Origin of the sequence: Marinobacter sp. R17, assembly GCF_003789045.1 — a bacterium.
GTDB classification, from domain to species: Bacteria; Pseudomonadota; Gammaproteobacteria; order Pseudomonadales; family Oleiphilaceae; genus Marinobacter_A; species Marinobacter_A mangrovi.
Genome location: NZ_RHGZ01000006.1, coordinates 56,700 through 170,737 on the forward strand (window position 1 = coordinate 56,700; position 114,038 = coordinate 170,737).

Sequence of the window (114,038 nt, forward strand, 5' to 3'; positions counted from 1 at the left end):
CACGGCTGAGGATGTGGCGCGCAGCAAGCCGGCGCCGGACGGCTATCTGCTCGCGGCCGAGCAGCTTGAGGTCGACGCCAACGACTGCCTGGTTTTCGAGGACGCGCCGGCTGGCATCGAATCCGGCCTTTCCGCGGGTGCCCGCGTTGTGGTCGTCACGGCGACCCACAATCACGCATCAGGCGGAGCGCACCCGGCCATTGAAAGTTATCACGGACTGCAGGCCGTATCGGAAGCCAGCGGGATCGCCGTGCTCGGGATCACGGTATCCGGCTAGCCATCGCGCTCAATGCGCACCGGCACCGACTTCGATCCCGGCGTCTTCGATAATTGATCATGGTGACTCACCGGCACCAGCACGTTGCACTCCGGGTAATAGGAGGCGACCGTACCGACGGGTATCCGGTACGGGGTGACCACCAGACCGCCCAGCCGCCGGTCCACGCCATCGTCCAGATCCGTGACCAGTCGGACGACATCCCCTTTCTCGACGCTGGCCTGTTTCATGTCCTCCGGATTCATCAGCAGGACATCCCGCGTGCCCTCGATGCCATGGAACCGGTCCGAATAGCCGTAAACGGTGGTGTTGAACTGGTCATTCGAGCGCATCGTGAGCAGACTGAAGCGACCGGGCCGGGGCTCGAATCCCAATGAGGTGAGCTTGTCCGGTGTCGTAAACAGGGCCCGTTTTTCCGGCGTTTCCCAGATGCGTTCATGGGCGGCGATGCCGCGATAGAAACCGCCAGGCTCGAACAGGCGCTGGTTGTAATTCCTGAAGTCATCCGGATACGTCTGCTCGATCAAATCGCGCACCCTGGCGTAGTCGCCCACCCAGTCATCCCATTTCACATTGGGGTTTTCTGGAAGCAGCGCCTTCGCGATGCCCGCCACGATCGCCAGCTCACTTTTCAGGTGTTCCGACGCCGGCGTGCGATGACCGGTGGAGCCGCTGATCATCGAGAAACTGTCTTCAGTCGAGATCGCCTGCGGCCCGGTGGCCTGCTGATCCACTTCGGCGCGGCCCAGGCACGGCAGGATGTAGGCGGTCTTACCCGGATAGAGATGGCTGCGGTTCAGTTTGGTGGAAATCATCACCGTGAGGTTCTGGCGGGCCCAACTGTCTTCCATCCGCTGCTGATCCGGCACCGCCCGCAGCAGGTTACCGCCCAGGCAGACGCTCGCCTTGACCGAGCCATCGATCAGCCCTTCGACCATTTCCACGATGTTGACACCATCCTTGGTCGGCGGCTCGAACTGGAACAGCGACCGCAACTTGTCCATGGGCACGAGATCGGCCTTTTCGGCGATCCCCACCGTTCGTTGACCCTGGACGTTGGAATGCCCCCGCACCGGGCAGACGCCGGCACCGGGACGGCCGATGTGGCCGCGCAGCATGAGGAGATTCACCAGCATGCCGATGTTGACGGAACCGTGGGTATGCTGAGTCAGCCCCATGCCGTATACCCCGATAACACGCTCCGCCGCCATGTAGGCGTCGGCCGCCTCCTTCAGGGCCGCTTTCGACAAGCCGCTGCGGGACTCGATGTCCGACCACTCGGCCGCTTCGACGGATGCCAGGAAACGATCGAACCCCTGGGTGTGCTGCTCGATGAATTCCACATCGAGGATGCGTGCGCCGCCCTCGCGCTGCGCCACCTTGTCGGCGTCGATCACGTGTTTACACATGCCCATGATCGCCGCCACGTCGCCGCCGGCACTGAGCTGATGGTACTGGTCTGAAATTTTGGTCTCGCGTCCCGTCGTCATGTCGATGGCGCTCTGCGGATCGACGAACGCCACCAGCCCCTGCTCGATGATGGGATTGAAAGTGACGATTTTGGCCCCCCGCTTTTTCGCGTCCTTCAGCGGGTGAAGAAAACGGGGGCTGTTGGTTCCGGGATTCTGACCAAAGAAGAAAAACGCGTCCGTCTGCTCCAGGTCTTCCCAGACGATCGTTCCAACCGGCGACCCAATGACTTTTTTCAGACCCACCGAGGTGGTCTCGTGGCACATGTTCGAGCTCTGCGGCAGATTGTTGTTGCCATAGAGCCGCGCCATCAGGGCATACAGATAGGAAGCTTCCAGCCCGGCGTGGCCAGAGGCGTAGAAGACGGCGCTTTCCGGATCGAGCGCATTCAATTCCCTGGCAATCTCCCGGAACGCGGTGTCCCAGTCCACCGCCTCGTAGCGATCGGACTCCGGGTTGTAGCGCATTGGATGGGTGAGCCGGCCGGTCTTTTCCAGTTCGTGATCGGTCCAGCTGCGCAACGCGTGGACGGTTTGATCGTCCCAGAACTCCGGCGTGCAACGGTCGCGGGTCAGCTCCCACATCACCGCTTTCGCGCCGTTTTCGCAGAACTCAAAGGCGCTGTAGTTCTTCGGCTTTGGCCAGGCGCAGGAATTACACATGAATCCGCCCGGCTTGTTCATGCGCCGCAGCGTGTCCATCGCGGTCGGCGAAGCGGACGATTCAACGGAGACGCTGGCAATGCCTTTCAACGATCCCCAGCCACCGGCAGGGCCATGTCCCTCTGTGATCTCGTCGTCTTGGCTCATAAGTTCCCTCCTGATGAGTTCACTGATACGCAAGTCTCACTATACGACCCGGATCGGGATCAGAGGCCAACTGGTTTTGCTTTGATCAAGTTCGGTATGCCTCAAAACGTGGAGGCGCATCCGAGCTATAAGAATGGATTTTTAGGGTATACGGATTTAATGGTTGATGGGGCACCTTCACCCCATCAATCTGATACCACCCTCAGATGGTTGATAGATCGACTCCGTAGTTGAGTTGCTCTGCGAAGTCCGGCAGTCCGTAACCGATGGTTTTCTTGTAGAAAGGAGAGACCTTCGCAGTCGGTGCCTTCTTCTTGTGCTTCGTGGTGTAGAGCATTCGTGCCCGCATCACCTCGAAGGAGTAACCGCGCCCTTCACGGTTCTTGTCCTTGGCCAGTCGGTTGATGGACTCCGTGTAAGCGTTGGTGACGGGCATGTCCGTCTCGAAGTAGGTCATGGTCTCTTCGCGCCAGTTTCCCACTGCCCTGACCAGATCGCTCCAGACTTCCTTTTGGCCCTTCGGGATGGTGGCTATCCACTCGTCCAGGGCGGCTTCTGCCTGGAGCCGTGTGGTGGCGTCCCAGATGCCGTAGAAGCGCTCCTTGTGCTCGTAGGCGGCCAGCAGTTGCGGGAACGCGCCTGTCCAGGTCTCCATGATGAGGCGCTCCCGGTCTGAGACTTCGTGAGCGCGTTTCAGCAGGATTTTCCGGTCTCCCTTGAGAGTCCGGCTCTGGGACGGTTTCAGCTCCTTTCTGAGGCCCTTGCGCACTCTCTCTAGGGCATCGTTGGCCATGCGCACCACATGGAACTTATCGACCACGATACGGGCCTGGGGCAGCACAGCCTTGACCGCTGCCCGGTAGGGGTTCCACATGTCCATGCTGACGATCTCGACCTTCTGCCGGTCTTTCAGCTTCATCAGGTAGTTGGTCACCACGTCCTGGCGGCGGGTGGCCAGCAGGTCGAGCAGGGTTCGCTCCTCAATGTTGGTCAGAATGCAGCGGTAGCGCTTGTTCAGGTATAGCTCGTCAATGCCCAGGATGCGGGGCGTCTCGAAGCGGTGCCAGCGCCCCAGGAACTCGGCGCGGGCGTTGAAGATGTCGCGCACCGTCTTCTCGTCCAGGCCGGTCTGTGCCGCCACAAAGGTGTAGGGGTGGTTGAAGGATTCCTTCTCCACGTACTCATGCAGCCGCAGTGTCATACGGAATCCGTCCACCATCTCCGGTAGCTGGGGCCTGAATGTTGTCTTGCAGGCCCGGCAGGTGTATCGGCGGCGGACCACCCAGAGAGTGACCCGCTTGCCGTGGATGGGCAGATCACGATAGGGAACGTCACGCTTGCCGAACCGTACGAACTCACCCTGCACGCCGCATTCCTCGCAGGCGATGGGATCGGGCACGTCCACCTGGAAGTGCATTTCGTCGTCGGTTGATTTGCAGCCCAGTACTTGGTATTGCGGCAGGTGAAGGATGTTGTCGGGAAGTTCGGTCATGGTGTTGTATAGGCGTAGGTGTCAGTCAGATCCATCCGGCTCGGCATTGGTGTTTGCTTTTTTACCCAACAAGCTGCTGGAAACGAAAAGTAAGGCACCGAGGACAATTGCAATATCAGCCAGGTTGAAGGCCGGCCAATGCCAGTCTCGCCAATAGAAATCAAAGGAATCCACAACATAGCCGCGAAAGACCCGGTCAATCAGGTTGCCCATGGCGCCACCGAGGATAAGACTGTAAGCGATGGCTTCTCCTTTATGACGATTTTCAAGGATCAGCTTGATCAGAAAAATCGAGACCACTACCGCGATTCCGATAAAAAAGTAGCGCTGCCAGCCTCCACCATTCGCAAAAAGACTGAATGCGGCACCGGTGTTCCATAGGTGCACCCAGTTAAAGAACGGGGTCACCGAAACATACTCGCCATAGGCCATTGATTGCTGCACCAGCCACTTTACAGCCTGATCAGACGCTGCCAGCAGGCCCGATATGGACAATAGGGCATACGGCGAGAGCTTTTTGCCAATAATGAGCATTATTTAACCCTTCAACGCCAAAATGCGTCTGGCACCGTTAAGTACAATGCCCCCCGCGATGGTGCCGATAATCAGATCCGGATAATTGGAACCGGTCCACGCGACCAGGGCGCCGGCGGTGATGACCCCCAGGTTGATCACCACGTCGTTGGCCGAGAATATCCAGCTTGCCTTCATGTGCGCCCCGCCTTCCCGATGTTTGGATATGAGCAGCAGACAACTGGTATTGGCAATCAATGCGACGAATGCGATAGCCATCATCACCAGCGATTCAGGCTCACTACCGAATACAAAGCGTCTCACCACCTCTACGAGCACGCCCACAGCCAAGATCAGTTGCAGTACACCAGCAAGATGCGCGGCACGTACTTGCATTTTCACGCTATGTCCAACCGCATAAAGGGCAAGCCCGTACACCGCCGCATCGGCAAAATTGTCCAGGGATTCTCCAATCAGGCCGGTGGACTGGGCGATCAGACCGGCAGTCATTTCCACCACGAACAGAAGTGCATTGATGCCGAGCAACCAGCGCAGGGTCCCGGATTCTTGCTTAGCAGAAGCTGCCGAAAACTCGGCGGCCTTGATGGTCTCCGGATTTGCAGCGACGGTTTCCTGAAGCGAGGCGCCTAGCCCCAAGGTCTTCAGTTTCGAGGTGACGGGCTCGACCTCGCCGTCATGCACGACCTTCAGCCGGCGGTTCGACAAGTCGAAGGACAGCGCCCGAATCTCCTCAAAGCCGTTCAGGGCTAGGCGAATCATTCGTTCTTCTGATGGACAGTCCATCTTCGGCACGGCATAAACACTGACCCATCTCCCTGGCGCCTCGGAGGAGGCCTGTATATCGGTATCCGCTGCGGACGTTGCATCACCGCCACAGGCGCCACCACAGGATTTGCTCATGATACGACTCCACTTGAACAATGTTGTGGTACCATTTGAAACTATAAAGCTACTATAAGGTCAATAGAGTAAAGAATCCGTTGGGGAGGAGGCTGATGCGCATTGGTCAGTTGGCGCAGTTGGTAGGGGTCGAAACACAGACGATCCGCTTCTATGAACAGCAGGGCTTGTTGCCGCCGCCTGATCGGCAGGACAACGGTTACCGTGTCTATACCGAGAAGCATGGTGAGGGGCTGGCCTTCATCCGTCGTTGCAGAATCCTGGGCCTGTCACTGGCTGAGATTCACGAACTACAGAGCTATCAGGACGACCCTCATCAGCCTTGTACCGCCGTCAACGCCTTGCTCGATGATCACATCTCTCATGTGCGGTCGCAGATAACCGCTCTGCAAGCGCTTGAGAAACAACTCGTTTCACTGAGAGCGAGTTGCAACGATGACCGGGAAGTTGAGGCGTGTGGGGTTCTTGCTGGAATTAGCGAAGGAAACATGCACCAGCAGTAGGTGAAGCATCAACCAGATAATCCGATGAGATGCCGGTCTGTCTCACTCTCATGCAAAGGTAAGATCAACCATTTAATCCGCTTACCCGATTTTTATAAGGGCGTACGGTTTTACACCGCCAAGTTACTTCCCCTCCTGAACGCCCGTCATCGATACTGCCAAGAGCCACTGGATGGCAGGCAGACCTCCAAGGACGGGCGACAGGATCGACGTCCCGCCCACGGATACGGAGGTGACCATGGCCAAATACCTGAATGCCCTGCCTCAGCTGTCCGGAGATATCTTCCTGACCGATGGCGGCATCGAAACCACGCTGATGTTCCACGACGGGTGGGAGCTGCCCTTTTTTGCGGCGTTTACCCTGCTGAAGTCACCACGTGGAAAAGAAGCCCTGCGGCGATACTTCCAGACCTACGCCACCCTGGCGGCCGACTATGGCGTAGGCTGCGTTCTGGAGAGCGCCACCTGGCGGGCCAGTTCCGACTGGGGCGACAAGCTCGGCTATTCGGACGAGCAACTGGCCGAAGCCAACAGCGAGGCTATTGCGCTGCTCTACGAGATCCGCCAGACATCCGAGACCCGGCATACCCCGATCGTGATCAGTGGCTGCGTCGGCCCCCGGGGCGATGGCTATAACCCCGATACGTTCATGACCGACCGCACGGCCAAAGCCTACCACCTGCCACAGGTCACCAACTTCCGTGATGCCGGCGCCGATCTGGTGACGGCCATCACCATGACCTACACCAGCGAAGCCATCGGCATTGCCCGCGCGGCGAAAGCCGTTGGCATGCCCGTGGTCCTGTCATTCACGGTGGAAACGGATGGCAGGCTGCCCAGCGGCAAGCCACTGGGCGAAGCCATTGAGGAAGTCGACGCCGCCACGGATACGGCACCGGTGTACTACATGATCAACTGCGCCCACCCGACCCATTTCATGGCGGCCCTGGAGGTTGGCGGGGCCTGGCGTTCCCGGATTCGCGGCCTGCGTGCCAACGCCTCGGCCAAGAGCCACGCGGAGCTGGATGAGGCCACGGAGTTGGACGAGGGCGATCCGGAGAACCTGGCCAGACTTTACGGCGATGTGCGCCGGTTGTTGCCCAACCTCAATGTCTTTGGTGGCTGCTGCGGCACCGACGAGCGGCATGTGGAGGCCATCTGCAAGGTGGTACTGGCGACCTGACGGCCACCTGACGTCCGGGCAATGCGACCGCCTCCTCAAGGCTCAGAAACCTTCCAGCACGATCTTGCCCACCGCTTGCCCAGACTCAAGTTCCGCATGAGCGGCCTTGAGATTGTCGGCGTTGATGGTACCGAGGTGCTTGCCTGCGGTGGTGCGGATGTATCCCTGGTCCACCAGTTCGGCCACCCGTTCCAGCAGGGTATGCTGCGCTTCCATATCGCGGGCATGATGCATAGAGCGCGCAAACATGAACTCGATGTGCAGCGACAGGCTCTTGGTCTTGATTTTCATCACGTCCAGAGCCCCGGGGTCGTCGATAAACGCAATCCGGCCGAACGGCTCCAGGACCTCGATGTAGCTGTCGAAATACTGGTCGGTGGCGTTGAGACTGGCCACGTGGGTGACGGGGCCGACCTGGCCGGCCTCGATCAGCGCATCGATCTGCGGCTTGAGGGGCTGCCGGTGATTCACCACAACATCAGCCCCCAGGTCCTGCACCCAGTTCCGGGAGGCGTCGCGTGAAGCGGTTGCGATCACGGTCGCGCCGGTCAGCGTTTTGGCCAGTTGGACCAGAATGGAGCCCACGCCGCCGGCCGCGCCGACGACCAGAAGGACCTCGTCCGAGGTTGCCGACGAACCGGGCGCCTGCTGCGCCAGTTCCAGGTGTTCGAACAGCAGCTCCCAGGCGGTGATCGTGGTCAGCGGCAGGGCGGCGGCGTCCGCATCGGACAGGCTCTTCGGCTTGTGACCGACGATGCGCTCGTCCACCAACTGATATTCAGCGTTGCTGCCCGGACGGGTCAGGTCGCCGGCGTAGTAGACGTGGTCGCCCGCCTGGAAGCCGGTAACGTCGGGCCCGGTGGCCACCACCTCACCCACGGCGTCCCAACCGATCACCTTGTAGTTTCCGCCTTCAGCCGGGACGTTCTGACGGATCTTGTAGTCCACCGGATTGACGGCAATCGCGCTGATTCTGACCAGCAAATCGCGGCCTTCGGCCACCGGCTGGGGCAGTTCGATATCCACGAGCGCCTTGGCGTCGGTAATGGGCAGTGCCTGGGTGTAGCCAATCGCTTTCATCGGAAGACCTCCTGTTGGGTCATGCGTGTATGAGATTCGATGGCGGTCAGTGTGGCGCTGATTTACACTTCCAAAAACAGCCTAATCACTGAAACTTTCTCAAAAATTATTTGAAAATATGACACTCGAAGACCTGCAGGTTGTCCTCAAGGTGGCGGAGTTCCGCAGCATTACGGCCGCGGCCACCAGTCTCGACATGCGATCCGCCACGGCCAGCGCCGCCGTCAAACGGGTGGAACAGGCGCTGGGCGCCGAGCTGTTTGTCCGGACGACGCGTCAGCTTCGCCTGTCCGGCGCGGGGGAGAAGTACCTGCCGCAGTGCGAGCAGGCGCTCCAGCTGCTGGCGCAGGCACGCAATAACATCCTCGACGATCAGAATGCGGTGGAGGGGGAGCTGCGGATCGCTGTGTCGTCGGACCTGGGGCGAAACCGGTTGATGCCCTGGCTGGACGAGCTGATGGCGGAGCACCCCGGCCTCAGCCTGCGGGTGAACATCAGCGACAGCAACATCGACTTCTACCGGGACTCGGTGGACATGGCCCTGCGCTACGGCTCGCCCGAGGACGCGCACCTGCACGGCTTCAAGATCTGCGATGTCCAGGGTGTGCTCTGCGCCACACAGACCTACCTGGACCAGCACGGCACGCCTACGCACCCCCATGAGTTGACGGCGCACAACGGGCTGTTCTACCAGCTTCAGGGCATTCCCCATGACGTCTGGAGTTTCACCCGGGGCGACCAGACGTTCAGGGTGAGCATGCGGGGCAACCGGTCCTCCAACGACGGCGATCTCGTGCGTCGCTGGTGTGTCGCCGGCCAGGGTGTGGCGGTCAAATCCTGCCTGGACATCTCGGCGGACCTGCTCGCCGGCCGGGTGGTGCCGGTGCTGCCCGATTACCAGCCCCGCAAGACCGAGCTCTGGCTGATCTGTCCCAGCCGCCAGTCCATCACACCGGCCATGCGGCTGATCCGGGATCGACTGCGCGAGCACTGCGCCAGCCTCCTCTCGGAATTAACGTCACGGGGTCTCCTGCCCGGAGCCGCTGAAAAACCGCAGCAAGCGCTATCCGTTCGGCCATATAAAAAACCGCAGCCAGAGCCGCGGTTTTTGTAAAAACAACGCCCGGAATCAGACGTAGGCCAGCGTGAACCGACGGTTGGGATGCTGGGGCGATTCCAGCTCATCGATCATGGCTTTGGCGAAGTCTTCCACCGAGATCCGGCTGTTCCCGTCGGCATCGGTCAGCAGTTGATCCGTGCCCAGTTGATAATCGCCGGTGCGTTCGCCGGGAGCAATCATCGCGGCCGGGCTCAGCATGGTCCAGGCCACGTCCGACTGGTGACGCAGGGACTCCAGAGCATAGCGGGCGCCCTCGGCTGTCGCCTTGTACTCGGCCGGAAACGCCGGCGTGTCGATCAGCAACTGGCCCGGCGCCACTTCCAGAGAGCCGGCCCCGCCAACCACCAACAGGCGAGATACCTGCGCGCCTGTCGCTGCCGCCAGGATGCTGTCGAAGCCCCGGTTGTAGTAGCCCGCCACGTCGGACTGGGCATGGCCGGAAAACGCGCTCAGTACGGCATCGTATCCGCCAAGTGCCTCGGTCAGGGCGGCGGTGTCCTGAACATCGACCATGCGGATCGTCAGGCCGGGGCGAGCGGTCAGTCGGTCCGGGCGAGTCACCAGGGCCGTGACGCTGTGCCCCCGGCTCAGGGCTTCTTCCCGCAGGGCGGATCCGATAAAACCACTGGCACCAATCAATGCAACATTCATGTGTCTGTCCTCTCTGGGTGATGGGTATGGCGGCCAGTATGCGAGCGGTTATTGATTCGAAAAACAGACCATTCAATAATTCATTGTTATTGGATTCGAAACGATACCCCCATGATCGACGAACTGGACCTCAACAACCTGCCCCTGTTTATCGCCACGGTCGAAGCCGGCTCGTTTACCGGCGCCGCGGACCGGCTGGGCTGCACCAAGACCAAAGTGAGTCTCAAGATCCGCGCCCTGGAGAAACATCTGGGGCTGACGCTGTTCAGCCGGACCACCCGACAGGTCGCCCTGACCGAGGCCGGCCAACGCCTCTATCGGGACTGCCAGCCGCTGCTGGCCCAGCTGGGGGAAACGCTGAGTGAGGCCGGCACCAGCGCACGTTCGCTGTCGGGTTCCCTACGCATCACAGCGCCGATGGACCACATGACGCAGACCCTGGCCCCGGCGGCCGCGGCCTTCGGCCGGCGTCAACCGGACCTCAGCATCGAGCTGCGCAGCGGCGACAAGGTGGCGGACATGGTGCAGGAAGGCATTGATCTGGCGATCCGGATGGGCTGGTTGAAGGACTCCACGCTGCGGGCCCAGAAGCTGGGAGAGTTTGATCAGCAGGTGATGGCATCCCCGGATTACCTGCGCGAATTCGGCACACCCCGTCACCCCACCGAACTCAGCCACCACCGGTGGATCGAATTCACACCGCTGCCCACGCCGCTGACCTGGTCGTTTTCCCGGGGCGACGAGCAATGCCAGGTCCAGATGAGCAGTCGGATCAAAGTGGACAGCACAGGGGCGTTGCTGAGCCTGGTCCGGAGCGGTGCCGGGTTGTCGGCGATGGCGACTGTCGTACGCCGGGAGGACAGCAGTCTGGTCAGGCTGTTCGAGGATTGGCAACTGACCCGGGGCGGGATTTACGCCGTTTTTCCACCCGGTGCGTTTATCCCCGCCAAAGTGCGGGCCTTCGTGGACTTCTACCGCACCTGGCTGGCGCAGCACTGACGGCGGCGGTCCGGGGCAGCAACGGAAATCACTGCCCCGGGTGTTCCGCGTGGATCACAGGTTAGTGGGAACCCTGCATACTGCTCAGTTTTTTCTCGATCGAACTGAGGTTGAACGAGCCCGGTGACTGGCTCGGCGGGTACTCCTCCATCGTCTTCAGGAACTGGGTCGCGAGGGCCTGGATGGGCACGATAATGAATGCGTGATCCAGCAGCCAGTCGTAGTAGATGTTGGCGTTATGCTGGGCTTTCTCAAACGGATCGCGTCTCAGGTTGAAGATCTGCGGCACCCGCAGCTCGACAAACGGCTCCTGCCACACGCCAAAGGCCTGCCCGCGGTTTTCCAGGAACACGATCTTCCAGGCGTCGTAACGGGCCGCCACGACGTTACCGTCGTCATTCGCGTACCAGAACTCATTGCGTGGCGACTTGTCGGTGTTGCCACTGAAGTAGTCGACCATGTTGTAGCCATCGATGTAGTTCTTGTACTTACGGCCATCAAGGGTGACGCCGTCCCGCAGCTTTTCCTTGATATCCGGCGCGCCGGCAACCGCTGCGAACGTGGGCAGCCAGTCCTCGTGGGAGACGATGCCGTTCAGCGTGGTGTGATCCGGAAAGTGGCCCGGCCAGCGCACAAAGGCAGGCACACGGTAAGCGCCTTCCCAGTTCGAGTTCTTTTCGCCCCGGAACGGCGTGGTGCCGGCGTCCGGCCAGGTGTTGTAGTGCGGGCCGTTGTCGGTCGAATAGAACACAATGGTGTTGTCGGCGATGCCCAGGTCGTCCAACAGGGTCAGGAACTGGCCGACGGTGGCATCGTGTTCGATCATGCCATCGGTGTATTCGTCATTCCCTTTATGGCGATGGTCTTCCCGGACGTGGGTGCGGAAGTGCATGCGGGTGCCGTTCCACCAGACGAACCAGGGCTCACCGGCTTCGGTCTTCTCCTTGATAAATTCCATCGCCCGCTCGGAGGTCTCGTCGTCGATGGTCTCCATCCGCTTACGGGTCAGCGGACCGGTGTCTTCACAGGTCTGCTTGCCCCACTCGCCAAAGCGCGGCACCTCGGTGGTATCCACCTTGTCCGTGGCGTAGCAATGCAGCACGCCACGGGGACCGAACTGCTCCCGGAACGTCTTGCCGTTGGCCAGTTTCATATCGCCGGGATAGTCCTCGTTTTCCGGTTCCTCCTCGGCATTCAGGTGATAGAGGTTGCCGAAGAACTCATCGAACCCGTGGACCGTGGGCAAATGCTCGTTGCGGTCGCCCTGGTGGTTCTTGCCAAACTGGCCTGTAGCGTAGCCCTGACTCTTGAGCACCGTCGCCATGGTGACATCCGACTTCTGCCAGCCTTCCTTCGCGCCCGGCAGGCCTACTTTGGTCATCCCCGTCCGGACCGGTACGTTGCCGCCGATAAAGGCAGCGCGGCCGGCCGTGCAGCTCTGTTGTCCGTAGTAGTCGGTAAACGCAATGCCCTCGTCGGCAATGCGATCGATGTTGGGCGTCGGATAGCCCATCATGCCGTGGTTGTTGTGGCTGATGTTCCAAAAGCCGATGTCATCGCCCCACAACACCAGAATATTCGGCTTGTCCTGTTGCTCTGCGGCAAACGCTCCGCAGGCAAACAGGCCAAGCAACGCTGCGACCACCATCTGCAAACTTAACGGATACCTTCTCCGATGCCCTTCCATAACGCCTCCAACCTTTATTCAAAGGCGGCACGCACTGCACTCGCGGCCTCGCCACTCATGTTCCTGACTTTGGACCAGGCACCAACGCATGCCTGTCTTACAACGCCCTGACGTCCACCGTTGTGCATCGACTAACAATCGGCGCAAACACACGACGGTTGCATCCACATCAGGGGTTATTCGCCAACGACACGGCCATGGCATCTCGGATGATCGACAGGAAGGTGCGGACGACAGAACGCCGGCCTCCGAAAGGCAGCGCTTTGTGTGGAAGCGATTTTGAGCGCCAAAAGACAAGTGCCCACCGCAAACTCCTTTCCGTGAAGCTTCCCGACAGACAACGGCATTGGCAGGTAGGTAGACGACCACCGCCATATCGAAACTGGGATTCCGAAATCGTGACCGTGCAATTCAAGATTGCACTTTTAAGGTTAGAGCATCGCGGGGGATGTACAACGCGGATTGATCAAAAGGTGCAACGCCGACTTTCGCAGCGGCTCATGCCGTCTGCCGCTGCGCCAGCCAGACCTGCAAGCCCTGGCAGTTCAATCGGATATCCATGCCCAGCAGTGCCATCAATCGATCGTCTTCCAACAAGCAGCCATGCTCCCGGAGCTTACGGAAAAGAAAATCTTTCATGGCAGAGATCAGGGCGCTTTCGAGTTGCTCCGGCTCCGTCTGTGCTTCCACCCGCTCCGCCAGCGCCACGAAGTCATCCACCATCGTCAGTAAACGCTCACCTAGCGGCTGCGGATTCTCCACCAGGCCATAGTGCGTGAGGTACATCCGTTCGGGCTCCAGCGCCAGCAGCCGGTGGATCGATTGTTTCAACGGCTCGGGGTCAAACTGCACCGGCGTGGTGGTGGGCAAGATGAAAGGACCGTTTTCGGTCACCAGCGGGGGATAGCACAGCCCAAACGTATCGCCGGTGAAGATACCGTTGGATGCCGCATCGTAGATGCAGAAGTGATGGCGGGCGTGACCGGGCGTATCCAGGAACAACAACCTACGATCGCCGAGCAGAATCTCGGCGCCATCATCCAGGGTACGTACCCGCTCTTCAGGAACCGGGATGATGTCTTCGTAGACCTCTGCGAATGTCTTCTCGCCGTAGACCGCCAGGACCCCGGCCTTCAGCCTGGACGGATCGATCATGTGTCGGGCCCCGCGCGGGTGGATCAGCAACGTTGCCTCCGGCAGCGCCTGCATTAAACCGCCGACACCACCGGCATGGTCGAGGTGGACGTGGGTGGGTATGACGTAACGCATCTGCGACCGATCAATGCCCCTATCTTCCAGCAACTTCAGGATGATCGGTACCGTCCGGTTGGTGCCAGTATCGATGACGGCGTACTGGTCCGCGCCCCGGATCAAGTAGCAGGCCGCCAGTTCGTCCCGCATCATACCGGTATCGATGCGGGTGATCTGGTGGTGGAGATCTTCGATGGTCTGGAAAGGCATGGCACAGTCCCCCGGAAGGTCAGCAGAACAAACCGATTTTGGTTATGGTGACATCAAAACCACCCCGTGTCGGCCCTATCTGCGACACAATGTTTCTGAAAGAAACTCTACTGACCACTCCGGTGATAAAACGTGGCGATATCAGCGCTGAGCCCTGAGCAGTGCCCCTCCCGCCGTAATAAACAAGCTTCCAGTGATGCGATTAAACCAGCGAACGTGCGTCGACTTCTGAAACCAGCGTCCGGCTTTCGAACCAACGGAACTGTATGCCGACATCAGAGTGGTATCAATCACCAACCAGGTGACAGCAAGGATGGCAAACTGGATGCCTTGGGGTTGATCAAGGGCGATAAAACCGGGGAACAGCGCCGCGAAGAAAAGAAGATCTTTCGGGTTGCTGATGCCGACCGTAAATCCAACCCTGAAAAGCTGCCAGTGGGATCGCTTTTCCGTCCCTGTAGGCACAGCGTTGACATCCCATTGGGGCGCTTCCGCTGGCGCGCGCCAGCTCTGGATCCCCAAAAAGATCAGGTAGGCGCCACCCACGAACTTCAGCACCAGAAAGGCGGTTTCCGACGCGGCCAGAATCGCTCCCAGCCCCAAAGCAGAGGCCGTCATCATGATCATCGCAGCCACCGCACCACCCAAAACTGTGGACAATGCCCGACGATGACCATGTTTCAAACCATGGCTGGCGCACAGCAATGCAACCGGACCGGGAAACGCAATCAGCGCTGTGATGACACCGACATACGTCAACCATGTCATCCATTCCATGGCGCTATCCTCCATTTTCAACACGGCCTTACTCTAGCCCAAAACCATAATCGGCCAAAACCGCTCGGCCCATGATTCCACGGGAGGTCACTGGACGATACAAAACCACCATCATTCAGCGCCCTCTACGCAAGACGGCACCCCCTAAAAACTGGATAATGGCCGGTTCAGCCACACGGCTCGCCAAATTCTCCAAAGCCCGGTGCTTACGTCATGGAAATCAAAGTCAACTTCCTCGAAAACCTCCGACTGGAAGCCAAATTCGACGACTTCACTGTCGTCACCGACCAGCCGATTCGCTACAAGGGCGATGGATCGGCCCCCAGTCCGTTTGACTATTTCCTGGCGTCATCGGCCCTGTGCGCGGCCTACTTCGTGCGGGTGTACTGCAAGGCACGGGATATCCCGACCCACAATATCCGCCTGTCCCAGAACAACATCGTCGATCCGGAAAACCGCTACAACCAGATCTTCAAGATCCAGGTGGAGCTGCCGGAGGACCTGCCCGAGAAGCACAAGGAAGGCATCCTGCGCTCCATCGACCGGTGCACGGTAAAAAAGGTGGTGCAGACCGGACCGGATTTCCAGATCGAGACGGTCGACAACCTGGATGAGGACGCCCAGGCCCTGCTGATGGTGGAGCCGGACAACGATGCCCAGACGTTTATCGAGGGCAAGGATCTGCCGCTGGAACAGACCATCGCCAACATGTCCGGCATCCTCGCCGACCTGGGCATGAAGATCGAGATCGCCTCCTGGCGCAACATCGTGCCGCACGTGTGGTCGCTGCACATCCGCGATGCCGCGTCCCCCATGTGCTTCACCAACGGCAAAGGCGCCACGAAAGAGAGCGCCCTGTGTTCGGCCCTGGGTGAGTTCATTGAGCGGCTCAACTGCAACTTCTTCTATAACGACCAGTATTTCGGCGAGGAGATCGCCTACAGCGACTTCGTCCACTACCCGAACGAACGGTGGTTCCAGCCGGGTCCGGACGATGCGCTGCCGGAGGGTATTCTCGATGACCACTGCCGCGCCATCTACGATCCGGAAGGTGACCTGCGCGGCTCCAACCTGATCGACACCAACTCGGGCCGGACGGATCGTGGAATCTGCTCCCTGCCCTTCGTGCGTCAGTCCGACGGCGAAACGGTGTATTTCCCCTCCAACCTGATCGAGAACCTGTTCCTCAGCAACGGCATGAGTGCCGGCAACACGCTGAACGAGGCCGAGGTGCAGTGCCTGTCGGAAATCTTCGAGCGGGCCGTGAAGAAGCAGATCATCGAAGCAGAAATCGCGCTGCCGGACGTGCCGAAAGACGTCCTGGCGAAATACCCCAACATTGTCGAAGGCATCGAGGGGCTGGAACAGCAGGGCTTCCCGGTGCTGGTGAAGGACGCGTCGCTGGGCGGCCAGTTCCCGGTGATGTGCGTGACTCTGATGAACCCACGCAACGGCGGCGTGTTTGCGTCCTTCGGTGCGCATCCGAGCTTCGAGGTGGCGCTGGAGCGCAGCCTGACCGAACTGCTGCAGGGCCGCAGCTTCGAGGGCCTCAACGACGTGCCGGCACCCACCTTCAACAGCCTGGCGGTGTCCGAGCCCAACAACTTTGTGGAGCACTTCATCGACTCCACGGGCGTGGTGTCCTGGCGCTTCTTCAGCAACCAGCACGACTACGACTTCTGCGAATGGGACTTCTCCGGCACCAACGCCGAGGAGGCTGAGCGCCTGTTCGGCATCCTCGCCGAGCTGGGCAAGGAAGTGTACGTGGCCGTCTATGAGGAACTGGGCGCGCCGGCCTGCCGCATCCTCGTGCCGGGCTATTCCGAGGTGTATCCGGTCGAGGACCTGATCATGGACAACACCAACATGGCGCTGGACTACCGGGAGGACATCCTCAACCTGCACCGCCTGAGCGACGAGCAACTCGCCGATCTGGTGGAGCGCCTGGAAGCCAGCCAGCTCGACAACTACATGACGATCATCACCCTGATCGGCGTGGAGTTCGACGAGAATACCGTGTGGGGCCAGTTGACTATTCTGGAGCTGAAGATCCTGATCTGCCTGGCCCTGCAATGGCACGAGGAAGCGCTCGAGTTCGTCGACATGTTCCTGCAGTTCAACGACAACACGGTCGAGCGTGGCCTGTTCTACCGGGCGATGAATGCCGTCCTTGAAGTCACCCTCGACGAGGAGATGGCCCTGGACGACTACCTCACCAACTTTACCCGCATGTACGGCGAGGACACCATGAACGCCGTCGTCGGATCCGTGAACGGCACCGTGCGATTCCATGGCCTGGAGCCAACCAACATGCAACTGGAAGGCCTGGAAAAACACCAGCGGCTGGTGGAGAGCTACAAGAAACTGCATGCCGCCAGGGCCGCGAAGGCCACGCAAAAGCCATGACGCATTCTGGCTGACCACGATCGTGGAGAGCCGGTAAGGCGCCCGATGAAACCCGCCGTGAAGTGGCGGGTTTCCTGCATTTGTAGCCCCCACCGATTCAAGATCCGATAAACACCACCGGATTGCGCAGCCCGTCCCATTCCCCCGCCCTAAGGGAGCCTTAAGGTGCGGTCTGTAATCTCTTCAGTCTGGCCACTGGACTTTAAGATCCAGTCTCCGAACTGAACCCTTCGTTAGTGGACACGCGCTTTGATCAGTCGTCGCTTTTTTCTGGTGCAGACCCTCGGCACATTGCTGTTCCTGGTGACTGCCGTCCTGGTGTGTGAAGCCACCGGTCTGGATATGATCGTCCAGGACGCCTTCTATCAGTTCGGCAGCCAGCAGTGGCTGCTGAGCAAGCACAACGAGGTGTTGAGGCTGCTGTTCTACACCGGCCCCAAGGCGGTTTTTATCCTGTTTGCGGTGGCCCTGCTGGTCAGCCTGATCGGCCTGCGCAAAAAGCCCTGGGTCCAGCGATACAAACGCGGCCTGCTGACGGTGCTGATCGCCAGCCTGTTAACGGTTGGGGTGGTCAACCTGCTCAAAGCGGTAACCAACGTGCCGTGTCCCACTAACCTGTCCCATTACGACGGAACCTATCCCTACGTCACCTTGCTGCACCGAGTCCCCGCCGCAGAGCATCTGAAGCGGATCCGCTGCTTTCCCGCCGGGCATGCCAGCGGCGGGTTTGCCCTGCTCTCGCTGTTCTTCCTGTTTCGCACAAAACGGAACCGGATGATCGCCTTTAACGGCGCCATGGCCCTGGGCTGGACGCTGGGGCTCTACAAGATGCTCATTGGGGACCATTTCCTCAGTCATACCCTGGTCACCATGGGCCTGGCCTGGCTGATCAGCGTTCTGGTGGCCGGCTGCGTGTTCGGTCTGGCGCGTGTTGTAGACGCCCCCGAGGCGACCGAAGGAGAGTCAATGACGGGATCGGAGGCTCATTACCATTAGCCGCTCGTTCTGTTCTCCGGGGAGAGGCGCCCTTGAGGAGGAGCGCCACTCCGGATCAAGGACGACCTAAACACCGCCCGGCACGGGCTTCTGTTCCAGGGTATACGCTTTGACCACCAGGTCCCCGGCTGTCAGCCCGGTGTTCGAGTCAGCCAGCGTCTGCTCGATCGCCGTCTTGAGCGCCGGGCGCAGGTCACCGGTTCCCGGCTGCGTATATATGATCATCAGCGTGCGAGGACAGTCGTCATCGCCCCAATGGCCGAACGACGGCGCACCGTAACGTGGCGTGGCACCGGGGGCGAACCACTTCCAGCTGCCCTCGTGCTCCACGGCCCGGATCCAGCTCGCCTCGGCAGTGGCGGACAGGATCGCTCCGGCCCCTTTCACGTCTGACAACGGTCCGGTAAGCGACATGGTAGCGGCGACCACCGGCTGACTTTCACAACGCCGGATGTCCGGGTCCAGCGTGACCGTGTAGGCCTGGATAGCCGGCTGGGGCTTCGCCCCGGAATCGGCAGGCGATGTTTCCGAAGCCTTCGTCTCAGGTACCGGCGCCACCTCCCGCAATGTATAGCGACGCGCCCCGGCAATCGCAAACGGCTTGCCATCGAGGGGCATCGCGTCCACCTTCTTCGCCAGGGACAGGGTCTTGCCGTCGGCCGATGGTTCGTCGATGTCCGACGCATCGACCACGAAAGACGCGCGCGCGTAATCCGGGTCGATGTAGAGCCCCTGGTACCCGCCCTGCTCCAGCCGGCGGACCAGCGCCCGGCGTTCGGGATCGCCAAGCGCTTCGTAGCGCGCCGGGTCCGCCGATACGTTCAGCAGCCGGCGTCTGTAGTATCCCCCCATCGCACGGACTTCCAGGCTGCTGGACCAGACCGACTGAAGCCGCGAAGACCGAACACCCAACTGCTCTGCCAGCTCGTCCTGAAATCCGGCCACCTGCTCGTAGACTCCGGGGGAAAGCAGGTCCTTTTCGGTCGTCGTGTCGTCATCGCCGGAGCGCATGAGCAACGTCCAGGCCAGCCAGCTGGTTTCCGAGGACGGCGTCCGGGAACGGCGCCAATAGGGTTGCGGCTTGCCGATGTCCAGGAGGTGGCGCGTCATGGGCATGGCCATCAGCTGGCGTCGGCGAAAATCACCCACCGTCCCCGCATCCTGCCCCTGGAACCGGTACCCGTCCGCAGTCTGGCGCCCCAGCCCGGACTGCCCGGCCAGCAGCAGCGTGCCGTTTTCCAGGCGATCCATGGCGAGCACGACGCCCTTGTCCAGCTCCGGGTCCACCAGGAATGCCTCGGTTTGGGGCGCCTGGCGAACAATGACACCGTCGGACCCGGCCAGGACGACGGTGCCATCGGGCTCGATACGACCGCTATAGAAGTCCGCCTTGCTGGTGGCGTCGACACGATCCCAGCGGTCGTCGTCCGGTCCTCGACGAAAGACACCGCCATCGGCACCGAAGGACAGCAGTGTTCCATCCGCCTGTTCGACAACCCCGTACAGGGGCCGACCAGACCAGCTGGCGTTCTCCCGGTGCCACTCCGTCTCATCATTGGAGCGCCGCAGGAGCGCGCCACCGGATGTGGTGATGGCAACAGCGCCCGAGCGTAACCGCTGGATCGAATAGAGGTGATCCCGGGAAGCCCGGTACGGCACCTCATCCCGCGCCCAATGGCTGCCGCCATCGGATGAGGTCAGCAGGGTGCCGTCGGAGCCGACGATGAATCCGGTGTCCGGCGCGGTGAACAGCACGTCGAAAGCTGCGAAATGTTCCGGCAACTCCGCCGAAAGCGCGACGCGCTGCCAGGTCTGCCCGGCATCGTCGGAGCGCAGGACAGTGCCCTGGTGCCCGACCGCCCAGGCGGTCTTCGGCCCGGCAAAGGTGACGGCGGTCAGGGTCGACACGGTCGGCGTCGCTACGGTCGCCCAGGTCTTGCCCTGATCCTCAGAGCGCCGCACCTGCCCGGCGTCACCGACGGCGATCACGACGTCGCCGGCATGGGCCACGTCAAAGAACAGATGACCCTGCACATCCGGGCCGCCGGCACGCAGCTGTTCCGCCAGAGTCCGCTGGGGTTCCTGGGCGGCCATGTAGGCCCGGTAGCCCAGGCCGCCCAGCAGGGCGGCCACGAGCACGGCAATCAGTGCGGTAATCCAGATTCTCGATTTCATGTCTAGCGTAATGTCCCTTTACCCTGAGCCGAGCCCCCTGTCGGGGCACGGCATTTCCTGTTCCGTATCAGCGCGATACCGCGATCAGAGAAGGCCGGAAGCCCCGTCCGCGTTGTCCCGGGTCATTTCCAGGACCAGCTCACCGTCGCGATAGACCTTGCGGCTGACGATCGCGCCTTCGTAGTCGGTCTTCAGCCACTCACCGTCGGGGGTTCCCCGGGTGTACGACGCTTTACTCTCCATCCGCCCCCGGGGGCTGAACGTGTAGATGAGGCCATCCGGCTCCCCCTGGATGTAGTGCCCCTTCTCGAGCAACCGGCCGTCCTCGGTGTAAGCCCGGAAATCGCCGTGTCGCTTGCCCTGGCGAAAGCCGGCCACGATGCGACGGCCATAGGCGTTGACGATGTCGACACTGCCGTCGAGATCGCCGTCGACATAGCGGGCATGTTCCACCCGCTTGCCGCTGGCGTTGTACGCGGCAAAGTCACCGTGCTTGACGCCATTGCGATAGTGGGTCTCGGTGCGTTTGCCGTCCGCGGACACGTCCACCCAGAGGCCGGTTTTCTTGCCATGCTTGTAGAGGCCTTTGAGCAGCGCACCGTCGTCATCGGTTTCGCGGTATTCCCCGTGGTACTGGTTGTCGACATAGTGGGCACGGAGGGTCCGGCCATAGCCCTGGTTCAGGTACAGACCCTGGCGACCGTCGCGATCACGCTCGTCCCGCTCCACCAGCTCGCCAGACGGCGCATAGGTCTCCACCAGGCGGTAGTGATCCTGCTCCACCCGCCGGTACTTCAGGTGCCCCTCGTCGTCGTACTGTTCGTCCGTTTCCGAGACCTGGCGCCCGCGGTCATCGCGTTTGATGTCAATAAGGCGGGTTCGAATGCCTTTCTCGTTGTAATAGCTGTGCTCGCCCACCGAACGCGAATGCTCGCCGACGAACCAGATTTCCCGGAGCACGCCGTTCGGGTGGTAGCGTTTCTGCACCCCGCGTTTCGAGCCGTCGACGTACTGGTACTCGCTGCGCTTCTGTCCGTCGGTGTAGGCGATCTCCGGACCGTCGGCCTGGCCGTCCCGGTATCTCTTGCGATACACCGGCTGGCCGTCCTCGTAGCGGACCAACCAACCATTCCGCTGGCCGTCCTGGTAGTGAGTCTCCTGGGTGAGTTCACCCTCTTTGAACGTCTTGACCGCACCGTCGTAGTGGCCATCGACGTAGGTGTACGTCTTGGTGGGCCGGCCCTCGGCATCAAACTCGGTGTAGTCGCCGTCCTGCAGCACACCGTTCACGTAAGTGCGCTCGTACTGGAGCTGGCCGTTCTGGTAGTAAGACACGAAACGCCCATTCTCCAGGGCGTGCATGTGCCCGCAGCCGCAGTCTTGCTGCCGTTCCTGATAGCGGCCGGAAGCGCCTCGGGCGCCGTCCGGGTAATAGGTCTGGAAACGACCCACCAGTTCCCGCTGGGACCACTGCGGATCCGGGGAAAAACCTTCCATGGCCAGTTGGCCGTTCGCGTGGAAATAACGGAGCACGTAACGATCCCCATTCTCGGCCTTCTCCAGCGGTAGCGTCATGTAATACACCTGGCGGTCGTGCGGATCCGCCGGATCGTAGAACGCCTCGGACTGATTGAGCCACACCTGCTGGCCAGCCAGGACCGGCAGCGACAGGACCATGGCCAGGATGAAACATAGCGTCTTCATTGTTGCTTCCCTTCTGTCGTGTCCCTGATCAGGGCAGTGGCTCGAACGTGACATTGAATGTCCGGCTTTCGCGCTTGCTGATCCTGGGCAGGGTCAGTGTCTGGACCTCGCCCCAGAAGCGGTACTGGTTGGTCCCGCTTGCCTCAAGCTGCTTCAAGGCCGCGCCATCGGCCCGGCGTCCGACGGGGTCCATAGAGGACACCATCGCCATGTCGGCAACGCGATCCAGTTGCTGCCGGGCATTGTCGGACAGCTGGACGGTGTTGGCGTCGATACGCTTGACCAGGTCACTGTGATCCACATCCACGGTCGTCATCTCGATCTCGGTAACACACCGCAATGTGATGCCCAGGGACAGGTCGTAGAAGAACTGAAGGCCGTTGGTGGTCTGCAGTTGCAGGCCAGATCCATAGCGGGCGGGATACAGCTTCAATGAATACCCTTTGTAGGCCTGGGCGTCCGCCACGCCTGCCTCGCAGCGGGAGGTACTACCGGGCATTCGCAGCCTGAGTTGGTGATGCCCGACCCCCTCGATGGCGGCGTCGTCCATGTTCAGGGTCTGGAAATCCCAGCTCCGGATCAGGCCCTCCGACACCGTCCGTTCTCCCACAACAGGGCCACCACTCAGGGTGAATCCGGCATTGTGGGCCACCCAGGTCTGGGAAACGGTTTTCACCGGCATGACCTTCAGCTGGAGCGAGTCCACCGGCGCGTCCGGCTCGATGGTGATCCGCTTGTCACCACGACGCTGTGCCGGACTTTGCAGTCGCAGGGCGTCGACCACGTCACGCAGCAGCTCGTTGTCCACCTCCCGGTCGGCCAGGGCCGGCGTGGCCATCAGCCGCTCCAGCGCCGTGTTCGAGGCGGTGTAGTGATAGGACGGAAGCTCGTTGCCCTCAGCGTCCCGGGGAATCACACCCAGGAAGGTCCAGTCCTTCACCCGGAAACCGCCGGGACGCGAGACGCGCAGCACGATGCGATCGGGGGACCAGCTGTCCACCGACACGGTGATCGCGTCACCCAGCTTTACCGAAGCCGCGCCCTTCTTGAGTGTTCCTTCGTACACCGTATCCGGGACGCTCGTCTCGACCGTCATCTCGAGGGTGTCCAGGGCCTTGAGCTGCCCGTCGTTCAACGGCTCCTTTAAAAGGGGCGCGGTGGCGCGACGGGAGGGCGGCCAATCGGCACTGATCCGGGCCTGGAGGTCGAAGCGGGGATTAGGCGCTGAAGGGCCGCTCAGCGTCGCGCCGCTGGCATCCCGCAGTGTCACGGACGTCACCTTCAGGGGGTCGATGAAATTTTCGGTCAGCCAGCGGATCGGGATGTCCAATCCTTCCTCCTTACCGGCGTCGTTGGGCGGCATCCACATCAGTTCGCTGTTGAAGGCGTCCAGTACCTCATCGGCGGGTTTGATACCGAATGGCGGCAGGAAGTAGCGGCGCGTGTCCGGGTTCGACAGGTCCACCGGGAAACCTTCCAGGGCCATGCGCACCATATGCTCATAGCGCAAGTCCGGGACGGGCGACGGCTGGTCCGCCCGGCGCAGGTTGATCCGGGCGCGAGCCACCAGCGCATGGTCCATCATGTTGGTGTGGACGGTGTAGTCCAGCGTGGCCTGGAGCGGCCAGCCCGTTCCCCGCTCAAACAGGATGTAACCGACCTTGTCCGGTGTCCCGTCTTCACTCGGCTGGGTCACGTCGACAGACACCGTGTCCGCGTCGACCGCCGACACCGTGTAGGTCATGGCCGGCAGCGCGGCGCTGTGATTGCTGCCCGTCACCGCCGGGGACTGCCAGGTCAGGCCGGTCCTGAGCGGCGCCGTCGGCAGGCCGCCGTTGAACAGGTTCATCTGCACCATGCTCTGGCTGAGCTGTGCAAGCGCCCCGTCAGGCAGGTCCTCTTCAAGAGAGGCCAGGGTCTCGGCATCGACAAATTCAGCACCGTGGGCGACGCCCTGCGGGTCCACCGTCTGGCGGATGCCACCGCGCAGCAGCCGGGCCATCGCCCGCTTGCGGTCCGAGCCGTGATCCAGCTTGCGGGTGTTGACCACTTCGCGGCCATCGCTGTCGAAGGCGAGGAAATCCACGCCGGTCTCGACCTCGAATCCACCACCACTGCGTCCCGTGACGGTACTGCGTGACAGGGCGTCCATGTGCATTTCCCGCATCGGCAGGCGGGTACCGCGCTTGTCGGGCGTCAGGTCGAGCTGGTAGGTGAGATTGAAGGCATAGTCGTCACCCACCTCGGGTTTAAACGCCAGCCGTTCACGGGTTTGCCAATACACAAGTGCGCCAGCCCCGACTGCCAGAACGACAGACAGCAGGACGGCCACAGACTTCGTCCTTGTCATTTACCGATGTCCTTATCGCTTACCGATTCCATGGAAGCCGATCAGGGCTTCCGAGCGATCGCGCAGTTTACAGAAGCCGGAGGCCGGTTTGCAGGCGGGGGAACCCGAAATTCATCGATTCCGATGAAAAAAAGGGGGCTATGTCGGCCCCCTGGAATAGCGTGTCAGCGTTCCGGACTAGAAGTCATAATCCGGCATGTCATGGGAATGGGAGGCTTTTTTCTCCTCCGGCGCCTCGCTCACCATCGCCTCGGTCGTCAGCATCATGCCAGCCACGGAGGCGGCGTTCTGCAGGGCGGTTCGGGTGACTTTGGCCGGGTCGAGGATGCCCATGTCCAGCATGTCGCCGTAGGCCTCGGTCTGGGCGTTGTAGCCCCAACTGACGCTGTCGTTGCTGCGCACCTTGTCCAGCACCACGCTGGGCTCGACCCCGGCGTTGGAGACGATCTGACGGAAAGGCTCTTCCATGGCCCGCAGGGCGATGCGAATACCGGCCTTCTGGTCTTCGTTAGATGTCTTTTCCAGCGTCTTGCGCACGGCACCGGCAGCCCGTATAAGCGCCGTTCCACCGCCCGGTACGATGCCTTCTTCCACCGCCGCACGGGTCGCGTGCAGGGCGTCGTCCACCAGGTCCTTCTTCTCCTTCATTTCCATTTCTGTGGCGGCGCCGACCTTGATCACCGCAACGCCGCCGGACAGCTTGGCGACGCGCTCCTGAAGCTTCTCGCGGTCGTAGTCGGACTTGGAGGCGTCGATCTCTTTCTGGATCTGGGCAACCCGGGCCTCGATGTCCGCCTTCTTGCCGCCGCCATCCACGACGATCGTGTGCTCCTTGGTGATCACGATCCGTTTGGCGGAACCCAGCTCGTCGAGGGTGGCCTTGGCCAGGGACAGCCCGACTTCTTCAGAGATCACCTGCCCGCCGGTCAGCGTGGCGATGTCCTGCAGCATGGCCTTGCGCCGGTCACCAAAGCCCGGGGCTTTCACTGCGGCCGCTTTGATGATGCCGCGCAGGTTGTTCACCACCAGTGTGGCCAGGGCCTCGCCCTCGACGTCTTCGGCGATCAGCATCAACGGCCGGCCAGCTTTGGCGACGGCTTCGAGCACCGGAAGCAGGTCGCGGATGTTGCTGATCTTCTTGTCGAACAGCAGAACATAGGGGTTGTCCAGTTCCGCCTGCATCTTGTCGTGGCTGGTGATGAAATACGGCGACAGGTAGCCGCGGTCGAACTGCATGCCTTCCACGACGTCCAGTTCATTCTCCAGGGACTTGCCCTCTTCGACCGTGATGACACCGCCCCGGCCGACCTTCTCCATAGCCTCGGCCAGGATGTCGCCGATTGCCGTATCCCAGTTGGCAGACACGGTCGCGACCTGGCCGATAGCCTTGTTGTCGGTGCAGGGTTTGGCGAGGTTTTTCAGCTCTTCCACGGCGGCGCTGGCGGCGAGGTCGATGCCGCGTTTCAGGTCCATCGGGTTCATACCGGCCGACACGGCCTTATGGCCTTCCCGCACAATGGCCTGAGCCAGCAGCGTGGCCGTGGTGGTGCCGTCGCCGGCCAGTTCGGCGGTCTTGGACGCCACTTCTTTCACCATCTGGGCGCCCATGTTCTCGAACTTGTCCTTGAGCTGGATTTCCTTGGCCACGGACACGCCGTCCTTGGTGACCCGAGGCGCGCCGTAGCTCTTGTCCAGAATCACGTTACGGCCATTGGGCCCCATGGTGACCTTGACGGCATCGGCCAGGACGTTCACGCCTTTGAGCATGCGTTCGCGGGCGGTTTGGGAAAAGGTAATGACTTTCGCGCTCATGCGGCTTTCTCCTGCGCATCAACGTCTTCAAGAACAGCCAGGATGTCGGATTCACGAATCACGAGGCCGATGTCGTCGTTCAGTTTGATATCGGTGCCGGCGTGCTTTTCAAAGAGCACGCGATCCCCCACCTTCACGGTCAACGGACGCTGGACGCCGTTGTCCTGCAAGGCGCCGTCACCCACCGCCAACACGATTCCCTGGGTCGATTTGCCGGCCGCCTTGTCGGGAATGAGGATGCCGCCTTTGGTGGTGGTTTCGGCTTCCAGTCGACGAACAACCACCCGGTCATAGAGCGGTTTGATCTGCATTGAGGTGTCCTCCTGAATAAAGGTCATGCACGAGAAAACGGCACATGGATGGGCCGTTGCGGCCCTCTCTGATCGCGAACATAAGTGCAGTCCCGGCGCTTTCAAGTGGACGTTGAGCACTTTCAATCAACTCTTTTTCTATAACCGGCGGCGGCTTTATGCCTTGAATTGGCGATTGGCTGTTTTATAGTCAAAGAAGGTCAGCCAGAACGAGGTGTCGCCATGCAGGAACGCGCTGTTCAGACGTTTGAGCGCACGTTGGGTGATTATTTCCGGGAGCGTCTTGTCCACTGCGCCGAAGCACTGGCGCCACGACCCGAAGAGGATACATTGTGGTATGTCGGGTCGGTCCTGGCGCGCCTGGGAGACAGCCGCCAGCTGTTCAGCTATGACGAGGGGCAACTGAGCCTGCGGCCACTGGCCCTGCTCTACAAGGACGCACACGAAGCCAGCGCCGATCACGAACGCTGCCTGATTCTAAGGCAATTGGGCGACCAGGCCCTGTTCGTCGGCGCATTGTTTCCGGAGCGCTATGCCCGCAAGGGCTTCCGGCAAGACTATTTCGTCGGCATGGGCGGTGGCGCCTACGACTACCTGGCCGACAACGCCCACAGCCACCGCCACGTGTTTGCCGACCTGGCGGATCGCTTCGCCGCCTTCCTGGATCTGGTCGCCCGGGCCTGCACCCGCAAGGCAGGCTCCAGTGTTGATGATGTGCTGACGCTCTACCAGCAGTGGCGGGCCACCGGTGACGAACAGCTGGGCGAGCAATTGCAGGCCCTGGGGATCGCCCTGGACGATGACAGGAAACTGCACTGACCGGCGGGCTTAATGGGAGCCCGGTTTTGTGCCACTGATCAAAAGTCCCAGGCCGTTCAGGTAATCTTCCTCCTGGACATCGTCCAACTGCGCTTCAAGATAAGCCCGGCCTTGCGCCCATTTAGCCTTCAGCCGGTCGTGGTCGAGGTCCTCGGCCGTGTCGATACCCGTGACTTGAAGCAGCTTGCTGTAGATCGGATAGAGGTGGCGCAGCAGACCCCGTTCCGGCCGGCTGCCCTGAAAGTCCAGGATCACCAGCCGTCCACCCGGGCGTAACAGGCCCAGTGCCCGCTCGAGTGCAGCTGGCAGATCGTAGACAATGCCCAGGCACCAGCTGGCGATCACCGCGTCAAACGACGGCGCAACGTCGTCAAGGCGTGCGGCGTCCTGCTGTGCAACGGCGACCTGGTGCCACCCGTTCCGTTCGACCTTTTGGCGAGCCCTGGCAAGCATTCCCCGGGACAGGTCAACCCCGAGCAACCTCCCCTCCGGCCCCAGCTTCGGCACCAGGTAGGAAAAGTTGCGCCCCGTTCCGCATCCGATATCAAGAACACGGGCGCCGTGTATATCACCCAGGAGATCGACACTGCGCTGGCGATACCGGTCCTCGACCCGAAACAGTCGCTGGAAGATCCAGCCGGTCAGAAGATCGTAATAGCGCGCAGCCTTGTTGTAGTAATCGTTGATTTCTTCGCGTTGCATTGCAGGGCTCCCGAATGCCGGCCATGAAATGGAATATGGCCATTTCAAACCCTGTAGTGATTACAGGGTCAAGCCCATCCGACGATTCGAAGAGGCAATGACGCCAGACGCGGGAACGTAGCACCCGAAAGTCCGCCTTCCTGACAGGGCGTCACTCCCGTCCCAGCATCCGCATCAGCACTCGATCTTTCAGCACATGGTGGTGGTAGAGGGCAGCGAGGGCATGCAGCAAGGCGATGATCATCATGGTATTCATGGCGATCACGTGGACGTCCCCCATGAATTCCATTCCCAGGTACCACGCCATCGCACCGAAAACCGGCACCAGCAGCATCAGCAGATAAAGCAGGCCATGGGCCAGTTTCTGCGCCTTGTCGAGCAGAGGATGCCCCGCGCTGACGACTTCAGGGACCGGGCTAACCAGTCGGACGATCAGGCGGACCAGCACCAGGCCAATGACCGTCAGCCCCACATAAACGTGAAACGTCCCCACCCAGTTCGTCTGGAATCCGGCGTTTTCAAGATGCTCGTCCAACTGGTGACCCATCCCGTCACTGACGATGTAATTCGCAACGATCAATATCGCGATGGCCCAGTGCAGGACGATCTGGGGCATGCTGTAGGCTTTGGTGTGTGTGGTGGTGGACATGATCGGTCTCGGCTTCCTGTTGAGTGGATCCTTTCGTAACCACGGCGTGCCTTCGCCTGGCTCAGTGCCAGAGCAAGTGGCCCACCGCGGGTCCTTACTGACAGGGGAAGTCTATGCACGAAACATTAAGTGTTTCTTATAAACCCCTCATGTCCTTGCCCAACGCCCTTGCGGCCGTCACCCTCTTTCTGAAGACTCGCCCTGAATCGTGGACTTCACATCGGTCAACCGGCCGACCGGAAGGTTGTCGGGGACGGGTCTACAGTGACAGGAGGGGCTCTGCTCTCTGCCGGCGAGCCCCAGCAACCGCTTGATATTGAGGAACGAGTCGATGAGCACCTTCGAGCAGGATACCGACACGCTGAAAGCCTGGGACAAGGCCCACGTCTGGCACCACATGACGACAGGGCAGGCGGCGGACGCGGGGCTGACCATGTTCGTCCGTGGCGAGGGTCTCTGGCTCTGGGACATCGACGGCCAGGAGTACCTGGACGCCACCGCCGGCGGTGTCTGGGTGACCAATGTGGGCTACGGGCGACGGGAGATCGCCGATGCCGTCCACCAACAGTTGCTGGACCTGAATTATTTCGCCGGCTCCATGGCAAGCAAACCGGCGTCGGCGTTCGCCGAGAAGCTGCTGGGCAAGATGCCGGGCATGAGCCGGGTCTACTACTCCAGTTCCGGATCGGAGGCGAACGAGAAGGCCTTCAAGATGGTGCGCCAGATCGCCCACAAGCACCATGGCGGCCGCAAGCACAAGATCCTCTACCGCGAGCGCGACTACCACGGCACCACCCTGGCGGCGCTGAGCGCGACCGGGCAGATGGAGCGGCGTGAGCACTTTGGTCCTTTCCTGCCGGGGTTCGTGGAATTTCCCCACTGCTGCGAGTACCGCAGCCAGTTCGGCGAGGTCGAGGATTACGGCGCCCGGGCGGCCCAGGCCATGGAGGACGTGATCCTGCAGGAAGGTCCTGACACCGTGGGCGCGGTCATCATTGAACCCATCACCGCCGGTGGCGGCATCATTCCCCCACCCGCCGGCTACCTGAAGGCGGTACGCGAGATCTGCGATCGTCACGACGTGTTGCTGATTATGGACGAGGTGGTCTGCGGCATGGGCCGGACCGGCACCTGGTTCGGGTACCAGCACGATGGCATCACACCGGACATCGTGACCATGGCGAAGGGCGTGGCGTCCGGATACGCCGCCATTTCCTGCACCGTGACCACGGAGCGAGTCTACGAATTGCTGAAAGAAGCCGAAGGGGACACCCTCGGTTATTTCCGCGACATTTCCACCTTCGGTGGCTGCCTCGCGTCCCAGGCGGCAGCGCTGGCCAACGTGTCAATCATCGAGCGCGAGGGACTGGTGGAAAACAGTGCCCGCCAGGGAGAACGGCTGATGGCCGGCTTCCGCGACCTGGCCGAGCGCTATCCATTGATCGGGGACATTCGCGGCAAGGGGCTGTTCCAGGGTATCGAACTGGTGACCGATCGCGCCTCCCGCCAGCCGGTGGAGGAATCCATTCCCATGGCGATCGTCGCCCGCTGCAAAGCCCATGGCTTGCTGATTGGCCGCACCAATCGCTGCGTACCGGGCTTCAACAACGTGCTCAACTTTAGTCCGGCGCTGACAGCGACCGACCAGGAGATCGACACCATCGTCGAACGCCTGGACCGGGCCCTGCACGATGTAACGCCCACGCTCTGATCGTCCCGGTCACGGGTTCGTTCCGGCAAAGCGCATCATGTGCTGAACCAGCTGGTCCGGTTTCTCCTCGATCACAAGGTGGCCTGCGTCGTCGACCACGTGGAACTCCGATGATGGAATCAAGCCATGGAGGGTTTCACCGCGTTCCAGCGGAATCCAGCGATCCTCCCGCCCCCACAGGATGAGGGTTGGCATGGTGATCGTTGGATACCGTGTTTGGACCTCATCCGTGTAGCGCGAATCCGCCTGGGCGATCTGACGATAGAAAGCGGGCTGCCCCTGCTCGCCGGTCCAGGGCCGGACAATACCGTCCAGTGTGGCGTCATCCAACGGCCGGTGAGCCGCTGTTTGCACGTAGGTGCGAACGATCGCCTGATGGATAACATCGGGCACACCGGAAAACGCAGCCTCGTGTTCATTGACGTGCCGGAAGAACGGCGAGCCCCAGGGCGAGACCGCCACCGGGTCAATCAACATGATTTTCCGGAAGGATCGCCCATTCAGCAGGTGCGTTCTCAGGACGGTGGCCCCACCAAAGTCATGGCCGACCACCCACGGATTATCCAGGCCCCAGTGATCCAGCAGGCGCGCCAGCACCTCGTTTTGCACGCCCAGCGAGACGTCCCCCTCGGCCATGCTCGACTGGCCATAGCCCAGCAAATCGTAGAAGTAGACGGTGTACTTTGCGGACAGCGACCGGATCAGGTGACGCAGATTGAACGACGACCAGGGCGTGCCGTGAACCATCACCATCGGCGGGCCGTCTCCCAGCCGACCATAGCGGACTTCGCGCCCCTGATAGTCAAGGGTACCGGGGAGCTGCCAGTCGCAGTACGCATCAACGCCGTTCCTGTTCGCCATCGACTCATCCCTCCCGCGAGCCGGCATCGCGCATCAGCCTCGCCACCCGTTCCAGGGCGCGCTCGGGCGGTAACCTCAAAGCCGCTTCAAGAGCGTCTCGCGGTACGCCAACGACATCGTCCAGGGCCCGATCATCCAGCGTGGCCAGTAGGCGTTCCAGTTGTTTGAGCCGGGCCTGTTGCGGGTGGCGGACGACATGACATCCGCGGTGATCCCGGGCCCAATCGCGCAGAGAGCGCGGGAGCCGGGTGCGTTCTGTCCTATGATGTGCCGTGAAAGTAGCCATCGAAACCTCCTGTGTTTCGATCACCTTGCCGCGCGCCTATTGATTAGACAAACGAGAAGATTTGACCCATGCTTTGAGAAATTCTCAAAGATACACAGCCATGTCCCTCGCATCGCCCTTGCCCAACCTGGATCTCGATCTCGCCCGGACCTTTGTAGCCATCTGCGAGACCGGCAATTTCTCACGGGCCGCCACGCAGGTTCACCGCAGCGCGTCCGCCATCAGTCTGCAGGTCAAGAAGCTGGAGGCGATGGTGGGCCGCGAGCTCTTCCTGCGGGAAACCCGACGGGTCAGCCTGACCAGTGATGGCGAGATCCTGCTGGGCTATGCCCGCAAGCTGCTGCGCCTGAACGACGAGGCCTTTTCCCGCTTCCGGTCGTCCGAGTTCCAGGGTCGTGTCCGGCTGGGCGCGCCCAATGACAACGGCATTGTCGCCATGCCGGAAATCCTGCGGCGATTCGCTGCGTCCCATCCTCATGTCGAAGTGGATGTGCATCTGGGCCCGACCAATAACCTGCGCCGTCGTATTGACGCCGGCGAGATCGACATCGCGATCTTCAGTTTCGATCCGGAGCTGGACAACCAGGCGCCTATCCACTCCGAACCACTGGTGTGGCTCGGCGCGCGAAACGGCACCACCCTCGACACGCGACCGTTGCCAATCGCCCTGGCCGAGCCCGGCTGCTACTGGCGAGACATGGCGCTCAAGGCACTGGACGAAGCCGGGATCGACTACCGCATCGCCTACACCAGCGAGTTCTGCCAGGCCCAGATCGCCGCGGTGCGGGCCGACCTAGCGGTTGCGCCGCTGCCCATCAGCGTGATCGACGACGACATGATTCACCTGAGCGCCGACCATGGCCTGCCGGAGATGGGTGAGTACCGGATGACCCTGGCCAAGCGGGACGGATCGGGCCCGATTGAAGACGCGCTGGCCGAACATGTGGTCTCGGGCTTCAAGGCAATTTCCGAAAGGGGCATGCGCCTGTTTGCCTGATCTGTCGGCGCGGTTTCAGGACAGCAGACAAGCCGGACGCCATGCTATAGTGGGCGACGCATGACACAGAGAGCTTTCCCATGAATCAGGAACCGCTGGACACCATCCTCGAACTCGACGGCGAGGAACGCTTCGATTACTTCCTCGATACGGTGATCGAAGAGCGCGACATCTGGATCCTCATCAACGCTGACAACCGCTTCCTGAAGATTGTCTCCGACGATGATGACGTGGCCTATCTGCCGGTCTGGCCCAGCGAATCGTTTGCCGCACAGTACGCCGGCGACGCAGGCGGCCTGACCCCCAAGCGTCTGTCGCTGCCCGAATTCTTCAACAAATGGGTGCCCGGACTGACCAAAGACGGTCTGGAAATCGGCGTCTTCCCGGGGACGGACGGCACCCTTTGGATCACCTCGCCGACCGATCTGAAGAACGACCTGCAGGACGAAATGGCCAGTCTTTGAATCGCCGCGTGGGGCGTTAACCGGAACGCCTCACCCAGCGATCGCCCTCCTTACGGTATTGCTGTTTGACCGCCGCCCAGGCCACCTTGTGGGCTACCGCCTCGCGGCTCTCATCACCCCGGCGGCTGCCGGGATCGCTGTACTCGTCCCACGCTGAATTGAAGGCCTTCAGATAGATGTCCAGGGCATGGGACGGCAGGTGTTTGCGGACGCTTTCGGGCAGATCGTCTTTGCGATGATAAGGCATGGCGATGCACCTCCCGTTTCGGTGGCAGAATCAGCGGTTTCGCCTGCCATCATCGCACCGATCGACATCAATCAGCAGAGTCGCTGACCGTTACGCACCCCCGAGTCCGGCCCGACCAGGGACACAGCGCCCTCCTCATTATGAACACCCGTCACCAGGCATTCAGAGACGAACGGGCCGATCTGTTTCGGCGGGAAATTGGTGACTGCCAGCACCTGCTTACCCAGCAGGCTTTCCTTGTCGTAGAGATCCGTAATCTGTGCGCTGGATTTACGTACACCCACTTCCGGGCCGAAATCCACCTTCAGCTTGTAAGCCGGTTTGCGGGCCTCGGGAAAGTCCGACACCTCAATGATGGTGCCGACACGCAATTCCACTTTCTCAAAGTCGTCCCAACTGATCATTCGGGTTTCTCCAGGGTCTGGTTTGCCGGGCGCCGTCAAGCGCCGGATGGTAGAGGACGAAGTCTAATGCGCAAAGCCGCCATCGAGCCAGAATGCAGAGGGGGTCGGATGGATTTGAACCACCTCCTGGCTGACCGGTCCGGGCGATGCTGGAGGGCGCAGGCCGCGATTTCTGCTACCCTGCGCCCTGCCATGGATCAAGGAGTCGCCGATGTCTGAACAAGCCCTGAAAGCCCTGTCCGATATGGCCAGCGAGGCCCACGCCCGCATCCAGGCGGCGCACCAGCATATCAATCCGGTCGTGGGCGTGCGCCGGGGCATGCGGGATATTGGCATCCCTGCCGATGCCATGACCATCGACTGCCTGCAGACCCGTCGGCGCATCGTGATGGTGCTGCATGATGAAGACCCGGGGGCCCTGCTCTACCAGTTTTCCACCATCGATGAAGAGATCGGGATGGATTTCCAGCGCATGCCGCTAGCCGACATGAGCACGGGCAAACTGTTCGACTGGATAGAGGACTACTTTTCGGACGAGGCAACGCCCGGCGCGCCCCATTGAACCCGGGCTGACATTCTGCGCCAACAGCACCATACTGGGGTCACCTTTTCGCTCAAAGGCTTCTGCCATGCGCGTGTTTACCAATCCGGTCGGTTCCGGTTCGCTCTGGTTCGACAACCTGGCCACCGCCGACGGCACCCCCGTCGCCTATGATCCGCAGGCACGGGCTTTCCTGCCCATGCCGCCGTTCTGCATCAACCGTGATGTGATCGGCTGCAACTGGATTGCACCGGAACCGGGGGCGTTCTGCCGCTCCTGCGCCATGACCGCGCTGGCGCCGGACCCGGACATTCCCGACGCCATGCCCAACTGGGCCCTGACCGAAGCCGCCAAGCGCTGGACGCTGGATAACCTGGGCCGCTGGCACTGGTTTCGGCCCGAGGATCCGGGAACGCGGCCAGTTTTCCACATGCTGGCCGAAGGATTGACGCCGGTGATGATGGGCCACGCCCAGGGTGTGGTCACCATCAGCGTGGCCGAGGCCGACCCGGTGGTGCGCACCGCCCGGCGCCAGGAACTGGCGGAACCCTACCGTACGATGATCGGCCACATGCGCCATGAAATCTCGCACATGCTGTGGTGGCGCCTGAGTCTGCGCAACGACTTCCTCGATGCGTTTCGCGCCATGTTCGGCGACGAGCGCGAGGATTACACCACCGCATTGCAGCGACACTACGAGCAGGGCCCGCCCGGGGACTGGAAGCAGCGATTCCTGACCACCTACGCCTCGGCTCACCCCCATGAAGACTGGGCGGAAACCGCAGCGCATCTGCTGCACCTGACCGACATCACCGACAGCTTTATCGCCTCGGGCCTGTCCTCGCCGGAAATTCCCCACTCGGGTTGGGACCCCTACGCCGAGACGGATGCCGACCGGTTAATCCACATTGCCGCCTCTCTGACCGTGGGCGTTAACCACGTTAACCGCTCCATGGGGCTGTCCGACATTTACCCCTTCGTGCTCTCGGATGCGGCACGCCGCAAACTCGCATTCGTACACGACTGGCTCAGACGGGGTGCCCAGGGTTTGTAACCAGACAGCGCCCCGGGGTTGTTTCCAGCCGATCAGTCACACATATTTAAAGACAGTGTTGTCAAAACGAATCCAACATTCGGCTCGCCAAGGAGGTGGTCCCAATGGCGGAACAGAGTAAGCACCAACCCCGCAACGTCACGCAAAAACTGATCGCATCCCACCTGGCCGACGGTCGTATGAAAGCCGGTGAGGAAATCGGCCTGACCATCGACCAGACCCTCACCCAGGACGCCACCGGCACCCTGGTGATGCTGGAACTGGAAGCCATGGGCCTGGACCACGCCCGCACCGAAGTGTCTGCCCAGTACGTCGACCACAACCTGCTGCAGACCGACCACCGCAACCCGGACGACCACCTGTTCCTGCGCAGCGCCTGCGAGAAATTCGGCCTCTGGTTCAGCCCGCCGGGCTCCGGTGTTAGCCACCCGGTCCACATGGAGCGTTTCGGCAAACCCGGCAAGACCCTGCTGGGTTCGGACAGCCACACCTGTGCCGCGGGCTCACTGGGCATGCTGGCCATCGGTGCCGGCGGCCTGGCGGTGGCCATGGCCATCTGCGGGCAGCCGTTCTACCTGAACATGCCCAAGGTGATGGGCGTGAAACTCACCGGCAAACTGCCGGACTGGGTCAGCGCCAAGGACGTGGTGCTGGAAATGTTGCGCCGCCATGACGTGAAAGGCGGTGCCGGCCGGATCATCGAGTATTACGGGCCCGGTCTCAAACACCTGTCAGCGATGGATCGCCACGTGATCGCCAACATGGGCCAGGAAATGGGCCACACCACCACCGTATTCCCCGCCGATGACGCGGTGCGGGATTTTCTCAAACAGCAGCAGCGGGCCGACGATTTCGATCGACTGGAGGCGGATCAGGGCGCCACCTACGACGAACACGACGAAATCGATCTGGGCAAGCTGGAGCCTTTGATCGCCCTGCCCAGCAGCCCGGGGAAAGTCGTGCCCGTGCGGGAAGTGGCGGGCGAACCCATCTACCAGGCCTACATCGGCTCTTCCGCCAATCCGGGACTGCGGGATTTCGCGGTGCCGGCCATGGTGGTGAAGGGCCACCAGGTGCATGAGCGGGTGTCGTTCGACATCAACCCGACGTCCCGCCAGATCCTGGAAAACCTGGCCAAGCTCGGGCACCTGAGCGACCTGCTCAGCGCCGGCGCCCGTCTGCACCAGACCGGCTGCAACGGCTGTATCGGTATGGGCCAGGCACCGGCCACCGACCAGATCAGCCTGCGCACGGTGCCGCGCAACTTCGCCGGACGCTCCGGCACCGAGGAAGACAAGGTCTGCCTGTGCAGCCCAGAGACCGCCACGGCGTCGGCCCTGACGGGTGAGATCACCGACCCCCGGGACCTGGACATCGACTATCCGACCTTCGACGACAGCCGGTCGTTCTACGTGGAGGACCGTAATATCCGCCCACCGGCGCAGCATCCGGAGCTGACCGTCGTCGAGAAGGGACCGAACATCAGCACCCTGCCCCAGTTCGATGGCCTGCCGGACGAACTGACCGCGCCGGTGCTGCTCAAGGTGGGCGATGACATTTCCACCGACGAAATCCTGCCCGCCGGGTCGCGGATCCTGCCGTTCCGCAGCAACATCCCGGCGATCAGCGAGTTCACCTACACCCGGGTCGACGCGTCCTATCCGGAACGGGCGAAGAAGTATCAGGAACACGGCTCGATGATCGTCGGCGGTGAGAATTATGGGCAAGGCTCCAGCCGCGAACATGCAGCACTGGCGCCGCGCTACCTGGGCGTGCGGGTGGTCGTTGCCAAGAGCTATTCCCGCATCCACTGGCAGAACCTGTGCAACTTCGGCATTTTGCCGCTGCGCTTTACGCGCCCCGAGGATTACGACGACATCGAACAGGGCGACGAACTGGCGCTGGACGCCCTGGCCGAGACGCTGGCGCAAGGCGGTCAGTTGGCCGCAAAAAACACCCGTAGCGGTCAGCGCTACGAGCTGACCCACGATCTCAGCGACCGCCAGATCCGGATGATCCTCAAGGGCGGCCTGCTCAACCTGATGCGAGAGTCCCTGGCGGCCTGATCGCCGGGTGTCGGCCGTGGCCAAACCGGACACGGTCGGTGCCTTCACCTATACTGATCCTGCTGGCGTCATATGACTCACGCCGTGTCGCCGTTTTGCCTGTCAGCTGATTAATGGACCTAATCAAGCCCAAGAGGCTAACGGAGGATATGGCATGCCTTTCTTATCTCGACTTCCCTGTGTTGCCGCTGCTCTCGTTCTGGTTGCCGGCCTGCTCAGCGCCTGCAGCACCCCGTCGGAAAAACCGATGAAGACCGATGTGTCGGAATCCACCACCATGGAAAAAGGCGTCCCCGGTGGCGTCCACACCCGCACCGAACGTCTTGAAGCCACCGTCCGAACCATCAACTACGACGCCCGCACCGTCACCCTCGCAGACGACGACGGCAACATGAAGACCATCACCGTCGGACCCGATGCGGTGAATTTCAATCAGGTGGAGGTCGGTGACCGGGTCACGGTGGTCTACATCGAAGAAACGGTCGTTTACCTGAAAGCGATCGGCGAGACGTCCACCGACGGCGCCGCCGGCATGGCCGCCGCCGCCCCGGAAGGCCAGAAACCGCGGGGGTTTGCCGGCGGTACGGCGCAGGTCACCGCGGTGGTCAAATCGGTCAACCTGGAACACCACACCGCCACGCTGGAATTTCCCAACGGCGATGTCCGTCAGGTGCCGGTGCGTGACGACGTCAAACTGAGCAACGACCAGGTCGGCCGGGAAGTGGTGATCCAGATCACCGCCGCCGTGGCGCTGTCGGTGGACAAGGCCGAATAACGGCACCGGATTGGCGATTCGATGACCAGCCTGGCGAAAACCTCGACAGGCTGATCATTTGCCAGCCATGACCGGCCACCGCTACAGCCAACCCGCCTACCGACGTTCTTCCAGACGTTACTCACGCACTTATCCACAGATTCTGTGGACATGATCGTCTGTGGATAACGAGCAACCGGCGGTCTGCCCCCCAAGTGATTCGCCGAATCGTTTTACGGCTCGGAAAGCGCCAATTCATTGAGAGAACAACCGGTTAGCAATCCCACCTTTTGCGTCCCGTTAGGACCCTTCCTATAATCGCCTAACGAAGCGCACTCTGATTGCCGCGCCGCGGTCGTCCCATTCCAATAAAAAGGAAAACAACATGTTGAAACGTTGCACCCTTCTGGCTGCCGCGGCGGCTACGCTGCTGTTCAGTGCCGCCTCCCAGGCCCAGTACAAAGACGAATACACGGTGTCCACGGTCCTGCCTTCCGCCTTTCCCTGGGGGCAGGCTGCCGACAAATGGGTCGAACTGGTCAAGGAGCGCTCCGACGGGCGCATCAACATGAAGATCTACAGCAACTCCCAACTGGTCTCCGGCGACCAGACCAAGGAGTTCTCAGCCATGCGCTCCGGCCTGATCGACATGGCGGTCGGTTCCACCATCAATTGGTCGCCGCAGGTGCCGGAGCTGAACCTGTTCTCCCTGCCGTTCCTGATGCCGGACTACGCGGCGATCGATGCGATTACCCAGGGTGACGCCGGCGAGGCCATCTTCGCGGCCATCAAGAAGCGCGGCGTGACTCCGCTGGCCTGGGGCGAGAACGGCTTCCGCGAGCTGTCCAACTCCAAGCTGACCATCGACGAGCCGGCGGATCTGGACGGCCTGAAAATCCGCGTGGTGGGTTCGCCGCTGTTCCAGGACACCTTCACCGCGCTGGGTGCCAACCCGACGCAGATGAGCTGGGCAGACGCCAAGCCGGCCCTGACCACCGGTGCCGTCGACGGCCAGGAAAACCCGCTGTCCGTGTTTGACGTGGCCCGCATCGATCAGGTCGGTCAGAACCACCTGACCCGCTGGCACTACATGGCTGACCCGCTGGTGTTTGCCATCAGCAACCGCGTGTGGGACACATTCAGCCCCGAAGACCAGGCGCTACTGAAACAGGCCGCCATCGACGCCGGTCAGTGGGAGATCCAGAAATCCCGTGGTGAACTCGACGACACCCTGGCGGCGATCAAGGAGCGTGGCGTGGAAGTCACCGAGCTGACCCCGGCCCAGCACGATGCCTTCGTCAAGGCGACCCAGTCGGTCTACGACAAGTGGACGCCGCGCATCGGCGAAGACCTGGTCAAGCAGGCGCAGGACGCGGTCGCCAACCGCGCCCAGTAACACCGATCGTCCCCGACGCCCGCTTTTTTGGCGGGCGTCTTCCTGCCACCTGGAGTCCCCATGCCCTCCCGTCGTCCCAAATTCCGGCCCGATGCCTGGCTGGCCACCCTCGCCCTGGTGGCGATCTGTCTGATCAGCCTCGGCAATGTGATCGTGCGTTACGCCACCGATGCGTCCTTTGCCTTCACCGAGGAATTCTCGGTGTTCTGCCTGGTGCTGCTCACGTTTGCCGGGGCTGCGGTGGCGGCGCGCCACAACCAGCACATCCGCATCGAACTGATCGAGCACCACCTGCCGCCCTGGGCCCGGAAGATCGTGTTTGTACTGCAGTGGGCCGCCAGCGTAGCGGTGCTGGGCGTGATGACCTGGTATGGCAGCACCTTTGCCCTGCAGGAGTATCAGTGGGACTCGCTGTCACCGGGGCTGGGGCTACCCAACTGGATTTACGTGGTGTGGTTGCCGATCCTCTCCGTGGTCATCATCCTCCGCATGACCCAGAACCTGATCGATCGCCTGCGCGGCAAGCACGACCCGGAGGTGGTCCATGAGTCCTGATCTGCTGATGATCGGCAGTTTCCTGCTGGCGCTGCTGCTGGGCATGCCGGTGGCGATTGCGCTGGGCGTCGGCGGTCTGGTGGGCATCGTCGCGGGCCTGCCGCCGACGATGCTGGGCACCTTCGGCACCAACACCTACAACAGCGTGGCCAAGTACCCGCTGATTGCCATTCCCCTGTTTATCCTCACCGGCCTGATCTTCGAAAGGGCCGGGGTCGCCGCCAGCCTGGTGCGTTTCGCCCAGGCCATTATCGGGCCGCGTCACGGTGGTCTGACGGTCGTCGCCGTGCTGGTGTGCCTGATCATGGGCGGCATGAGCGGTTCCGGGCCGGCGGACGCGGCCGCAGTGGCAATGGTGATGCTGCCGAGCATGCATAAAGCCGGATATCCGAAGCCGTTTTCCGCTTCGCTGATCGCGGCGTCCTCTTCAACCGCGATCCTGATTCCGCCGTCCATCGCCCTGATCCTCTACTCCATCGTGGTGCCGGGCGTGGACCTGCGGGCCCTGTTCGCCGCCGGGCTGTTCCCGGGCATCCTGGCGGGCATATCCCTGCTGGCGCCGGCGCTGTATTTCGCAAAGAAATACCGCTGGGAAGACCCGGAGACCGTCGAGCGCCCAGCATTCTGGCCGAGCTTCAAGGCGGCCATTCCCGCCCTGTTCGCGCCGGTGATCATCCTGGGCGGCCTGCGCTCGGGCCTGTTCACGCCCACCGAAGCGGCGGTGGTTGCCGTAGCCTACGGCGTGTTGGTGGGCTGCCTGATCTATCGCAACCTGAGCCTGCGGGATCTGTGGGGGCTGATGTCCGAGGCGGCTGTGACCTCCGGCGTGGTCATGTTCATCATTGCGCTGGCCGGTATTTTCGCCTGGGCCGGCACGACCCTGGGCACGTTCAACCACCTGGCCAATGCCCTGCTGTCGCTGTCGGACAACGGCTGGGTGCTGCTGGGTCTGGTCATGGTGCTGGTGCTGATTGCCGGCATGCTGCTGGACGCGATTTCGATCTACCTGATCCTGATCCCGATCGTCCTGCCGATGATGAATCACTTCGACTGGAACCCGATCTGGTTCGGCATCCTGCTGGCCATGAACATCGCCATCGGCCAGTTCACGCCGCCGGTTGCGGTCAACCTGATGGTCACCACCCGCGTGGCCAACATCCGGCTGGAACACACCATAGGCTGGGCACTGGTGTTCATCGCCGCCATGGCCGTCAGTCTGGTGCTGGTGATGCTGATGCCGGGGATTGCGCTGTGGTTGCCGGAACAACTCGGGTATGTCGTTGGCTGACCGTGCCCTACCGCGCGCTCAGCGATCGCAGGTAGGCATCGTCAGCATCGATCCGATAGAAGCATTCGCCATCCCCATAAACGAAGCGGCTGCCCGGCACCCGCTTCAATTGCACGCCATCCTTCAGGCGCAGCACCATGGCCTTCGCGCAGGTTCGGCCTGATACCGTGCCAATCTGCAGCCAGTCGTCGTCCCGGGCCTCATACACCCTGCCGGGCGGATAGCTTTGTACCGTGAGGCCCCACCACTGCGGTCCGGGTACTGCATCCTCCACACGGACCAGGCGGCAGTGCTGCTTCCAGGTGAGACAGCCTGGAGCATCGTCAATAAAGCGCCTCAACAGACTGTCCGGCACAAGGGCGCCTTCGGGTGTCACCTCAACAACACGCCGGATCGCCGACAGATCGTCCGCTTTGATATCCGGCAGGTCCTGCCAGCGGTTATCAAGTGTGGAAACAGTCTCGATGCGCAGGCCCACGACTGGATGATTCTTTGCAAAGTCCGATTGCCCGAGTGCCTCCAAGGCGTCCCGACCGTACTGGCCAAGCTCGAAGCGCAGGTATCGATAGTCGAACGCCTCGGGTGTCACGCGACCGCTGATCAGCCGGTTCACCTGGCTTTGGGCCGACCAGTGACGCAGATCCGCGAACGGCGTGTGAATCAGGATCAGGATCGCGGCGACCAGCAGGGCCAGCCATTGATTGGCCGTTCGGATACCGCAAAGTGCCCGGCGGCGACACCAAGGGATGATCACGGCGTAAGTAAGCGTGAACGCGGCGATCAACAGCTGGAGGACCGAAGCAATGAGACGGTCGACAGTCAGCCCGTACTGATCGATCCGCAAACCAAGCGCCCAGGCCGCCAACAGCGAATTAATGGGCAGCAGCAGAATACCGAACAACACGAACCGTCGCAGCCAGGCCGGATAGTCGGGATGGTCTGGATCATCGGTCAGCACCGCATTGAAGAAGAACAGCACCACCACCGTCAGGACCATCATCAACAGGGCGGCCCGACCGGTGTCCCAGATGGCATCCAGTCCAGTAAAGGGCAGCGCAGCCAGAAACAGGACCGTGATCAGGGCAGCCAGGGGCAGCAGGGCCCTGATCAACGCTTCACATACGACCCGGATCGTCACCATCAAACGGATGCGCTCGCGGTTCAGCACCAGCCCCCAACCTCCGACCAGCGCCGTTACCGGGTATATAAACAGGGGTTCGCCAAACAGGTCGGCAAAGAATTCGATGCCGATCACCTTGAACAGCATTGCCCAGATCAGCAGGAGCAGCCAGAACGCCAGGATGAAGAGCCCGACCATCGCTATGGTCTGGGCCTGCTGCCAGGAATACTCCAGCAGCTGGCTGTAGCGGAAGGTCAGTCGCTCGTTGAACGACCAGCTGCGAAAATAAAGCGCAAGGATGAACAGGGCCATGCCAATACTGCTGCCGAAGAAAAAGCCGAACTCAACCGTGCCGGAGCTTCGGCTCCCCGAGGTGAGCCACCCCAGGTGCCACCCCAGCCCGAAAAGCAGGGGCGTCAGCAGCCCGGCGGCGATCAGGTTGCGGGCGTCCTTCAGTTTTTCCAGACCCAGGTAAAAAAAGGCTGGTACGCCGACGATGACGGTATACAACGCGACCAGCCAGGTGACGTCGGTGGCCGGCCAGAATCGCTGATCCATGGCGAGATGGAGGAAATACAGCAGCCAGCCCTGGGCCAGGGCCATCACAACGAGCCCGTAACGGGTGGCCGTATCCAGCGGCATGCGGGTGCGTTCTTCCATGACGACAACGTCCTGTCGGAGAGGGCCTTGACGCCTGTAAGACAGACGCCGGTTGATCCGGTCGATTCTAGCGCAGTCTTCTGCCGCCGACCGGGTTCATCAGCCGAATTCTGTGACCGGTTTCCTGAAGCGACAGTGTTCAGACCGTCCGGACTCCGACAATCCCCCCCTGGAAAGAAAGCCTCGCCGCTCCACTGCTCAGCTTATGACCGCATACTCCACCGCCCGGACACTTCTGGTCATTTACCGGTCACAACGCGCCATGTCAGGCCCCATCGGGTCCGGCACCGTTCATCCTGAGCTTACCCACGGAGTTATCCACAGTTTATGTGGATGATACCGGCCGCACTGACGTCTTTTTCAGGGGACACCTTGCGCTCACCAGTCCACGGGTATACATTGCAAACACAGTATCAACAAAGTTGATATATTATTGATAAAAACAAGCCCTCAGAATGCCTGCCGCGGGCAAGGGGCTATCAACGCACGACAATCCGTACGCACTACAAAAACAAGACGAGGTGATCCCATGTTGAAGTTGCTGGTTTCCAGGTTGCTGGTGGTTCTCTTCCTGGCAGGAAGTGCGGCATCCGCCCAGGCTGCCGATGTCGTCCTGCGCCTGCACCAGATGCTCCCGCCGCAGGCGACGATTCCCGCCAAAGTCCTTGAACCCTGGGCCAAGAAGATCGAAGCGGAGTCCGGTGGGCGAATCGAAGTCCAGCTGTATCCCTCCATGCAGCTTGGCGGCCGCCCCGCCGATCTCGTCGATCAAGTACGGGACGGCGTGGTGGACCTCACCTGGACACTGTTCGGCTATACCCCGGGCCGCTTCCCCAAGACCGAAGTGTTCGAACTGCCGTTCATGATGACCAACGCCACCGCCACGTCCATGGCGTTCCAGGCGTACTACGAGAAGTATATGAAAGGGGATCTGAAGGGCATCCATGTGCTTGCGGTCCATACCCACGGTCCCGGCCTGCTCCACACCCGCAACCAGGCGGTCCGCTCCCTTGAGGACCTCGACGGTCTGAAAATCCGCGGCACGTCACGGGTGGTCAATGCCATGCTGGGCTCCCTGGGCGCCAGCGCCATCGGCATGCCCGTGTCCGCCACCCCGGAAGCCCTCTCCAAAGGGGTGATCGACGGCACCGTGATGCCCTTCGAGGTCACCACCGCCCTGAAGATCGCGGAGCTGGCGCCCTACCACACCCAATTCTCCGGCAAGCGTGGCCTGTATACGGGCACCTTCCTGTTCGCCATGAATGAGGCCCGCTACCAGAGCCTGCCCGCCGACCTGAAGAAAGTCATTGATGACAACTCCGGCATGGCGCTCGCCAAGCGCTTCGGCCAGGCCATGGATGAGGGCGACCGCGAAGGCCGCGCAGCCGCGGACAAGGCCGGCAACACGACCGTCACCCTGGACGCGAAGGAAACCGCGCGCTGGCACAAGGCCAGTGAGGCGGTGACAGCTGACTGGATCGAGGAAATGAACGACAAGGGCCTGCACGGCCAGGAACTCTACGACGCGGCCAAATCGCTGATCGACAAATACGACGCCGAGATGTGAGGGGCAGGCGAACACCGCCTGCCGTTCTCCATGACAACGGCCCGGCCGCAAACGGCCGGGCCTCTGAGCCCAAGCCGTTCCAGATCAAGGTAACCAATGACTTCTTCCTCCGCCGGTCTCTATAGCCGTATCGAGGCGCTGGTCACCGCATCCGCCCGAATACTGATTGTCTTCAGCGGGTTCCTCCTCATCAGCGCCATTCTCATTACCTGTTCCAGCATCACCGGGCGAGCCCTGACATCGGTCGGGTTGTCCGCGATCCCCGGGGATTACGAGCTGGTGGAAATCCTCTGCGGCCTGGCCGTGTTTGCCTTCATGCCCTATTGCCAGCTGTCCCGGGGCCATATCAGCGTGGATCTGTTCATCCAGGGCCTGGGCCCCAAAGCGATGGCCTGGACGCAGCTGCTGGGCGACGTAGTGATGACCGGACTGGTGACGGTCATGGCCTGGCGTCACTTTGCCGGCACCCTCGACAAGCACGCCTACGGCGAGACCTCGTTCATCCTGCAGATTCCCGTCTGGTGGTCCTATGCCGTGGCCATGGTCCTGCTGGCCCTGTTCTGGCTCACCAGCCTGTTTACCGTGTGGCGGGACATCGTCGCGCTGCGTACGGGATCGTTCGACGATCACTCAGCTTCCGGAGGCGAGCACGCATGAGCAGTATCGACATCGCCCTGTGGTCGTTCCCGGTCCTGATCGCGCTGATCTTTATCCGAATTCCCATCGGCGCGGCCATGCTGCTGACCGGCCTGGTGGGCACCTGGCTGGTAACCGGGAGCTGGACGCCCATCCTGGCCCAGATGAAGAACCTGAGCTGGTCCAACTTTGCCAACTATTCCCTGTCGATTATCCCGCTGTTCCTGTTGATGGGGCAGTTCGCAGCACACGGCGGCATGTCCCGGTCGCTGTTCAAGGCGGCCGAGGCGTTCCTGGGGCATCGCCGGGGCGGCGTGGCCATGTCCGCCGTCGGCGCCTGTGCCGGATTCGGGGCCATCTGCGGCTCCTCACTGGCCACCGCCGCCACCATGGCCCAGGTGACCCTGCCGGAACTGCGCCGCTACGGCTACTCGGGTGGTCTGGCGACGGCGGCACTGGCCGCCGGCGGGACGCTGGGCATCCTGATTCCACCGTCGGTGGTGCTGGTGATCTACGCGATCCTGACCGAGCAGAACATCGCGAAGCTGTTCGTCGCCGCGTTCGTACCCGGCATTCTCGCCGCCGTGTTCTACCTGGTGGCCATTTCGGTGATCGTGCGGGTCTCGAAGGACGCCGAAACCACCTGTGACCGCGTCCCCTGGCCGGCCCGGCTGTCGGCCGTCATCGAAATCTGGCCAGTGCTGGTGATCTTTTTCCTGGTGGTGGGCGGCATCTACCTGGGCTGGTTCACGCCCACGGAGGCCGCCGCCATTGGTGCCGCCGGCACCGGACTGGTGGCCTGGATCAAGGGTGGCCTGGACCGCGTGCGCCTGATGGATTGCCTGAAGAAGACGGCGGTGTCATCCGGCATGATCTTCTTTATCGTGCTGGGGGCCGGCGTTTACAACACGTTCCTGGCCTTTTCCCAGCTCCCCCAGAGCGGCGCGGCCTGGGTGGTCGAACAGGGCTTCTCCCCCTGGCTGATCCTGACGATCATCCTGGCGCTCTTCATCGTTCTGGGCTGCATCATGGACTCCATGTCCATGATCCTGCTGACCGTACCGATCTTCTTCCCGATCGTCAGTGCCATGGATTTCGGTCTGCCTCCTGAGGAGTTCGCCCTCTGGTTCGGCATCCTCATCCTGGTGGTCGCCGAGGTGGGCCTGATCACCCCGCCCGTCGGACTGAACCTGTTCATCATCAACTCGATGGCGCCCGGCGTTCCCATGCGCGACACCTACCGCGGCATCCTGCCTTTCATCTCGGCGGACATCCTGCGCACCTTGGTGCTGGTGCTGTTCCCGCCGATCAGTCTGTGGCTGGTCCGACTGCTCTATTCCTGACCCGCCGCTTTCCGGTTCGAGCCCTGCGCTGTACTCGAATCCATTCGCAAAGGGTCGCCCCGGGCGGCCCTTTGCTTCATGAGTGCCTTAAACAATTAAGACAATACCAAGGAGCTAATCATGATCAGAAAAAGGTATCCGGCATGGATACTCGCCGGTTCCGTGCTGCTCACCGGGTGCAACTCGGACGACTCGTCTGACGATGCAGCCGCCTACACCCCAGCCCAGCGCTGCGAGTCACTGAAGGACCAGGCACTGGACGAGACGCAGCTCACTTCGTCCACCCTTGAAACCACCGGCGATAACGGTGTGCAGGCCTGCCACGTCGCCGGCAAAATCAACGAGCGAACCAGCCCCGTGGACGGACAGACCTACGCCATCGGCTTTGAGCTGTGGCTGCCGGTGGACTGGAACGGCCGGTTTTACTATCAGGGCGGTGGTGGCACCGACGGGGCGATTCAGTCCGTGGATCCGGCCATGCTGGCTGATGGTTGGGCCGTCGTGGTTTCCGACAGCGGTCACAGTAACGACACCAACGTCTCGGAACTGGCCGGCACCAACGAATTCGGTCTCGATCCCCAGGCCCGGCTGGACTATGGCTACAACGGCCCGGCCCAGGCGACCCTGAAAGCCAAGGCCCTGACGGAATCGTTCTATGACGACGCCATCGATTACTCGTACTTCCAGGGCTGTTCCGAAGGCGGGCGTGAGGGGCTGATGTTCTCCCAGCGTTATCCGACCTACTTCGACGGCATCGTCGCGGGCAACCCGGGCATGGACCTGCCCAAGGCGGCGGTCGCGGAAGCCTGGGATTCGCAGGCCTTCGCCGAGGCCGCGACGCAAACTACCGAGTTCGGCAACCCCGACCTGGCCAGCGCCTTCAGCGATGACGACCTGTCGACCATTGGCGACGCCATTCTGGATGCCTGCGACGCCGACGACGGTCTGGTCGATGGCATGGTCTTCGATCCCCAGGCCTGCGACTTCGATCCCAGCGCCCTGGGACCCGGCGGTACGGGTGATCTGACAGCCGTGCAGGTGACCGCACTGCAAAAGGTCTTCGGCGGCGCCAGAAATTCCCTGGATGAACCACTCTACGCCGGCTGGTTCTGGGATCCAGGCGTTGCCGCCCAGGGTTGGCGCATATGGAAAACCGGCCCACTGTCCCCGGACATTCCCGGCAACAGCGGCCTGAACGTCACGCTCGGCGGCGGTTCATTGCCTTTCGTTTTCACCACTCCACCCAATTCGATGACCAACGGCACCGCGATCACCACCGGGAGCCAGGTGGAAGACGCCAATCCCCTCGATCAACCGGGCATGAGCGGTTATGGCGGCGCCTTCGTGCAGTGGATCCTGGGCTTCAACATGGATACGGACGCCCCCAAGATCTACGCAACCGATGACACCTACACCGAAGCGGCCATGACCTTCATGGGCACCAGCTCCACGGACTATGCCGGCTTCCGGGACCACGGCAGCAAGCTGCTGGTGTACACCGGCCAGGCGGACCCGGTGTTCTCATCGAAATACCATCTGCAGTGGTACAACAACCTGGTCTCGGCCAACGGCGGGCTGGCGGCAACCCAAAGCTTTGCCCGGATCTTCGTCGTTCCCGGCATGAACCATTGCGGCGGCGGCCCGAGCACCTCCCAGTTCGACTCGCTCGATGCGCTGCAGCAGTGGGTCGAAAAAGACCGGGCACCCGAGCGCATCACGGCGACCGCGCCGGAAGGCACGCCCTGGCCCGGCAGGACGCGGCCCCTCTGCGCGTATCCCCAGCAGGCCCACTACACGGGATCCGGCGACATCGAGGACGCCAGCAACTTTGAGTGCCGCACCCCCTAGGCACGGCCTCGCGGCCCTGGGGATTCCAATCCGGGGCCACGCCTGATGGCGTGACGGCATGGGGCCGGGTGTCTTCCCGGCTACCATCGCCGCCACGCCATTTTTGTTGGGGGCTTTGTCAGGGGCCGCCCGGCCCCCACGACTCGAGGGCAGAGCCCTATGCCCGACGTCGAAGAGGCTTCCCTGTTGCGGGCCCCGAACACCACCCAAGCGCCGTGAACCGCCCACAAAAAAGGGGCTGACATCCGCCAGCCCCTTTCTTCCCGCGTTGCAGCACCCGGGTTTCAGAACTTGTAACGCAACCCCACCATGTAGCCTTCCTGGCTCTCGCCGGCGGCCGGCGCGGTATTGGGACCGGCACCGGATACGGCGTAGGCCGCATTGTCGCTGTTGGTGATGTACCCCATCTGGGCATAGGTATCCAGGCCCGAGGCCAGGTTATAGATACCCCGGATCACCGCCAGCGTGGCGTCGGCATCCTGGTCGTCGTTCGTGATGTCGTACACCCCGCCATCCAGCGTGAATTTGGGCGTGAACTTGTAATTGGCGGTCACGTAGTACGCATCCGACTGGATGTTGGTGGCCGCGGTGTCCAGTTCGCGACCCAGCCAGCCCACGCCGACCTTGCCATCCCCCAGCTTCACGTAGCCGCCCAGGCTGGTGCGGCGATCCGTGTCGCCGGAGTCGCTCATATCCACGGGCGGCTGGCCGTTGAAGAAGAACGCCTGCGCACCGTCACCGCCGTTGAGCGTGTCGATCGCCGCGGCGAGACCAAACGTGCCGGCATCGTATTTGAGCATGGCCGACCAGGCCTGACAGGCGGAGGAGTCGCCCACCTGCAGGGACTCGCCGCCGCAGGTACCGGACGCCGGCACCCCCCCGCTGGTGTCGCGACCGAAGGAGTAGCTGACGCCGGCGGAAATCCGGTCGGTGAAACGATGCATCCAGGACAGGGAATTGTCGTAGCGGGCATTGGGCAGATAGGCATCCAGGGAACCCAGCGCATAGATGTTGGGGCCGATAAGATCGGAGGTCCCCTGGGCGAACAGGAAGACCGAATACTGACGTCCTACGGTCAATCGGCCATAGGGGGTTTGCAACCCGACATAGAGCTGGCGACCGAACAGTCGACCGCCCTGCCCCTGGGTGCCGTCATCGGCGTTGAACCCCATCTCCAGCTTGGCCAGACCCCGGTAGCCCTCGGCGATGTCAATGTGGGCGTCGATACCCAACCGCGATGCCATGGTGCCGGTGATGGCGGGGATTCGTGTCAGCCCGTCGCTGTCTTCCCCGATGTTGGTGATGTGTTCGACGCCGGTATCCAGAACACCGTAGAGGGACACATCGGAGCGATCCGCAAGCGACCCCGGCTCCGGTGCCTGCGCCTGTTGCTTCTGCAGCGCTTCAATCTGCTGGCGCTGGACTTCGAGCTGTTGTTGAAGATCCTCCAGGCTCGTTGCTGCCAAAGCAGGCAGCGCCGGGAGAGACAGAGCCGCGATCAGGGCCAGGCTCAGCCCCCGTTTTGCAGGTAGGCTCGTTCGTTGTTGTTTTGTTGTTTTTGTTCTCATTCATCAACCTCCTATCAGGCTTTTGTCGGGCGTTGCTGCGCCCGGTCTCCGGAACGGTGCGTTGATCGCTGCGAGTGACGCCTAAGTGGAACGCACTACGGCAATCAATTAAATATCAACCAAGTTGATATTTAATTGATGCTATTCCTATTATTGAACAAAAGCAAGACAATGCCGGCAGCGCCTCAGCAGCAAGCGCTACGCGGCCGACAGGTCACCGTTCAGGGGGTGGAATGCGATTGACGTCTTCGAATCGGAAAGGCCGGCTGTCCGGCGGAAACGCGAGTCAAACAGGAGAGGCTTAGAGTTCCGCCAGCATTCTGACCAGGCTGCGCAACTGGTTCTTCAGCGCCAGGCTCTCGTCAACGGACAGTTCAGCCAGCATGCGACGCTCAAGCTCAGCGATCACCTTGTCTCCCTCCGCGAGGATATCCTTGCCCGCGTCGGTCAGGCTGATCTGGATGATGCGTTTGTGGGTGGGATCCGGTTTGCGTTCGATCCAGGCGTTTTTTTCCATCACCTTGATCAATTCGTTGGCCGCCTGCGGCGAGACCATGGTGCGCTCTGCCAACTGCGCATTGGACTGCTGCCCGCGAATGTCGACAACAGACAGCGCGGTGTACTGCCCCACCGTCAGCCCCAGTGGCGACAAGGCGTGCCGTATATGGCGATTCAGCGAACGGTCCAGACGACCAATAATGTAGGCCACCCCCAGAGGCTTCTCCGTCGGCAAATCGTCTGAGCCTCTGAGCTTGTCTTCCGGCAGCGTCTTCTTGGTCGACAATTCTGAATCCTCCATCGAGTCTTTGAACAAACTGATACCCAGTCGACGCCGATTATAGAGTATCAACGTCAAATCAAGCTACTTCATACAATTTAGCTTCAGCCTGATCGTGCCGCGATCTTGATGGTTCCGCCCAAACGCCTCTTGCTCAAATACCAGCCACAGTCCGCCACGCCGCTGTTCATCAGGCTGACGGTCATTCATCCTGAGCTTACCCACGCTCTTATCCACAGATTCTGTGGATGGCGTGGGCAGGCCCGGGATGGGTTCACTCAGGTGGTTTCACCCAGGTTTGGCCACGCGCTCCAACGCCGTCATCGCGGCGTCGGGCAAGGTCAGTGAAGCCGCCGCCAGATTTTCGCGCAAGTGCGCCAGCGACGAGGTACCGGGAATCAGGAGAATGTTGGGCGACCGCCGCAGCAGCCAGGCCAGCGCCACCTGCATCGGCTGAGCGTCCAGATCGTTGGCCACCTGGTCGAGAATCGACGACTGCAATGGCGAAAACCCACCCAGGGGAAAGAACGGGACATAGGCGATGCCATGGCGGGCCAGGTCGTCGATCAGGTCATCATCATCCCGGTGGGCCAGGTTGTACTGGTTCTGCACGCAAACGACCGGCGCAATACGGCGCGCTTCCGCCACCTGCGCAGCGGTGACGTTGCTTAACCCGAGGTGACGGATCAGTCCCTGCTGCTGCAGTTCGGCCAGCACAGTGAAAGGCTCTTCCAGCGAGCCTTCGGCCGGGCCGTGAGTGTCGAACATGGCGCGCAGGTTCACCACGTCGAGCGCCTCGACGCCAAGGTGCTCCAGGTTATCATGCACCGCCTGGATCAACGCCTGCCGCGAAAAAGCGGGCAACCAGTTGCCTTCGCCATCGCGACGGGCGCCGATTTTGGTGGCAATCGTCAAGTCGTCGCCATAAGGATGCAGTGCGTCCCTTATCAGTCGATTGGTGACGTATGGACCGTAAAAGTCCGACGTGTCGATGTGATTCACGCCACGGGCAATCACTTCTTTCAGAACGGCTTTTGCGGCCTGCGGATCTTTGGGCGGGCCGAACACACCGGGCCCCGCCAGCTGCATGGCGCCATACCCCAGTCGATTCACCCGTCGGTCGCCCAGCTGGTATGTGCCTGCGTCATGGATTGCGGTCATGGAAACTCTCCTTTGATGGGAACCGCAAACAGTCTAAAAAGCCGCCATCTGTGCGACAATCAGGCAAATTAAAGACGGGCTGTACGGATATTCGGACAATGACAACCGACCTGAACGACCTGGGCGCCGTCGTAGCCGTAGCGAAAGCCGGCGGCTTCCGGGAAGCAGCACGCGCCACCGGAAGTAGCGCCTCACGGCTGAGTGATGCCGTACGCCGGATGGAAGCTTCATTGGGCATTCGCCTGTTTAATCGCACCACACGAAGCGTGGTTCCCACCGAAGCCGGCACGCTGTTGCTGTCCCGGCTGGCGCCGGCCATGAGTGAGATCGACACGGCCCTGGATTCCCTGAATCGCCTGCGGGACCGGCCCAGTGGCACCCTGCGGCTGAATGTCCCCGTCAGTGCGGCGAAGCTGGTGCTGCCGGATATCGTGGTGCCATTCCTCGAGGCCTACCCCGAGATCAAGCTGGAGATCATCGCGGAAAGCAACGTGGTCGACGTCTTCAAGGCCGGCTGCGACGCGGGCATTCGCTACGACGAGCGTCTGGAACAGGACATGATCGCCATCCCCATCGGCCCCCGCACCCAGCGTTTTGCGGTGGCCGCCGCGCCGTCCCTGCTGGACCGTTTGGGCCATCCCGGCCATCCGCGCGACCTGCTGGACTATCCATGCATCCGGGGGCGCTATGCCTCCGGCACGTCAACGGCGTGGGAGTTCGAAAAATCGGGAGAAATCATCCGGATCGAACCGACCGGACCGCTGACGGTCAGCATCGGCGCGGCGGTGGATCTGTCCGTGCAGGCTGCCGTTGGCGGAACGGGCGTCATCCAGCTGTTTGAGTCCTGGCTGCAACCCCACCTCGACAGCGGCGCCCTGGAGCCGGTACTGGAGCCCTGGTGGCAGACGTTCTCCGGCCCCTATCTGTACTACCCCGGCCACCGCCTGGTGCCGGCGCCGCTGCGCGCCTTTATCGATTTCATCAAGGCCCGGGATCTTTGAGGCGATAGCCCGCCTCCAAAGTGCCCTGTGATGTCCGCAGTCGGCGCTTCCGGCCCCTCAGTTCCAAACCGAAGCGCTAACCCCGGGCCCGCTCTAACCATACCAGTCAGAGGGGCCAGCCCAATCACGTTTCATGCAGGCGTATCATTTTTTGCGAAAGCCGGGATCGACTCGCCACATCGGTCACACGGTCGACCGATCCCGGTTCAGCGGCGTTTGCGCCGTCCGGCCAGCATTCCCGCCAGCCCCAGACCAAACAACGCCATGCTGGCAGGTTCGGGTACATCAACCGTGCTGATCTTGGTCAAACCGGCGATGAAAAAGTAACCGGTGTGGGTACTGACCACTTCGACGGAAGCGCCTTCAAATGGGGCCGTTTTATCCAGGTTGTGGAAAATGTCCTCACCGGCTTCCAGGAAGAAAAGATCCAGATACAGGAAGCAGGACACATCCCCTACGGTAAACGGCTCAAAACCATTTTCGTAAAGTTGTCCGACATTCGATACCGGCTGATCGTACATCAGCGGTACGAAGCCCTCCCACTCGAAGTTCACCGGTGTACTGGCAAACGTGGCAGACACCAGGCCCCGGCGCTGGTCATCTACCGTAAAAAGCCCGACCGCATCATAGGACTCATACGGGTTTTCAATCTTGTTGGTATACGCATAGGTAATCAGTGCGGCATGAGCGGGTGCGATAACACTCAGCGCCAGCAGCAGTAGCAGGGCTCTCATAACGATCTCCGGATCCTTGCTCGGATGACGTGATAACGGGCCTGAATATCCCAGAGCAGGAAGTTGTCATTGTTGAAGCCGGAATCCTCACACATGGCGGGTTGAAAAGCAGGCATTACCGCAAAGACCCGGAGGTCGCTTTTTCTCACCAAATCCCTGTCGGATTCTGACCAGTTACGTCTCCAGAAAACACGGGCAATAACCGGGCCACAAACTGTTATCTCAGGGAGTTGCGGGGCAACGTGAAGGAGGACCGTAAAATAACCTGACACTTTGCGATTGGGAGGCTGCAGCCCCTTTTACACCGGCATCGGACAAACCTGAATCCGGCCTGGCCAACGGCTTGTTTTGACTCCCCATATCATCGGTGCGTCGGAAATGTTGCCATCGACTGTTCAGATACACGCCCCTGCTAAAGGCTCGCCATCAGTGAAACGGCCATAGAGTCCCTGGGCGAGAAACGGGTCAATTGCCGACCATCTTCACGCAGCCCATACCCCGTCTCGTTCTGATCGCTTCGTCTCCAGCCTACCCACACACTTATCCACAGTTTCTGTGGACAGCGCCGGTTCCTGGAACCCCATAATTTTAATCAATTGAACCAATTAACGGCTTGGCAGGTCACAGTCAAAAACTATTGCTCTGGTTAAAAAAAGCAAATTTGTGCATTGGCCGCGGGTTGCTACGTTTATTAAATCGACAGACGCGACATCCGAGGTGTCGTCAAGCCTCGATCGCTGTTCCAACAACGCAGGAATAACGGAGAGAACAAATGGCCGAGAACATAGGAAAGTCAGGCGGGTGCCCGGTGATGCATGGGGCCCATACGAGGCTCGAAGACAAAGGCACCTACAACAAGGACTGGTGGCCCAACCAGTTGAACCTCAGCATCCTTCGCCAACACACCAGCAAATCCAACCCGCTGGGCGAAGACTTTAACTACGCCGAAGAATTCAAGAAGCTGGACCTGGCCGCGGTCAAGCGCGACCTGACCATGCTGATGACCGATTCCCAGGACTGGTGGCCAGCGGACTTCGGGCACTACGGCGGCCTGATGATCCGCATGGCCTGGCACAGCGCCGGCACCTACCGTATTGGCGATGGCCGTGGTGGCGCCGGTGGCGGTCAACAACGTTTCGCACCGCTCAACGGCTGGCCGGACAACGTGAACCTGGACAAGGCCCGTCGCCTGCTCTGGCCGATCAAGAAGAAATACGGCAACAAGCTGTCCTGGGCGGATCTCTACATTCTTGCCGGTAACGTGGCGCTGGAATCCATGGGCTTCAAGACCTTCGGTTTTGCCGGCGGCCGTGAAGATACGTGGGAGCCAGAAGAAGACGTTTACTGGGGCGCCGAGAAAGAGTGGCTGGGCAGTGACGAGCGTATCGTCGACAAGGCCAACCGCGAGCTGGAAAACCCGCTGGGTGCGACCCACATGGGCCTCATCTACGTGAATCCGGAAGGTCCCGAGGGCGAACCGGATCCGGTTAAAGCCGCCCACGACATCCGTGAAACCTTCAAGCGCATGGCGATGAACGACGAGGAAACCGTCGCCCTGATTGCCGGCGGCCATACTTTCGGCAAAACCCACGGTGCCGGCAGCGAAGACCAGATGGGGCCCGATCCGGAAGCCGCTCCCATCGAGATGATGGGGATGGGCTGGAAGAGCAGCTACGGCAAGGGTAAAGGCGAGGACACCATGGGCGGCGGTCCCGAGGTCATCTGGACCCAGACGCCGACCCAGTGGAGCAACAACTTCTTCGCGAACCTGTTCGGCTATGAGTGGGAGCTGACCACCAGCCCGGCCGGTGCCAAGCAGTTCGTGGCCAAGGGCGCCAAAGGCGATGAAATGCCGGGACCGGAGAAGGACTCGCCGCGCCGCGCACCCACCATGCTGGTGACCGACCTGTCGCTGCGCTACGACCCGGAATACGAGAAGATTTCCCGTCACTTCTACGAAAACCCGGAAGAGTTCGCCGACGCGTTCGCCCGCGCCTGGTTCAAGCTGACGCATCGTGACATGGGCCCGAAATCCCGCTATCTCGGCCCGGAAGTGCCGGCCGAAGATCTGCTCTGGCAGGATCCGGTACCGCCGGTGGATCACGACCTGGTGAACGATCAGGACGTGGCCGACCTGAAGAGTAAGCTGCTGAATTCCGGCCTGTCTGTCTCCGAACTGGTGTCCACGGCCTGGGCGTCCGCCTCCACTTTCCGCGGCTCCGACATGCGCGGCGGGGCCAACGGCGCCCGTCTGCGCCTCGCGCCGCAGAAAGACTGGGCGGTGAATGAGCCGGCCAAACTCGGCAAGATCCTGCAGACGCTTGAGGGTATCCAGAAATCCTTCAACGATGCCCAGTCCGGCAACAAGAAGATTTCGCTCGCCGATCTGATTGTGCTGGGTGGCAGTGCCGGTATCGAGAAGGCCGCGAAGGACGCCGGCCACAGCATCGAGGTGCCGTTCGCGCCGGGTCGGACCGACGCCAGCCAGGACCAGACGGACATCGAGGCTTTTGAGCCGCTGGAACCGCAAGCTGATGGCTTCCGCAACTACCGTCGCACCAAGTTCGCGGTGCCGGATGAGGACATGCTGATCGATCGCGCCCAGCTGTTGCAGCTCACCGCGCCGGAAATGACGGTGTTGGTCGGCGGCCTGCGGGTCCTCGGCGCCAACTCGGGCGATTCCGGGCACGGCGTGTTCACGGACAAGGTCGGCGCGCTGACCAATGACTTCTTCGTCACCGTCACCGACATGGGTCTGGAGTGGAAGCCCTCACCCAGCGATGGCGACGTGTTCGAAGGTCACGACGTGAAGACCAACGACGTGAAATGGACCGGCACCCGGGTGGACCTGATCTTTGGTTCCAACTCGCAGCTGCGGGCCCTGAGTGAGGTCTATGCCCAGGACGACGCGAAGGAGAAATTCGTGAAGGACTTCGTGAAAGCCTGGACCAAAGTGATGAACGCCGACCGCTTCGATCTCGCCTGATCGCGTCGTCGGAAACCGAAGGGCGCCACAGCCGGTGGCGCCCTTTTTTGTGGCCGGCTACCCGGCCGCATCACAGACAAGCCCGCTGTCCTGCGCTAACCTGTTGTTTCTGAAACGTTCAAGCCGCCCGCTCAAAACAGGTTTTCCCTTGCGTACCTACATCAAACAGTCTTTCCATTTCCTGATCGCCCACTTTCGCCGGATCTTCAGTCTGTTCCTGGTTTACCTGGTGTTCTTCGCCGCCGCGGACTGGCTACACACCCAGCTCTACCCTGTGGTGGCACAAAAGCAGATGCTGAGCTGGGGATTCATGATCGTCGACTGCGTGATCACGGCTTTTGCCTTTTCGTCCATGCTTCAGCTGTTTGAAGATCTGCGGGTGGATGCCGCGCAACCCGTGCTGAGCTACCTGAACCGGGCACCGCGCTTCTTCGCGCCCCTGTTCACGTTGTTGCTGGCACTGAAGCTGGCAGCGCTGCCGCTGCTGTTCTGGCCGTCCTGGGTGCTGATGCTGCTGATTTTCCTGGCGGGCGTGAAGCTGTCGTTTGCGGTCTTTGAAGTGGTCCGCATGCGGCGAGGTGTGCTCGACTCCCTATCGGCCAGTTGGGCGCGAACGCAGGGGTTCATGGTCGCATTGGTGTTGTCGTCGGTACTGGCGGGCGTCGGATCGGGACTGTTTGCCTGGCTGGTGCATGTCGCCTTTGTGAAGCTCGCACTGGCCGGTGAGCCAACCGTGTCCTACGACCCGGGCGTCGCCTTGCTGGTCCGCTTTATCGCGTCACTGTCCCTGTTTTTCTACGTCGCGGGCGGCGTCTTTGCGTATCGGCTGTATTGCGCGGCGGTGGAAGCCGGGGAAGGCTCATCCGTCAGGGAATGAGTATGAACGGGCTTTTCCGTTCAACGAAACGGAAGCAGATTGATTCAATCGATGACTTGCAGAGGGTGCCCCTCTATCCGAGACAGGGTGTCCCGGTGGCGCCGTGAGGCAGACAGGCTGGCCAGGAAGGCCAGCCAATCTCCACACGAGGATCGCAGCGTCTGGTGTCCCGCTTGGTTGATTCGTTGACCTACTGCGCACCGCTGAGGCCTCTGGCCAAGGCGGCAGCCCGCCGGTGTGGTGGTTCCACATCAAGGGTTGGCAACGCAGGTCCAGAGGCCTCAGCGGTACGCCCTTCGGGAGCGTCTGAACGCTTTGATAGCGGTGTTGCGGCAGCTTGAATTGGAACCACCAAACCTTCGCTACCGCGCCTTGCTATCAAAGCGTTCAGGCGCTCAGTAGATCAACGAATCAACCAAGCGGGACACTAGTGGCTGGTAGACAACTTCGCGGGTTGGGCGCTGAACAGCCCCTTGATCTTGGCTTTCAGTGCAGAACCCAGTTCAGCAACGTATTCGCTGCGCTGTTGATGGGCAACCTGGATGTAGTAATCAATATCGATGTTACCGAGAGAGTCTGTTTTCAGTGCTTGCTTGGCCATGGTGGGTGTCCTCGTCTGGCTGTGTTTAATCTCTACGCTGCCAATGGTAAGGACACCGCCCTTGTTGAAAAAGCGATCATTTCTAAGGAGAATGCTGAATATTTCTCAACAGTAGTGGAAAACCGTATGCGCCGTCTTCCACCCCTGAATGCACTCCGTGTATTCGAGTCATCGGCCCGTAACAAGAGCTTTGCAGCGGCAGCCGAGGAACTCTTTGTCACCGCATCCGCGGTCAGTCACCAGATCAAGACGCTTGAAGAATATTTGGGTCTTTCCCTGTTCAGCCGCAGCAAACGCAAGGTGGAACTGACGCCGGCCGGGGAACAGTACCTGACCTCCGTCAGGCACGCGCTGGACGAAATCGAGATGGCGACCCACCGATTGACGGCCGCCCAGGAAACCAACGTGGTGCAGATCAGCGTGGCGCCCAACTTCCTGACGCGCTGGCTGATGCCGCGGATGGCCCGCTTCCAGGCGCTCTACCCGGACGTGGAACTGCAGATCAACGCGTCTATGGGCCTGCTGGACTTCAACCGGACCAGCACCGATATGGCGGTCTATTTCGGCAGCGGCGAGTGGGACGATATCGAAGTGCATTTCCTGCGCAAGGTCATGCTGGTCCCGGTATGCAGCCCGGAGCGACTGAAAGGCCCCTACCCCCTGGAGAAACCGGAAGACCTGCAACACCACACGCTGATTTACGTCAGCAAACGCACCTGGGAATGGGAAGACTGGATGCAGCAGGCAGGCGTGGAATTCATCACCCCCAAGGGCAGCCTGCAGATGTCCAGTGGCCAATTGGCCACCGCCGCTGCGCAGGAAAACCTGGGCGTAGCCCTGGCGGACAGCACGCTCACCTCACGGGAAATCAAATCCGGCCGTTTGGTGGTGCCGTTCGACATCAAGCTCGATACCCACAAGGCCTTCTATCTGGTCTATCGCAAGCACCGCCCCCTGACCACCGGCATGCGTGCATTCAAGGAATGGCTGATGAGTGAAATGCAGGCCCACGACGAAGAGGACGCAGCGACGGTCTGAACCGGTCACTTTTCCAGCGGTTTGATCACGAAACAGACCGCCCTGCCAGACCCTGGCCAATTGCGCGCCAATCCGCTGGAAGCCTCTCGCCACCCCGCCTCGAACCACTTCTCCTGCCACTGCTCACAGTGTTATCCACAGAATTTGTGGACAAGCCCGGCGAGCCTCTTACCCGCTGTTTGAGGCCTTCTCGGAACGGCTCCGGAACTGCAGCCGATCCAGGGTAACGTCCCGGAAGCGTGCCAGCAGAAGCGATTCCGCTTCCTCCAGGACATCATCAATCGCACCGTTGACGGCCTGCTCGATCGGGCAGTCGGTATGTTCGTCCGTCAGGCCAATGGTGAAAACCGAGCCCTCGCCCAATGCCCTGTGAACGTCGTAGAGCGTAATGGCTGAGAGCGGCCTGGCCAGCGACCAGCCGCCACCGTGCCCCTTCACGGACGTGACGTAACCTTCTGTTTTCAGGAGAGCCATGGTCCGGCGCACCACCACCGGGTTGGTGTTGAGCATCCGGGCAATGGTGTCGGAGGTGGCCGGTCCGTCCAGTTGATCCATATGAACGAGAACGTGGAGAACGCGGGATAAACGGCTGTCTTTGCGCATGACCATAAGGCTTCGTGACTGTCGCATCAGCTTATCATGTAACTTTTAATGTTTCATGTATTGCCAACCCGCCACCCTTCAGGTAACAATAAATGTTACATGAAAGTCACTCAGGAGATGGACGATGGATGCCGATGTGATGGTGATTGGCGGCAGCTTTGCGGGCATGTCCGCGGCCCTGCAACTGGTCCGGGGCCTGCGACAGGTGATCGTGATTGACGGTCGCAGCCCAAGAAACCGGTTTGCGGCGGCGTCCCACGGTGTTTTCGGCCTGGACGGCGTCTCGCCGGGGGAGATTCATGAACGGGCCCTGGAGCAGTTGCTTCGATACCCAACCGCCCGGGTGATTGAAGGCCAGGCCTCAACGGCGGCGCAGATCGAAGGCGGGTTCCTGGTGACACTGGCCTCCGGTACCGCGTTCAGCGCCCGCAAGCTGATCCTCGCCACCGGCCTGAAAGACGAATTGCCGGACATCCCGGGCATCGAGGCGCGTTGGGGGCAGACCGTCATACACTGCCCGTACTGCCACGGTTTCGAGTTGCGAAACCGACCATTGGGTGTGCTGGCCACCAGCCACCTCTCTGCCCACCAGGCCGGCATGATTCCGGACTGGGGCCCGACGACCTATTTCACACAGGGCACTTTTGAGCCGGACCCGGAGCAACGCGACTATCTCCAAAAACGCGGCGTGACGATTGAACATGCCCCCGTGGTCGAGGTTCTGGGCGAGGCTCCGGCATTGTCCGGCGTCCGGCTCGCCGATGACCGGGTGATCGAACTCGGTGGGCTGTACGTCGGCCCCAAAACGCGAATGGCCAGCCCCCTGGCGGAGCAGCTTGGCTGCGTGTTTTACGACGGCCCCATGGGACCGGTCGTACAGGTCGATGATCTCAAACAGACGACGGTCCCGGGCGTCTTTGCCGCCGGCGATATGTCCAACCCCATGCAGAATGCCACCCTGGCGGCCGGCTCCGGGGTGATCGCCGGCTTCAACGCCCATCGCATCCTGATGCAGGAAGATCCCGGAAGGATCGCCGCCCAGGCCTGATCACGGACTCGCCAGAACCGCGACAGGGTGTGCAGCTGGCGGCTTGCCCGCGTCTCTACAGCGGTTGCTCACAGGGTTATCCACGGATTGCGTGGACAACCGTGCTCCCGCTCAACGGCGGGGTTTCATCATCTGTTTGAGCATCTGCACCAGGATGCGGCTGATCTGGGTCGCGAGGCTGCGCAGGAAACTCTTGGTGAACGCTTCGGTGGGTGTTTGTCGGCGACTGCGCTTGAGGCTGGCGTCCTTTTCGGGGACCGGCTGCTTTTCCGCCGCTTTTTCCTGCTCGACACGACGCGCCTGCAAACGCTCATGGGCACTGTCGCGATCAATGGCTTCGGCGTATTTGGCCGCCAGCGGGGAGTCGTCCCGCAGCGCATCCATCGCCGCACCGTCGATGGGGCCGATCTGACTGCGCGGTGGTGCGATCAGGGTCTTCTCCACCACCGAGGGCACGCCCTGGTCATCCAGCGTCGACACCAGCGCCTCCCCCAGGCCCAGCTCGGTAATCACCTGCGCGGTATCCAGAGCCGGATTCGGGCGGAATGTCTGGGCGGCCGCCTTGACGGCTTTCTGGTCGCTGGGTGTGTAGGCCCGCAACGCATGCTGTATGCGGTTACCGAGCTGGCCCAACACACTGTCGGGAATATCCGACGGCGACTGGGTAACGAAGTAGATCCCCACACCCTTCGAACGGATCAGGCGGACCGTTTGCTCCAGTTTTTCCAGCAGGGCCGGTGGTGCGCTGTCGAACAGCAGGTGCGCCTCGTCGAAGAAGAACACCAGCAACGGCAGGGGCTGGTCGCCCCGCTCCGGAAGCTGCTCGAACAACTCCGCCAGCAACCACAACAGGAAGGTGGTGTAGACCCGCGGCTGCATCATCAGTTGGCGGCCATCCAGCAGGTTGATCACGCCCTGGTCCTGTTCCGTGGCGATCAGGTCCTGGATAGCGAGCGCTGGCTCACCGAAGAAAACCTCGCCGCCCTCGTTTTTCAACACCAGAACCCGCCGCAGGATGGCCCCCAGACTCTGGGTCGAGAGGTTGCCGTAGTCGGCTTCCAACGCCTTGCGGTGGCCCATCATCCAGTTGATAACGGCTTCCAGGTCTTTCAGATCCAACAACGGCAGGTTCTGCTTGTCCGCGTAATCGAAGGCCAGCTGCATCAGGCCACTCTGGGTGTCATTGAGCTCCAGCAGGTTGGCCAGCAACGTCGGCCCGAGATCGGCGACGGTGGTGCGCACCGTTTGCCCGCTCTGGCCGAAGATATCCCACAACCGGGTGGGACAGCCGGTCGGTGCCCAGTCGGTGATTCCAATGGCTTCGATGCGCTTATCCACAGGCTTGTTGCGGCTGCCCGGCGCGGAAATGCCACTCAGATCGCCCTTGATGTCGGCACTGAATACCGGAACGCCCAGCCGGGAAAAGCCTTCCGCCAGCACTTGCAGCGTGACGGTCTTGCCGGTTCCGGTGGCGCCGGCGACCAGTCCGTGGCGATTGGCCATGGCGCCGAGCAGATATTGCGGCTTGCCATCCGCCGCACCGATCAGAACGCGATTCATCACCACCGTCCCTGCCGGCGAAGATCCGGCCTCAGGCGATTTTTGGGAGGGAACCTTTGGATTTAAGGCCAGGGTCAGAAAATAATCAATCGCAGCGGCCAAGGCTCATGGATTGGGCAGCCGGACCCGTGCCGGTCATTCTGGAACCAGAACGCTGAAGGCCAGACGCCGGCCGGCTTCGGGATGGTTCTCCTTCCGTTACCCACAATGTTATCCACGGATTCTGTGGACAATAGGCGGTTGTTTTCCGGTCAAAAAACAGGGCATCCTTTAATCGGGACCCAACCCGCCCCCAACCTCCCAATTGCCGGAAACCCGCCATGATGACAGGCCCCAAACAATGGCTCATGCGGCCGCTGGAACAACTGGACGGCATGCTGACCGGAATACCGGACCGACTGTTTGGCGAAGCCCTGGCGCCGGACATGTTCCCACTGGGAACGAATGCGAAGATCGCCGCCAACTTCAGTCTGCGCGGCTATTGTCCGCTACTGGGGCAAGACGTGGTGTCTTTCGACGGGGGTGGAGATGACAAGACAGCCGTCATGCAGCAGGTTCGCCAAACGCTCAACCACCTGGCCTCGTTACCCGACGTCGACGCCCTGGATCCGGACAAGACGGAACGGGACCGTGCCGGGTTCAATGAGATCGCCCTTCCCCAGCCGGCGTTTATCCACCACTACATCCTGCCCAATCTGTTGTTCCACAGCAGCCTGGTGTACGCGATTGCCCGTTTGCACGGTGTCGAACTCGGTAAAGCGGATTTCGACGGCTTCCACAGTTATCCATCCGGGTTCCATTTTGTGAACGGGAATTGACCAATACGATCAACCCGTAATCGACATCGCCACGCCTGATCAATTGCGCGCCATATCGCTGAATCGAAGTGACTGTGGCGCTTACCGGATCTTCTCCCGGAGTTGCTCACAGCGTTATCCACGGATTGTGTGGACAAGCGCTCGGCAGTGAACGAAAGCCCGGCGCTGGTCGTACCTTGTTGTTTGCAGAAACCCGACAGCTTGTCTCACTCCGGCCCTATGGGCACTATGAGGCATCGAACCGACACAGAGGGCAGTGATGAGCGACTCAACCTATACCCCACCCAAAGTCTGGAAATGGGATAACCAGAGCGGCGGCAAATTCACCAGCATCAACCGTCCGATCGCAGGCCCGACCCACGACAAGGCCCTGCCGGTTGGCAAGCACCCACTCCAGCTGTACTCGCTGGCGACGCCCAATGGCGTGAAGGTTACCGTGATGCTGGAAGAGCTGCTGGAGCGCGGTATCCGTGAGGCCGAGTACGACGCCTGGCCGATTCGCATCCTGGATGGCGATCAGTTCGGCAGTGGCTTTGTCGACGCCAACCCCAACTCCAAGATCCCGGCCATGGTCGATCACAGTATGGATCCGCCGCAGCGGATCTTCGAATCCGGCAGTATCCTGCTGTACCTGGCGGATAAATTCGGGGCGTTTATCCCGGAAGACGTGGCGGGCCGGACCGAATGCCTGTCCTGGCTGTTCTGGCAGATGGGCAGCGCACCGCTACTCGGTGGCGGCTTCGGGCATTTCTACGCCTACGCGCCGGAAAGCTACGAATACCCGATCAACCGCTACGCCATGGAGGTGAAGCGCCAGCTCGACGTGCTCAATCGCCAACTGGCCGAGCACACCTACATTGCGGGTGAAGAGTACACCATCGCCGATATGGCGATCTGGGCCTGGTATGGGGCGCTGGTGAAAAACAAGGTGTATGACGCGGCGGAATTCCTGGAAGCCCACACCTACACCCATGTGGTGCGCTGGGCGGAGATGATTGCGAAGCGGCCGGCCGTGCGCCGGGGCCGGATCGTCAACCGCACCTGGGGGGAGCCCGATCAGCAGCTGCACGAGCGGCATGACGCGAGCGACTTCGAGCTGCGCACCCAGGACAAGCTGGAAACGGCGGAGTGATCCCATGCCCGGCGCCCTGCGAATGGGGGGCGTCGGGCATCGTCAGGGGACGGAAATCAGGACCCCTGGGTGAACCGGGTCATCTCTTGTTCGACCTTTTCAACCTGCTCGCCCCACGCTTTCTGGTAAGCCGCAAAACGATCTCCAAGCCGATTCAGTGACAGCTGCACCTGGGCCAGCGCCTTGCTGCCGTCGGCGACGGACTGAACGGTGGGATCGTCCAGCTCTTCGCGATTCTCATCCAGTCGAATCACCGCCTGCTGCAGGGTCTGACGATCCTGGGGGGCCGCCTGGGGATTGTCTTCCAGGGCATTGCTGATGGACTCGGACAATGCCTCCATGGCCTCGTCGAGTTTCTCGGCGAAGTCGTCCATCTGCTTCGAGACATCCTCATTGGCGGTAGCCATCCGGTCCTTGAGCTGCTCGGACATGCGCTCGATGTCCTTGGCCGCCTTGTCCGACGATTCCGAGAAGCTGCTGCGCATCTGCTCGCCGAAGTCCTCCAGCTTGCGCATCATCTGGTCGAACAGCGGCCGGTTGGTGAACGCCTCTTTGGTGTGGGCGTAGTCCACCCGCCAGTCGCCGTCCTCCTGGACCAGATAGGTTGTGGTTTCCAGTGGCTTGTCGTCTTGGTCCTTCAGCCCCTTGATCCGGGTCGTAATCCGGGCGGTTGGCCCTTCAATCACGATCCGGCCAGACGAGGCCGTGGCACCCTGCCAGTCCTGGCCAAACCCGTCGAAGCGGCTTTCATCATCCAGGGTCGACAGATCCGCGACCTCGCCGGCATCGCCTTCGATGACCGATTGCCAGAAGGCCTTTGACACCTCCTGTGGGGTTTCCGGACCGCCGCAGGCGGACAGCATCAGCGTACCGAGGATGATCAGGGAATAGCGTTTGATAGCGCGCATAAATCAACGTCTTCAGTGAACGGGAAAACGCAGTCTATCGGGCGACTTTCGTACCGCCAAATAACGATTGTTAAGGATTCGTCGGGGCGCTCAGTGGCGGGCCCGGAACAGCATCTCGCCCGGCGCCATGTCGTTACTGACTGCATCCAGGATGGATTGGTCCACCCGGGGATCGTCGGTGCGGTACAAGCCACACAGCCGAAGGGCTTTTCTCAGTTGCACGCTGGGCCCGAGGTATTCGTAGAGCACCCGGGCGCAACACGGCATGCGCTGGCTGTTGTCGGACACACCGATCTTGATGCCCGTCAGGCGGGTCACCCGGTTGCGGAAGCTGGGGAACAGGATGGTCTGGGTAATTTCGTGGCGGTTCAGGGTCTCGTAGTCCACCAGGAACAAGCGGTCGCTCAGCAGGTAGGCCATGCCCTGATAGCGGTTGTGGCAAGGCGGCTCGCCGGCAACTGGCTCCATCCGCTCCGTACGCTGGAAGACCACCTGGTTGTCGCGCTGTTCCAGGCACACCAGGTTACGCAGGAGTTTGCCTGGCGCCGACATGGACAGGTAGTACTCGAAGTAGTAGCCCAGGTAACGATCCATCGAACCGCCGGCGTGCTGCAACCGGTCCAGATGAGGGCCGGCCGAGCCTGACCGTTCATCGTCGACCGGCCGCACGCGGGGACGAACCTGCACCAGGCGCTCAAACTCCTGGTGAGGCCGCTCGATGTCCTGCACATCCACCCCGAAAAACTCACAAAGCCGGCGCAGGGTGTTGGCTGACGGCCGGTGCTGGCCGCTGAGATAGCGGTTGAACTGAGGCCGATTGATGTTGAGCCGCCGGCAGACTTCGGCGATGGACTTGTAGTAGCTGCACAGCAGCCGGAGATTCAGCGCCAGGTCTTCGTGGACACCTGCTTCGCTCATAACCGATGGTCCTCGTGGGCGTGTAAGGCGCCAGACTGCGATGGCGCACTATGACGCACTTAGCGCATCAGAGCGCGCCACTGTGCCGCCAATGCGCAAAATTCTATCAGCCCCCAACGGTTGTTTAAATGAGTTGCCTGTTTACAAGAACAACTTCCAGAGAGGCCCTTTATGTTGGAATTCCTCAATGATCTGCTCTGGGGCAAGGTACTCATTGCCCTGCTGATCACCGTCGGCGTTGGCTTCAGTGTCGCGTCCCGCTTTGTCCAGTTCCGCTATTTCGGGCGGATGTTCCGAATCCTCAGTGCCAGCCAGGCCTTCCAGCGCGACCAGCACGGTCACCTGAGCTCCTTCCAGGCGCTGCTGCTGTCCATCGCCGGTCGTGTCGGTGGCGGTAACATTGCCGGTGTGGCAGTCGCCATTACCCTGGGCGGTCCCGGCGCCGTATTCTGGATGTGGGTCGTCGGCCTGATGGGCATGGCCACCAGTTTCCTGGAATGCACCCTGGCTCAGACCTACAAACAATCGGAAGCGGACGGCACCTATCGGGGTGGTCCGGCCTATTACATCGCCCGGGGCCTCGGACCGAAGTGGCGCTGGATGGCGGGCATCTATTCCCTGCTCCTGCTGGTCACCTTCGGCTTTGGCTTCACGGCCCTGCAGTCCTACGCGGTCGCCACATCGGTGGGCGACGCCTTCGGTGTTCCCGTCCTGTATACCGGCATTGTCCTCGCCGTCATCGTGGCCGCGATCATCTTTGGCGGCGTCAAGCGGATTGCCCGGGTCTCCGAGGTGCTGGTACCGATCATGGCGGCCGGCTACCTGATCATTACGGCGGTCGTCCTGGCGATGAACATCGATCGCATCCCGGACGCCATCACCCTGATCGTGAAGAGCGCCTTCGGCCTCGAGCCGATGATCGGCGGCGGCATCGGTGCGGCGATCCTGATGGGCGTCAAGCGTGGCCTGTTCTCCAACGAGGCCGGCCTGGGCAGCGCCCCGAACGTGGCGGCGGTGGCCTACGTGCCGCACCCGGCCAACCAGGGTGTGGTGCAGGCGTTCTCGGTGTTTATCGACACGATCATCATCTGCTCCTCCACCGCGTTCATCATCCTGCTGAGCGGCATCTACGATCCGTCCAACATGGCCGATGTCGGTGGCGTCGCACTGACCCAGTCCGCCCTGGCGGACCATGTGGGCGATTGGGGCCGCAGCTTTGTGAGCATCGCGCTGCTGTTGTTCGGTTTCAGCACGATCCTCTACAACTACTACCTGGGTGAGAACAGCGTCGACTTCCTGAGCACGGCCAACCGCCCGCTGGCAAACGCCTTCCGCGTGGCCGTTATCGGCCTGGTATGCTGGGGCGCGACCACCGACCTCGGCACCGTGTTCGGCTTCGCCGACGTCACCATGGGCCTGCTGGCGCTGGTCAACCTGATCGCGCTGATCGGCCTGTTCAAGCCGGGCCTGCGCATCCTGAAGGACTTCGATCGTCAGATTGCCGAAGGCAACGAGCAGCCGATTTTCGAGGCCCGCAACTTCAAGGACATGAACATCGACCTGAAGGCCTGGGACCTGGAACCGGAAGACGTCGAGCGCCTGCGCGAACGTAACGAGGCAACCGGCGCCTTTCAGAGCCAGTCCTGATGCCATCCGGGCGGCGCCACCCGGTGCCGCCCTACTCCAACCCGAGAACACCGAAGGTGCCACGACACCATGAACACCCGCATTGAGCACGATCTCCTGGGCGATCTGGCGGTGCCCGCCGATGCCTGGTACGGCATCCAGACCCAGCGCGCGCTGGACAACTTCGCCATCACCGGCGTGCCGATCAGCCACTTTCCGCCGTTCATAAAGGCGCTGGCGATGGTCAAGAAAGCGGCGGCCCTGGCCAACCGCGACCTGGGTAGCCTGGCCCCGCACAAGGCCGACGCCATCACCGCCGCCTGCGACGACATCATCGCGGGCCACCTGCACGACCAGTTCGTGGTGGACCTGATCCAGGGCGGTGCCGGCACCTCCACCAACATGAACGCCAACGAGGTCATCGCCAACCTGGCGCTGGAGAAGCTGGGCCATCCCAAGGGAGCCTACCAGCACCTGCACCCCAACGATGACGTCAACCGCTCCCAGTCCACCAACGACGCCTACCCCACGGCCGTCTGCCTGGCGGTGCAATTCTCCGCCGAGCCGCTGGAAACCGCGATCCTCAACCTGAAGGCCTCGCTGGAAGCCAAGGGCCGGGAGTTTGCCCACATCGTCAAGATGGGCCGGACCCAGTTGCAGGACGCCGTGCCCATGACCCTGGGCCAGGAGTTCGAGGCGTTTGCGGTCAATCTGGGCGAGGACATCGACCGCCTGCACGAAGCCAGCCGGCTGCTGTGCGAAGTGAACCTGGGCGGCACCGCCATCGGCACAGGCATCAACACCCACCCCCGCTACCAGGCGCTGGCGGTAAACTACCTGGCCGAGATCAGCGGCAAGCCCATCGTGTCCGCCAGCAACCTGGTGGAAGCGTCGTCGGACATGGGGGCCTTCGTGCTCTTCTCCGGCATTCTCAAACGCTTCGCGGTGAAACTGGGCAAGATGTGCAACGACCTGCGCCTGCTCTCCAGCGGACCGCGCACCGGCCTGGGCGAGATCCTGCTGCCGCCGCGCCAGCCCGGTTCCTCGATCATGCCCGGCAAGGTGAACCCGGTGATTCCGGAGGCGGTGAACCAGACCGCCTACCAGGTGATTGCCAGCGACCTGGCAGTGACCCTCGCGGCCGAAGCCGGCCAGCTCCAGCTCAACGCCATGGAGCCGATGATCGTCTACAACCTGCTCAACGCCATGAAGATGCTGGGGGCCGCCTGCTCCATGCTGGAAGAGCGCTGCATCCGGGACATCCGCGCCAACGTCGAGCAATGCGCCCGGCATGTGGATAACAGCATCGGCATCGTTACCGCGCTGGTGCCGCACATCGGCTACGCCAACGCCACCCGGATCGCGTCACAGGCCCTGCACACGGGCTCGACGGTGCGCGAGCTGGTGCTGGGCGAAGGCCTGCTGGCACCGGAAACCCTGGACCGGCTGCTCAGCCCGCAGGCGATGCTGGCGCCAGCCGCGGTGGACGCATGACGGCCCGGGTGTTGGTGGTCTACACCGGCGGCACCCTGGGCATGGTGCCGTCGGATCAGGGGTACGTTCCGGCGGCCGGATTGGAGGCGCGCATCCGCAAGCAACTCGCGGATGCCGCCGCGATACTGCCGAGCTACGATCTGCTCGAGCTGGACCGACTGATCGACAGCGCCAACCTGCTGCCGGCGGACTGGCAGCGGATCGGGCAGGTACTGCAGCAGCACTGGTCCGATTACGACGGCTTCGTGGTCCTGCACGGCACGGACACCATGGCCTACACCGCGTCGGCGCTGTCGTACCAATTGCGCGGATGCAACAAACCGGTGATCCTCACCGGCGCCCAGATCCCGCTGGGTCAGCCACGCAATGACGCCGTCGACAACCTGACCCATGCGCTGCTTTTGGCCGCTGACGCTCGTATCAGCGAAGTCTGCCTCTGTTTTCGGGGCAGGCTGTTGCGCGGCAACCGGGCCCGCAAGGTGAACAGCACCGCCTTCGCGGCCTTCGATTCGCCCAATGCGCTGCCGCTGGGACACATTGGCATTGACGTGGCGCTGTATGGGGACCGGCTGATGGCACCCGGCACTCCGGATTTTGCCTTCCCCGACAGCCAACCGGACGCCGTCGCGCTGCTCATGCTTTATCCCGGCATTCCCGCACGGCTGGTGGACGCCGCCCTGGACCCGGACCAGACCCGGGGCCTGATCCTCCAGAGTTACGGGGTCGGCAACCCGCCCAATGCCGATGTGACGTTGATGGATGCGCTGGGCGCGGCGATCGATCGGGGGGTGACCGTGGTCAACGTCAGCCAGTGCCACCAGGGTCCGGTCAACCAGGGGGCGTATGCAACCGGCGCGGAACTGAACAGCCTGGGTGTCTTACCGGGCCTTGACCTGACTCCGGAAGCCGCATTCACCAAGCTGCATTTCCTGCTCGGCCTGGACTGCCCCGTGGACATCATCCGCGAGCTCATGGTGCGGCCGCTGGCGGAGGACTGCACACCGGCATAAGCGCCGTCGATCATCGTGTATCGTAAGCGTCGCCCCTTTTTTGAGACGATGTTTGCCCGTAAACGTACTATGATTAGACAGCATTCTCTGCGAATCAGGGTATGTTCCCGGGGGGGGGGGGTGTGACATTAGCGCATCCTGCGATCCTCGCCCTGGCAATGGCCATGGTCTCCGGTTGGCTTTGGTTTGAGCGATCCGCCCAGGCCCAGGAGGCGTTACCGGACACTCTCATTTTTGCCGCGATGCCTGGCAATCCGCTGAACCAGGTTGGTGTTCCCCTGATCCGCGATGTCTATGCCGAACTGGGCATTCGCATCCAGGTGCGTGAAGTACCCCCTGCGCGGGCCCGGGCCATGCTCCGGGACCAACAGGTCGACGGTGTCATCGCGCGCCCTGCCGGGCTCAATCGTCAAATCCCCAATGCCGTGCCTATTGAGGTTCCCCTGACCCAACTGCAGCTGGTGGCTTTCGCCCGAAACGATGGGGTCACCGGGCTGCGACAGGGCGGCCATTATCGTCTGGGTCTGCTACGCGGTGTGACGTCCGGCCTCGATGCGCTGCCGGTCGAGCCGATCCTCACCAATACCACCGAGCAGTTAATGGAGCTGCTGGCGCGCAATCGCATTGATGTCGCCGTGGATTCAGACCTGGTGGGCGCGTATTTCATCCAAAGAAACGGATTGAAAGACCTTCGCATCGTCAGCGCCCCGCTAAAGATCGTTCCGGTCTATCACTATCTCGAAAGCCGCCACCGGGCACTGGTTCCTCGGGTCCGGAAGGTACTGGAGCGCCTGTCGCAGAACGGTGAGCTGGCGGCCCGGCACGCCGCCTTCGCCCAACAGCTGAAACTGGAAGACATCACCCTCCCCGTCGCGGAACAGTTGACGCCGGCCGACCTGAAAATCGAGCGGCATGTGTGGATGGGCCCTCTGCCCACACTGGGCCGCCGCCCGGCGTTGACCCCATAGACACGACTCCGTCGATCGGCGACGATTTGGCGAGCGAAGCACCTGCAGTCAGCCGCAGGCATGAGTCAGGCGATGGCCAGGACAAGACCCGGCCGCTCAAATATCGTACGCTTGCACCCCACAATCAGAACCCTCTGCAGAGGGCCTTACCGTTAGCCACCTTGCAGGACTCTTCATGCCCGTATTCGAACGCATCAACCGACTGTTTCCCGTCTGGGCGATCCTTTTCGCCGCCGTCGCCGCTTGGCAGCCCACCTGGTTCACCGATTTTGCCTTCCTTATCAAGCTGCTGCTGGGCGTCATCATGTTTGCCATGGGGCTTACCCTGTCACGCCACGATTTCATGGGCGTGATCCGGGCCCCGTTGCCGGTCGGTGTGGGCGTGGTGCTGCAGTTTACCGTGATGCCGCTGGCCGCCCTGTTCGTGTCCTGGTTCCTGCAGCTGTCGCCGGAACTGACCATCGGTATGGTACTGGTCGGCGCGACCGCCGGCGGCACGGCCTCCAACGTCATTACTTGGCTGGCCAACGGCCACGTGGCGCTGTCGGTCTCCATGACCCTGACCAGCACGCTCATCTCGGTTGCCGCCACACCGCTGCTGACCGCGCTGCTGGTGGGTCAGACCGTGGACGTACCGGTCGCCGGCATGTTCCTGAGCATCGCCCAGCTGGTGATCGGGCCGATTGCGGCGGGCGTGATCATCCACCATTTCCTGGGACGCCAGATCAAGCAGGTGGAGCCGGCCCTGGCGACACTCGCGATGGCCGCCATCGTTTTCATCATTGCCATTGTGGTCGCACTCAATGCCGGCAAGCTGTCCACGCTGGGCCCCCTGGTGATTGTGGCAGTGGTGCTGCATAACATGATCGGCCTGGCCGGAGGCTATGCGGCCGGTCGCGCTTTGGGTTTCAGCAAGCGGGTGGCACGCACCATGGCCATCGAGGTGGGCATGCAGAACTCGGGACTGGCGGTGGCACTGGCCAACCAGTTCTTCACGGCGACGTCGGCCCTGCCGGGCGCCCTGTTCTCCATCTGGCACAACGTGTCCGGGTCGTTGCTGGCCGGCTACTGGAAACGCCGGCCGGCTGAAGACGACGGTCGGTCCATGCAAGCCGATACCTCCGCCTGAGGCAATGTCATGACCTCGCGATTGCCACGGTGGGTGGAATACGGCGCGTTCGTACTGGCCCTGACAGCCGGCAGCATCAATGCCATCGGGCTACTCGGGGTCTCCCACCAGGCACTGTCCCATCTGTCCGGTACGGCCACATCGGTCGGCACCTCTTTGGCCGCACTCGATCTGTCGGGTGCCCTGCTCCTGGTGGGTATCGTGGGGAGTTTCCTGCTGGGGGCGGCGCTGTCGGGATTCATGCTCTCCGGGCAGTCCCTGGAGCTGGGTCGCCACTACGATTCGCTGCTGGTGATCGAGGGCGTTCTGCTGCTGGCGGCGATCTACCTGCTCGAAAACGGGCACTTCCTGGGGGCCTGCCTTGCCTCCGCCGCCTGCGGCACCCAGAACGCCCTGGTCACCACCTACAGCGGGGCCATTGTACGCACCACCCATGTCACCGGTATTTTCACGGATCTGGGCCTGATGCTGGGCGGCGCCCTGCGCGGCGAGAGCTTTGACCGGCGCAAGGCGATCCTTTTCCTGTTGATCATTTCCGGCTTCGTGCTGGGTGGCGCCGTGGGCGCGAGCCTGTTTGCCGCGCTGCACTTTATGGCCCTCGCCGCACCGGCGATCACGTGCCTGGTACTGGCCCTCAGCTATCGCATCTACACCATGCGCGCTCGCCCCCAGGCCCGCGATCTCGGCGACTGAAATCAGTTCAAACCGGTCGCCACCACGCCACGCGGCGTTCTCGGCACCATGGAGTACAGCGCCGAGAAGATGATCAGGCAGCCGCCGACCCAGCCGGACAGGGCGACCTGCTCGCCCAGCCACCAGACCGCAAACAACGCCCCGAAAGCAGGCTCGGTTCCCATCAGCAGCGAGACCCGGGTGGGCGCGATATTACGGGCACCGAAGTTCTGCGCGAAGAAGGCAAAGACGGTGCAGAACAGCACCAGGTACACCACGATCAACCAGAAACTCACATCCATCGGCAGTTGAACGAGGGCGGCCGGGTCCGACAGGGCCAATACCGCCAGCGCGCCCACCCCGACCACGCCGGACTGGATACCGGTCAGGCTGAGGGTGGAAATCCGCTTACCGGTGGTGACCTTGCGGGTCACGGTTACCATCAGCGCCCGCAGGACCGCCGCGCACAGGATCAGCAAGTCGCCGATATTCAGCGTGACGTCACTGCCGGTGGTCAGTAACCCGACACCGACAAACGACACACCGGCCAGCACAACATTCTCGAACGAGGGTCGCTGGTGCAGGACCAACCACTCGGTAAACGGGGTGAACAGCACGCACAGGCTGATCAGGAAGGCGGCGTTGGCGGCGGTGGTGTGCAGTACCCCGAACGTTTCGCAGATAAAGACCGATAGCAGGATCAGCCCCGTCGGCAGGCCGACCCGCCAGTCCCGTGCGCCACCGGCGCGATACTCCCGCACCAGCACCGGCAACAGCGTAAAGAACGTGGCGAGAAACCGGATGGCGATAAAGCCCATCACCGGATAGAAAACCAGGGCCTGTTTTGACAGGCCATAGCTGGTGCCCCAGAAGGCAGCGACCAGCAACAGCAGGCACTCGGCCACCGGAAAACCGTGTCGTGTGTGTGTCATGGTTGAATCCTTTCCTGTGCTAAAGGAGCGCTTCCATACGCTCGAAGGCGATCACCAGGACGTCCCGGTAGGCCGGGCCCTGGTCATCCAGGGGATGAATCTCCGAGACCTCATGCAGGGTGGTTTCGTCGTCGGACAACAGCAGATCCATCGGTTCGGCGAGGGTGACTGACGACAGGGTGCCCCCCTCGGTATCGGTGACGCGCGTCTCGCCACCGGTCAGGTTGTGCCGGTTAACCAGCATCGAGGCGATGTAGGTCACACCATCCCGGTGCAGACCCTCCGGCGTTGGCCGGCCCGGCGCTTCCGTCGCCGCCAGGATCCGGTAGGGATGCAGGCGGATACGCCAGTTGGAGGCGTATCCGTCGGCGGCGGCGTAGATTTTGGCCATGGTCCGCAACAGACGTTGCAGCACCGGGCTGGCCACGAATACGTCCTCCAGCGGATCGAAGTAACGCTGGATCCCACCGTTCAGCGGGTTCACCGACAGGGGCTGGGAATAAGGCTGGTGCGGCAGCAGCCTTAGCGAGTCCCGGTCCGCCCGGTATTCGAAGCGGCCATAGCGTCGGTATCGGTATCGCCCGTGATCGGCCATATAGTTATCCCGGGTAAGCCGGTTCCAGCAATGGGCAAAAGCCCGCCACTCGGCGTCCGAAGTTCCGGGCGCCAGGTCCAGCAGCCCGGCCAGGGTCTGGCCGGGCACAAACGCAAAGTCCTGGATGATCAGGTCGGCTGCGGCCGCCTCCGCTGCCGGCACCAGGTTCTGGCGGGGCAGCGGTACTTCCTGCGCGCTCATGTCAGGCTCCCATGGCAAGACGGGTGGCCAGAGGCAGCACGTCCTCTTCCGGTTCCAGGTCGGCCAGTGAGCGGGCGCTGGCCGTCGCGGCGGTCTGCGCCTCCCACTCGTCGCGGTTGCGCAAATAGCGTGGGCAGACGCCCTGGATGGCTTCCAGGCAGAGCGTGCCGGCGGACAGGTCGTAGGTGACCTTGCCGGACACGTCCTGGGACGCACGCAACAGGAACTCGTCGATCGACGCCCGCAAGGTGCCGTACCAGCGACCTTCCACGGCTTCCCGGACCCACAGTTGCTCCAGCGCCTGTTTTTCCCGCAGCAGTTCGTAATCCTGCACTGCGGTTTCCAGGTGGCGGTAGGCGTCCATCAGCGCCAGAGCCGCCGGCGCCTCGCGCACTTCCAGCACCTTCTCGCCGCCGGCCAGGTGCTCCAGTCCGGCAAAACGGCCGATGCCGTAGGCGCCCACCACGTTATTGAGGTGCTTGATCAGCGGCAGCGGTTCCATGGCACCATCGTTGACGGCCACCGGTTCGCCGGCGCGGAACGTAATGGAGAGTTTGTGGCCGGTCGATTCCGACTGGCGAGTGGCATCGACCCGGGTCCAGGCGTAGAGGTTTTCCGGCACGCTGAAGCCCTCGGGGTTATCCAGCACGCCGGACTCGAACTCCCGGCACCAGAGGTTGCTGTCACCGCTGACGATACGCTGCTCGAACGACATCAGTCCGGCCGACTTGAGCGCGCGAATCTTGTCGCTGCGGCTGATGGAGGTGTACTCGTAGGGTGAACCGTAAAAACCATTGAACCCGAGCTGCTCGATGGCGCCGTTGAGCCGCCGCAGGCTATTCTGCGATTGGGTCGCGGTGTGGAAAATGGCACCGCATCCCAACGACTCGGCAATATCCACCGCGGCCCGTGCTATAAAGGGACGTGACAGAGAGGAGCTGATTGGAAAGGTACTGAGGTAGCGGGCCTGGGCTCGAATTGCCGGCAGGGCCGCTTCCCGTGTGAACAGTTGCTTGAGATCAACAATGCGCAGCCGCGCACCGAACTTCGCGGCGACATGGTGCAATGTCGCAATATCCGGATCGTCGCCCAGGTCCACCGCGACAGCGGTGACGGCCACGTTCCGGTCGTTGAGTAATTTCAGGAGGTAAGTGCTGTCCAGGCCACCACTGAAAAGGGCCACCACGTGGTCAACCCGTTCACACACAAAATCCAGATCCGTCACACTGCGCAGCTTTTTCATCGTCACGCCTTCCCGTTTGAATTTCATGGTGTTATTGGAGGGGAGAACCGCAGGAAGCCAGGGGAGGTTTCCTGATAGGTCCACTGTTATGCTAACTAACTGACCCGAATCGGATTAGCCCGGGATACGGAAAAGGAGTTGTGCACAGTGAGTGCAAATCGCGTGATGTCGATCATGCAGGACGTGGCCGTGTTCGTGACGGTGGTGGAAACCGGATCGTTCACGTCAGCGGCCCAGAAGCTGGGTTCCACGCCGTCTGCGGTCAGTCGCCAGGTCTCCAGGCTGGAGGACGCCCTCAAGGTGCGCCTGCTGGAACGGTCCACCCGAAGCCTGCGCCTTAATGCCACCGGGGAAAAAGTCTTCGCCCACTGCAAGTCGGTGCTGGACTCCGCCCAGGATGTCCTGGATATCGCCGACGAGGCCCATGGGGAACCCCATGGCCGGCTCAAGATCGGCGTGCCCAAGGCGTACTGCGCGCAGGTGCTGCGCCATGCCGTCCCGCCCTTCCTGAACCGCTACCCGGACGTGGAAGTGCAGTTGGTGGTGACGGACCGCACCCTCGATCCCCATTACGACGACATCGATGCGGTGGTCACCATTACCGACACGCCCATCGAGGGCCTGGTGGCGGCGCGGCTGGGCGTGGTCAAAGCGGTGCTCTGCGCCTCGCCGACCTACATCGCCCAGCACGGCAAGCCAAGACACCCCAGCGAGCTGGTCAACTTTGATTGCCTGTCCCTGGGCGAGACGGTCACCGACAACATCTGGACATTCCGCCGCGGCGACGAAACCGTCACCGTGGAGACCAACGGCCGCTACATCGTCAACCACACGGAAATCCGCATGGACGCCGTATGCAACCATTTCGGCATCGGCATCTTTCCCGATTTCACGGTCAACACCCAGTTGCGCAAGGGTACGGTGGTGACGGTCCTCGACGACTGGGCCATCGAGGGCCGCTATCAGGGGCGCGTCAACATCCAGTACCCCCGCTCTCGCCATATCTCACCGAAATTGCGGGCTTTCGTGGATTTTGCCAGCAGTTTCCTGGAGGGCGATTTCAAACGTTCGGGCCACGGCTACGGCGGCTGAGAGCGCCCACCTCCCCTTCACACAGGTCATCCCAACGGCCAACAGACGTCGGGTGTCCGGTAGGATAGGGTGGCGCAGACAACAACAATCCACCCAGCAACGGATGGCCCCATGAGCGAGACCCCGAATTTCCGCGACCCCGCGTTCCTGACCGATCACATCCGCAGCATCCTGGCGTTCTACGAAGGATGCTGCAAAGACCCCGACGGCGGTTTTTTCCAGTATTTCCGCAACGACGGCACGGTCTACAACGCGCACCATCGCCACCTGGTCAGCTCGACGCGGTTCGTCTTCAACTACGCCAAAGCCGGCCACTTCTTCAAGCGGCCGGACTACCTGGAGCTGGCCCGCCATGGGCTGACCTATCTCGAACAGGCGCATTGGGAGCCGGCGCAACGGGGCTATGCCTGGACCCTGGACCATCACCGGCCGGAAGACAGCACCCGTCACTGTTATGGCATGGCGTTCGTCCTGCTGGCCTACGCCACGGCTTTCGAAAGCGGCATCGGCGAAGCCCGCAGGGGCATCGGGCAGGCCTTCGATCTGATGGAAGAGCACTTCTGGCTGGCAGACGCCGGACTCTATGCCGACGAGGCCAATTCCGACTGGTCGGTGCTGTCGCCCTATCGCGGCCAGAACGCCAACATGCACACCTGCGAAGCGCTGCTGGCCGCGTTCGAAGCCACCGGTGAAACCCGCTACCTGGACCGGGCCCATACGCTTGCCCGCAACATCTGCGAACGTCAGGCCGCCCAGGGCGATGGCCTGATCTGGGAGCACTACGACGCCGACTGGCAGATCGACTGGGACTACAACCGCGACGATCCTCGCCACCTGTTCCGCCCGTGGGGCTTTCAGCCCGGCCACCAGACCGAATGGACCAAGCTGCTGTTGATCCTGCACTGCCACCGCCCCGAAGCCTGGATGATCGACCGCGCCCGAGACCTGTTCGACCGGGCCCTGGCCACCGCCTGGGACGACGTGCACGGCGGCATCGTTTACGGCTTTGCGCCGGACGGTTCAATCTGCGACGACGACAAGTATTTCTGGGTGCAGGCGGAAACCTTTGCCGCCGCGGCGCTGCTGGCCGAAGCCACCGGCGAGTCACAGTACTGGGACTGGTACGACCGCATCTGGCGCTATGTCTGGTCGCATTTCGTCGATCATGAATACGGCGCCTGGTACCGCATCCTGACCCGGGAAAACCGCCAGTACTCCGACGAAAAGAGCCCGGCCGGCAAGACGGACTACCACACCATGGGCGCCTGCTACGAGGTGATCCGGACGCTCAAGCGGCGCTGACCAGCCGCACTCAGGCACACGGGGGGCTCACCTGCTACGCTTAAAGGCAGGAAGGGCCACCCCGGAGATGCCATGGCGTTACCCTCGACAGGCGCACAACACTACACCCTCCTCCTGCTCCCCGGCCTCCTCAGCGAGATCGAGCGACTGGGCCTTCGCAAGGTGATTGCCCGATCCAGCCTCACCGCCGCCGACATCAGCGGCCTGTACTTCGAAGCGAAAACCATCACCCGATTGCTGCCGGACGATCTCGATGCGATCGATGCCGACCTGTGGCCGGACCTGGTGGAATGCGCCCGCATCCTCGCCATGCTGGTGCGGGAAGTGACCCGGGAGGACCTGGCCCGGACCAAGCGCCAGGCCATCAACCAGTTCCTGCCCCGGGCCCGGCATCAGGTGCGGGATGAAGTCCGCCGCCAGCTCGGCGAAGGCAATGTGGACTTCCGCCTAGCCGGCATGACGCGCCCGCCGACCGGTGACGACCAGGCAGAAGAAACCTGCATCGAAGCCATTCGTCTGGAACGACAGCGCCGTTACCAGACCATGATGGGCCTGGATACCGAGTTTCTGGGCAGCCACCAGGCCGCGATCGTGGAAGAAGCCCGAGCCTATGTGAGCAGGCAGATGGATGACCCTCCCGAAGACTTTGGGGCGCTGGACCTCCTGATTCATCTTGGCGATGTGCTCCGGGTGCTGCTGAAGGCGGAACAGGAAGGCGTCACCGACGAGGGAACCGCCCCACCCGGCCATATCTCCGTCGGCAACGTCGTCATGGGCATCGGCAACCTGCTGTACGCCGATGAACTGGGGCTGCGCGGGGCGCGCGTAACGCGGCAAGCGACGCAGGAGGCGTGCGTCTAGGCCGACGTTGAAGACCGGATTCGACAGTGATTGACTTGGCCGCCAAACGGATTACCTTAAATTTTGCGGTCAAGCGTGATCGCGTCCCGTGTCGGAGGCCATTATGGTCGCGCGCACTGTTCTCCCATCCCCATGTTTTCGCTGTTCCAGAATCCTCCTGGCTCTTTCGGTCTGGCTATTGTCGGCCGTGAACGCCGCTATCGCCGCCGATGACGACACCGAGCTGATTCGTCATGGCCGTTACCTCACCCAGATCGCCGGCTGCAACGACTGCCATACCCCGGGTTATGCCATGTCCGGCGGTCAGGTCCCGGACAGCAACTGGCTGACCGGCGACAGCCTCGGCTGGCGCGGCCCCTGGGGCACAACTTACCCCAGCAACCTGCGGCTGACCATGCAGTCCCTGACGGAGGACCAGTGGCTCAGCCTGGCCCGCAATACGCAGTACCGACCGCCCATGCCCTGGTTCGCCCTGCGGGACATGTCGGACCAGGACCTGCGGGCCATCTACCACTTCATCCGCCATCAGGGTCCCGCCGGGCAGCCGGCCCCGGCCTATGTCCCGCCGGACCAGGAACCCCAGGGACCTTACGTTCAGTTTCCGGCACCGCCGCAATAGCGGATGCCGGCCGGTGCCGGACGTCGTTTCGGCACCGGGCTCCTCCTTCCCCCTCCTCGATGGCCCGGGGCATTAAACTTCGTTAACGCGCCGGACGGGCTGGAACGACCCGTAAAACATGACAGCCCCAAGGCAGCGCCGGCCTACCCGGTAACCGACCGTCGTCGCCGCTGATCCGAAACGTACGAGCGCCCACACCCGGCCTTTATTTTCAGCCGCCTGCATGCGCGCCCCATCAGCACCCCCCAAGCCTGGCGCACCGACCGCCAGGATCAAAACACGACAGGTTTGCCCATCAGGACCGGCCCTGGTTCCGACACGCCCGGAACGTCACATTACAAATCGGGCGGGAGGCGGTCGCGCCGTTGTTTTGACTTCTAGGCTCAGAATGAGAAGTCACGGTGCGGTCCCTGACATCCCACGCGCGCAGGGATTCAGGAGGGCAAGGTTCCATGGGCCGGAGGAAACGATCTCCGGTGCGCGCCCGCACGACAAGCAGGAGGCAACGCCATGCGCTGCACCCCTTCAATCGCAATCCTTTGTCTGACGCTGCTGCCGATGCTGGCATCGGCCGAACCCACCAAGGGAGACCGCCTCTTTACCCTGGCCGGCTCAGGGTCCAGCGATACCGATTTCGACAACAACACGGCCAGCGTGAGCTTCGATCTCGGTAAGTTCTACAGCACTTCGACCGCCTTTGGGTTGCGCCAGAGCATCGGCTTCGCGGACACCAACGACAACTCCAGCTGGAGCGGCGCCAGCCGGTTCTTCGGGGATTACCATTTCAACGCCGGCGACTGGCGGCCTTTCGTGGGCGCCAACCTGGGCGGCATCTACGGCGACGATGTGGATGAGACGTTTTTCGCCGGACCGGAACTGGGCGTGAAGTACTACGTGCTGCCCAAGACCTACATCACCATGCAGACGGAGTACCAGATCTTCTTCGACAACGCCGACGAAGCGGAGAGCAACTTCGATGACGGTGCCTGGGCCTACAGCGCCGGCATTGGCTTCAACTTCTGATTCCTATCCCACGCACCACACAGGGTCCCGACCCGGGACCCTCGTATCGTCCGGGTTCTTGATCCCGCTCAGTGCGGCGCCGCCGGTCCGGCGTCTATACTCATCAGCAATTCACGGAATGCGCACTGCTTTTTCTCTCCCTGCTGAAGGACACTGATGCCATCATGGCTGCACTGAAACTGCTCCTGATCACGTGCCTCGGCCTGACCCTGGTCAGTGGATGCGATCGTGCCGCCAAGCCCCTGCTGGGAACGGTCGAATGGGACCGTATTGTGGTTCTGGCGGAAGCGTCCGAGCCCATTACCGAGATGGCCGTCACCGAGGGGCAAGCGGTTTCCAAAGGCGCCCTGATCCTGCGCCAGGATGCCCGCCGGCTGCAGGCCCAACTGGACGAGGCCCGGGCCACGCTGCAGCAGCAGGCGGCCCGCCTGGAGGAGCTGCGCCACGGCGCCCGGCCGGAAACGATCGAAGCCGCCCGGGCCGACCTGGCCGGTGCTATCAGCCAGGCGCGCAACGCCGAGCAGGCCCTTCAGCGTACGCAAACGCTCTATCAACGCGGCACCGCTCCGAAAGCCCAGCTCGATGATCGGGAAAGCGCCCTGGACAGCGCCAATGCCGCCGTGGAATCCCGCCAGGCCCAGCTCAATGAACTGCTAAAAGGCACCCGGGCCGAGCAACTGGACCAGGCCCAGGCGGCGGTGCAGAGTGCGGATGCGAAAGTGCGCCAGCTGACCGTCAGCCGCGAACGACTGGATGTCCATGCGCCGCGGGGCGGGCGGGTGGACAGCCTGCCCCACAAACTCGGCGATCAACCGCGAGTGGGTGATCCGCTGGTGACATTACTCAGTGGGGAGGCGCCTTACGTCCGCATTTTTGTCCCGGAAGCCCGCAGGACCGTCATCCAGGCGGGCGACCGTTTCCGAGTCAAAGTAGACGGCGTGGCCGAGGATTTCGACGCCGTGGTCCGCAGCATCCGAAGCGATCCGGCCTTCACGCCGTATTACGCGTTGAGCGGCGATGACGCCAGTCGCCTGGTCTACCGGGCCGAGCTGGTCCTGCAGGGCGAGCGGGCACAATCACTGCCGGCCGGCGTGCCCGCCCAGGCATGGCCCGCGTCAACGGAGCCGGGCGATGGCGAATGAACCGGCCGCCATCGTCACCCACGGGCTGACCCGCCGCTTTGGCGACCTCACGGCCGTCGATCATCTCGATCTCCAGATTCCCCGGAGCCGCGTCTACGGCTTCCTCGGCCCCAACGGCTGCGGCAAATCCACCACGATCCGCATGCTATGCGGACTGCTGCTGCCCAGCGAAGGCGACATCCGGGTGCTGGATCTGGACATTCCCAGACAGGCGGAAACCCTCAAGCGCCGCATCGGCTACATGACCCAGAGTTTTTCCCTGTACCGGGACCTGAGCGTGACCGAGAACCTGCAGTTCGTCGCCCACCTGTTTGGCCTCGACCGCACCCGGACCCGCCAGCGCCTGGAGCAGCTGATCCAGACCTATCGCCTGGACGCCCTCACGACGCAGTTGGCCGGCACCCTCAGCGGTGGCCAGAAGCAGCGGCTGGCGCTGGCTGCCGCGGTGCTCAACGAACCGGAACTGCTGTTCCTGGACGAACCCACCAGTGCGGTCGATCCACAATCACGACGGGATTTCTGGGCCGAGCTGTTCAAGCTGACCGAGGCGGGCACCACCCTGCTCGTGTCCACCCACTACATGGACGAGGCCGAGCGCTGTCATCAGTTGGCCATCCTGCAGGAGGGCAGGCTGATGCGGGAAGGCTCGCCGGACCAGCTCAAGGCGGATCTGGGCGCCCTGCCCCTGCTGGTGGAAACGGCCCGTCCCCATGCGGCCGAGCTCGCGCTGGCCAACCTGCCCGGCGTGCTGTCCAGCGCCCAGATTGGTGCCAGCCTGCGGGTACTGGTAGACAGCGAGAACACCCGGGAACCGGTCGCCGACCGCCTGCACTCCGAGGGGATCGAGGCGCGGGTGGCCCGCACAGATCCCAACCTGGAGGATGTATTCGTCGCCGCTACCCGGGGAGGCAACGGACCGTGAGCGGTTTCAGCCTGCGCCGCCTGCTCGCCGTGATCCGCAAGGAACTGCGTCAACTGCGCCGGGATCGGCTGACCTACGCCATGATCGTCGGCATTCCGCTGATGCAGCTGTTGCTGTTCGGCTACGCCATCAACATGGACGTCCGCCATTTGCCCGCTGCCGTGGTGGACCAGGCGGGATCCAGCGCCAGCCGCGAGTTGGCCGAGCAGCTGCTGCAGTCCCGGGTGTTCGAATTCAATGAGGTTCTGACCGCCCCGGCAGCGGCCGATCGTCTGTTGCAGCAAGGCACCATCAAGGCGGCCGTGATCATTCCTCCGGATCTGGAGGAGCGGCTGTCAGACCCGGATCGCAAGGTGTTCCAGCTGGTGGTGGACGGCTCGGACCAGGTGGTCCAGCAGGCCGCCCGCCAGATCGGCCAGTTCCCGGTGCGAAGCCTGATGCGGGGCGACGCGTCAGCGACCGCCGACAGCGTCTCGGCGGTGGAAATCGTGAGCTATTACAATCCCCAGCGAGAGGCGCCGCTGAACACGGTACCGGGGCTGATCGGCGTGATCCTGACCATGACCATGGTGATGTTTACGGCGATCGCGTTGGTGCGGGAGCGGGAACAGGGCAACCTGGAATTCCTGATCACCACGCCGTTGTCGTCGGCAGAGCTGACCATCGGCAAGGTGCTGCCCTTCATCGGCATCGGGCTGGTGCAGACGACGCTGGTGCTGATCCTCGGCGCCCTGGTGTTCCAGGTGCCGGTGCGCGGCAGTCTGCTCGCCCTCTACACTGCGGCGCTGGTCTTTATCATCGCCAGCCTGGCCCTGGGTATTTTCATTTCGACGCTGGTCACCACCCAGTTCCAGGCCATGCAGGCGGCGATCTTCACCTTCCTGCCGCAGATGCTGCTGTCCGGTTTCATCTTTCCGTTCGAAGGCATGCCCACACCGGCCCAGTGGCTGGCCGAGGTGCTGCCACTGACTCATTTTATCCGCCTGGTGCGGGGCATCATGCTGCGGGGCGCCGGTCTCGTCGACCTGTGGCCGGAACTGCTGGCGCTGGTGGTGTTCGCGTCGGTGGCGATGTGGATCGCCACCTTGCGGGTGCATAAGCGGTTGGACTGAGCGCCGGTTACAGCCCCAGATCCTGCTTGACGGCGGGCAGCCCCGGCTGGCCATCAACGGTGGTCACGCCGTCAAGCCAGGCGGACAGCACGTCCGGGTGTGCTTTCAGGTAGGCGCGCGCGGCCTCCTCGCCATCGTTGAGGATGCGGCCCATGATCTGGCTTTCCATATCCAGTTTGAACTGCAGGTTATCCAGCAGCGTGCCCACATTGCTGCAGTCGTCGCTGTAGCCGTTCCGGGTCAGCGTGTAAATGGTGGCGCCACCGTAGTTGGGCCCGAAGTAATCGTCACCGCCGGACAGATAGGTCAGGTCGTGCTGCAGGTTCATCGGATGCGGTTCCCAGGCGAGGAACACCACAAACTGGTCTCGCCGTTCGGCACGGCTGACCTGGCTGAGCATGCCCTGCTCGCTGGACTCCACCAGTTTCCAGTCGCCCAGGCCGAAGTCGTCGTTGTCGATCATCTTCTGGATCAGGTTATTGGCCGGCGCGCCCGGTTCGATGCCGTAAATCTTGTGGTCGAACTGTTCGGCGTGCTTGTCGAGATCGGCAAAGCTCGTCACGCCTGCCTTCTCCTTGACGTCATCCGGCACGGCCAGGGTGAACTTGGCGCCCTTCAGGTTGGCCCGCAGGCGTTCGTAACCGCCCTCATACTGGTCGGCGAACTTCTGCTGGGCCGGCATCCAGTTGCCCAGGAACACATCGATATCGTCGTTCTGCAGTGATTTGAAGCCGATCGGCACGGACAGCAGATCGATGCTGGTGTCGTAGCCGAGCCCCTTCAGTACGGTCGTGGTCAGGGCGTTGGTGACGTTGATGTCGGTCCAGCCGGGATCGCTGAAGCGGACCGTCTGGCATTGTTCCGGAACGGCCGCCTGAGCCGAGATAGCCAGCGTGCAGGTACCCGCCAACAGCAAGGGTTTCAGCGCTCGCATTCGATGCTGCATGGTCGATTCTCTCCTTTGTGCTTCGTTATTTATTCGGTCTAAAGCAGGAAGGCGCATCCGGCGCCAGCGTCTGTCCTGATCCATCAGGCTGGCAAGCCGAATCAGCCTGTAACTCCGCACTGCTCGGGGGATAGGCGGCCGGCAGCACCTGTTGTGTGGGTCGATCAACGTGTAACGACTGGATAATGCCCCATCCGTCAACGCGCTATCGTTCCGATTCGTTGTTATCAGGGTCATAAGTGGCATGTACATGAAGCCATTCATGGTGCGCGCGGCCGGGCAGCCTGTAAACCAAGGTCTGACTAATGCCTGACATCACCCCAGCTAATACCAAGCATCGAATCTCCTGCTGCCATCCGCTGGCCGGCAATCACTCATAACGTCGCTCGACCGACCGGGGCATCGGCTGGATGCGGCCGCATTCGCGGCCTTTCCGGGGAGCCGCCCCCGAAGTCGATTTGATGTTATCCCGATCAACCGTCAGCCAGCGATAATCCGGGCAACGCCGGGCTGGGTGACAGAGTAAAGTTTGTCGACTATTGGTCGATAAATACCCAACGAATACCGCCAGCAGGACGGCGGTGCCTTATCGATCAGGAGCCCGACTCGATGTCCGTCAAGAAGAAGTTTTTCCTTGCCATCACCCTGCTGATTTCCGTTGTCGTGATCGCAGGCGCCATTTTCACCATTATTTCCCGCGACAACGAGTTGACCCATACCGCGGAAAACCAGTCCACCGATGCTCGCCAGCGGGTCATCCGACTGCTTTCGGTCACCGACTCGATCATGATGGAGCGGGTCAAGAGCAGCATGAACGTGCTGATCAAGCGGGGAAAAGCCATTGGCGTGCCGGGGCGCGGCGACGATACCCGCGTGGGCGACCGCACCGTGCCGGATCTGCAGCTGGGCGGCGAGCCCATGGCCAACCACTATGAGCTGGTCGACGCCCTGACCGATGACATGGGCGGCACGGCCACACTGTTCGTCTACGACGGCAGCAACTACGTGCGCGTCTCTACCAATGTGAAGAAAGACGGCGGTCAGCGCGCCACTGGCACCATCCTCAACCCGCAGGGCGCCGCCTTCCGCGCCATCCAGTCCGGCAAGGCCTTTTACGGCCAGGTGGATATCCTGGGCAACCCCTACCTCACCGGTTACGCACCCATGCGCAATGGTTCCGGCCAGGTTGTGGGCATCTGGTATGTCGGCTACTCGGCGGATATGTCGCTGCTGGAAGACGCCATTGCCGGCTCTCGGGTTCTGGACCGGGGTTTCGTGGCACTGGTGGACGACAAGGGCCGTATCCGGATGCATTCGGACAACCAGACCGACGATGTGGTTAAGGCCGCCCTCACTGGCGACAACGGCGACTGGGTAAAATCGGAAACGCCTTTCGATCCCTGGGGCTACAAGGTGGTGTCGGCCTATTCCAGCGACGAACTGACCGATACGATTACCGCCGATTCGCTCGGCATTGCGCTGGTCATCGTGCTTGTGGGCGCCCTGCTGATACTCGCCATCCACCTGCTCGTTTCAGCAGTCATCACACGGCCACTGAATCGGATGATCGGTGCGGTCAACGACATTGCCGAGGGCGAAGGCGACCTGACCATCCGCTTCAACGCCACCAGCCGGGACGAGTTCGGCCAGATGGCCAACGGGTTCGACAAACTGCTGGCCCGGGTGCAGGACACCATCCGCGACGTCAGCGCGTCGTCCCGTGAAGTACTGAACGCGTCCCAGGGATTGGTGAAGGTGGCAGAGGATTCCAGCGCGTCCATTGCCCGTCAGACCGGCGATACCGAGCACGTGGCCTCGTCCATGCACGAAATGTCGCTGACGGCACAGAACGTGGCGGAAAGTGCGTCCATCGCCGAGGAAGCCGCCAAGGGCGCCGATAACGACGCCCAATCCGGCCACGCGCTGGTGCAGGAAACCATCCGCATCATCGAGCAGCAGACCCGGACCATCGCCGAGTGTGCCGAATCGGTCACGGAGCTGGACGAGCACAGCGAGGCCATCAGCAGCGTACTGGATGTGATTCACTCCATCGCCGAGCAGACCAATCTGCTGGCGCTGAACGCCGCGATTGAAGCCGCCCGGGCCGGTGAGCACGGTCGGGGCTTTGCGGTGGTGTCCGATGAAGTGCGTATGCTGGCCACCCGCACGCAGAATTCGATCGACGACATCCGCGAGCAGATCGAGCGCCTGCAATCCGGTGCCAAGGGTGCGTCCCAGAAGATGGATGCCACCCGGGAGCTGGCGGGCAACCTGTCCGCCAAGGCGCAGGAATCCGGCGACGCCATCAATCAAGTGCGCGAGGCGGTAGCCCGCATCTCCGAGCGCAACACCGATATTGCCAGTGCCGCCGAGGAGCAGAGCCAGGTGGCCGAGGAGATCAACAACACCCTGGAACGCATCCACAACAATGCCCAGGAAACGTCTTCCCAGGCGGATCAGACCCGCGCAGCCAGTCAGGAGCTGATTGCCCTGGCGGAGCGTTTGCAGAAGGAGCTGGCGCATTACAAGGTTTGATTCAGAGCAACGTTGAGAAAGCATTTGCCTGCGAGCTTGTGCGGGAAGTAAGCGAACCTCCTTGCCTCCGCTGCACTAGACGGCCGTCCCTGGCCGCTATTGCAACCAGGACGTCCCTGTCCTTCCTCCGGCAAGGAGGTTCGCTTCCTTCCATCTGATTTTGGCGTTATGCCTGACTAGAAACGACCGGGTAGTAGTGCATGTCTTTTACAGGGCTTTGCAAAAGGCCCGATCGAAACCAATGGAGGTCATCGCTGGAGCAGAGGACAGGATGTCCTCGTCGCCTAAGCGGCCATGGACGGCCCTCTTAGGCGACGGAAGCGATGTCCTCCATTGGTTTCAGACTCCCAAGGCCAAATTGGGGGATACTATCAATCAACGTTTCAAACGACAGCGTTAATTAACCTAGAGAAACGGATAGTCCACACCGCCATCTTCCAGAATCCGATCAATCACCCGCGCCGTCGCCAGCGTATCCGCCCAGGGAATGCGGGCGTTCTGCAGTCGACCGGCACGAATGTCGGCCATGGCCGCCTCGATCTGATATTCGAAGCCGTTGATCCGGCGGGGCCGGTCCGCGACGTTCGGCTCGGCGTCGTGACGCGTCAGGGTGGCGCGATCCGAGCCCCAGAAGGGCCCGTCGATCACGATGCGGCCGGCGTTGCCCTCGATGCGCATGGTGTTGTCGCGTCGTGCGATAAAGCTGCTCGTGAAGGCGCTGACGGCGTGGCCGTAATCCAGCAGTGCCGCAGTGCGAATATCCACACCGCTCTCCCCTTTCAACACCGACGCCTGCACCCGGTCCGGCCCCCGCCCGAACAGGAAGTTGGACAGGGAAATCGCATAAATGCCCATATCCAGCGTCACGCCGCCGGCCTGGTTGATGTCCCAATGCCGTCCATTGGATTTGAACGGCAGCCGGAAGCAGAAGTCGGAGTGGACGGAATGAATCTCACCGACGGCACCTTGCCTGACCCAATCGCGGACCTGATCCCAGACAGGCAGGAAGCGTGACCAAACCGCCTCCATCAGAAACACGCCCCGGTCTTCGGCCAGTTCGAACAGGGACTCCGCGCCGGCCGTCGTGACGGTCAGCGGCTTTTCACAAAGCACCGGCTTGCCCGCTTCCAGGCAGCGCCGCACGCAGTCGGCGTGAAAGCGGTGCGGGTTGGCGATGTAGACACCATCAATATCCGGCTCGTCGATCAGGCTGTCGTAGTCAGGACAGACGCGGACCGAATGGTCTTCTGTCGAATAGGCTCGGGCAAACTCGGCTCCCCGTACCGGATCCCGGCTGGCGACAGCCGTCAGCACGGCGTCGTCGATGCCCGCAAGGGCTTCAGCGAAGGTGTGGGCGATACGGCCGGGCGCGATGATGCCCCAGCGGAAACGGTCGGTCATGGACATGACGCTCCCCGGGATAAGAACCAATGAATCGAAGCATTCCAGCTTGGTTCATGTTTCCGGAAGCGGCAAGTCACGTCCCGATCCAGGTCAAATGCCGGCATACCAGGCGTAGCCCCGGTCCTCCCAGAAGCCGCCCTTGCCACGGCCAATGTGATCGAAACGGTCGACCACCTCGATGGCCATCACGTACTTGGCCATCTTGTAGCCCAACTGTCGTTCCACCCGAAGCCGTAGCGGTGCGCCATTGGCGATCGGCAGCGGTTCGCCGTTAAGCTCGTACGCCAACAGCGTTTGTGGATGATGGGCGTCTTCCATGTCGATGCTTTCGTAATAGGGGCTGTCGCTGCGGCCGTAGCGGTCGGCGCAATGGAACACCAGGTAGCGCGCTTCCGGATGGGGACGCGCCTGTTCCACCAGGGCGCTGAGCCGGGCGCCGGTCCACTGGCCGATGGCACTCCAGCCTTCCACGCAATCGTGGCGGGTGATCTGGGTGCGTGACGGCAACGCGCGGATGGCCGCCAGATCCAGCGTCATGGGGCTCTCCACCATACCACCGACTTTGAGCCGGTAATCGCGGAAGCCGTTGGCGGCCAGCGCACGGTATTCCGCCCCGTCTGGATCGGTCGTGCCGTTGGCGCGGAAGCTGGGCGAGATATCCGCCGGGGTGAACTCCCGGGCCATCGCTTTGCGCGGCGTGATGGCGTGCTGGACCGCATCGCTGAGTTTTTCGCTCTGGGCCAGGGTGTCGCGGAACCAGGGTTTCTCCGACAGATAGTCGCAGCCGGTCAGGGTAGCCATACCGCCACCGGCCAGCAGGGTCTTGAGGAATCGGCGGCGCGTGTTATCCGTCATGGCGGTTCTCCCGGTTTGAGGCCACCCCGGTGGCGTCGTCGTGGTAGCGGAAATAGCCGGTGATCATCGAGCGCAGCTGGTTGACCGGGCCACTGACGATCACTTCGAACAGGTGAATGGCGACGAACAGCACAAAGCCGCTGGCCGCCAGGAAATGGATACTGCGCGCGGACTGACGCCCGCCGAAGAATTCAAGCACCGGTTCCAGCACCGTATCCATCCGCGGTGACATGCACAGGCCGGTCAGCACGATCAGTCCACCGAGGCCGAAGATCGCGGTCAGGTAGGCCAGCTTCTGCAGGATGTTGTAGCGGGTCGCCGCTTCACCGGTCGGGTGGCGCAATCGCAAGTGGTCGATCACCGACTGGCCGAAGCCACGCCAGTCCTCGACGGTGGGCACCAGACGCTTCAGGTGGCCGGCGAACAGCGCCCAGATCAGGAACAGGCTGGCGTTGATCACCAGGATCCAGGCGAAGAAAAAATGCCAACTGCGACCCATCGCCAGCCAGCGGGAGCCGGGGATGGTCAGCCAGGCCGGAAAGGCCCGGCCTTCCAGTTCACCGTCCGCCCCTGGCGACGCGCCCAACACGCCGGTGGTGTCCGCCTGCCAGTCGTAGACACGGGTCCAGCCGGAATAACCATCGTCCCGGGACCAGTGGTAATCAATTGACAGCCAGGGCGACTCAAAGTCCGAAGCGCTGCCCCAGTAGAGATGCGGGTGGGCGTTGAAAATCTGCAGGCCGCTCAACAGCAGGATGAACAGGCACAGCGCATTGACCCAGTGCCCGATGCGGACAGGCAACGGGTGGCGGTAGACGGTTTTCAGGCGGGTTCGGGCCATGACGGTGTGCTCCGTTATGAATCGCCTCCAGCTTAGGCCCGCCGCAGTGGGATTGCATGACAACGCCATCACCAAATCATCACCAAAGTATCACGCGCTCCCTGAATGCCGGCGAAGACCTGTATAGTCGGGCTTGAACATCACGGATTGGCGGTCGGTGGAACCGGTCGCGGACGGGCCATACGCAGAGGGAGTCAGGGAACGTCATGAGCCGGAGACGTGTCGTATTCGGGCTGGTGATTGCCGTCATTGTCCTGCTGTTGATCGGCGGGCTGTGGGCGCGCCATTGGTGGCAGGCGACCCGTGAGTCGCAGGGCATCGAACGACTGGACTGGCAGGGGCTGGATCTGGGCCTGTCGCACCTTGGCGCAACCGGCTTTCAGGTGGCGCTGAACCGATCCGGTCAGCGGTGGGCGATCCGTGGGAGTGACCTGTCCCTGCAATGGCATTGGAAGGGGATGATCCCTCAGCTCGACCAGCTCCACCTCGACCGGCTTCAGCTGATCGTAACCGGCTCCGAGGCTGACACTCCGGATAGCACAGACGACACCTCGCCACCGAATGAACGGCCCATCTGGCTGCCCCGCCGCGTCAACGTCGACCACTTCCAGGCGACGTTGCCCTGTCAGGCGGGACAATGCGAACTGGCCGGTTCCGCCAATCTGAGCCTCAACGGTAAGCCCTACCCCCTGGCGCTCAACCTGCAACTGAAACGGGACGGGCATCGCCTGGATCTCCACACAACGCTGGACGGCCAGCCACCGGAACAGATTAACGCCACCGCCCAACTGGCCATCGACGGCCAACCCACCCTGACGGCGCAAACCGAATACAGTAGCGGCCCCACCCATCACTGGACCGGGACCGCCCGAATCCCCGAATGGACCCAGGCGCCATGGCTTGTAGACTGGCTGCAGCAGTGGACACCGGTACCTGACGACGCCCTGCCCGGCCAACCAGCCGCTGCGAAGCTCGAGGCTCACTGGGCTCTGGACTGGCCCGACGGTCAACCGCCGCTCGAATCCGCGTCCGGCTCTGTAGCCCTACAAGGCGAACTGCCCCAACCCTGGCCGGTGCCCGGTGTCGGCACGGTATCCGGTCAACTGGCGGTCGACCTGGTCGCTTCGAAGGGCCAGTGGCAGGCGCGCTCGCTGCGGTCCGACCTGACCCTGACCCAGCCGGCGGACTGGGCCGACGCTTTGCCGGCGCTCATCCGGCCAGACTCCCTGACCCTGACAACGCAACCACGTGAGTCCGGAGACAACGCCCCGCCCGGCACCCTGCCCCTGGCCGTCACGCTGACCAGCCAGGGACGCAGCCAGCTCACCCTGGACGGCCGGGTGACCCTGGCCCTGACATCGCCCTGGTCGGTGGCGTTCGACCAGACACGGCTGACCGGTCGCCTGCCGACAACCCGGGTGGGCGACTGGCAACTGACATCGCCACGGCTGGACCTGCCCCTGTCCGGACAGGCGGACGCCACTTCCCTGAAATTGAAAACGGGCCCCGACGCCCATGCCACGCTGGCCCGGCTCACAGCACCCAATAACCTCGATCTCAAGCTGGACACCGTCCGTGGCGATATTCCCTCGATGACCCTGGATGCCCGCTACCACAAAGACGAACCGGCACTCGACAGCCTGCAACTCAAGGGGCCGGTCTGGTTGTCCGCCGGGCAGATCACGCATCCGCAATTAAAGCCCCAGTCCTGGCGCTTCAAAGGGTCGCTGGCGAGCACCCTGAAACAGCTCAAACTGGACGGCCAGCTCACCGCCCAGTCCGGCGCCGATGCGCAGGTGGCACTGCAGATGCCGTTTGGTGGTGACCTGAATGCCCAGATCACCAGCCACCTGCAGGCGCCGAAGGACAGTAAAGCCTGGGCGGCCACCTGGGCAGGCTGGCCAAAGCTGCTCGATGTCACGGCGGGGACGGTGGACGTCGACACCACGCTGACCCGACCCGCGTCCGGTCCATGGCAACTGGACAGCAACGCCGGGCTCCAGAACGTCGGCGGCACCTTCAACCGGACCGCCTGGAGCGGCATGACCGGTTCCGTTTCAGTGTCCCTGCAGGGCGACCGGCTCACGGCCCGGATGCCGGACCTGTCGATCCAGACGGTCAATCCCGGTGTGCCCATCGGGCCCATCCAGTTCGCCGCTGACTACGCAGCGACCCGTAGCCAGTTCCTCAACGGCACATTGAACCTGCAAACGGCACGGGCAGATCTGGTGGGTGGCCAGGTCCACGTCGAACCGCATCAGTGGAACCTGGCCCGCCTGCCGATCCGGATACCGTTGATCGTCGAGAAACTGGATCTGGAACAGGTCATGAAGCTTTACCCCAGCGAGGATCTGGACGGCTCCGGTCAACTCAGTGGCACCGTACCGGTCCGCATCGGCCGGGACGGCGTGGCGGTGGAACACGGTGACGTGAGGGCGCTCTCGCCTGGTGGCCGCCTGGTGCTGCCGGGCAGCCGGCTGCAAGACCTGGCAGGTGACAATATGGCAATGGGCATTGTCGCCGAGGCTATGAAAAACTTTCACTATTCGGTGCTCGACAGCACCATAGACTATGATCGGGACGGCACCCTGCAACTGGGTTTGCACATCGAGGGCAGGAACCCGGATGTCCACGGCGGCCAGCCGGTGGTGCTCAACGTGAACCTGGAAGAGGACATTCCCGCCCTGCTGACCAGCCTGCAGCTGAGCGGCCGGGTGAACGATACGGTGACCGAGCGGGTCAAAAAGCTGATCGAGCAACGGCAGAACGACAACACGAAGGAGCAGTAACCATGACGATAACCGGAACCCGGTCCCGGGCGGCGCTGGCTGCCGTGGCACTGGGGTTGATGGCGGCGGCCTGCACGCCGACGGTGAAGATGGAGGCGCCCAAGGAGCCCATCACCGTCAACCTGAACGTGAAGATCCAGCACGAGATCTACGTGAAGGTGGACAAGGACGTGGAAGCACTGTTTGAAGACGAAGGCCTGTTCTGATCGTCATCGCACTGGAGGAGAAACTGACATGACTGTATCCGCACGCATCGGCGCCCTGTTGATCGCGCTCTGCCTCAGCCTGCCGGCCCTGGCGATGGACCTGAACACCGCCAAGGGCAAACTCGAAACCGCCAAGACCCAGGGACTGGTGGGCGAAACCCCGACCGGGTACCTGGAAGTGGTGAAACCCCAGGGCGACGCTGCAGACATCGTCGAGGCCATCAACGAAGCCCGCCGCGCCGAGTACGCCCGCATCGCCGAAAAGCACGGCATCGCGGTGACCAAGGTGGAATCCGTGGCCGGCCAGAAGGCCATCGAAAAAACGCCGTCCGGGCAGTACGTCAAGCAGGATGGGAAGTGGGTCAAGAAATAGATGGCCGACTCAAGGGGCAGCCCAGCGGGCTGCTCCGAAGCTGAAGCGTCGGCTACATGTCAAAGCTCACTCGAGTATGTAGCAGATGCTTCAGCTTCTGAGGCGCCAACAGGCGCCCGCCTTCAAGCCAATACCCCCCCTCTCAGGCAATCCATTAACGTCCCTACCTCATCCGTTCCATTGATCCGCTCATCCCACCGCAACGTCGCCGGCGTTCCATCCAGATACCACAACCGATTGGCCAACTCGGTGGCATCCGCCGGATCGTGCGTCACGCAGATCATCGCCATCCCGGGACGGCGCGTCAGCAGCGTACGGATCAGATAGCGCAGTTCCGTTGCCCGCTCGGCATCCAGTGAGGCAAAGGGCTCGTCCATCAGCAACAGGTCCGGCTCGATCGCCAGGCACCGGGCCAACGCGGCCCGCCGGGCCATGCCCAGTGACAGCTGATCGGGCAGCGAGTCGGCATGGGCCGACAGCCCCACGTCCGCCAGCAATCGATCGATCGTCTCGTCCGATGCCCCCACCAACCGGATATTCTGGCGCACCGTCCGCCACGGCAGCAGGCGGTGTTCCTGAAACAGGTAAGCCAACCGGATCCGATCCCGCCCAACCACCGCGTTTTCCGGAAGTCGCGGTACCAGACCGGCAACCGCATTGAGCAGCGTGGTCTTGCCGATCCCCGAGGGCCCCAGCAAACAGACGTGATCGCCCGGCATCACTCGGGTGCGGATGTTCTCCACGACGACTTTGTCATAAGCGAGGCGATCGATCCGCAGTTCAAGCATGTGCGCCTCCAATGTGGCGCCATGCCGAAGCCCGGCGCTCCAGCGGCTGCAACAGAACAATTTCCACCAACTGGACCACCGCGATGAACACGAGGCTGTAGGCCAGGATGGTGGCCACATCGAACACCTGAAAGGCCATATGGAGTTTGAAGCCGATGCCGTCAGAACGCCCCAGCAACTCCACCACCAGCACGATTTTCCAGATCAGCGCCAGGCCGCCACGGGTGGCCGCCATCAGATACGGGAACAGCTGCGGCAGCCAGACCTCACGCACCCGCTGGCCGAAGGTGAAACCGTACACGTCCGCCATCTGCTCCAGCCGGCCATCCAGGCTGCGGGCGCCTTCGCGCAGGGTCACCGTGACATTGGGAACCTTGTTGATCACCACGGCCAGGATGGCCGCCGTCTCCACCAGCCCGAACCAGACATACAACAGGATGATGGTGACCAGAGCCGGCAGGTTGAGAAAAAACACCAGTAGCGGGTCGAGTACCGCATTGGCGCTCCTGTGCCGCCCCATGAAGACGCCCAGGCCGGTGCCCAGCGCCATGGCCAGCACAAAGCTGATCGCCACCCGCCACAGGGTGACGCCCAGGTGATGGACCAATTCACCGGAGGCGGTTTCCCGCCAGGCGGCCTGCGCCACGTCCACCGGCGTCGGCAAGAGCGGCGTCGCCAGTCCGTGAGCCAGAAGCGCCCAGATGGCCAGCAGCGCCGGCAGGGCGATCCAGCGCGTCCAGAAACGGACCGGTAGCGAGGAAGCCGTGGTGACGAGACTGCGGGACATGGTCAACTCGCTCAGGAGGGCGGCGCGTAGAACAGGCGGGCCGGCATCAGGGCCGCCTCACCGGTTCCCAGCAGTGTCAGCAGCCGTTGCAGATCGTCCACCCGGGATGCGGTAAGAGGCGATGGCGCCCCGCTCAGAAAGCCGTCCCGGAGCAGCGCAAAGGTGGCCTCGTCGGTCACCTGCATCATGGGGCGCAGGGCCTGCCAGGCGTCCGGCTCAGTCGACAGGCGTCTCTGGGTCTGTTCCAGGGCCGTCGCAAACCCCGCCAGGATTTCCGCATGGGCGTCGGCCCAATCGTCGCGGAAGACGTAGCCCAGCACCGGCAGGTCGGGATCCAGCTCCAGGGCCGTCAACAGGTCGCGCATGGCGAAGGCACTGCGGAACCGGCCCTCGGCGCGCAAGCGCGCGGCGAAGTGCCAGTAGGTCACGATCGCGTCCAGTTGGCCCCGGCGCAGGGCTTCACTCAACAGGGGCGGTGCCGCGTACTGAATCCGGGCGGAACGGGGCAGGTCCAGTCCCTGTCGCGTGGCCACGGTCTTAAGCAGCATCCAGCCCTTGCTGTCCGGCCCGCCGGCGACGCCCAGACGCAGTCCGGCCAGGTCAGCGACCGATTGCACCGACGAATCCGCGGGGACCACGATGTCACCGATGGACGCGGAGAACGGGAGGTAGCGGTAGTCCATCCCGCGTTCATGCTGGGCCTGCACCCAGACCAGGTCCGCCACCGCCGAGTCGGCGGAGCCACTGGTGACCGCCAGGTGCGATCCGGCCAGGTTGGCAACCGGCTGGACCTGCAACTCAAAGCCGTTGGCCCGGTCCAGCCCGGCCTCCTGCATGGCGACCAGTTCCCAGTGCGCCGTACCAAATTGCAACACGCTGACCCGCAGCGCCGGTTGAGCGGCCAAGGTGGTTGACAGCAACCAGCCGGCCAGCATCAGGGCTGGTTTCAGCGGGGTCCGGAATAGCGGTCTCAGGTTCATGTACTCACGATACTAACCCCACCAGGGCGCCAGAATAGTACTTTAGTGCCTGTTTTTTGGTGCGATGGTCGCATTCAAGCCACACGCCTTATGGCGTGTAATGGGATCAAACAATAGAGGACAGCTGGCCCGGCGATCCGCCGCCAGCCTGTCATGAATAAACAAGAGGTCTGGCCATGTTCAGAAGCATGCTGAACCTGGCGTTGCTGGTCAGCCTGGCCGTCCCGGCCCTGGCTGAATCGATACCAGATACCGCCAGTAGGGCTCTCGCCGATAACCCAGCGCTGTTTTCAAGCGACGGCTTTCGCCAGGATCGCTATCGCAGCCCCACACCCGAAGCCGCCCCCGGCGCGACGACCATCGACACGCCCGGACTGCAGGCGATGCTGGCCGAGCGTCCCGATCTGGTCCTGATCGACGTGATCAATGCCGAATACCGGCACGATCGTTTTTTGCAGGATGAACCGCACCACACCATTCCAAAGGCGCACTGGCTGCCGAACACCGGCAAGGGCCAGATCGACGCCCTGTGGAAAAACTACCTGCTGGACAATCTGGCGCGGCTGACGGGCGATCGCCCGGACCAGCCGGTGGTGGTGTTCTGTAAATCCGACTGCTGGCTGTCCTGGAATGCGGTCAAGCGCATTACCGAAGCGGGCTACAGTCACGTCTACTGGTACAAGGATGGTATCGACAGCTGGATGGGCGCAGGACTGCCGACCCGGATCGCCGATCCGGTCAAACCCACGCATTCATGAGGACGGGGCTATGACTTCTCCGCTTGCCTTCACCGATACCCTGGACGACAACTTGGGCTATGCTACGCCTGAGAAACCCGAGATTGACGAAACCCGAGCACCCGACTGCATGGAACCTGCCTACAAGATACTGATCGCCGACGACCACCCGCTGTTTCGTGAAGCCATTACCAGTGTGATCGAAGCCGGATTTGGCGGCAGCGAAGTGGTGGAAACGGACGACCTGGACACCGCCCTGGAGCTGACCCGGGAACAGGATGACTTCGACCTGATCCTGCTGGATCTCAACATGCCGGGGATGCACGGGCTCAACGGGCTGATTGCCCTGCGCAACGAGGCCCCGACGATTCCGGTGGTGATTGTTTCCGCCGAGGAAGACAAACAGGTGGTGCTGCAGGCGATCACCTACGGGGCGGTGGGCTTCATCACCAAATCCTCGCCCCGGGCGCAGATGACCCAGGCCATCGAGCAGATCCTCGCGGGGAATGTGTACCTGCCGTCGGACATCATCCGCACCGGCAAGGAAAGCACCCGGCGCCATCGCCACGACGAGAACAACATCTCACCGGAGCTGCTCAACTCCCTGACCCGCCGCCAACTGCTGGTGTTGGAGCGGATGTCCAAGGGCGAGTCGAACAAGCAGATTGCCTACAACCTCAACATCGCCGAAACCACGGTGAAAGCCCACGTGTCGGCCATCCTGCGCAAGCTGGGGGTGCACAATCGGGTGCAGGCGATCCTGTCGGCGAGTGATATCGATTTTAATCAATATTTGAAGCGTTAAACGGGGCTAACCATGCGGGTAGGTTGGGCTGACGCAGGAAGCCCAACATGTCATCGTCTGTCTCCCTCATGCCATTCCCCGGGAAAAGGCAGGCTGGCGATTCCCGCGACGAAACCTCACGATCGTTCCAAAGAACGTTGGGCTTCCTGCGTCAGCCCAACCTACCCGTCGCTCCCCGCCCCGGGGCACGATCACCTACCCCAACAAGAGATGATGCAGCACACTCCGTAGCTTCAGCGGCTTCACCGGCTTGTTGATCAGGTGATACCCGAGGCCACGAATGTGCTGCTTGAGTTCGTTGGTGTAATTGGCGGTGATCATCACCACCGGCACCGCGTCATCACGCCGGGCATGGATGGCGGCGACGGCATCGACGCCATTCTCGTCGTTATCCAGGTGGTAGTCGGCGAGGATCAGATCCACCGGCGTGCCCGAAATATCCAGCTGCTCGTCCAGATCGTCCACGGACACCGCCGTCACGACCTCACACCCCCACCCTTCCAGCAGGGTGCGCATGCCATCGCAGATGGACCGGTCGTTGTCGATCACCCAGACCCGGCTGCCATCGAGAGACTGCGGATGGACCGGCACGGACGCGTCGGTCGGTTGCTGGTCCGGCCGCAACTGCCCGAGTGGGACTTCCACGGCAAACATCGACCCCTGACCTTCCACCGAATGTACGGTAATCCGGTGATCCAGCATCCGGGCAATCTTGTCCACAATGGCCAGCCCAAGACCCAATCCCTTGTCCTGCGGCGCGCCGGCGGGGCGGATGCGCTTGAACTCCTGGAAGATCTCGGTGAGCTTGTCGGCAGGAATGCCCGGTCCGGTGTCCCAGACCTCCAGCACCACGCTGTGGCGCTTGCGGCGGCAACCCAGCAGGATGCGGCCCTCGCCCGTGTAGCGTATGGCGTTGGTGAGGAAATTGCGCAGGATGCGGGCCAGCAGCTGGGAGTCCGACTCCACCACGGCCGAGCACGGCACGAAGTGCAGGTCGATGCCCTCGGCCGTCGCCATCTGGCGGAACTCCCGGGCGATGTTGTTGAGCAGGTCACGCAGGTCGAAGGCGTTGATGTCGGGCTTGATCACGCCCGCATCCAGTTTGGAGATGTCCACCAGCGTGCCCAGCAGGTTCTCCACATCGTCGAGGGAGGTGCTGACCGAGCGCACCAGACCTTCAGCACGCGGGCCGAAGGACTGCTCCATCAGGGCGCTGGTGAACAGGCGTGCGGCGTTGAGCGGCTGCAGCAGGTCGTGGCTGACGGCCGCCAGGAATTTGGTCTTGGACAGGTTGGCCCGCTCCGCTTCCATCTTGGCGTCACGCAACCGCGCCTCGATCACCGCCCGTTCGCTGATCTCCTGGCGCAGCTTGTTGTTGAGGCCGGTGAGCGCGGCGGTGCGTTCCTTCACCCGCTGCTCCAGGTTGTCGTAAGCCTGTTGCAGGGCCAGCGCGGTGCGGCGGCGGTCGGTGATGTCGCGGATCAGGACGAAGAAGCCGATGACACGACCGTCACTGCCCCGGTTGGGCACGTAAGAACGCAGCATGTAGCGCTGCTGGCCGCGGGCGTTGCTCTCCTCGAATTCGAAGGTGACGTTGTTGCCCGCCAGCGCGTCCTCGACGTGCGGCATCAACCGGGCGTAGAGCTCCGGCGTGTGCACATCTTCCAGGTGACGTCCCAAAAGCGACTGGCTGCCGTCGCCGTACCAGGCCTCATAGACCTTGTTGCAGAACTGCACGGTCAGGTCCGCGCCGACATAGGCGATCAATGCGGGCACGTGGTCGGTGACGACGCGGATCCAGCGCTCGCTTTCGCGCAGGGTTTCGGCGTAGCGGTAGCGCTCGGTAATGTCGGTGTAGGTGTTGACGTAACGCCCGTCTGTCATGGGGTGGGTGCGGATTTCCAGCACCCGGCCGTCCCGCGCCCGGTGTTCCAGCGCGTGGCAGGGCTGGCCCTGCGCATCCACGCTGGCCGGCGTCAGCAGCGGCGTGTCGGACAGGGCCATCAAGGCATCGACGCGGGTGTCCTGGCTCACCTGGCTTGGCAACAGTCCGGTCAGGGTAACGAAGCGGTCGTTCCAGATTTCCGGCTTGCCTTCCTCGTTCACCAGCACCACGCCCTGGGACAGGTTATCCACCGTCGATTGCAGCAGACGGGACTTCTCCGCCAGCGCCCGCTCCCGACGTTCGTCCTCGGTGTTCTTCACGTCGGTGATGTCGGAGTACAGGATTACCAACCCGCCTTCCCGGGTGGGGCGTTCACTGACCTGCACCCAGCGCCCGTTGGCCAGGCGATAGACCACGCCGCCGGACTGGCTGTCCCGCTGCTCTTCCACCACCAGGCCGGTTTCCACGGCCAGGCGCTTCATGTCGGCGATGGCCACGCCGGGCTGGATGGCCTCGCCGTTGTCCGCCCAGTAGCTGCGGAAGCGGCTGTTGGTGAGCACCACGCGGTGCCGGTGATCGAACAGGACAAAGCCGTCAGCGATGCTCTCAATCGCGTCGATCAGACGCTGACTGGCGGTTTCGGCGTCTTCCCGGGCGGCGATCAGGGCGCGGTTGCTCGACTTGAGTTCGGTCATCGCCAGGTTCAGGGCTTCGGTGCGCTCCCGTACCTGCTCGGCCAGCACGACGGAATGCTCGAAGGCAGCATAGGGCGCCGGCTTGTGGGCACCGCTGGACTCCACCCGGGTAATCAGGGCGTCCCGGATGGTCCGTAGGCGGGCGTTTTCCGCCTCCAGCTCGGCGATGCGCTGATCCCGCGCATCCGGCTCATTCGCGATCGGCAGGGGGCTGGCCAATGACCACTCCGGTAAAGGTCTGGTTGATGTGCATGCCATCGAACTGTTCGCCGTAGGTGTTGAAGCCAACGACCCGGTGCTCCACCAGGAAATCGGACGTCTCCTGCACGAAGCCGGAATACTCGGCTTCCAGCCGGCGCAGAAAGCAGTCGCAACCAATGGTCAGGAGCGGCGGACCGACCTCCTCTTCGGCCAGCGCCAGCTGTTCGCGCAGGTTGGCCAATAGTGGCCCGGGGCGCATGGCGGTCAGCACGATGCCGGTTTCCACCGCGCAGTAGAAGGTCAGGCTGCCGTCGTCATTGACCCGCTGGACAGACCGGACGAAATACTGATCGCCAATACGCACCGCCATGGGCCGCAGGGCAAACACCTTGCGATCCAGTTCGGCGACGGTGACGCCGGCCGCTCGGGCATAGGCTTCCGCCGCCGGCTCGGCATTGAGTTCGTAGACGGTGCGTTGCTCACTGTCGGCCCGGGTCACGACCAGTTTGTCGTCCCCTTCCAGCATGTGGTGGGTCGAGAAGACCCGGAAATCGAGTGAGGTGTTCACCATCAGGACGATGGCGGCGTTGGTGTGGAAGGCACCCTGAAAATAGACATGGGTGTTGGCCAGGCGCTCGTCGTCACCGGCGGACCCGCCAAAATGGGGAATGCTGCCCAGTGCTGCATTGAGCGTTGTCAGGACCAGTTCCTCCCGGCTCGAGAGGCCATCCAGCAAGGTGATGGCGAAGGTGTGCCCCTTAACCGGCGCCAGCGACGCTTCGCGGAACGTGGCCAGCAGATTGTCCACAAGACTCTGGGCGTCCTGCAGGCTGAATTGTTCCAACTCACCGATCAGCGCGCAGTCCACGGAAAAATAGCGACGGTCAAAACCGATGGCCGTGATGCAGCCGCGCCCGTAACCTTTCGGCGTGATTTCCCCGGCGGAGGTGCAGCCGGTGACCTGGATCTCCGGAAAGACGTGTTCCAGGGCAATACCCAGCCTGGCCAGGTCGTACTCGGCGGAACAGAAAAACAGCACACAGGCCAGATCGGGATGGTAGAGCTGGCTGGCCAGACTGGTGGCAGCCAGCTGTGGGTCGCGGGCATCGGAGCTGGCCACGCGGACCGGTGCAACGGAGGTAACGGGTAGCATGGCTTTGGGCTCGCAACCAGAATGTTTCCACTCCGATTCTACGCGCTCCAGCCACGCGTCCAATTCAACTTCAGTGCCGCTGCGGGCACGACGCATTCGAACGTAGGCCATTGATTCTCAAGCTCTGAAAACGCCCATCAACACCCTTACAGCCGCACCTGGCCGGCAAAACGACACTTTGGTAGTAGGCGGCCGGCCCGATTCACCGGCCGCCTGCTTCGCCTGCCGGGTCAGAACAGCACGATGGCACCCAGGGCGATGGTGTCCGCATCGGCGGCATCGGCGCCGGTGGACTTGGTGGTCTGCTCGAACATGTTGTATTCGGCGACCAGCTTGAAGTTACTGTTGATGTCGTGGAACAGGCCGATGGACGTGTTCTCGGTTTCGAAATCACCGATATCGGAGTCCGTTTCACCGTAGGACAGCACCAATTTGTTGGAACCCAGCTGGTAGGCGCCCTGCACCAGGAAACCGTCGGCGTTGTCTTCCGGCAATGCGGCGGCCTGGTTGGTGATCAGCACGGGCGGATCGCCATCCGAGTTGAAGCCGGAGGCGGCCAGGGTCAGGCCGGCCACGCTGGCTTTCAGGCCGTAGCCCACAGCGGATGAATTCACCTCGGTATCGGTGGTGTCGCTCTTCGAGGTCTGGTAGCGGCCGTTCACCCAGGCGGTCAGGGCCACGCCGTTGAGATCCATGTTGTAGGTGATCTCGGATTCGAAGCGGGGCGCTTCCTCATAGGCGTCGGAACCGGCAGTCGAGGCCGGATCCAGAATACCGGCCGCGATGTTCAGGCCACCCATATCCGGAGACCGGTAGGTGATCTGGGCGGTCGGCGTCGGATAGGCGTAACCGGTGCGGATGTTGCCGAACGATACGCCACCCGGCGCGCCCGGCGATCCGAAGCCCATCAGGATCTCATCCAGGAAGATGTTGTTGCGGGAATACAGGCCAAAGTCCTTACCGATCAGCACCTGACCGAAGCTGCCGTCCACCGTGGCGTAGAACTGGCGCACGTCGATCGAGGTATCGGTGGGTGAATCCAGGCTGTCGTTGATGCTGGTCCAGAAGGAGGACCGGCCGCCCAGGGTCAGGTCGCCCATCTCCTTGCTGAAGTTGAAGCCGATGGTATTGGGCAGGAAACCCATCTTGACCCGGGACTGGCGCACGTCGGCGATGTTGTCGTCCCGGTTCACGTAGAACGCGTTGAAATAGCCGTCCGCAGAGAAAGTCGTTCCGTCCTCGTTATAGAGCTCGACGGCCGCATTGGCCTGCGCGGCCACACCCGCGGCAATCGCGAGCGCGAGAAGCTTCTTGTTGTTCATCATAGCCCCCAGATGTTGTTGTTCGATCATCAGGGTCGCCGGACAGCGGGACCGGTCGCCCTGGCAGGCATCCGTCGGGATGCACAGGCCCATGGTCGGTTAAGGGCTGTGGGGGAGATATGCGCCAAGAGCGCTGATTTGGCGGTCTTTTGGGAGGTAACGCAGAAGCGACTTTAGCCTTACGACCGTACCGGCCGATGGTGCTATACCGGAGAGTTACTGCCAGTTCTGGAGAGCTTTGACGCAATCATCGAGGAAGGGTTTGGGATCCGCCATGACGGCTTCGTCCGCCACCACGCCAAACTGTACGCAGCCGGCGTAGCTGACAATGCTCACCCCCAGTCCGATGTCGCCGGACTGGGGCACCCAGAACATCTGTTCGCGCACCCTGCAACCGGCCAGATAGCGCGGCTCCGGCGTGCCCGGGACGTTGGAAACCACCGCGCTGGCCTTACGGCAGAACAGGTCCGCCACCGATTGCTGCCAGCCCCGGGGCAAGAGTCCGGCCGAACACATCAGCCCCCAGGAAATCCCCGGTTGCCAGGAGCGCTTGAGGCGGCGGGTCTCATGCTTCACCCGGTACAGGCACTCCAGCGGGCTGTGGGCATCCACCGGCAACGGCACGAAGACGGTGCCGAACAGGTTGCCCAGTTCGCCGGGTTCGGGCTTCACCGAGTCCGGCAGCAGGCCGCGGATATCCACCGGTACCGCAGCGTGGAGCAATACCTCTTCCAGATCCAGCTCGTCGTTTTCCAGCTGCTTCCGCAGGGCCTGGGCCACACAGGCCAGCAACACATCGTTGATTTTGCAGTGTGTGGTGTTGGCGATGTGACGGAACGCCGCCAGCGGAATCGGCGCCGACCAGCGACACTGGCGTCGGCCCAGCAGACCCGGTTTGAGGCGCGTCGGCGTGTCTTCCGGCTCCAGCACGTATTCGCTGAGTTCGTTGACCAGTTTGAGCCCGGTCCAGGCGGCCTTTTCCAGTTGCCGCCGACGTTTCGACAGAGCGTCGGCCGGCTCGTCCGAGGCCTCGACATCTTCCACGTGGCCCTCATCCGCCAGGGTGACCTGCGACTGCAGCCAATCCCAGCCCGCATCCAGCCAGCGATTGGCGCCGGTGATCCGATCGCCGCCGGCCAGGTCCGGCGGCATGGCGTCGGGTGCGGTGGTGGTCAGCGCGTTGAACAGTTCAATCAGGGACAGGCCATCGGCGTAGCAATGGTGCATGCGCAATAGCAGCGCCGCCCCACCCTGGGCCCGGGGAATCAACCAGAAGCCCCAGCGCGGACGGTAGTCCGGCATCGGCTGGTTGAGGCGGGCCGACAGCCAGGTCTGCAGGCGCGCTTCGTCCATGGGTTCGGGTTCAACGTGGACGTGGTGGCGCAGGCGGAACAGGTCGTCCTCTTCCCAGACCCAGGCCGCGCCCTTGCGAACCGGCCGGCAGCGGAAACGGGCAATGCGCAGCCAGTGGTTCTCGAGGAAATGCCGAAAGACGGGGGCCGTCAGACCGTCCACCCGCAACAGGACGGTGATGGTCATGGGGTTGGCGGGAGACTCCATGGAAAGCCAGGCGGCATCGACCGGGGACAATAAGCTGGATTCCATGTGACTCAACGTCTGACCCTAACTGATGCGGTAGCTGAACAACGCCCCGGCGGTTGTTATTGGTACCGGTGACATTCCCATGACAGGCAAAGCATTGTGCCAGACATGCAGGACCCGCTCCATATCGCCTGCCACAAACTGAAAAACCCGTAACAACGCGATATTACAAAAAATAACCCGCACCCGGGCGGACATCCTTATACTCGGGGTAAGGAAAAGATTGCACCCTAACTTGTCATCCCGGGCCAATGCAGTATTAAGACCATGGTCTAACGACCACCCTAACCCCCTGATTCTTCGTGCTATAACTTGGGGTGACCCAAATGGCAGCGAAAAAGGGGTAATCCGCGCCAATAAAGGTCTGGAATAATGGGTTAGTGTCCACTCAGGGACACCAGCACTGACCGGGTGAACCTCACAAAACAATAAGCCGTGCCGTTCATTTCTGACGTATAACCAGGCAGGGCACCATAACCCGGATACGGGAGGCCGACATGAAAGCAAGTCACGTTCGCAAGCTGATCAAGCCGATCGACAGCGCCTATTCGGAGATGTTCTCAGGCCGCGTCTATCGCGTGGGCAAGGGCGCGGTGTCCGTGCGCAACCACAGCGGTGAAGCGGAACAGACGGTGATTGGTGTTCACGGCTTCCTGGAAAACCATTGTTACTTCACCCAGGCCTACGAGTCCCCCACCACCGAGCTGATCCTGCTGACCTGCAGCAACTACCACATTCCGGTCAACGGCGTGACGCCGGAGACGCCGGACTGGGAAGTGCCGATCAAGCACCTGGAAGCCACCATCGAATACGACGCCTGTATCCTGAACCAGGCGCTGGCCAACCTGCCGACCACCGAACGGGTCCGGCTGCACGGCCACTCCCGCGGCGGCGCGGTCATTCTGGAAGGCGTCCGCCAGCGTCCGGAGCTGTACGAGAACGTGGAAGTGGTGCTGGAAGCGCCGGTGCTGCCCCAGGCCAGGCTGCACGCGCTGGTGACCACCCTGCTGGAACCGGTGAGCCACGGCATGTGGCCCTGGCTGATCCGTCTGATCAACACCGCGCCGTCATCGGCCTACGGCCAGACCTTCTTCGGCAAGATGAACCCGCGCAAGAAACAGCTGCTGAGTCACCTGTTCTCCGCGACCCGGGATCACCTGACCATCGTGCGCAACATCGAGAACATCATGGCGTGGATGGAGCGCACCCCGACGGACGTCTACAACGACATCCGCCACGGCACTTTCCTGATTCCGCAGGTGGATCGCATCCTCGATCGCGGCGCCATGCTCAACAGCGCCCGCCAGAGCCCGACCACCATGCGCATCATTGAAACCGAAGCGCCCAGCCACTTCATCACGCTGGACAGCAAGGAGTGGATTCCGTCGCTTGAGACCTTGCCCCCAGCATCTTCCGGGTTGGCCTGAAAGCACGGGATTTCGCGAAGCGAATCTCAGCGAGCGGACAGCAAGCTCAAGCGAGGCCGCGAATGAACACCCTTGCCTCCGCTGGAATTGACGGCCGTCCCTGGCCGCAATTCCGACCGGAACGTCCCTGTCCCTCCTCCGGCAAGGGCATTCATTCGCAGCCAGTCAAGCCCGGTGGTTACGCAAGATTGAAATGAGAAGCCTAAATCAGGCCCCGTCGACCAGCTTGTCCAACTGGGACTGAATTTCAGATTCGAACCGCGACTTGAACGGTCGCAGCATCAGACCCAGCTCCAGGTGCACCTGCAATTCTTCCGGCGTCACGTTGAGATGCCCTTTCACGCCGCTGCGCTTGAAACGCAGGGTGTCGCCTTCCCACTGGTAATCCACATCGAACTGTTTGGACAGATCCTGGGCCAGGGATTCGGCGGCCTGGCGGGCGTGGTCGTGATCGAGGGAGTGGTGACGGTTGATATCAATGGTGGACATGCTTACCCCGGTAAATGATGGAAAGGTTGATTCGGGCGCCTTCTGGGAGGGCCTTTAAATGGTTTACCCGGCAGTTTAAGGCTTTCCCATACGGGCGCAACCGGGTGCCTGACAACGCTTCCCGCTTGTAGCCTGCCGTCTTCCCGTTAGAATACAGGATTGCCCGGCGAGGACGGCTGAATGTTCAGCCCGCGCCTTCATTTCCCGAGGGGACCACTGCTCATGACTGACCCGCAGACCAAACACGCCGAGACCCAGTCGTCACCGGACGAAAGCACCGACTTCGGCTATCGCCAGGTGCGGCGTTCAGAAAAGGCTGGCCAGGTGGCAGAGGTCTTCCATTCCGTGGCCGGCAAGTACGACATCATGAACGACCTGATGTCGATGGGCATCCACCGGCTGTGGAAACGGTTCACCATCGAGCTGAGCGGCGTGCGTCCCGGCCACCGCGTACTGGACATTGCCGGCGGCACCGGCGACCTGACCATGAAGTTCTCCGACCTGGTGGGCCGTGACGGGCAGGTGGTGCTGGCCGACATCAACGCGTCGATGCTGCAGGTGGGCCGTAGCCGCCTTACCGACCGCGGCTACGTGGGCAACATCGAGTACGTCCAGGCAGACGCCGAGCACCTGCCCTTCCCGGACAACAGCTTCAACGCCGTTAGCATCGCTTTCGGCCTGCGCAACGTCACCGACAAGGACCAGGCCCTGCGCGACATGTGCCGGGTGCTGAAGCCTGGTGGCAAACTGCTGGTGCTGGAATTCTCCAAGCCCACCAACCCGCTGCTGAACAAGGCGTATGACCTGTATTCCTTCAACGCCCTGCCGCTGATGGGCCAGCTCATCGCCGGCGACAGCAGCAGCTATCAGTACCTGGCGGAATCCATCCGTATGCACCCGGATCAAGACACCCTCAAGGGCATGATGGACGCGGCCGGCTTCGTACAGACCCGCTACCACAACATGACCGGCGGCATCGTCGCCCTGCACGCCGGGATCAAGCCCTGATGTTTCCAGGCCCGACCCTGCAGGCGGCGGTCACCCAGGTCGTCGAACAGGCCCTCAACCGGGCGCTGGCCCTGGATCCGGCGGGACGCCAATCCCTGCTGGACGCCGTGGCGGCGCCGGTGCAGTTCGATTTCAGCGGTCTCGGGCTCTGCCTGTCCCTGCGGACGGTGGGCGAACAGGTGCAGGTGGGCAGCACGCCGCCGGAGGACGCCGTGTTGATCGTCAGCGGGCGCCCCATGGCGTTTGCAGCGCTCGCCCAGGGCGACGATCGGGTCTTCAGCGACGAGCGGCTGCAGGTGCAGGGCGATGTCAGCCGGGCCCATGCGCTGCAGCGCGCGCTGGCGCGGCTCCAACCCGACTGGGAGGCCGCGCTGGCCCGCTACACCGGTGATGTGCCGGCGCATTTCATCGGTCAGCGCGTGCGCGGCGCCCTGCGCTGGCAGAAGCAGGCGTTCGCCTCGCTGAACGCCAACCTGGAAGAGTACATCCACGAAGAAAGCCGGTCCCTGCCCGGGCGCAACGAACTGGCCGCCACCTTTGAAGACATCGACCAACTGGCCCTGCAGACCGACCGTCTGTCCGCCCGCCTGAACCGCCTGCAACAGCAGCTCGATGCCGATTCATCCCCGTCGACGGAGTCGTCGTGACGCGCATTCAACGCCTTTTCCGCATTGCCTGGGTTTTCAGCAAGTACCGACTGGACGAATTCCTCCCCCTGGCCGACCTGCCCTGGCCACTGCGGTTCCTGCTGCTGTTCGCTCCCTGGCACCTGTTCCCGACCTATCGCGCCAGCCGGGGTGAACGACTGCGCCTGGCCCTGGAGGAACTGGGCCCGATCTTCGTCAAGTTCGGCCAGATCCTGTCCACCCGCCGCGACCTGTTGCCGGACGACATGGCCAACGCCCTGCAACAACTCCAGGACCGGGTGCCGCCGTTTCCCGGCAGCGAGGCCCAGGCCATTGTGGAAGACTCCCTCGGCCAGTCCGTCGGTCAGCTGTTCAAGACCTTCGACAGCAACCCTATGGCGTCCGCCTCGGTAGCCCAGGTCCACGAGGCGACCCTGCATTCCGGACAGTCCGTGGTGGTCAAGGTCATCCGCCCCGGCATTGACCGGGTCATCCGCCAGGACATTGCACTGATGCTGATGATGGCTGCGGCGCTGGAGCGGTACTGGTCGGAAGGCCGGCGCCTGCGTCCGGTCGAGGTGGTGCGCGATTACGAGCAGACCATCCACGACGAACTGGATATGCAGCGCGAGGCCGCCAACGCCTCCCAGTTGCGTCGCAATTTCGAGGGCTCCACGCTGATTTACATCCCGGAAGTGTTCTGGGACTACACCGCCCGCAAGGTGCTGGTGATGGAACGCGTCCAGGGCATTCCCGTCGCCGACACCCAGGCCCTGAATGCCGCCGGCGTGAACATGAAGGTGCTGGCCGAGAAAGGCGTGGAAATCTTCTTCACCCAGGTGTTCCGGGACAGTTTCTTCCACGCGGATATGCACCCGGGCAATATCTTCGTGGACGCCAGCAACCCGCAGGATCCGCGCTACATCGCCATCGATTTCGGCATCGTCGGCACCCTGGCGCCGGAAGACCAGAGTTACCTGGCCCGCAACCTGCTCGCCTTCTTCCGCCGGGACTACCGGCAGGTGGCCGAACTGCACATCCAGTCCGGCTGGATTCCGGCCCACACCCGGGTCAACGAATTCGAGGCCGCCATCCGCACCGTGTGCGAGCCGATTTTCGAACGCCCGCTGAGCGAGATTTCCTTCGGTCACTTCCTGCTGCGCCTGTTCCAGACCGCCCGGCGCTTCGAGATGGAGGTCCAGCCACAGCTGGTCCTGCTGCAGAAAACCCTGCTTAACGTCGAAGGCCTGGGTCGCCAGCTTTATCCCGAACTGGATCTGTGGAGCACCGCCCAGCCCTTCCTGGAAACCTGGATGCGCCGTCGCATCGGCCCGCCGGGCATGTTCAAGACCCTTAAGGAACACCTGCCCGCCTGGCTGGAACAGTCGCCGGAAATGCCGCAACTGGTGCACGACGCGCTGTTGCGGGTACGCGACCTGGATCGCGCCCCGGCGGCCGATCAGGCTACACTGAAGGCCTTACAGGACGCCGAGGAAGGCCGCCGCCGCAGTTTCCGGCGCACGCTTCTGGGCGTGGCCTGCCTGGCCGGCGCCTGGCTGACCACACAACCGGTCAGTTGGGCCGCGATCTCGACCATTCCCACCCAGGGCTGGATCCTGATTGCCGCCGCCGGCTGGCTATTGATTGGCCGGCGCACCTGAACGAGACACAACCGGACCGGAGAACCATGCAAGACACGACTGCCATCCCCACCGACTGGCTGGATGAGATCAAGTGGGACGACCAGGGCCTGGTGCCCGCCATCGCCCAGGACGCCGCCAGCGGCGATATCCTGATGATGGCCTGGATGAATCGCGAAGCCCTGGAGCTGACCGCCGCGGAAAATCGCGCCATCTACTGGTCGCGCTCGCGCGGCAAGCTCTGGCGCAAGGGCGAGTCCTCCGGCCACGTGCAGCAGGTGTCCGAAATCCGCCTGGACTGCGATGCCGACGTGATCGTCCTGAAAGTCGAGCAACTGGGCGGCATTGCCTGCCACACCGGACGGCGCAGCTGTTTTTACCGGCGCCTCGAAGACGGCCAGTGGGTCAGCGTCGAGCCGGTGCTGAAAGATCCGGACGCCATATACGGTCACAAGGGAGATCCGTCCGCATGAGTGATACTCGGAACGATGTATTGGGCGAGCTGGCCAAGGTTCTGGAAGCGCGCAAGGCCGCGAGTCCCGACAGTTCCTACGTCGCCAGCCTGCACCACAAGGGCCTGAACAAGATCCTGGAAAAGGTCGGCGAGGAATGCACCGAGATGCTGCTGGCCGCCAAAGACGCGCAGCAGACGGGCGAGAAAGACGAGCTCATCTACGAGACGGCGGACCTGTGGTTCCACAGCCTGGTCGCCCTGTCTCACCTGGGCCTGGGACCGGATGACGTCCTGCAGGAACTGGCGCGACGCTTCGACCTGTCCGGCCTGGACGAGAAGGCGGCCCGAAAGCCGCAATAAAACAGTAACAAACAACGACTACTGTGCCGTCTGGTAATCGCTCCGTCATCTGCGGCTTTACCAACCCCGTTGCAGGTAGCGTACAATCAAAGACACAACACCTATCGTGAGGGCTCTGACATGGGTATCAGCATCTGGCAACTACTGATCGTTCTCGGCATTGTGGTCCTCCTGTTCGGCACCAAGAAATTGCGCAATATCGGTACCGACCTGGGCGGAGCGGTCCGCGGCTTCAAGAAATCCATGGCCGACGAAGACCAGAACCAGAAAAAGGAGTCACTGGACCAGAGCGAGGACGGCAACGTTTACGAAGCCGCCCGCACTGAATCCGCTGACAAGAAAACCCACAGCTGAGCCGACGCCCGATGTTCGACATTGGCTTCATGGAGCTGCTGATCTGCGGCATCATCGCCCTGCTGGTGCTGGGCCCCGAGCGTTTGCCCGGTGCCGCCCGCAGTGCGGGCCGCTGGGTCGGACGCACGCGCCGGCTGGTGCGGCAGTTCACCAGTGAGCTGGATCGGCAGATCAAGGCCGAAGAGCTCAAGGAACAGCTCCGCAAGGAAGGCGGGATCGACCTGGATGGCGTCGAGAAAAACGTCCGCGACGGCCTGAGCAAGGCCCGTGACTACGAGCACCTGCTGGTGTCCGACGAGGACAAACGCAGCGATCGCCCTGCACCGCCCGCCCGTGAGGAAGCCCTGGAAGAAGCCGGCTACTACGCCGAGCAGGACGCGGCCGCCGCCGCTGAACAGCGCGCCTCCGATTCCGATGCCCCGCAGGACAAACAGGCCACACCGGAAAACCGAACATGACGTCGCGCCCCTCTGGAGATGCCGTGTCCTCCACCGACGAGGAAAAGCTCAAGACGCCACCGCCCGCCAACGACGGTCCTGACGAGGAGGAACTTCATCAGGAAATGTCGCTGATCGACCACTTGCTGGAGTTGCGCAACCGGCTGCTCAAGATGGTGCTGGCGACCCTGATCTGCTTTGCCGGGATCTACCCGTTCGCCAACAAGATCTACCTGTGGATCTCCCAGCCCCTGCGCGACCTGCTGCCAGAAGGCCAGGTGATGATCGCCACGGACGTCACCTCACCGTTCTTCGCACCGTTAAAGCTGGCGCTGGTGCTGTCGGTGTTCGTGGCCATCCCCTACATCCTCTACCAGCTGTGGAGCTTTGTAGCGCCCGGCCTGTATCGCCATGAGAAGAAGCTGGCTTTCCCGCTGCTGTTCTCATCGGTCGTGCTCTTCTACCTGGGCGCCGTGTTTGCCTACTTCGTCGTCTTTCCGCTGGTGTTCGGCTTCTTCACGACGGTCGGGCCGGAAGGCATTTCCGAGATGCCCGACATCAGCAGCTACCTGACCTTCGTGCTGAAGATGTTCTTTGCCTTCGGGGTGGCGTTCGAGATTCCCATTGCCGTCATCCTGATGATCCTGGCCGGCATCACCACGCCGGAAGATCTGGCCGCCAAACGCCCCTACGTGGTCGTGGGCTGCTTCATCATCGGCATGCTGCTGACCCCGCCGGACATCATCTCCCAGACCCTGCTGGCCGTGCCCATGTGGGTGCTGTTCGAGCTGGGCATCCTGTTTGGCCGGCTGGCCCGCCGGCGCACGGAAGACGCACCCGCCGACGAGGCGCCATGAACCTCGGCCTGCTGTTCGACGAGGATTTCGTGGACGACAACCGGGTGATCTTGCGGGACCGACGCCGCAAGCACCTGGAAGAGGTCCTGAAGGTCGACGTTGGCGATCGCGTGCCGCTGGGCCGCGTCAACGGCGCGATGGGTTACGGCACCGTCGATTTCCTGGACGCCCGCGAAGCCCGCCTCTCGGTCACCCTCGACACGCCGCCGCCGGCGCCCTTACCGCTGACCCTGGTACTGGCCATGCCGCGCCCCAAGATGTTCCGACGCGTCCTGCAGACCTGCGCGGCCCTGGGCGTAAAGGACATCTGGCTGATCAACGCCTACAAGGTGGAAAAAAGCTTCTGGCAGACGCCCTGGCTCTCCGACGCGCACCTGCGTGACAACCTGACGCTGGGGCTGGAACAATCGAAAGACACGCAGATGCCCGAGGTGCACATCCGCCAGCGCTTCAAGCCGTTCGTGGAGGACGAGCTGCCCGGCCTGATGCGGGAACGCCCCGGCCTGGTCGCCCATCCCGGCACCGACGTGCCCTGCCCCGCGCACACCAACACCCCGGCGACCCTGTGCATCGGTCCGGAAGGCGGTTTTATTCCCTACGAGGTGGATAAACTGGTGGAAGCCGGCGCGCGGGCCGTCCACCTGGGTTCACGCATTTTACGGGTGGAAACGGCGGTGCCGGTGCTGGTGAGTCGCCTGTTCGACGCCTGCGAATTCTGAGCCTTCAGACGGCGTCGATACCCATCGCCTGAGCCGCCAGCCGGTTCTTGATGCCGCCCTGACCGTCCAGCCAGCGCATGCCGGCATTGCGGATCCAGCGCAGGGGCAGTTCGTCCCGCGCAAACAGCTGCTTGAAGCCTTCCATCGCCGCCATCATGGCGAGGTTTTCGCCCTTGCGGCGGCGCTGGTAACGGGCCAGGGTCGACGGCTCACCCGCGGGTAATCCACTGTCACGCAGACGCGCCATTTCTTCCAGCAACACCCGCACATCGCCATAGCCCAGGTTCACGCCCTGGCCCGCCAAGGGGTGGATGGTGTGGGCGGCGTCGCCGATGAGGGCCAGGCCCGGTTTGACGTAGTCCTTGGCGTGGCGCTGGCGCAGCGGGAAGGCAAAGCGACGGGAGACGGCCTTCACCGCACCCAG

Annotated in this window: 105 protein-coding genes (2 of these 105 cut by a window edge); 59 read left to right on the top strand and 46 right to left on the bottom strand. The window is 62.3% G+C overall.

Annotated elements, in window-relative coordinates:
* On the top strand, positions 1-277 hold the 3' portion of the coding sequence (locus EB809_RS06270; RefSeq protein ID WP_123633969.1) for an HAD-IA family hydrolase. Its footprint begins 398 nt before the window's first position; only the last 277 of its 675 coding nucleotides appear in the window; the start codon falls outside the window, past its left edge; its stop codon occupies positions 275-277.
* On the opposite strand, the gene EB809_RS06275 is transcribed toward EB809_RS06270, so the two are convergent.
* The 4 genes from EB809_RS06275 to EB809_RS06295 form a co-directional block, all read right to left on the bottom strand.
* Positions 274-2,556 carry an FdhF/YdeP family oxidoreductase gene (locus tag EB809_RS06275; protein WP_123633970.1) on the bottom strand — a complete coding sequence of 761 codons (2,283 nt, stop codon included), beginning with the start codon at positions 2,554-2,556 and terminating at the stop codon, positions 274-276. The genes EB809_RS06270 and EB809_RS06275 overlap by 4 nt on opposite strands.
* Before the next feature lie 202 nt (positions 2,557-2,758).
* Positions 2,759-4,048: an ISL3-like element ISPpu12 family transposase gene (locus EB809_RS06285; RefSeq protein WP_123633971.1), complete on the bottom strand. Its 1,290-nt coding sequence runs from the start codon at positions 4,046-4,048 to the stop codon at positions 2,759-2,761.
* A 21-nt stretch (positions 4,049-4,069) separates the two neighbouring features.
* Positions 4,070-4,582, bottom strand: coding sequence for a signal peptidase II (gene lspA / locus EB809_RS06290; protein ID WP_004863699.1), 513 nt, complete (start codon positions 4,580-4,582; stop codon positions 4,070-4,072).
* A 3-nt stretch (positions 4,583-4,585) separates the two neighbouring features.
* Positions 4,586-5,482, bottom strand: a complete 897-nt coding sequence (locus tag EB809_RS06295; RefSeq protein WP_004574643.1) for a cation transporter — start codon at positions 5,480-5,482, stop codon at positions 4,586-4,588.
* A 95-nt stretch (positions 5,483-5,577) separates the two neighbouring features.
* Here EB809_RS06295 and cadR point away from each other — a divergent pair, with 95 nt between their 5' ends.
* Positions 5,578-5,985 carry a Cd(II)/Pb(II)-responsive transcriptional regulator gene (gene cadR, locus EB809_RS06300; protein ID WP_004364961.1) on the top strand — a complete coding sequence of 136 codons (408 nt, stop codon included), beginning with the start codon at positions 5,578-5,580 and terminating at the stop codon, positions 5,983-5,985.
* Positions 5,986-6,223: 238 nt separating this feature from the next.
* Positions 6,224-7,168, top strand: coding sequence for a homocysteine S-methyltransferase family protein (locus EB809_RS06305; RefSeq protein WP_123633972.1), 945 nt, complete (start codon positions 6,224-6,226; stop codon positions 7,166-7,168).
* A gap of 42 nt (positions 7,169-7,210) precedes the next feature.
* Here the strand turns inward: EB809_RS06305 and EB809_RS06310 are convergent, their stop codons facing one another.
* Positions 7,211-8,248 carry a zinc-binding alcohol dehydrogenase family protein gene (locus EB809_RS06310; RefSeq protein WP_123633973.1) on the bottom strand — a complete coding sequence of 346 codons (1,038 nt, stop codon included), beginning with the start codon at positions 8,246-8,248 and terminating at the stop codon, positions 7,211-7,213.
* Positions 8,249-8,366: 118 nt separating this feature from the next.
* Between EB809_RS06310 and EB809_RS06315 the strand changes: the two genes are divergently transcribed.
* Complete coding sequence (locus EB809_RS06315; protein WP_123633974.1) at positions 8,367-9,362, top strand: LysR family transcriptional regulator; 996 nt, start codon at positions 8,367-8,369, stop codon at positions 9,360-9,362.
* Between the two features lie 15 nt (positions 9,363-9,377).
* Here EB809_RS06315 and EB809_RS06320 read toward each other — a convergent pair whose 3' ends face one another.
* The gene (locus tag EB809_RS06320; protein ID WP_123633975.1) at positions 9,378-10,019 is read right to left on the bottom strand and encodes an NAD(P)-dependent oxidoreductase; all 642 of its coding nucleotides are present in this window, start codon (positions 10,017-10,019) and stop codon (positions 9,378-9,380) included.
* A gap of 111 nt (positions 10,020-10,130) precedes the next feature.
* On the opposite strand from EB809_RS06320, the gene EB809_RS06325 reads away from it, so the two are divergent.
* The gene (locus EB809_RS06325) at positions 10,131-11,018 is read left to right on the top strand and encodes a LysR family transcriptional regulator (protein WP_123633976.1); all 888 of its coding nucleotides are present in this window, start codon (positions 10,131-10,133) and stop codon (positions 11,016-11,018) included.
* A gap of 61 nt (positions 11,019-11,079) precedes the next feature.
* On the opposite strand, the gene EB809_RS06330 is transcribed toward EB809_RS06325, so the two are convergent.
* From EB809_RS06330 to EB809_RS06340, 3 genes are all read right to left on the bottom strand, one after another.
* The gene (locus tag EB809_RS06330) at positions 11,080-12,705 is read right to left on the bottom strand and encodes an arylsulfatase (RefSeq protein ID WP_123633977.1); all 1,626 of its coding nucleotides are present in this window, start codon (positions 12,703-12,705) and stop codon (positions 11,080-11,082) included.
* 498 nt (positions 12,706-13,203) lie between these two features.
* Positions 13,204-14,166: an MBL fold metallo-hydrolase gene (locus EB809_RS06335; RefSeq protein ID WP_123633978.1), complete on the bottom strand. Its 963-nt coding sequence runs from the start codon at positions 14,164-14,166 to the stop codon at positions 13,204-13,206.
* 141 nt (positions 14,167-14,307) lie between these two features.
* Positions 14,308-14,943: a LysE family translocator gene (locus EB809_RS06340; protein WP_123633979.1), complete on the bottom strand. Its 636-nt coding sequence runs from the start codon at positions 14,941-14,943 to the stop codon at positions 14,308-14,310.
* A gap of 213 nt (positions 14,944-15,156) precedes the next feature.
* Between EB809_RS06340 and EB809_RS06345 the strand changes: the two genes are divergently transcribed.
* Both EB809_RS06345 and EB809_RS06350 read left to right on the top strand, forming a co-directional pair.
* Positions 15,157-17,349, top strand: a complete 2,193-nt coding sequence (locus EB809_RS06345) for an OsmC domain/YcaO domain-containing protein (RefSeq protein ID WP_123633980.1) — start codon at positions 15,157-15,159, stop codon at positions 17,347-17,349.
* Between the two features lie 249 nt (positions 17,350-17,598).
* Positions 17,599-18,345, top strand: a complete 747-nt coding sequence (locus EB809_RS06350) for a phosphatase PAP2 family protein (RefSeq protein WP_123633981.1) — start codon at positions 17,599-17,601, stop codon at positions 18,343-18,345.
* Between the two features lie 66 nt (positions 18,346-18,411).
* Here the strand turns inward: EB809_RS06350 and EB809_RS06355 are convergent, their stop codons facing one another.
* From EB809_RS06355 to EB809_RS06375, 5 genes are all read right to left on the bottom strand, one after another.
* Positions 18,412-20,520, bottom strand: a complete 2,109-nt coding sequence (locus tag EB809_RS06355; RefSeq protein WP_123633982.1) for a WD40/YVTN/BNR-like repeat-containing protein — start codon at positions 20,518-20,520, stop codon at positions 18,412-18,414.
* 84 nt (positions 20,521-20,604) lie between these two features.
* The gene (locus tag EB809_RS06360) at positions 20,605-22,224 is read right to left on the bottom strand and encodes a toxin-antitoxin system YwqK family antitoxin (protein ID WP_190294839.1); all 1,620 of its coding nucleotides are present in this window, start codon (positions 22,222-22,224) and stop codon (positions 20,605-20,607) included.
* Between the two features lie 28 nt (positions 22,225-22,252).
* Entirely contained in the window at positions 22,253-24,574 is a 2,322-nt protein-coding gene (locus tag EB809_RS06365) for a hypothetical protein (RefSeq protein WP_123633984.1), read from the bottom strand.
* Positions 24,575-24,751: 177 nt separating this feature from the next.
* Entirely contained in the window at positions 24,752-26,386 is a 1,635-nt protein-coding gene (groL, locus tag EB809_RS06370; RefSeq protein WP_123633985.1) for a chaperonin GroEL, read from the bottom strand.
* Positions 26,383-26,697, bottom strand: a complete 315-nt coding sequence (locus EB809_RS06375) for a co-chaperone GroES (protein ID WP_123633986.1) — start codon at positions 26,695-26,697, stop codon at positions 26,383-26,385. Before EB809_RS06375 ends, groL begins: the two co-directional genes overlap by 4 nt.
* Positions 26,698-26,919: 222 nt before the next feature.
* Between EB809_RS06375 and EB809_RS06380 the strand changes: the two genes are divergently transcribed.
* Positions 26,920-27,516: a hypothetical protein gene (locus EB809_RS06380; protein WP_123633987.1), complete on the top strand. Its 597-nt coding sequence runs from the start codon at positions 26,920-26,922 to the stop codon at positions 27,514-27,516.
* A 9-nt stretch (positions 27,517-27,525) separates the two neighbouring features.
* Here EB809_RS06380 and EB809_RS06385 read toward each other — a convergent pair whose 3' ends face one another.
* Positions 27,526-28,218, bottom strand: a complete 693-nt coding sequence (locus EB809_RS06385) for a class I SAM-dependent methyltransferase (RefSeq protein ID WP_123633988.1) — start codon at positions 28,216-28,218, stop codon at positions 27,526-27,528.
* 151 nt (positions 28,219-28,369) lie between these two features.
* The gene (locus tag EB809_RS06390; RefSeq protein WP_123633989.1) at positions 28,370-28,867 is read right to left on the bottom strand and encodes a cytochrome b; all 498 of its coding nucleotides are present in this window, start codon (positions 28,865-28,867) and stop codon (positions 28,370-28,372) included.
* A gap of 331 nt (positions 28,868-29,198) precedes the next feature.
* Between EB809_RS06390 and EB809_RS06395 the strand changes: the two genes are divergently transcribed.
* Positions 29,199-30,578, top strand: a complete 1,380-nt coding sequence (locus tag EB809_RS06395; RefSeq protein ID WP_123633990.1) for an aspartate aminotransferase family protein — start codon at positions 29,199-29,201, stop codon at positions 30,576-30,578.
* 9 nt (positions 30,579-30,587) lie between these two features.
* On the opposite strand, the gene EB809_RS06400 is transcribed toward EB809_RS06395, so the two are convergent.
* Positions 30,588-31,439 (bottom strand): alpha/beta fold hydrolase, encoded by an 852-nt coding sequence (locus tag EB809_RS06400; protein ID WP_123633991.1) that lies wholly within the window; start codon positions 31,437-31,439, stop codon positions 30,588-30,590.
* A gap of 4 nt (positions 31,440-31,443) precedes the next feature.
* Positions 31,444-31,725, bottom strand: a complete 282-nt coding sequence (locus EB809_RS06405) for a hypothetical protein (RefSeq protein WP_123633992.1) — start codon at positions 31,723-31,725, stop codon at positions 31,444-31,446.
* A gap of 100 nt (positions 31,726-31,825) precedes the next feature.
* On the opposite strand from EB809_RS06405, the gene EB809_RS06410 reads away from it, so the two are divergent.
* A complete protein-coding gene (locus tag EB809_RS06410) occupies positions 31,826-32,722 on the top strand; it encodes a LysR substrate-binding domain-containing protein (protein WP_123633993.1) in 897 nt (298 codons plus the stop codon).
* Between the two features lie 80 nt (positions 32,723-32,802).
* Positions 32,803-33,186, top strand: coding sequence for a DUF2750 domain-containing protein (locus tag EB809_RS06415; RefSeq protein ID WP_123633994.1), 384 nt, complete (start codon positions 32,803-32,805; stop codon positions 33,184-33,186).
* Positions 33,187-33,202: 16 nt separating this feature from the next.
* Here EB809_RS06415 and EB809_RS06420 read toward each other — a convergent pair whose 3' ends face one another.
* Together EB809_RS06420 and EB809_RS06425 are read right to left on the bottom strand one after the other, a co-directional pair.
* A complete protein-coding gene (locus EB809_RS06420) occupies positions 33,203-33,433 on the bottom strand; it encodes a ChaB family protein (protein WP_123633995.1) in 231 nt (76 codons plus the stop codon).
* A 71-nt stretch (positions 33,434-33,504) separates the two neighbouring features.
* On the bottom strand, positions 33,505-33,837 hold the full coding sequence (locus EB809_RS06425) for a tRNA-binding protein (RefSeq protein ID WP_123633996.1): 333 nt from the start codon (positions 33,835-33,837) through the stop codon (positions 33,505-33,507).
* A 211-nt stretch (positions 33,838-34,048) separates the two neighbouring features.
* Here EB809_RS06425 and EB809_RS06430 point away from each other — a divergent pair, with 211 nt between their 5' ends.
* From EB809_RS06430 to EB809_RS06460, 7 genes are all read left to right on the top strand, one after another.
* Complete coding sequence (locus EB809_RS06430; protein WP_123633997.1) at positions 34,049-34,399, top strand: hypothetical protein; 351 nt, start codon at positions 34,049-34,051, stop codon at positions 34,397-34,399.
* A gap of 67 nt (positions 34,400-34,466) precedes the next feature.
* Positions 34,467-35,432, top strand: a complete 966-nt coding sequence (locus EB809_RS06435; RefSeq protein WP_123633998.1) for a putative zinc-binding metallopeptidase — start codon at positions 34,467-34,469, stop codon at positions 35,430-35,432.
* 104 nt (positions 35,433-35,536) lie between these two features.
* Positions 35,537-37,498, top strand: a complete 1,962-nt coding sequence (locus EB809_RS06440; RefSeq protein ID WP_123633999.1) for an aconitate hydratase — start codon at positions 35,537-35,539, stop codon at positions 37,496-37,498.
* Positions 37,499-37,652: 154 nt separating this feature from the next.
* Positions 37,653-38,273: a hypothetical protein gene (locus EB809_RS06445; protein WP_123634000.1), complete on the top strand. Its 621-nt coding sequence runs from the start codon at positions 37,653-37,655 to the stop codon at positions 38,271-38,273.
* A 364-nt stretch (positions 38,274-38,637) separates the two neighbouring features.
* Complete coding sequence (locus EB809_RS06450) at positions 38,638-39,648, top strand: DctP family TRAP transporter solute-binding subunit (RefSeq protein WP_123634001.1); 1,011 nt, start codon at positions 38,638-38,640, stop codon at positions 39,646-39,648.
* 60 nt (positions 39,649-39,708) lie between these two features.
* Positions 39,709-40,203, top strand: a complete 495-nt coding sequence (locus EB809_RS06455) for a TRAP transporter small permease (RefSeq protein WP_123634002.1) — start codon at positions 39,709-39,711, stop codon at positions 40,201-40,203.
* The gene (locus EB809_RS06460) at positions 40,193-41,491 is read left to right on the top strand and encodes a TRAP transporter large permease (protein ID WP_123634003.1); all 1,299 of its coding nucleotides are present in this window, start codon (positions 40,193-40,195) and stop codon (positions 41,489-41,491) included. The genes EB809_RS06455 and EB809_RS06460 overlap by 11 nt, the downstream gene beginning before the upstream one ends.
* Positions 41,492-41,498: 7 nt before the next feature.
* Here EB809_RS06460 and EB809_RS06465 read toward each other — a convergent pair whose 3' ends face one another.
* Positions 41,499-43,271, bottom strand: a complete 1,773-nt coding sequence (locus tag EB809_RS06465) for a DUF4153 domain-containing protein (RefSeq protein ID WP_123634004.1) — start codon at positions 43,269-43,271, stop codon at positions 41,499-41,501.
* Positions 43,272-43,800: 529 nt separating this feature from the next.
* Between EB809_RS06465 and EB809_RS06470 the strand changes: the two genes are divergently transcribed.
* The 4 genes from EB809_RS06470 (at position 43,801) to EB809_RS06485 (ending at position 48,665) form a co-directional block, all read left to right on the top strand.
* Positions 43,801-44,838 (top strand): TRAP transporter substrate-binding protein, encoded by a 1,038-nt coding sequence (locus EB809_RS06470; RefSeq protein ID WP_123634005.1) that lies wholly within the window; start codon positions 43,801-43,803, stop codon positions 44,836-44,838.
* Positions 44,839-44,934: 96 nt separating this feature from the next.
* A complete protein-coding gene (locus EB809_RS06475; protein WP_123634006.1) occupies positions 44,935-45,495 on the top strand; it encodes a TRAP transporter small permease in 561 nt (186 codons plus the stop codon).
* Positions 45,492-46,817: a TRAP transporter large permease gene (locus EB809_RS06480; RefSeq protein WP_123634007.1), complete on the top strand. Its 1,326-nt coding sequence runs from the start codon at positions 45,492-45,494 to the stop codon at positions 46,815-46,817. The genes EB809_RS06475 and EB809_RS06480 overlap by 4 nt, the downstream gene beginning before the upstream one ends.
* A 120-nt stretch (positions 46,818-46,937) precedes the next feature.
* On the top strand, positions 46,938-48,665 hold the full coding sequence (locus EB809_RS06485) for a tannase/feruloyl esterase family alpha/beta hydrolase (RefSeq protein WP_123634008.1): 1,728 nt from the start codon (positions 46,938-46,940) through the stop codon (positions 48,663-48,665).
* Between the two features lie 284 nt (positions 48,666-48,949).
* Here the strand turns inward: EB809_RS06485 and EB809_RS06490 are convergent, their stop codons facing one another.
* The 3 genes from EB809_RS06490 to EB809_RS06500 all read right to left on the bottom strand — a co-directional run bounded on the left by EB809_RS06490 (position 48,950) and on the right by EB809_RS06500 (position 52,172).
* Entirely contained in the window at positions 48,950-50,131 is a 1,182-nt protein-coding gene (locus EB809_RS06490; protein WP_190294840.1) for a porin, read from the bottom strand.
* A 403-nt stretch (positions 50,132-50,534) separates the two neighbouring features.
* Positions 50,535-51,017, bottom strand: a complete 483-nt coding sequence (locus EB809_RS06495) for a MarR family winged helix-turn-helix transcriptional regulator (RefSeq protein WP_223807843.1) — start codon at positions 51,015-51,017, stop codon at positions 50,535-50,537.
* Between the two features lie 282 nt (positions 51,018-51,299).
* Positions 51,300-52,172 carry an aldo/keto reductase family oxidoreductase gene (locus EB809_RS06500; RefSeq protein ID WP_123634011.1) on the bottom strand — a complete coding sequence of 291 codons (873 nt, stop codon included), beginning with the start codon at positions 52,170-52,172 and terminating at the stop codon, positions 51,300-51,302.
* A 98-nt stretch (positions 52,173-52,270) separates the two neighbouring features.
* On the opposite strand from EB809_RS06500, the gene EB809_RS06505 reads away from it, so the two are divergent.
* The gene (locus EB809_RS06505) at positions 52,271-53,173 is read left to right on the top strand and encodes a LysR family transcriptional regulator (RefSeq protein ID WP_123634012.1); all 903 of its coding nucleotides are present in this window, start codon (positions 52,271-52,273) and stop codon (positions 53,171-53,173) included.
* A gap of 206 nt (positions 53,174-53,379) precedes the next feature.
* Here EB809_RS06505 and EB809_RS06510 read toward each other — a convergent pair whose 3' ends face one another.
* The gene (locus EB809_RS06510; protein ID WP_123634013.1) at positions 53,380-53,907 is read right to left on the bottom strand and encodes a PEP-CTERM sorting domain-containing protein; all 528 of its coding nucleotides are present in this window, start codon (positions 53,905-53,907) and stop codon (positions 53,380-53,382) included.
* Between the two features lie 772 nt (positions 53,908-54,679).
* Between EB809_RS06510 and katG the strand changes: the two genes are divergently transcribed.
* Together katG and EB809_RS06520 are read left to right on the top strand one after the other, a co-directional pair.
* Positions 54,680-56,893, top strand: coding sequence for a catalase/peroxidase HPI (gene katG, locus EB809_RS06515; protein ID WP_123634014.1), 2,214 nt, complete (start codon positions 54,680-54,682; stop codon positions 56,891-56,893).
* A gap of 148 nt (positions 56,894-57,041) precedes the next feature.
* Positions 57,042-57,770, top strand: coding sequence for a hypothetical protein (locus EB809_RS06520; protein ID WP_123634015.1), 729 nt, complete (start codon positions 57,042-57,044; stop codon positions 57,768-57,770).
* Positions 57,771-58,197: 427 nt separating this feature from the next.
* On the opposite strand, the gene EB809_RS20925 is transcribed toward EB809_RS06520, so the two are convergent.
* Positions 58,198-58,371 (bottom strand): RSP_7527 family protein, encoded by a 174-nt coding sequence (locus EB809_RS20925; RefSeq protein WP_190294841.1) that lies wholly within the window; start codon positions 58,369-58,371, stop codon positions 58,198-58,200.
* 126 nt (positions 58,372-58,497) lie between these two features.
* On the opposite strand from EB809_RS20925, the gene gcvA reads away from it, so the two are divergent.
* Positions 58,498-59,409, top strand: coding sequence for a transcriptional regulator GcvA (gene gcvA, locus EB809_RS06525; protein ID WP_123634016.1), 912 nt, complete (start codon positions 58,498-58,500; stop codon positions 59,407-59,409).
* Positions 59,410-59,577: 168 nt separating this feature from the next.
* Here the strand turns inward: gcvA and EB809_RS06530 are convergent, their stop codons facing one another.
* On the bottom strand, positions 59,578-60,012 hold the full coding sequence (locus tag EB809_RS06530; protein ID WP_123634076.1) for an Rrf2 family transcriptional regulator: 435 nt from the start codon (positions 60,010-60,012) through the stop codon (positions 59,578-59,580).
* A 124-nt stretch (positions 60,013-60,136) separates the two neighbouring features.
* On the opposite strand from EB809_RS06530, the gene EB809_RS06535 reads away from it, so the two are divergent.
* Positions 60,137-61,060 (top strand): NAD(P)/FAD-dependent oxidoreductase, encoded by a 924-nt coding sequence (locus tag EB809_RS06535; protein ID WP_123634017.1) that lies wholly within the window; start codon positions 60,137-60,139, stop codon positions 61,058-61,060.
* Between the two features lie 111 nt (positions 61,061-61,171).
* Here the strand turns inward: EB809_RS06535 and EB809_RS06540 are convergent, their stop codons facing one another.
* Positions 61,172-62,620, bottom strand: a complete 1,449-nt coding sequence (locus tag EB809_RS06540; protein WP_123634018.1) for a helicase HerA-like domain-containing protein — start codon at positions 62,618-62,620, stop codon at positions 61,172-61,174.
* Positions 62,621-62,940: 320 nt separating this feature from the next.
* On the opposite strand from EB809_RS06540, the gene EB809_RS06545 reads away from it, so the two are divergent.
* Entirely contained in the window at positions 62,941-63,438 is a 498-nt protein-coding gene (locus tag EB809_RS06545; RefSeq protein WP_223807845.1) for a DUF1993 family protein, read from the top strand.
* A gap of 259 nt (positions 63,439-63,697) precedes the next feature.
* Positions 63,698-64,570, top strand: coding sequence for a glutathione-dependent disulfide-bond oxidoreductase (gene yghU, locus EB809_RS06550; protein WP_123634019.1), 873 nt, complete (start codon positions 63,698-63,700; stop codon positions 64,568-64,570).
* A 56-nt stretch (positions 64,571-64,626) separates the two neighbouring features.
* Here yghU and EB809_RS06555 read toward each other — a convergent pair whose 3' ends face one another.
* Positions 64,627-65,478, bottom strand: a complete 852-nt coding sequence (locus EB809_RS06555) for a hypothetical protein (protein ID WP_123634020.1) — start codon at positions 65,476-65,478, stop codon at positions 64,627-64,629.
* 90 nt (positions 65,479-65,568) lie between these two features.
* A complete protein-coding gene (locus tag EB809_RS06560; RefSeq protein ID WP_123634021.1) occupies positions 65,569-66,396 on the bottom strand; it encodes a helix-turn-helix domain-containing protein in 828 nt (275 codons plus the stop codon).
* Between the two features lie 171 nt (positions 66,397-66,567).
* On the opposite strand from EB809_RS06560, the gene EB809_RS06565 reads away from it, so the two are divergent.
* The 6 genes from EB809_RS06565 (at position 66,568) to EB809_RS06590 (ending at position 73,316) form a co-directional block, all read left to right on the top strand.
* On the top strand, positions 66,568-68,043 hold the full coding sequence (locus tag EB809_RS06565) for an alanine/glycine:cation symporter family protein (RefSeq protein WP_123634022.1): 1,476 nt from the start codon (positions 66,568-66,570) through the stop codon (positions 68,041-68,043).
* Positions 68,044-68,112: 69 nt separating this feature from the next.
* Entirely contained in the window at positions 68,113-69,516 is a 1,404-nt protein-coding gene (locus EB809_RS06570) for an aspartate ammonia-lyase (RefSeq protein WP_123634023.1), read from the top strand.
* Positions 69,513-70,526 (top strand): asparaginase, encoded by a 1,014-nt coding sequence (locus tag EB809_RS06575; RefSeq protein ID WP_123634024.1) that lies wholly within the window; start codon positions 69,513-69,515, stop codon positions 70,524-70,526. The genes EB809_RS06570 and EB809_RS06575 overlap by 4 nt, the downstream gene beginning before the upstream one ends.
* 122 nt (positions 70,527-70,648) lie before the next feature.
* A complete protein-coding gene (locus EB809_RS06580) occupies positions 70,649-71,494 on the top strand; it encodes a substrate-binding periplasmic protein (protein WP_190294842.1) in 846 nt (281 codons plus the stop codon).
* Positions 71,495-71,669: 175 nt separating this feature from the next.
* The gene (locus tag EB809_RS06585; RefSeq protein ID WP_123634026.1) at positions 71,670-72,623 is read left to right on the top strand and encodes a bile acid:sodium symporter family protein; all 954 of its coding nucleotides are present in this window, start codon (positions 71,670-71,672) and stop codon (positions 72,621-72,623) included.
* A gap of 9 nt (positions 72,624-72,632) precedes the next feature.
* Complete coding sequence (locus EB809_RS06590) at positions 72,633-73,316, top strand: YoaK family protein (protein ID WP_123634027.1); 684 nt, start codon at positions 72,633-72,635, stop codon at positions 73,314-73,316.
* Between the two features lie 2 nt (positions 73,317-73,318).
* Here EB809_RS06590 and EB809_RS06595 read toward each other — a convergent pair whose 3' ends face one another.
* The 3 genes from EB809_RS06595 to EB809_RS06605 are packed head-to-tail and all read right to left on the bottom strand — an operon-like array spanning position 73,319 to position 76,266.
* On the bottom strand, positions 73,319-74,227 hold the full coding sequence (locus EB809_RS06595; protein WP_123634028.1) for a DMT family transporter: 909 nt from the start codon (positions 74,225-74,227) through the stop codon (positions 73,319-73,321).
* 19 nt (positions 74,228-74,246) lie between these two features.
* Positions 74,247-75,023, bottom strand: a complete 777-nt coding sequence (locus tag EB809_RS06600; protein ID WP_123634029.1) for a 2OG-Fe dioxygenase family protein — start codon at positions 75,021-75,023, stop codon at positions 74,247-74,249.
* A 1-nt stretch (position 75,024) separates the two neighbouring features.
* Positions 75,025-76,266 carry an argininosuccinate synthase-related protein gene (locus EB809_RS06605; protein ID WP_123634030.1) on the bottom strand — a complete coding sequence of 414 codons (1,242 nt, stop codon included), beginning with the start codon at positions 76,264-76,266 and terminating at the stop codon, positions 75,025-75,027.
* A gap of 147 nt (positions 76,267-76,413) precedes the next feature.
* On the opposite strand from EB809_RS06605, the gene EB809_RS06610 reads away from it, so the two are divergent.
* The 8 genes from EB809_RS06610 to EB809_RS06645 all read left to right on the top strand — a co-directional run bounded on the left by EB809_RS06610 (position 76,414) and on the right by EB809_RS06645 (position 84,339).
* Complete coding sequence (locus tag EB809_RS06610; protein ID WP_123634031.1) at positions 76,414-77,358, top strand: LysR family transcriptional regulator; 945 nt, start codon at positions 76,414-76,416, stop codon at positions 77,356-77,358.
* A gap of 111 nt (positions 77,359-77,469) precedes the next feature.
* Entirely contained in the window at positions 77,470-78,660 is a 1,191-nt protein-coding gene (locus EB809_RS06615; protein WP_123634032.1) for an AGE family epimerase/isomerase, read from the top strand.
* A 72-nt stretch (positions 78,661-78,732) separates the two neighbouring features.
* Positions 78,733-79,521 (top strand): hypothetical protein, encoded by a 789-nt coding sequence (locus EB809_RS06620; RefSeq protein ID WP_123634033.1) that lies wholly within the window; start codon positions 78,733-78,735, stop codon positions 79,519-79,521.
* Positions 79,522-79,708: 187 nt separating this feature from the next.
* A complete protein-coding gene (locus EB809_RS06625) occupies positions 79,709-80,140 on the top strand; it encodes a cytochrome c (protein ID WP_223807846.1) in 432 nt (143 codons plus the stop codon).
* A 510-nt stretch (positions 80,141-80,650) separates the two neighbouring features.
* A complete protein-coding gene (locus EB809_RS06630; RefSeq protein ID WP_123634034.1) occupies positions 80,651-81,163 on the top strand; it encodes a hypothetical protein in 513 nt (170 codons plus the stop codon).
* 164 nt (positions 81,164-81,327) lie between these two features.
* Positions 81,328-82,305: an HlyD family secretion protein gene (locus tag EB809_RS06635; protein ID WP_123634035.1), complete on the top strand. Its 978-nt coding sequence runs from the start codon at positions 81,328-81,330 to the stop codon at positions 82,303-82,305.
* Positions 82,295-83,227 (top strand): ABC transporter ATP-binding protein, encoded by a 933-nt coding sequence (locus EB809_RS06640; protein WP_223807847.1) that lies wholly within the window; start codon positions 82,295-82,297, stop codon positions 83,225-83,227. The genes EB809_RS06635 and EB809_RS06640 overlap by 11 nt, the downstream gene beginning before the upstream one ends.
* Complete coding sequence (locus EB809_RS06645) at positions 83,224-84,339, top strand: ABC transporter permease (protein WP_123634036.1); 1,116 nt, start codon at positions 83,224-83,226, stop codon at positions 84,337-84,339. The genes EB809_RS06640 and EB809_RS06645 overlap by 4 nt, the downstream gene beginning before the upstream one ends.
* Before the next feature lie 7 nt (positions 84,340-84,346).
* On the opposite strand, the gene EB809_RS06650 is transcribed toward EB809_RS06645, so the two are convergent.
* On the bottom strand, positions 84,347-85,273 hold the full coding sequence (locus EB809_RS06650; RefSeq protein ID WP_411711061.1) for a choline ABC transporter substrate-binding protein: 927 nt from the start codon (positions 85,271-85,273) through the stop codon (positions 84,347-84,349).
* 621 nt (positions 85,274-85,894) lie between these two features.
* Between EB809_RS06650 and EB809_RS06655 the strand changes: the two genes are divergently transcribed.
* Positions 85,895-87,820, top strand: a complete 1,926-nt coding sequence (locus EB809_RS06655; RefSeq protein ID WP_123634038.1) for a methyl-accepting chemotaxis protein — start codon at positions 85,895-85,897, stop codon at positions 87,818-87,820.
* Positions 87,821-88,225: 405 nt separating this feature from the next.
* On the opposite strand, the gene EB809_RS06660 is transcribed toward EB809_RS06655, so the two are convergent.
* From EB809_RS06660 to EB809_RS06670, 3 genes are all read right to left on the bottom strand, one after another.
* On the bottom strand, positions 88,226-89,227 hold the full coding sequence (locus EB809_RS06660; RefSeq protein WP_123634039.1) for a Gfo/Idh/MocA family protein: 1,002 nt from the start codon (positions 89,225-89,227) through the stop codon (positions 88,226-88,228).
* Positions 89,228-89,314: 87 nt separating this feature from the next.
* On the bottom strand, positions 89,315-90,079 hold the full coding sequence (locus tag EB809_RS06665; protein ID WP_123634040.1) for a molybdopterin-binding protein: 765 nt from the start codon (positions 90,077-90,079) through the stop codon (positions 89,315-89,317).
* A complete protein-coding gene (locus EB809_RS06670) occupies positions 90,069-90,920 on the bottom strand; it encodes a cytochrome b/b6 domain-containing protein (RefSeq protein WP_123634041.1) in 852 nt (283 codons plus the stop codon). Before EB809_RS06670 ends, EB809_RS06665 begins: the two co-directional genes overlap by 11 nt.
* A 206-nt stretch (positions 90,921-91,126) precedes the next feature.
* On the opposite strand from EB809_RS06670, the gene EB809_RS06675 reads away from it, so the two are divergent.
* Genes EB809_RS06675 through EB809_RS06685 form a run of 3 tightly spaced genes read left to right on the top strand, consistent with a single transcriptional unit; the run spans position 91,127 to position 94,288 of the window.
* Positions 91,127-93,709, top strand: coding sequence for a YdbH domain-containing protein (locus EB809_RS06675; RefSeq protein WP_123634042.1), 2,583 nt, complete (start codon positions 91,127-91,129; stop codon positions 93,707-93,709).
* 2 nt (positions 93,710-93,711) lie between these two features.
* Entirely contained in the window at positions 93,712-93,915 is a 204-nt protein-coding gene (locus EB809_RS06680; RefSeq protein WP_123634043.1) for a YnbE family lipoprotein, read from the top strand.
* A gap of 28 nt (positions 93,916-93,943) precedes the next feature.
* Entirely contained in the window at positions 93,944-94,288 is a 345-nt protein-coding gene (locus tag EB809_RS06685; protein WP_123634044.1) for a YdbL family protein, read from the top strand.
* A 122-nt stretch (positions 94,289-94,410) separates the two neighbouring features.
* Here EB809_RS06685 and EB809_RS06690 read toward each other — a convergent pair whose 3' ends face one another.
* From EB809_RS06690 to EB809_RS06700, 3 genes are read right to left on the bottom strand one after another with little or no spacing between them, the layout of a single operon-like run.
* A complete protein-coding gene (locus tag EB809_RS06690; protein WP_123634045.1) occupies positions 94,411-95,076 on the bottom strand; it encodes an ABC transporter ATP-binding protein in 666 nt (221 codons plus the stop codon).
* Entirely contained in the window at positions 95,069-95,863 is a 795-nt protein-coding gene (locus EB809_RS06695) for an ABC transporter permease (protein WP_123634046.1), read from the bottom strand. The genes EB809_RS06690 and EB809_RS06695 overlap by 8 nt, the downstream gene beginning before the upstream one ends.
* Before the next feature lie 11 nt (positions 95,864-95,874).
* Positions 95,875-96,843, bottom strand: a complete 969-nt coding sequence (locus EB809_RS06700; protein ID WP_223807848.1) for an ABC transporter substrate-binding protein — start codon at positions 96,841-96,843, stop codon at positions 95,875-95,877.
* Between the two features lie 176 nt (positions 96,844-97,019).
* Between EB809_RS06700 and EB809_RS06705 the strand changes: the two genes are divergently transcribed.
* Together EB809_RS06705 and EB809_RS06710 are read left to right on the top strand one after the other, a co-directional pair.
* Complete coding sequence (locus EB809_RS06705; protein ID WP_123634047.1) at positions 97,020-97,601, top strand: rhodanese-like domain-containing protein; 582 nt, start codon at positions 97,020-97,022, stop codon at positions 97,599-97,601.
* A 109-nt stretch (positions 97,602-97,710) separates the two neighbouring features.
* Positions 97,711-98,385, top strand: a complete 675-nt coding sequence (locus EB809_RS06710) for a response regulator transcription factor (protein WP_123634081.1) — start codon at positions 97,711-97,713, stop codon at positions 98,383-98,385.
* A 195-nt stretch (positions 98,386-98,580) separates the two neighbouring features.
* Here the strand turns inward: EB809_RS06710 and EB809_RS06715 are convergent, their stop codons facing one another.
* From EB809_RS06715 to EB809_RS06730, 4 genes are all read right to left on the bottom strand, one after another.
* Positions 98,581-101,223 carry a NahK/ErcS family hybrid sensor histidine kinase/response regulator gene (locus EB809_RS06715; RefSeq protein WP_123634048.1) on the bottom strand — a complete coding sequence of 881 codons (2,643 nt, stop codon included), beginning with the start codon at positions 101,221-101,223 and terminating at the stop codon, positions 98,581-98,583.
* On the bottom strand, positions 101,156-102,319 hold the full coding sequence (gene nosP, locus EB809_RS06720; protein WP_263316978.1) for a nitric oxide-sensing protein NosP: 1,164 nt from the start codon (positions 102,317-102,319) through the stop codon (positions 101,156-101,158). The genes EB809_RS06715 and nosP overlap by 68 nt, the downstream gene beginning before the upstream one ends.
* Before the next feature lie 230 nt (positions 102,320-102,549).
* The gene (locus EB809_RS06725) at positions 102,550-103,644 is read right to left on the bottom strand and encodes a porin (protein WP_407944067.1); all 1,095 of its coding nucleotides are present in this window, start codon (positions 103,642-103,644) and stop codon (positions 102,550-102,552) included.
* Between the two features lie 213 nt (positions 103,645-103,857).
* Positions 103,858-105,246, bottom strand: coding sequence for a WS/DGAT domain-containing protein (locus EB809_RS06730; RefSeq protein WP_317848707.1), 1,389 nt, complete (start codon positions 105,244-105,246; stop codon positions 103,858-103,860).
* Positions 105,247-105,740: 494 nt separating this feature from the next.
* Between EB809_RS06730 and EB809_RS06735 the strand changes: the two genes are divergently transcribed.
* Positions 105,741-106,670 carry an alpha/beta hydrolase gene (locus EB809_RS06735; RefSeq protein ID WP_123634051.1) on the top strand — a complete coding sequence of 310 codons (930 nt, stop codon included), beginning with the start codon at positions 105,741-105,743 and terminating at the stop codon, positions 106,668-106,670.
* A gap of 207 nt (positions 106,671-106,877) precedes the next feature.
* Here EB809_RS06735 and EB809_RS06740 read toward each other — a convergent pair whose 3' ends face one another.
* Positions 106,878-107,159 (bottom strand): polyhydroxyalkanoic acid system family protein, encoded by a 282-nt coding sequence (locus EB809_RS06740; protein ID WP_123634052.1) that lies wholly within the window; start codon positions 107,157-107,159, stop codon positions 106,878-106,880.
* A gap of 222 nt (positions 107,160-107,381) precedes the next feature.
* Here EB809_RS06740 and ubiE point away from each other — a divergent pair, with 222 nt between their 5' ends.
* The 9 genes from ubiE (at position 107,382) to EB809_RS06785 (ending at position 113,614) form a co-directional block, all read left to right on the top strand.
* A complete protein-coding gene (gene ubiE / locus EB809_RS06745; protein WP_123634053.1) occupies positions 107,382-108,167 on the top strand; it encodes a bifunctional demethylmenaquinone methyltransferase/2-methoxy-6-polyprenyl-1,4-benzoquinol methylase UbiE in 786 nt (261 codons plus the stop codon).
* On the top strand, positions 108,167-108,814 hold the full coding sequence (locus tag EB809_RS06750; protein ID WP_123634054.1) for an SCP2 domain-containing protein: 648 nt from the start codon (positions 108,167-108,169) through the stop codon (positions 108,812-108,814). Before ubiE ends, EB809_RS06750 begins: the two co-directional genes overlap by 1 nt.
* A complete protein-coding gene (gene ubiB, locus EB809_RS06755; RefSeq protein WP_123634055.1) occupies positions 108,811-110,454 on the top strand; it encodes a ubiquinone biosynthesis regulatory protein kinase UbiB in 1,644 nt (547 codons plus the stop codon). The genes EB809_RS06750 and ubiB overlap by 4 nt, the downstream gene beginning before the upstream one ends.
* Positions 110,455-110,480: 26 nt before the next feature.
* Positions 110,481-110,906: a phosphoribosyl-AMP cyclohydrolase gene (gene hisI, locus EB809_RS06760; RefSeq protein WP_123634056.1), complete on the top strand. Its 426-nt coding sequence runs from the start codon at positions 110,481-110,483 to the stop codon at positions 110,904-110,906.
* Entirely contained in the window at positions 110,903-111,247 is a 345-nt protein-coding gene (locus tag EB809_RS06765; RefSeq protein ID WP_123634057.1) for a phosphoribosyl-ATP diphosphatase, read from the top strand. The genes hisI and EB809_RS06765 overlap by 4 nt, the downstream gene beginning before the upstream one ends.
* 120 nt (positions 111,248-111,367) lie before the next feature.
* Positions 111,368-111,601, top strand: coding sequence for a Sec-independent protein translocase subunit TatA (gene tatA, locus EB809_RS06770; RefSeq protein ID WP_123634058.1), 234 nt, complete (start codon positions 111,368-111,370; stop codon positions 111,599-111,601).
* An 11-nt stretch (positions 111,602-111,612) separates the two neighbouring features.
* Complete coding sequence (gene tatB, locus EB809_RS06775; protein ID WP_123634059.1) at positions 111,613-112,059, top strand: Sec-independent protein translocase protein TatB; 447 nt, start codon at positions 111,613-111,615, stop codon at positions 112,057-112,059.
* A 104-nt stretch (positions 112,060-112,163) separates the two neighbouring features.
* On the top strand, positions 112,164-112,895 hold the full coding sequence (gene tatC / locus EB809_RS06780) for a twin-arginine translocase subunit TatC (protein WP_223807854.1): 732 nt from the start codon (positions 112,164-112,166) through the stop codon (positions 112,893-112,895).
* On the top strand, positions 112,892-113,614 hold the full coding sequence (locus EB809_RS06785; protein ID WP_123634061.1) for a 16S rRNA (uracil(1498)-N(3))-methyltransferase: 723 nt from the start codon (positions 112,892-112,894) through the stop codon (positions 113,612-113,614). Before tatC ends, EB809_RS06785 begins: the two co-directional genes overlap by 4 nt.
* Positions 113,615-113,618: 4 nt before the next feature.
* On the opposite strand, the gene EB809_RS06790 is transcribed toward EB809_RS06785, so the two are convergent.
* On the bottom strand, positions 113,619-114,038 hold the end of the coding sequence (locus tag EB809_RS06790; RefSeq protein ID WP_123634062.1) for an FAD-dependent monooxygenase. It continues 810 nt past the right edge of the window; the window shows 420 of its 1,230 coding nt (coding positions 811-1,230); its start codon lies beyond the right edge, outside the window; it ends in the stop codon at positions 113,619-113,621.

What these genes read in the sequence shown, in the direction of transcription:
- EB809_RS06565 (WP_123634022.1), top strand. Translation starts at nt 66,568, where the DNA reads ATGTTGGAATTCCTCAATGATCTGCTCTGGGGCAAGGTACTCATTGCC.
- EB809_RS06360 (WP_190294839.1), bottom strand. Translation starts at nt 22,224, where the DNA reads ATGAAGACGCTATGTTTCATCCTGGCCATGGTCCTGTCGCTGCCGGTC.
- EB809_RS06485 (WP_123634008.1), top strand. Translation starts at nt 46,938, where the DNA reads ATGATCAGAAAAAGGTATCCGGCATGGATACTCGCCGGTTCCGTGCTG.
- EB809_RS06430 (WP_123633997.1), top strand. Translation starts at nt 34,049, where the DNA reads ATGTCTGAACAAGCCCTGAAAGCCCTGTCCGATATGGCCAGCGAGGCC.
- EB809_RS06670 (WP_123634041.1), bottom strand. Translation starts at nt 90,920, where the DNA reads ATGGCCCGAACCCGCCTGAAAACCGTCTACCGCCACCCGTTGCCTGTC.
- EB809_RS06680 (WP_123634043.1), top strand. Translation starts at nt 93,712, where the DNA reads ATGACGATAACCGGAACCCGGTCCCGGGCGGCGCTGGCTGCCGTGGCA.
- EB809_RS06575 (WP_123634024.1), top strand. Translation starts at nt 69,513, where the DNA reads ATGACGGCCCGGGTGTTGGTGGTCTACACCGGCGGCACCCTGGGCATG.
- EB809_RS06375 (WP_123633986.1), bottom strand. Translation starts at nt 26,697, where the DNA reads ATGCAGATCAAACCGCTCTATGACCGGGTGGTTGTTCGTCGACTGGAA.
- EB809_RS06460 (WP_123634003.1), top strand. Translation starts at nt 40,193, where the DNA reads ATGAGTCCTGATCTGCTGATGATCGGCAGTTTCCTGCTGGCGCTGCTG.
- tatC (WP_223807854.1), top strand. Translation starts at nt 112,164, where the DNA reads ATGTCGCTGATCGACCACTTGCTGGAGTTGCGCAACCGGCTGCTCAAG.
- EB809_RS06655 (WP_123634038.1), top strand. Translation starts at nt 85,895, where the DNA reads ATGTCCGTCAAGAAGAAGTTTTTCCTTGCCATCACCCTGCTGATTTCC.
- EB809_RS06310 (WP_123633973.1), bottom strand. Translation starts at nt 8,248, where the DNA reads ATGAAAGCGATTGGCTACACCCAGGCACTGCCCATTACCGACGCCAAG.
- EB809_RS06590 (WP_123634027.1), top strand. Translation starts at nt 72,633, where the DNA reads ATGACCTCGCGATTGCCACGGTGGGTGGAATACGGCGCGTTCGTACTG.
- EB809_RS06385 (WP_123633988.1), bottom strand. Translation starts at nt 28,218, where the DNA reads ATGCAACGCGAAGAAATCAACGATTACTACAACAAGGCTGCGCGCTAT.
- EB809_RS06390 (WP_123633989.1), bottom strand. Translation starts at nt 28,867, where the DNA reads ATGTCCACCACCACACACACCAAAGCCTACAGCATGCCCCAGATCGTC.
- EB809_RS06400 (WP_123633991.1), bottom strand. Translation starts at nt 31,439, where the DNA reads ATGGCGAACAGGAACGGCGTTGATGCGTACTGCGACTGGCAGCTCCCC.
- EB809_RS06320 (WP_123633975.1), bottom strand. Translation starts at nt 10,019, where the DNA reads ATGAATGTTGCATTGATTGGTGCCAGTGGTTTTATCGGATCCGCCCTG.
- EB809_RS06555 (WP_123634020.1), bottom strand. Translation starts at nt 65,478, where the DNA reads ATGCGCGCTATCAAACGCTATTCCCTGATCATCCTCGGTACGCTGATG.
- EB809_RS06410 (WP_123633993.1), top strand. Translation starts at nt 31,826, where the DNA reads ATGTCCCTCGCATCGCCCTTGCCCAACCTGGATCTCGATCTCGCCCGG.
- EB809_RS06325 (WP_123633976.1), top strand. Translation starts at nt 10,131, where the DNA reads ATGATCGACGAACTGGACCTCAACAACCTGCCCCTGTTTATCGCCACG.
- lspA (WP_004863699.1), bottom strand. Translation starts at nt 4,582, where the DNA reads ATGCTCATTATTGGCAAAAAGCTCTCGCCGTATGCCCTATTGTCCATA.
- EB809_RS06765 (WP_123634057.1), top strand. Translation starts at nt 110,903, where the DNA reads ATGAGTGATACTCGGAACGATGTATTGGGCGAGCTGGCCAAGGTTCTG.
- yghU (WP_123634019.1), top strand. Translation starts at nt 63,698, where the DNA reads ATGAGCGACTCAACCTATACCCCACCCAAAGTCTGGAAATGGGATAAC.
- EB809_RS06425 (WP_123633996.1), bottom strand. Translation starts at nt 33,837, where the DNA reads ATGATCAGTTGGGACGACTTTGAGAAAGTGGAATTGCGTGTCGGCACC.
- gcvA (WP_123634016.1), top strand. Translation starts at nt 58,498, where the DNA reads ATGCGCCGTCTTCCACCCCTGAATGCACTCCGTGTATTCGAGTCATCG.
- EB809_RS06305 (WP_123633972.1), top strand. Translation starts at nt 6,224, where the DNA reads ATGGCCAAATACCTGAATGCCCTGCCTCAGCTGTCCGGAGATATCTTC.
- EB809_RS06405 (WP_123633992.1), bottom strand. Translation starts at nt 31,725, where the DNA reads ATGGCTACTTTCACGGCACATCATAGGACAGAACGCACCCGGCTCCCG.
- EB809_RS06475 (WP_123634006.1), top strand. Translation starts at nt 44,935, where the DNA reads ATGACTTCTTCCTCCGCCGGTCTCTATAGCCGTATCGAGGCGCTGGTC.
- EB809_RS06420 (WP_123633995.1), bottom strand. Translation starts at nt 33,433, where the DNA reads ATGCCTTATCATCGCAAAGACGATCTGCCCGAAAGCGTCCGCAAACAC.
- EB809_RS06340 (WP_123633979.1), bottom strand. Translation starts at nt 14,943, where the DNA reads ATGGAATGGATGACATGGTTGACGTATGTCGGTGTCATCACAGCGCTG.
- EB809_RS06500 (WP_123634011.1), bottom strand. Translation starts at nt 52,172, where the DNA reads ATGACCGCAATCCATGACGCAGGCACATACCAGCTGGGCGACCGACGG.
- EB809_RS06595 (WP_123634028.1), bottom strand. Translation starts at nt 74,227, where the DNA reads ATGACACACACACGACACGGTTTTCCGGTGGCCGAGTGCCTGCTGTTG.
- EB809_RS06730 (WP_317848707.1), bottom strand. Translation starts at nt 105,246, where the DNA reads ATGGAATCCAGCTTATTGTCCCCGGTCGATGCCGCCTGGCTTTCCATG.
- EB809_RS06750 (WP_123634054.1), top strand. Translation starts at nt 108,167, where the DNA reads ATGTTTCCAGGCCCGACCCTGCAGGCGGCGGTCACCCAGGTCGTCGAA.
- EB809_RS06560 (WP_123634021.1), bottom strand. Translation starts at nt 66,396, where the DNA reads ATGAGCGAAGCAGGTGTCCACGAAGACCTGGCGCTGAATCTCCGGCTG.
- EB809_RS06395 (WP_123633990.1), top strand. Translation starts at nt 29,199, where the DNA reads ATGAGCACCTTCGAGCAGGATACCGACACGCTGAAAGCCTGGGACAAG.
- EB809_RS06640 (WP_223807847.1), top strand. Translation starts at nt 82,295, where the DNA reads ATGGCGAATGAACCGGCCGCCATCGTCACCCACGGGCTGACCCGCCGC.
- EB809_RS06380 (WP_123633987.1), top strand. Translation starts at nt 26,920, where the DNA reads ATGCAGGAACGCGCTGTTCAGACGTTTGAGCGCACGTTGGGTGATTAT.
- EB809_RS06690 (WP_123634045.1), bottom strand. Translation starts at nt 95,076, where the DNA reads ATGCTTGAACTGCGGATCGATCGCCTCGCTTATGACAAAGTCGTCGTG.
- hisI (WP_123634056.1), top strand. Translation starts at nt 110,481, where the DNA reads ATGCAAGACACGACTGCCATCCCCACCGACTGGCTGGATGAGATCAAG.
- EB809_RS06285 (WP_123633971.1), bottom strand. Translation starts at nt 4,048, where the DNA reads ATGACCGAACTTCCCGACAACATCCTTCACCTGCCGCAATACCAAGTA.
- EB809_RS06700 (WP_223807848.1), bottom strand. Translation starts at nt 96,843, where the DNA reads ATGAACCTGAGACCGCTATTCCGGACCCCGCTGAAACCAGCCCTGATG.
- EB809_RS06415 (WP_123633994.1), top strand. Translation starts at nt 32,803, where the DNA reads ATGAATCAGGAACCGCTGGACACCATCCTCGAACTCGACGGCGAGGAA.
- EB809_RS06650 (WP_411711061.1), bottom strand. Translation starts at nt 85,273, where the DNA reads ATGCGAGCGCTGAAACCCTTGCTGTTGGCGGGTACCTGCACGCTGGCT.
- EB809_RS06740 (WP_123634052.1), bottom strand. Translation starts at nt 107,159, where the DNA reads ATGTCCACCATTGATATCAACCGTCACCACTCCCTCGATCACGACCAC.
- EB809_RS06535 (WP_123634017.1), top strand. Translation starts at nt 60,137, where the DNA reads ATGGATGCCGATGTGATGGTGATTGGCGGCAGCTTTGCGGGCATGTCC.
- EB809_RS06335 (WP_123633978.1), bottom strand. Translation starts at nt 14,166, where the DNA reads ATGCCTTTCCAGACCATCGAAGATCTCCACCACCAGATCACCCGCATC.
- groL (WP_123633985.1), bottom strand. Translation starts at nt 26,386, where the DNA reads ATGAGCGCGAAAGTCATTACCTTTTCCCAAACCGCCCGCGAACGCATG.
- EB809_RS06365 (WP_123633984.1), bottom strand. Translation starts at nt 24,574, where the DNA reads ATGACAAGGACGAAGTCTGTGGCCGTCCTGCTGTCTGTCGTTCTGGCA.
- EB809_RS06615 (WP_123634032.1), top strand. Translation starts at nt 77,470, where the DNA reads ATGAGCGAGACCCCGAATTTCCGCGACCCCGCGTTCCTGACCGATCAC.
- EB809_RS06600 (WP_123634029.1), bottom strand. Translation starts at nt 75,023, where the DNA reads ATGAGCGCGCAGGAAGTACCGCTGCCCCGCCAGAACCTGGTGCCGGCA.
- EB809_RS06630 (WP_123634034.1), top strand. Translation starts at nt 80,651, where the DNA reads ATGCGCTGCACCCCTTCAATCGCAATCCTTTGTCTGACGCTGCTGCCG.
- EB809_RS06480 (WP_123634007.1), top strand. Translation starts at nt 45,492, where the DNA reads ATGAGCAGTATCGACATCGCCCTGTGGTCGTTCCCGGTCCTGATCGCG.
- EB809_RS06440 (WP_123633999.1), top strand. Translation starts at nt 35,537, where the DNA reads ATGGCGGAACAGAGTAAGCACCAACCCCGCAACGTCACGCAAAAACTG.
- EB809_RS06435 (WP_123633998.1), top strand. Translation starts at nt 34,467, where the DNA reads ATGCGCGTGTTTACCAATCCGGTCGGTTCCGGTTCGCTCTGGTTCGAC.
- EB809_RS06330 (WP_123633977.1), bottom strand. Translation starts at nt 12,705, where the DNA reads ATGGAAGGGCATCGGAGAAGGTATCCGTTAAGTTTGCAGATGGTGGTC.
- EB809_RS06505 (WP_123634012.1), top strand. Translation starts at nt 52,271, where the DNA reads ATGACAACCGACCTGAACGACCTGGGCGCCGTCGTAGCCGTAGCGAAA.
- EB809_RS06695 (WP_123634046.1), bottom strand. Translation starts at nt 95,863, where the DNA reads ATGTCCCGCAGTCTCGTCACCACGGCTTCCTCGCTACCGGTCCGTTTC.
- EB809_RS06585 (WP_123634026.1), top strand. Translation starts at nt 71,670, where the DNA reads ATGCCCGTATTCGAACGCATCAACCGACTGTTTCCCGTCTGGGCGATC.
- EB809_RS06685 (WP_123634044.1), top strand. Translation starts at nt 93,944, where the DNA reads ATGACTGTATCCGCACGCATCGGCGCCCTGTTGATCGCGCTCTGCCTC.
- EB809_RS06355 (WP_123633982.1), bottom strand. Translation starts at nt 20,520, where the DNA reads ATGAAATCGAGAATCTGGATTACCGCACTGATTGCCGTGCTCGTGGCC.
- EB809_RS06665 (WP_123634040.1), bottom strand. Translation starts at nt 90,079, where the DNA reads ATGACGGATAACACGCGCCGCCGATTCCTCAAGACCCTGCTGGCCGGT.
- EB809_RS06275 (WP_123633970.1), bottom strand. Translation starts at nt 2,556, where the DNA reads ATGAGCCAAGACGACGAGATCACAGAGGGACATGGCCCTGCCGGTGGC.
- EB809_RS20925 (WP_190294841.1), bottom strand. Translation starts at nt 58,371, where the DNA reads ATGGCCAAGCAAGCACTGAAAACAGACTCTCTCGGTAACATCGATATT.
- tatA (WP_123634058.1), top strand. Translation starts at nt 111,368, where the DNA reads ATGGGTATCAGCATCTGGCAACTACTGATCGTTCTCGGCATTGTGGTC.
- EB809_RS06510 (WP_123634013.1), bottom strand. Translation starts at nt 53,907, where the DNA reads ATGAGAGCCCTGCTACTGCTGCTGGCGCTGAGTGTTATCGCACCCGCT.
- EB809_RS06455 (WP_123634002.1), top strand. Translation starts at nt 39,709, where the DNA reads ATGCCCTCCCGTCGTCCCAAATTCCGGCCCGATGCCTGGCTGGCCACC.
- EB809_RS06450 (WP_123634001.1), top strand. Translation starts at nt 38,638, where the DNA reads ATGTTGAAACGTTGCACCCTTCTGGCTGCCGCGGCGGCTACGCTGCTG.
- EB809_RS06545 (WP_223807845.1), top strand. Translation starts at nt 62,941, where the DNA reads ATGATGACAGGCCCCAAACAATGGCTCATGCGGCCGCTGGAACAACTG.
- ubiE (WP_123634053.1), top strand. Translation starts at nt 107,382, where the DNA reads ATGACTGACCCGCAGACCAAACACGCCGAGACCCAGTCGTCACCGGAC.
- cadR (WP_004364961.1), top strand. Translation starts at nt 5,578, where the DNA reads ATGCGCATTGGTCAGTTGGCGCAGTTGGTAGGGGTCGAAACACAGACG.
- tatB (WP_123634059.1), top strand. Translation starts at nt 111,613, where the DNA reads ATGTTCGACATTGGCTTCATGGAGCTGCTGATCTGCGGCATCATCGCC.
- EB809_RS06710 (WP_123634081.1), top strand. Translation starts at nt 97,711, where the DNA reads ATGGAACCTGCCTACAAGATACTGATCGCCGACGACCACCCGCTGTTT.
- EB809_RS06725 (WP_407944067.1), bottom strand. Translation starts at nt 103,644, where the DNA reads ATGATGAACAACAAGAAGCTTCTCGCGCTCGCGATTGCCGCGGGTGTG.
- EB809_RS06445 (WP_123634000.1), top strand. Translation starts at nt 37,653, where the DNA reads ATGCCTTTCTTATCTCGACTTCCCTGTGTTGCCGCTGCTCTCGTTCTG.
- EB809_RS06705 (WP_123634047.1), top strand. Translation starts at nt 97,020, where the DNA reads ATGTTCAGAAGCATGCTGAACCTGGCGTTGCTGGTCAGCCTGGCCGTC.
- EB809_RS06735 (WP_123634051.1), top strand. Translation starts at nt 105,741, where the DNA reads ATGAAAGCAAGTCACGTTCGCAAGCTGATCAAGCCGATCGACAGCGCC.
- nosP (WP_263316978.1), bottom strand. Translation starts at nt 102,319, where the DNA reads ATGCTACCCGTTACCTCCGTTGCACCGGTCCGCGTGGCCAGCTCCGAT.
- EB809_RS06345 (WP_123633980.1), top strand. Translation starts at nt 15,157, where the DNA reads ATGGAAATCAAAGTCAACTTCCTCGAAAACCTCCGACTGGAAGCCAAA.
- EB809_RS06675 (WP_123634042.1), top strand. Translation starts at nt 91,127, where the DNA reads ATGAGCCGGAGACGTGTCGTATTCGGGCTGGTGATTGCCGTCATTGTC.
- EB809_RS06530 (WP_123634076.1), bottom strand. Translation starts at nt 60,012, where the DNA reads ATGCGCAAAGACAGCCGTTTATCCCGCGTTCTCCACGTTCTCGTTCAT.
- EB809_RS06570 (WP_123634023.1), top strand. Translation starts at nt 68,113, where the DNA reads ATGAACACCCGCATTGAGCACGATCTCCTGGGCGATCTGGCGGTGCCC.
- EB809_RS06660 (WP_123634039.1), bottom strand. Translation starts at nt 89,227, where the DNA reads ATGTCCATGACCGACCGTTTCCGCTGGGGCATCATCGCGCCCGGCCGT.
- EB809_RS06315 (WP_123633974.1), top strand. Translation starts at nt 8,367, where the DNA reads ATGACACTCGAAGACCTGCAGGTTGTCCTCAAGGTGGCGGAGTTCCGC.
- EB809_RS06295 (WP_004574643.1), bottom strand. Translation starts at nt 5,482, where the DNA reads ATGAGCAAATCCTGTGGTGGCGCCTGTGGCGGTGATGCAACGTCCGCA.
- katG (WP_123634014.1), top strand. Translation starts at nt 54,680, where the DNA reads ATGGCCGAGAACATAGGAAAGTCAGGCGGGTGCCCGGTGATGCATGGG.
- EB809_RS06470 (WP_123634005.1), top strand. Translation starts at nt 43,801, where the DNA reads ATGTTGAAGTTGCTGGTTTCCAGGTTGCTGGTGGTTCTCTTCCTGGCA.
- EB809_RS06605 (WP_123634030.1), bottom strand. Translation starts at nt 76,266, where the DNA reads ATGAAAAAGCTGCGCAGTGTGACGGATCTGGATTTTGTGTGTGAACGG.
- EB809_RS06635 (WP_123634035.1), top strand. Translation starts at nt 81,328, where the DNA reads ATGGCTGCACTGAAACTGCTCCTGATCACGTGCCTCGGCCTGACCCTG.
- EB809_RS06540 (WP_123634018.1), bottom strand. Translation starts at nt 62,620, where the DNA reads ATGAATCGCGTTCTGATCGGTGCGGCGGATGGCAAGCCGCAATATCTG.
- EB809_RS06715 (WP_123634048.1), bottom strand. Translation starts at nt 101,223, where the DNA reads ATGGCATGCACATCAACCAGACCTTTACCGGAGTGGTCATTGGCCAGC.
- EB809_RS06465 (WP_123634004.1), bottom strand. Translation starts at nt 43,271, where the DNA reads ATGGAAGAACGCACCCGCATGCCGCTGGATACGGCCACCCGTTACGGG.
- EB809_RS06785 (WP_123634061.1), top strand. Translation starts at nt 112,892, where the DNA reads ATGAACCTCGGCCTGCTGTTCGACGAGGATTTCGTGGACGACAACCGG.
- EB809_RS06620 (WP_123634033.1), top strand. Translation starts at nt 78,733, where the DNA reads ATGGCGTTACCCTCGACAGGCGCACAACACTACACCCTCCTCCTGCTC.